This window comes from Burkholderia sp. Bp9099, assembly GCF_003857805.1.
GTDB lineage: Bacteria > Pseudomonadota > Gammaproteobacteria > Burkholderiales > Burkholderiaceae > Burkholderia.
Genome location: NZ_QTPU01000005.1, coordinates 1 through 113,049, shown reverse-complemented (window position 1 = coordinate 113,049; position 113,049 = coordinate 1). Strand labels below are relative to the sequence as shown.

Below are 113,049 nucleotides of genomic sequence, written 5' to 3'. Positions count from 1 at the left end.
GAGCAAAAGCTGAACGAAGGCCTGCTGGAGCGCGTCGGACGTGGCCTGCGCGCGCGACTGGCGCGGCCGGCGACGCAGCGCGGGCGCGGGTTGCGCCGCCGGCTGGCCGGGCGGCGCCGGAACCTGAACATGTCGCGGCGGCATATTTGCTACTCTGAAATTCAGCGGAAACGCGTTTGACCGGCAGACCGCGACGCACGAGACCGGAGACAGCCCGATGACCGAATCGACCCGAGACGTCACGAACCAGTTCGACGAACTGGTCGACTATAACCTCTTCGCCACCGACGTCGCGCTGCGCGACGCACTCGCCCGCGCGGGCGCCGACTGGGCCGTGCCGCGGCTCGACGCGTACGGCGCGCGGCTCGGCAGCGCCGACACCGCACAGCTCGCCGACGAAGCGAACCGCCACGCGCCGGAACTGAACGCGTTCGACCGGCGCGGCCGGCGCATCGACCGCGTCGACTTCCATCCGGCCTGGCACACGCTGCTCGGCATGTACCGCAACGAAGGCTTCGTGTCGCTCGCGTTCCGCGACACGCGCCCCGGCCGCTGGGCCGCGACCGCGGCCGGCTTCTACCTGCACGGCCAGATCGAGGCCGGCACGCTGTGCCCGGCGACGATGACGCAGGCCGCGATTCCGGTGCTGCAGAAGGAGCCGGCGCTCTGGGGCCTGCTGCGCGACAGGCTGTACAGCGACGACTACGATCCGCGCGACGTGCCGGTCGCCGACAAGCGCTCGATCTGGTTCGGCATGGGGATGACGGAGAAACAGGGCGGCTCCGACGTGCGCGCGAACACGACGCTGGCGACCCCGGTCGGCGCGGGCGGGCGCGGCGGCGAATACCGGCTGCGCGGCCACAAGTGGTTCTTCTCCGCGCCGATGTGCGACGCGCACCTGGTCGTCGCGCGCACCGAAGCAGGCAGCCCGTCATGCTTCTACGTGCCGCGCTGGCGGCCCGACGGCACGAAGAACGCGGTCGAGATCCAGCGGCTGAAGAACAAGATCGGCAACCGCAGCAATTCGAGCAGCGAAATCGAGCTGAACGACGCATGGGGGATCATGCTCGGCGACGAAGGCCGCGGCATTCCGACCATCATCGAGATGGCCACCTACACGCGGCTGAACTGCGTGCTCGGCAGCGCCGCGATGCTGCGCCAGGGCGTCGTGCAGGCGATCGCGTACACGCGCCGGCGCCACGCGTTCGGCCGCGCGCTCGCCGAGCAGCCGCTAATGCGCACCGTGCTCGCCGACCTCGCGCTCGAAAGCGAGGCCGCGCTCGTGCTCGCGATGCGCCTCGCCGACGCGTTCGAGCGCGACGACGCGCCGCGCGAACGCGCGTGGAAGCGGATCGTCACGCCCGCCGCGAAATTCTGGGTCTGCAAGCGCGCGGTCGAGCTGACCGGCGAGGTGATGGAGGTGTTCGGCGGCAACGGCTACGTCGACGATGGGCCGATCGCGCGCCTGTTCCGCGAAGCGCCGGTCAACTCGATCTGGGAAGGCTCCGGCAACGTGATGTGCCTCGACGTGCTGCGCGCGGTGTCGCGCGAGCCCGACGCGGCCGCGGCGCTGCTCGCCGAACTGGCCGACCTCGGCGCCGGCGAACCGCGCATCCGCGCGGCGCTCGATACGCTGCGCGCGATGCTCGCGGCGCCGGCCGACACGCTCGAGGCGTCGGCCCGGGTGTTCGCGCAACGGCTGGCGCTGGTCGCGCAGGCGTGCCTGCTGCGGCGCGACGCGCCCGCGTTCGTCGCCGACGCATTCGTCGCGACCCGGCTCGCCGCGCCCGACTGGGGCCGCATCGCGGGCGGCTTCGACCCGCACGCGCTCGACGTCGGCGCGCTGCTGCAGCGCGCGTACGCGGCCTGACGCGCCCGCTCGTCCTCCTCGCGTGGAGCCATGATGAACCTCGTCGCCGCCCTCGACCGCGCCGCCCGTGCGACGCCCGACAAGCCGTTCCTGATCCACGACGACACGGCGATCACGTACGCCGCCGCGCGCGAGCGTTCGCATCGCGCGGCGGCCGTGCTGAGCGCACTCGGCGTCGCGGCCGGCGACCGCGTCGCCGCGATGTGCCTGAACACGCCCGCGTTCGTCGACCTGATGTTCGGCGCGTGGCGGCTCGGCGCCGCGTTCGTGCCGATCAACCACAAGCTGCAGGCGCCGGAAGTCGACTACGTGCTCGAGCACAGCGGCAGCAAGGTGCTCCTGTTCGACGCGGCGCTCGCGCCGGTGCTGGCGCGCGTGATCCATCCGGTGCGGCGGCTCGTCACCGAAGGCGACGCCGCCGGCACGCCGAACTTCGACGCGATGCGCGCGGCGATGGACGGCGTCGCGGGCATCGAGCCGGCCGACGGCGACGTCGCGCAGATCCTCTACACGTCCGGCACGACCGGCCGCCCGAAAGGCTGCGTGCACAGCCATCGCACCGTGACGCTCGCAGCGATGCAGGCGGCGCTCGCGACCGGCATCGGCCGTAACGAACGCACGCTGATGGCGATGCCGATCTGGCATTCGTCGCCGCTGAACAACTGGTTCGGCGGCACGCTGTACGCAGGCGGCACCGTCGTGCTGCTGCGCGAATACCATCCGCTGCGCTTCCTGCAGGCCGTCGAGCGCGAACGCGTGACGCTGTATTTCGGCGCGCCGGTGTCGTATACGCTGCCGCTCGACACGATCGAGCGCTTCGCGGCGTTCGACCTGTCGAGCGTGCGCGCATGGCTGTACGGCGGCGGCCCGATCGGCGCCGCGCAGGCCGAACGGCTCGCGCATGCGTATCGCAGCAACGCGTTCTTCCAGGTGTACGGAATGACGGAAACGGGCCCGGCCGGCACCACGCTGTATCCGGACGAACAGATCGCGAAGGCCGGCTCGATCGGTCGCCAGGGCGGCCCCGGCGTCGACCTGCGTGTCGTGCGGAGCAATGGCGCCGACGCGCTGCCGGGCGACACCGGCGAGATCTGGCTGAAGGCCGACAGCATGATGCTCGGCTATCTCGACGACCCGGCCGCGACGCGCGCCGCGTTCGCGCCGGACGGCTGGTATCGCACCGGCGACATCGCGCGAATCGATCAGGATGGCTACCTGTTCATCGTCGACCGGCTGAAGGACATGATCGTGACGGGTGGCGAGAACGTCTATTCGAAAGAAGTGGAGGACGTGCTCGACGCGCATCCGGACATCGCGGAAGCGGCCGTCGTCGGCGTCCCGCATCCGGAATGGGGCGAGACGGTCGTCGCGCACGTCGTGCTGCGCGCGAGCGCCGCGCCCGATGCGGATGCGCTGCGCGCGTTCTGCGGCGAGCGGCTCGCCGCGTACAAGATCCCGCGCGAATTCGTGTTCGCGGAAACGCTGCCGCGCACGCCGACCGGCAAGCTGCAGAAGTTCCTGCTGCGCACGCGGCGCGAGCGCGAGTAACGCCGAAGCCAAAGAAAAAGCCACCGGACCCGACGGCCCGATGGCTTTTTCGCACGCGATGCGGGACGGGGCATTGCGACGCCCCCGCCCGCGCTCACGCCATGCTTACTTGCCGCCGATGCTCTTCAGCGGCTTCCACTCGCCCTTCTCGACCTTGTACATCGTGATGCCGCCGTTCTTCAGGTCGCCCTTCGCGTCGTACGCGACGTGCGACGACGTGACGCCAGCCATGTCGGTCTTCGCGAGCACCGGCAGGTACTTCGCCGGATCGGTCGAATCGGCCTTCTTCATCGCGTTGAGCATCGCCATCGCGCCGTCGTACGCGTACGGCGAGTACGTCTGCACTTCTTCGCCGAAGCGCTTCTTGTACTTGTCGGCGTAGGTCTTGCCGCCCGGCATTTCTTCCAGCGGCAGGCCTGCCAGCGATGCGATCGTGCCGTCGGCCGCGTTGCCCGCGATCTTCAGGAACGTCGGCGTCTTCACCATTTCGCCGCTCATCAGCGGTGCGGTGATGCCGAGCGTCTTCATCTGCTTGACCATCGGCGCTGCCTGCGAATCCGCGCCGCCGTAGTAGACGAGGTCCGGCTTCGCGGCCTTCAGCTTGGTCAGGATCGCCTTGAAGTCGACCGCCTTGTCGTTCGTGAATTCGCGGTCGACGATCGTCGCGCCGCCGGCCTTCGCGGCCTTCTCGAACTGGTCGGCGAGACCCTGGCCGTAGGCCGTGCGGTCGTCGACGATCGCGATCTTCTTCATGCCGAGATCCTTCGACGCGAAGGTGCCCGCCACCGAGCCCTGCTGCGTGTCGGACGTCATCATGCGGAAGGTCGTCTTGTAACCCTGCTGCGTGTATTCCGGCGCCGTCGCCATCGCGATTTGCGGAATGCCGGCGTTCGCGTAGATGCGCGAAGCGGGAATCGTCGTGCCCGAGTTGAAGTGGCCGAGCATGCCCTTGATGCCGTCGTCGACGAGCTTCTGCGCGACCGTCGTGCCGGTGCGCGGGTCAGCCTGGTCGTCCTGCGTCTCGAGCACGAACTTCACCGGCTTGCCGCCGATCTTCGGGCTGGTCGCGTTGAAGTCTTCCAGCGCGAGCGCGATCCCGTTCTGCATATCCTTGCCGTAGTGAGCCTGGGCGCCCGTCATCGGCCCTGCGTAACCGATCTTCACGTCATCCGCATGGGCCGTCCCCGCCAGCGACATGACGGCGACGAACGTCGCGCCTGCCAGCCTTTTCATCGTGTGTTGCATAGCTTCTCCTTGGTACCAGGGTAAATGGAGCGGCTTCGGGATCGCCTTGCCGCTTCCTTTGATTGATCCGAACGGCAAGGATGGTCAGCCGATCGTCATCAAATTCGCATTGCCGCCCGCCGCGGCCGTATTCACGCTCACCGAGCGCTCGGTCAGCAGGCGCTCGAGCGCGTAGTCTTCCGCGTCGCCGTTCTCGAACGCGCCCGCCGACACGCCCTGCACCGACACGATCGGGCCCGGCCGCTGCGCGACGTCCTTCACGAGCGTCTGCAGCTCGTCGCTGTCGCCTTCGAACAGCACCGCGTCGAACGGCGCGTCGGCCTGCTTGCGCACGGCCGCATGCGCCTTCAGCGCAGCCGGCAACGCGGCCACCAGCGCCTCGCCCGCGGCACCGGCGAACAGCGCGCGGTTGCCGGTCGCCAGCACCGCCGCGAACTGCGCGCGCGCACCGCTCGGCGTTGCCGCGACACACAGCACCGTGCCGCGCGGGCCGAGTGTATACGTGTTTCGCTCGCCGGTCGGGCCGGTCAGCACCGCGGTCGCACCGGCCGGCACCTGCGCCAGGTAGCCGTCGCAGCGGGCGGCCAGCGCCGGTTCGCGCTGCTCGATCAGCCAGTCGCGCAGCGCGGTCAGCGCCGTCGCCGGGTTGCTGCGCTGTTCGCCATCGACCGCGCCGTCCGCGATCAGCGTCTGCGCGAGCGAACGCGGCAGGCCCGACGGACGCGTCGCGAGCAGGCGCTGCAGGTACAGCGCGCCGCCGGCCTTCGGACCCGTGCCCGACAGCCCTTCGCCGCCGAACGGCTGCACGCCGACCACCGCGCCGATCACGTTGCGGTTCACGTAGATGTTGCCGACGTGCGCGTTCGAGATCACGTGCGCGATCGTCTCGTCGATCCGCGTGTGGATGCCGAGCGTCAGGCCGTAACCCGTCGCGCGGATCTGCTCGAGCAGCTTGTCGAGCTGGCTGCGGCGATAGCGCACGACGTGCAACACGGGGCCGAACACTTCGCGCTTCAGCTCGTCGATGCTGCCGATCTCGATCAGCGTCGGCGGCACGAACGTGCCGTGCGCGCAGGCTTCCGGCGACGGCAGCTGCGTGACGGTGTGGCCCTTGTCCTTCATCGTCGCGACGTGCGTGTCGATCGTCTGCTTCGCTTCGGCGTCGATCACCGGGCCGACGTCGGTCGACAAGCGGTCCGGGTTGCCGAGCGCCAGCTCGTGCATCGCGCCCTTGAGCATCGTCAGCGTGCGATCCGCGACATCGTCCTGCAGACACAGAACGCGCAGCGCCGAACACCGTTGACCGGCCGAGTCGAACGACGACTGCATCACGTCCGCGACGACCTGCTCCGCGAGCGCCGACGAATCGACGATCATCGCGTTCTGGCCGCCCGTTTCCGCGATCAGCGGAATCGGCTTGCCGTCCGGGTCGAGGCGCGCGGACAGCGTCTTGTTGATCAGGCGCGCGACTTCGGTCGAGCCGGTGAACATCACCGCGCGCGTGCGCGGATCGGCGACCAGCGCCGCACCGACGGTCTCGCCGGTGCCCGGCAGCAGCTGCACCGCGCCGGCCGGCACGCCGGCCTCGCGCAGCAGGCGCACGGCCTGGGCCGCGATCAGCGGCGTCTGCTCGGCCGGCTTCGCGAGCACCGTGTTGCCGGCCGCGAGCGCGGCGGCGACCTGCCCCATGAAGATCGCGAGCGGGAAGTTCCACGGGCTGATGCAGACCACGGGGCCGAGCGGACGGTGCGTGTCGTTCGAGAATTCGTCGCGGATCTGCGCCGCGTAGTAGCGCAGGAAGTCGACCGCTTCGCGGATTTCGGCGATCGCGTTCGGCAGCGACTTGCCGGCTTCGCGCACGATCAGGCCCATCAGCGTGTGCATCTGCGCTTCGAGCAGGTCGGCCGCGCGCACCAGGCAGTCGGCACGCGCATCGACCGGCGTCGCCTGCCAGATCGGTGCGGCGGCGACTGCGTGCGCGAGCGCCGCGCTCACGTGTTCGGCCGTCGCCTCGCTGACCGTGCCGACGATGTCGCGCTGGTCGGCCGGGTTGCGCACGTCGCGCGCCGGGGCGTCGGCGAGCGCGTCGTCGGCGAGCATCGGCGCCGCGCGCCACGGATGGTGCGCGCTCGCCAGCAACGCGGACGACAGCGACGCGAGACGGTGTTCGTTCGACAGGTCGAGGCCCATCGAGTTGGGACGCTCGTCGCCGTACAGGTGGCGCGGCAGCGGAATCTTCGCGTGCGGCGCGCCGAGCGGCACGACCTTCGACGCCTCGTCGACCGGATCGGCGACCAGTTCCTTCACCGACACGGTTTTATCCGCGATGCGGTTCACGAACGACGTGTTCGCGCCGTTTTCCAGCAGGCGGCGCACCAGGTACGCGAGCAGCGTTTCGTGCGTGCCGACCGGCGCATACACGCGGCACGGACGGTTCAGCTTGTCGCGGCCCGTGACTTCCTCGTACAGCGGTTCGCCCATCCCGTGCAGGCACTGGAATTCGTACTGGCCCGGGTAGTAGTTCTGGCCCGCCAGGTGATAGATCGCGGCCAGCGTGTATGCGTTGTGCGTCGCGAACTGCGGGTAGACGGCGTCGGGTGCCGCGAGCAGTTTCTTCGCGCACGCGAGATACGACACGTCCGTGTAGATCTTGCGCGTGTAGACCGGATAGCCTTCGAGGCCGTCGACCTGCGCGCGCTTGATTTCGGTGTCCCAGTACGCGCCCTTGACGAGGCGGATCATCAGGCGGTGACGGCTGCGGCGCGCGAGGTCGATCAGGTAGTCGATCACGAACGGGCAACGCTTCTGGTAACCCTGCACGACGAAGCCGATGCCGTTCCAGCCCGCGAGTTCCGGATCGAAGCACAGCGCTTCCAGCAGGTCGAGCGACAGCTCGAGACGGTCGGCTTCTTCCGCGTCGATGTTCAGGCCGATGTCGTAGCGGCGCGCGAGCAGCGCGAGCGCACGCACGCGCGGCAGCAGCTCGCTCATCGTGCGGTCCTGCTGCGAGCGCGAGTAGCGCGCGTGCAGCGCCGACAGCTTGATCGAGATGCCCGGGCCTTCGTAGATGCCGCGGCCGCCGGCCGCCTTGCCGATCGCGTGGATCGCCTGTTCGTACGACGCGTAGTAGCGCTGCGCGTCCTCTTCCGTCGTCGCCGCTTCGCCGAGCATGTCGTACGAGTAGCGGAAGCCGCGCGCTTCGTACTTGCGGCTGTTGGCCAGCGCCTCGGAAATCGTCTCGCCGGTGACGAACTGCTCGCCCATCAGGCGCATCGCCATGTCGACGCCCTTGCGGATCAGCGGCTCGCCGCCACGGCCGATCAGGCGCGTGAGCGCCGACGAGAGGCCCGCTTCGCTGTTGGTCGTCACGAGCTTGCCGGTGATCATCAGCCCCCAGGTCGCCGCGTTCACGAACAGCGACGGCGCGTGGCCGACGTGCGAACGCCAGTCGCCCTTGCTGATCTTGTCGCGAATCAGCGCATCGCGGGTCGCGCGATCGGGGATCCGCAACAGCGCTTCGGCCAGACACATCAGCGCGACGCCTTCCTGGCTCGACAGCGAAAACTCGTGGATCAGCCCTTCGACGCCGCCGCCCGAGCTCTTCTCGCGCAGCGCCTCGACGAGCTGCGTCGCGAGCGTCTGCACGTCGGCCTGCAGGTTCGCCGGCAGGCGCGCCTGGCCGAGCAGGAACGGCACGCATTCCGGTTCGGGGCGGCGATACGCGGCCGTGATCGCCGCGCGCAGCACCGATTGCGGCTGCACGTTCTGGGCGAACTCGAGGAACGGATGCGGCGAGTTGTCGTCGTCACCGTCCGGCGTCTGGCCGTCGGCGAGCTCCGTCACGCCGCTGCTGCCCGACAGTTCGGGCGGCAGCTGGCCGTGCTCGATCCGCTCGAGGTACGCGAAGATCGCCTGCTTGATCAGCCAGTGGGGAGTGCGCTCGAGACGCGCTGCCGCGTCTTTCAGGCGCGAGCGGAGAAGGTCGTCGACTTTGACGCCAAGAGTCGTGCTTGCCATGGTGGGTTCGTGCGCCGGTGCGAGCCCGGCAATGTGGTGTGAGAGGATGCGCGAAATCCTACGGCACGCAATAAAAAGGTGCAACCGAATTAAGAGATTGGTTGCACCTCGAAGTTACTCAATATAATCAGCCACTTATAAGGTCGCAACCTAGGGGTTGCCCGTGGTGGGCGGATCGGTGTTTTCCCTGATCGAGGGCGAGTTGGTGCGCGTGGGCAACCTTCGGTGTGCGCGGCGGAGGGGAAAGACGGGTTGCACTGGCCGGGTCGGCAGGTACCGCAGGTAGGTATGGAACGCGCCCGGCGGGGATCGCATGCCGCTCGGTGCGGGCGGCGGGGTTGGTGGGTTGGCGGGTTGGCGGGTTGGCGGGTCGGCGGGTCGGCGGGTCGGCGGGTCGGCGGGTCGGCGGGTCGGCGGGTCGGTGGCTCGGCGGCTCGGCGGCTCGGCGGCTCGGCGGCTCGGCGGCTCGGCGGCTCGGCGGCTCGGCGGCTCGGCAGCTCGGCAGCTCGGTACCGAGGAAGCGGCGCGCGGCACGACGACCGCCGCCGCGCCGCTCATATATCGAGCGGATCGACCTCGACGCTCCACCGCAGCACGCCCTTCAGCGCGCGCAGTTCCGGCTGCCATGCGCGCAGCGCGTGCTGCAGCGCGGCCCGCGACGCGCTTTCGAGCAGCAGCTGCGCGCGGTGGACGTTCGCGACCTTCACGATCGTCATCGGCACCGCGTCGTACACGGTCACGCGATCGGCACCCGGCAGCCCCGGCAACGCGGCCGCGGCCTGCAGCAGGAACGCGAGCGCCGCGTCGAGCGTGCGCCCTTCGGCGCGCAGCAGCGCCTGGTAGACGAACGGCGGCAGGTGCGCGTCGCGGCGCTCGCCGAGCGTCGAATTCGCGAAGCCGACGTAATCCTGCCGGCCGAGCGCGTGATACAGCGCGTGACGCGGATAACGCGTCTGCACCAGCACCTCGCCCGGCAGCCCCGCGCGCCCCGCGCGGCCGCTCACCTGCATCAGCTGCGCGAACAGCCGCTCGCTCGCGCGGAAGTCGTGCGAGAACAGCGCGGTGTCGGCATTGAGCACGCCGACGAGCGACACGCGCTGGAAGTCGTGCCCCTTCGCGATCATCTGCGTGCCGACCAGGATGTCGACTTCACCGGCGTGGACATCCGAGAACAGCGCCTGCGCACTGCCCTTGCGCCGCGTGCTGTCCGCGTCGATCCGCAGGATCCGTGCGCCCGGCACGGCCTCGGCGAGCGCCTCCTCGATGCGCTGCGTGCCGCGCCCGAGCGGCGCGATGTCGACGTTCCCGCATTCCGGGCACGAACGCGGAATGCGCGCTTCCCAGCCGCAGTGATGGCAGCGCAACGCGTGCTCGGGTTTGTGCAGCACGACATAGGCGCTGCAGCGCGGGCAACCGGCGACCCAGCCACACGCGTCGCACGCAAGCTGCGGTGCGTAGCCGCGCCGGTTCAGGAACACGAGGCTCTGCTCGCCGCGCTCGAGCCGCGCCTTCAGCGCCGCGACGAGCGGCCCCGACAGCCCGCCCATCGACGCGCGCCCGCGCCGCCGCTCCTCTTCGAGATCGATCAGCCGCACGGTCGGCAGCGTCGCGTCGGCCACCGCGCGGCGCGACAGCGTGAGCCGCGTGTAGCGCCCCTGCTCGGCCTGCCACCAGGTCTCGAGCGACGGCGTCGCCGAACCGAGCACGACCGGAATGCCGAGATGCTTCGCGCGCCACACCGCGAGATCGCGCGCCGAATAGCGCAGCCCTTCCTGCTGCTTGTACGCGGGCTCGTGCTCCTCGTCGACGACGATCAGCGCGAGCGTCGGCAGCGACGCGAGCACCGCGAGCCGCGTGCCGAGCACGATCCGCGCGCGGCCCGTGTGCGCGGCGAGCCAGTTGCGCGCGCGTTCGCCTTCGGCGAGCCCGCTGTGCAGCGTGACGATCGCGTCGTCGGCGAGCGTGCCTGCGAAGCGCGCGCGAAACGCGGCCTCGAACTGCGGCGTCAGGTTGATTTCGGGCACGAGCACGAGCGCCTGCGCGTCGGGCCGCGCATCGAGCAGCGCGGCGAGCGCATGCAGATACACCTCGGTCTTGCCGCTGCCGGTCACGCCATGCAGCAGGAACGGCGCGAAGCCCTGCGCGGCGCGGATCGCGTCGAGCGCCTCGACCTGCTGGTCGGTGAGCGCCGGCGGCACAGTTCGTCCACCGGTTGTCGACAGGTTATCCACAGCTTTGGGCACAGGCGCGTCGGCCCAGCCGATTTCCTCGATCGCGACCCAGCCGCGCGCCGCCCAGTCGTCGAGCGTGGCCGCCGCCTTCGGGTGCAATGCGCGCGCATCGGGCAGCGTCAGCGAATCGGTGTCGGCGAGTGCCTGCGCGAGCCGCCGCAGCGCGGCCCCGCGCGCGGGCAGTGCGTCGGGGAGCGCCGCGCGGCCGGCTTCGGTCAGCCGGTGACGCACTTCGGGCGCCAGCAGCCGCCCCCAGCGCTCCGCGTCGCGCAGCGCCTGCGGCAACGCCGGCAGCGCGACTTCACCGCGACCGCGCTGGTAGTAGTCGGCCGCGAAGGAGACGAGCGCAAGCCAGTCCGGCGCCAGCGGCGGCAGCTCGGTACAGATCGCGTCGATTGCCCGCAAGCGGGACGGCGGCACGTCGGTGTGAGTCGTCACTTCGCAGACGAGGCCGACGACCTGCCGCTTGCCGAACGGCACCTGCACCAGGGTGCCTGGCTCGGGCGCCGGCTGGACGTCGCAGCGGTAGTCGAACAGGGTGGCGAGCGGATGGTCGAGGGCGACCCGCAGGTAGGTGCCGTCCATCACCGCGCTCCGGCGGCAGCGCACAGCGCACGGACGACTTGCATCCGAGTCCGCATCACGGTGACGGACTTAAAGTAAAACTTCAGATTCGGCGCTAAGTTTTGGATTCGCATTAGGAATCGCCGTATACCCTGACCAGCCTGTGGATAACTTTGTTGAGAACTCCCCGTCCAATCGCCGCAAAGCGCGCGGGGCCGTGCTTTCCGCTGTTTCCGGCCGCCGTGTGCCGCGCCCCGCGGAGCCTTATTCCATAAGGCTGCTATTCAAATTACCCAACCATAGCGAGACAATTCGACCGATGCAGGGCTCTACCGCGCTGCAACGTGGAAAATGTGCATAAGTCAAGTCTTGACAAGCGATGGATCGGCAACCGGGGCGGGGTTGCGCCCTGTTTAGCGCCGACAGCGAAACGCCGTCATCCCGCAGCGCAGCATGACAGCGCTTGCGCTCAGCCCGCCGCTCCGCTACGAATCTTGCGGCTGTGCGTGTGCACTTCGTCGACGAGTTCGGCGACGTGGTCGGGCGACGTGAACTGCGAGATGCCGTGGCCGAGGTTGAATACGTGGCCGGGATGATTGCCGTAGCTGTCGAGTACCGCGCGGGCCTGCTCGCGCACCGCGGCCGGCGGCGCAAACAGGATCGTCGGGTCGAGGTTGCCCTGCAGCGCAACGCGCCCCGCGACACGCTCGCGTGCGGCGCCGAGGTTGACCGTCCAGTCGAGCCCGACCGCGTCGACGCCGGTCGCCGCGATTTCCTCGAGCCACAGCCCGCCGCCCTTCGTGAACGTGATCACCGGCACGCGCTCGCCGTCGTGCTCGCGCTTCAGTTGCGCGACCACCCGGCGGATGTAGTCGAGCGAGAAGCGCTGGTATGCGCCGTCCGCCAGCGCGCCGCCCCACGTATCGAAGATCATCACGGCCTGCGCGCCGGCTTCGATCTGCGCGTTCAGGTACGCGGCCACGGCCTGCGCGTTCACGTCGAGGATGCGGTGCATCAGGTCGGGGCGCGAATACGCCATCGACTTCACCGTGCGGAAGTCGTCCGACCCACCGCCTTCGACCATGTAGCACGCGAGCGTCCACGGGCTGCCCGAGAAGCCGATCAGCGGCACGCGCTGGCGGCCCTGGCCGTCGGTCAGCGCGCGGCGAATCTCGCGCACGGCGCCCGTCACGTAGCCGAGCGTTTCCTCGATGTCGGGCACCGCGAGCTTCGCGACATCGGCCTCGGTGCGCACCGGATGCGCGAACTTCGGCCCTTCGCCGACCTGGAAGTCGAGGCCGAGGCCCATCGCGTCGGGAATCGTCAGGATGTCCGAGAACAGGATCGCGGCGTCGAGCGGGAAGCGCTCGAGCGGCTGCAGCGTCACTTCGGTCGCGTAATCGGGATTCTTCGCAAGGCCGAGGAAGCTGCCGGCGCGCGCGCGCGTCGCGTTGTACTCGGGCAGGTAGCGGCCAGCCTGGCGCATCAGCCAGATCGGCGTGTAGTCGGTCGGCTCGCGCAGAAGCGCACGCAGGAAGGTGTCGTTGAGCAGGGTATGGGCCACGGTAGGAGCGACGATGCGAAGGCAAAGCGGCATTTTACCGGAGCGGGGCCGCACGGCTGCGTATGTCGATGCGATGGCGGCCATATGACGCGCGCGATGGCTCCGTTATGATCGGACGCTGATATCGAACCGATCCACGGAGGAGACCGATGAAGACATTTGCCACGCGCGCCGCACTCGCCGCCGCCACCCTGCTTTGCTGCGCCGCCACGCACGCGCAGGGTACGACCGCACCGTCGTCCGCGGCCGCGGCCGGCTCGCGGCTCGACGACGTGCTCGCACGCGGCACGCTGCGCGTGTGCACGACGGGCGACTACAAGCCGTATTCGTACTACCGGAGCGACAGCCGCTTCGAAGGCATCGACATCGACATGGCCGAGTCGCTCGCGAAATCGCTCGGCGTGAAGGCCGACTTCGTGAAGACGAGCTGGTCGAACCTCACCAGCGACTTCGTCGCGAAGTGCGATATCGCGGTGGGCGGCGTATCGACGACGCTCGAGCGCCAGAAGCGCGTGTTCTTCACGCAGCCGTACGTGGTCGACGGCAAGACGCCGATCGTGCGCTGCGCGGACGCCGACAAGTACCAGACCGTCGCACAGATCGACCGACCCGAGACACGCGTGATCGTGAACCCGGGCGGCACCAACGAGCGCTTCGCGAAGCAGTTCTTCACGCACGCGAACCTGACCGTCTACCCTGACAACGTGACGATCTTCAAGCAGATCATCGCGGGCAAGGCGGACGTCATGGTGACGGACGCATCCGAGACGCTGCTGCAGCAAAAGCTGAATCCGGGCCTGTGCTCGGTGCATCCGGACAAGCCGTTCCAGTTCGGCGAAAAGGCGTACATGGTGCCGCGCGGCGACGTCGTGTTCCAGCAGTATGTCGACCAGTGGCTGCACCTCGCGCTGTCGACCGGCGAATACCAGGCGATCGCCGACAAGTGGCTGAAGTAAGCACGATCGCGGGCGGCAACGGCGGCCGATAGCAGACACGCCCCCGCTATCGCAGCAGGCGAACGGGGCGCGGGCGGTAGTATGGCCGTCCGCCGCCCCCCGTTACACACGGCGCAGGGGGCTGAAGACGTAAAATCGCGAAAATTGGCCGAATAGCCGACTACCGCGCGCGCCGATCACGTTTCAAAATCTTTCTGACGAATGAATCGTCATATGCGATATGTGCCGCGCGATGCACATTCGGGCGTGTAAATCGGCCATTCACCGATGCTGATACGCATGAAAAACGCATTATGTGCAACCGCTGAAAACTCTGCGGAAAAGATGGGTAAATATGACCTTTTTCAGGACCCCGAAAACAGCAAAAAATCCCGGAAAGCCTTATCTGGCGGGCGTTACAACCTGAAACACTTTGTTACCGCGAGGGGTGAGCAATTCGCCCACAATGGCCTCAACGGTTTCAACACGGATGCGGTCTCGTGTGCCAAGTGTGAGCGGACGCGAAGCGCTGCGAGCCAGTCGGTCACGTACCGAAGCCCTTCCGAGGGGCATCCCTGTTGGAGTCGTTTCCGGCCCCCCGCCGGATCCGGTTTCATCTTTGGTCTCCTCGCGCTAACCCCGTAGCGTGTGGTTTTTAGCGGGCTAATAAGCCCGCTTTTTTTCGTCCATCGAAAACGCAACGGCCCGCAGGCCGCCGCGTTTTTCCTGCCGCCGGCCAACCGGCCTCTCACGCGGTCTTCTGCACGTTCAGCTTCAGTTCCTCGATCATCCGGTCGCGCATCACGAACTTCTGCACCTTGCCCGTCACCGTCATAGGCAGCTCGTCGACGAAGCGGATGTAGCGCGGAATCTTGTAGTGCGCGATCTGGCCGCTGCAGAACGCGCGCACGTCGTCCTCGGTCATCTGCTCGTCCGCGCGCAGCACGATCCACGCGCACAGCTCCTCGCCGTATTTCGGATCGGGCACGCCGAACACCTGCGCGCTCTGAATCTTCGGATGCCTGAACAGGAATTCCTCGATCTCGCGCGGATACACGTTCTCGCCACCGCGGATCACCATGTCCTTCAGCCGACCGACGATATTGCAGTAGCCGTCCGCGTCGAGCGTCGCGAGGTCGCCCGTATGCATCCAGCCGTCGACCAGCACCTCGCGCGTCTTCGCGTCGTCGTCCCAATAGCCGAGCATCACCGAATAGCCCTTCGTGCACAGCTCGCCCGTCGCGCCGACCGGCACGATCTCGCCGTTCGGATCGACGATCTTCACCTCCAGGTGCGGCTGGATGCGCCCGACCGTCGTCGTGCGCTTCTCGAGCGGATCGTCGGTCGAACTCTGGAACGACACGGGGCTCGTCTCCGTCATCCCGTACGCGATCGTGATCTCGCGCAAATGCATCTGCGACACGACGCGCTTCATCGTCTCGATCGGGCACGGCGAGCCGGCCATGATGCCGGTGCGCAGCGTCGACAGGTCGAACTTCGCGAAGTCCGGATGATCGAGTTCCGCGATGAACATCGTCGGCACGCCGTGCAGCGCGGTACAGCGTTCGTCGGCCACGGCCGCGAGCGTCGCGACCGGATCGAATGCCTCGCCGGGGAACACCATCGCCGCGCCCTTCGACACGCACGCGAGCACGGCCAGCACCATCCCGAAGCAGTGATACAACGGCACCGGGATGCAGAGCGAATCCTGTTCGGTGAAGCGCATCGCCGCCGCGATCGAGCGTGCGTTGTTGACGACGTTGCGGTGCGTGAGCGTCGCGCCCTTCGGGCTGCCGGTCGTGCCGCTCGTGAACTGGATGTTGATCGGCTCGGTGGCCACGAGCGTCGCGCCGATCGCGTCGAGCCGAGCGACATCGAGCGTGTCGCGGCCGCGCGCCATCACGTCCGCGAAGCGGAACATGCCGGCCGGCGCCGCCTCGCCCATCGAAACGATCGTTCGCAGGCTCGGTACGCGCGCCGCATGCAGGTCGCCCGGCGTCGCGCTCGCGAGCTCAGGCGCGATGGTCTGCAGCATCTCGACGTACGCGGACGTCTTGAAGCGCTCGGCCGCGATCACGGCCTTGCAGCCGACCTTGTTCAGCGCGTATTCGAGTTCCGCGAGCCGGTAGGCCGGGTTGATGTTGACGAGCACCGCGCCGATGCGCGCGGTCGCGAACTGCGTGAGCAGCCATTCGCTGCGGTTCGGCGACCAGATGCCGACGCAGTCGCCCTTCACGATCCCGAGCGCGGCGAGGCCCGCCGCGAGCACGTCGACCTCGTGTGCGAATTCGCGCCAGGTCCAGCGCACCTGCTGTTCGCGAAATACGACGGCCGGACGATCGGGAAAGCGGCCGGCCGTGTCGAGCAGGAACCGGCTGATCGTCGCTTCGGATAGCGGCACGTCGGTCGCGCCGCGCACGTACGACAGTCCGTTTTCGGGCGCGATCAGCGCCCCCTTGCCAAGGTCTGCTGCCATCGATGTCTCCGTCCGTTTTTGTCTGATCGGCCCGGCGCGCGGCTCGCGCGCCTGCCTGCTCCGCCACGATCGCGGCGGACTGCCTCTGCCGGATGATGCCGCGCTCTGCTGACGACACTCTGACATCAAATCGCGGCGGACGGATGAAATAGCACGACCGGACGATACGATCCGGCCCGCAAAAAACAGACGAAAACGACGGGCGAAAAAAAAGCAGCCCGAAGGCTGCTTTCTTTCGCGGGATACGCGCGCGCGGCTCAGTGCCGGCTGCGGATCTTCGCCAGACGCTGGATCGCTTCGAGCTGCGCCATCGCGGTCGCGAGCTCGGATTGCGCCTTTGCGAGGTCGAGGTCCGACTTCGCGTTCTGCAGCGTTTCCTCGGCACGCTTGCGCGCTTCCTCGGCTTTCGCCGCGTCGAGGTCCTTGCCGCGGATCGCGGTATCGGCGAGCACCGTCACGGCGCCCGGCTGCACTTCGAGAATGCCGCCTGCGACGAACACGAATTCGTCGTTGCCGCCCTCGACTTCGATGCGCACCGCACCCGGACGAATCCGGGTGATGAGCGGCGTGTGGCCCGGCAGAATGCCCAGCTCACCCGTTTCGCCCGGCAGCGCGACGAATTTCGCCTCGCCCGAGAAGATCTGCTCTTCCGCGCTGACGACGTCTACTTTGATGGTTGCCATATCGACTCCAATCTCATCCACGGGTTGAGCGTATTGCGGCCGGCGCGAGCAGCCGGAACAAAGTCATCGCTGACTGATTGCTCCGGCCGGCACACGCCGGCTTGCGACTCACTCAAGCCGTTACTGGATCTTCTTGGCCTTTTCGAAGGCTTCGTCGATCGTGCCGACCATGTAGAACGCCTGTTCCGGCAGGTGGTCGCACTCGCCGTCGACGATCATCTTGAAGCCACGGATCGTTTCCTTCAGCGGCACGTACTTGCCCGGCGAGCCCGTGAACACTTCAGCGACGTGGAACGGCTGCGACAGGAAACGCTGGATCTTACGCGCACGTGCGACCGACAGCTTGTCTTCCGGCGACAGTTCGTCCATGCCCAGAATCGCGATGATGTCGCGCAGTTCCTTGTAGCGCTGCAGCGTCTGCTGAACGCGACGGGTGATCGAGTAGTGCTCTTCACCGATCACGTTCGGGTCGATCTGGCGCGACGTCGAGTCCAGCGGGTCGACCGCCGGGTAGATACCCAGCGAAGCGATGTCACGCGACAGAACGACGGTTGCGTCCAGGTGGCCGAAGGTGGTTGCCGGCGACGGGTCGGTCAAGTCGTCCGCAGGGACGTACACGGCCTGGACCGACGTAATCGAGCCCTTCTTGGTCGACGTGATGCGCTCTTGCAGCTTGCCCATTTCTTCAGCCAGCGTCGGCTGATAGCCCACTGCCGACGGCATACGGCCGAGCAGTGCCGACACTTCGGTACCGGCCAGCGTGAAACGGTAGATGTTGTCGACGAAGAACAGCACGTCGAGGCCTTCGTCACGGAAGTGCTCGGCCATCGTCAGGCCGGTCAGCGCGACGCGCAGACGGTTGCCCGGCGGCTCGTTCATCTGGCCGTACACCAGCGCGACCTTGTCGAGAACGTTCGAGTCCTTCATTTCGTGGTAGAAGTCGTTCCCTTCACGGGTACGCTCGCCCACGCCCGCGAACACGGAGTAACCGCCGTGTTCCTTCGCGATGTTGTTGATGAGCTCCATCATGTTGACGGTCTTGCCCACGCCAGCACCGCCGAACAGGCCAACCTTGCCGCCCTTCGCGAACGGGCAGATCAGGTCGATGACCTTGATACCCGTTTCGAGCAGTTCGGTCGACGGCGACAGTTCGTCGAACGCCGGAGCCTTCTGGTGGATCGAACGCGTCGTTTCGCTTTCGATCGGGCCGGCTTCGTCGATCGGACGGCCGAGCACGTCCATGATACGACCGAGGGTCGGCTTGCCGACCGGAACCGAAATCGGCTTGCTCGTGTTCTTCACGGTCAGGCCGCGGCGCAGGCCGTCGGATGCACCCAGACAGATGGTACGGACCACGCCGTCGCCCAGCTGCTGCTGGACTTCGAGCGTCAGTTCCGAGCCATCGAGAATGAGCGCGTCGTAGATCTTCGGCATGCTGTCGCGCGGGAATTCCACGTCGATAACGGCGCCGATGCACTGTACGATCTTGCCTTCTACCAAAGCAGCAGTACTCATCGCTTTTCCTTTAAATACCTGATTCTTTACTCGCGCAAGGGCGCAGTTGTCGTCCGTGGCGCGCGCTTAAACAGCGGCTGCGCCGCCGACGATCTCCGACAGTTCTTTCGTAATCGCGGCCTGGCGGCTCTTGTTGTACACGAGCTGCAGTTCGCTGATCACCGTCTTCGCGTTGTCGGACGCGGCCTTCATCGCGACCATCCGCGCCGATTGCTCGGACGCCATGTTCTCCGCGACGGCCTGGTACACCAGCGCCTCGACGTAACGCACGAGCAGTTCGTCGACGACTGCCTGCGCGTCCGGCTCGTAGATGTAGTCCCACGACGTGGCCGGCGTACCGTCATCGGCTTCGAAGTGTTCCGACGACAGCGGCAGCAGCTGCTCGATCACGGCTTCCTGCTTCATCGTGTTGACGAAGCGCGTGTAAGCGATATAGACCGCCGACAGCTTGCCTTCCGAGTACAGATCGAGCTGCGTCTTCACGGCGCCGATCAGCTTGTCCAGATGCGGGGTGTCGCCGAGGTGCACGACCTGCGACATCACCTTCGCGCCGAAGCGGTTCAGGAACCCGAGGCCCTTGCCGCCGATCGCGGTGGCTTCGACCTTCTGGCCCTTCTCTTCCAGCTCCTTGAACTTCTGCACCGTCGCACGCAGCACGTTGGTGTTCAGACCGCCGCAAAGACCCTTGTCCGTCGTGACGAGGATGATGCCGGCCGTCTGCGCGCCGTCGTTTGCCACCATGAACGGGTGGCGGTACTCCGGGTTCGCACGGCTCATGTGCGCGGCGATGGCACGGACCTTGTCTGCATACGGACGAGCGGCGCGCATGCGTTCCTGCGCGCGACGCATCTTCGATGCAGCCACCATCTCCATCGCCTTCGTGATCTTGCGCGTGTTCTGCACGCTCTTGATCTTGCCGCGAATTTCCTTCATTCCAGCCATAGCTTGCTCCTTGACCGAAGCGGCGCGGGCGCATCAGCACCCGCGCGGCCTCAGTGTGTCACTCGCGGATCAATAGGCACCGGACTTCTTGAAGGATTCGATCGCCGAGCGCAGTGCGCCTTCGTCGTCCTTCGAGAGATCCTTGGTGTCTTCGATGCGCTTGATGAGGTCAGCGTGGCTGGTCTTCAGGTTGTCGCGCAGGCCCTTCTCGAACGACAGCACTTGCTTGACGTCGAGATCGTCGAGGTAGCCGTTGTTCGCGGCGTACAGCGACACGGCCAGTTCCCAGACCTGCAGCGGCTGGTACTGCGGCTGCTTCAGCAGTTCCGTCACGCGGCGGCCGCGCTCGAGCTGCTTGCGGGTCGCTTCGTCGAGGTCCGATGCGAACTGCGCGAATGCGGCCAGTTCACGGTACTGCGCGAGGTCGGTACGGATACCGCCCGACAGCTTCTTCACGACCTTCGTCTGAGCGGCGCCGCCGACTCGCGACACCGACACGCCGGCGTTGATTGCCGGGCGGATGCCTGCGTTGAACAGGTCGGTTTCCAGGAAGATCTGGCCGTCGGTAATCGAGATCACGTTCGTCGGAACGAACGCGGTCACGTCGCCAGCCTGCGTTTCGATGACCGGCAGTGCCGTCAGCGAGCCGCTCTTGCCCTTCACTTCGCCGTTCGTGAACTTCTCGACGTACTCTTCCGACACGCGAGCAGCACGCTCGAGCAGACGCGAGTGCAGATAGAACACGTCGCCCGGGTATGCTTCACGGCCCGGCGGGCGGCGCAGCAGCAGCGAGATCTGACGGTATGCCCAAGCCTGCTTGGTCAAGTCGTCATAGATGATCAGCGCGTCTTGGCCGCGGTCGCGGAAGTATTCGCCCATCGTGCAGCCGGCGTACGGCGCGAGGTACTGCATCGCTGCCGAATCCGAAGCCGAAGCGGCGACGACGATCGTGTATTCCATCGCGCCCGTTTCTTCGAGCTTGCGAACCACGTTCATGATCGACGAAGCCTTCTGGCCGATCGCGACGTAGATACAGATCAGGTCCTTGCCCTTCTGGTTGATGATCGCGTCGAGCGCCACGGCGGTCTTGCCGCACTGACGGTCGCCGATGATCAGCTCACGCTGGCCACGGCCGATCGGCACCATCGCGTCGATCGACTTGATGCCCGTCTGCACCGGCTGCGACACCGACTTACGCCAGATCACGCCCGGGGCGATCTTTTCGATCGCGTCGGTCAGCTTCGCGTTGACCGGGCCCTTGCCGTCGATCGGGTTGCCGAGCGCATCGACCACGCGGCCGACGAGTTCCGGACCAACCGGGACTTCGAGAATGCGGCCCGTCGTCTTGACGATGTCGCCTTCCGAGATGTGTTCGTATTCGCCGAGAATCACCGCGCCGACCGAGTCGCGCTCGAGGTTCAGCGCGAGGCCGAACGTGTTGCCCGGAAACTCGAGCATTTCGCCCTGCATCACGTCCGACAGGCCGTGGATACGCACGATACCGTCGGTCACGGAGATCACGGTGCCCTGGTTGCGAACGTCTGCGCTCGCTTCAAGGCCCTGGATCCGGCTCTTGATCAGCTCGCTGATCTCAGAGGGATTGAGTTGCATTATTCGCTCCTGATAGTCAATTCTGTTGCGTGCCGGCGTGGCGCTCAGGCGGTCAAGGCAGCCTGCATCGATGCGAGGCGCGCGCGAACCGAGGTGTCGAGCACTTCGTCGCCGACCGTCACGCGCACGCCGCCGATCAGCGACGAATCGACTTCGACCGTCGGCTTCAGCTTGCGCTTGAACTTGCGTTCGAGGCCAGAGACGAGGCTTTCGAGATCCGCGCCGTTCAGCGGGAACGCGCTCACGATCTCGGCGTCGGCTGCACCTTCACGTTCGTTCTTGAGCGCCTCGAACTGCTCGGCGATTTCCGGCAGCAGCGCGATGCGATGATTGTCGACCAGCATCTGCACGAAGTTCTTCGCTTCGGCGCCGGCCGCGACCGGCGACTTCACCGCAGCAAGCAGCAACTCGGCTACTTGCGTGCGCGTCACCTTCGGGCTCGACGCGACCGACAGCACTTCCGGCAGACGCGCAACCTGGGCCAGCTCTTGCACGAGCGTGGACCAGGCGGCGATGTCACCTCCCTCGGCCACGCGGAACAGCGCTTCTGCGTAAGGGCGGGCGATGGTTGCAAGTTCGGCCATGATCAGAGCTCGGCTTTCAGTTGATTCAGCAGTTGGGCGTGGGCCGTTTGATCGACTTCGCGCTTCAGGATCTGCTCGGCGCCCTTCACGGCCAGCGCGGCGACTTCGCCACGCAGCGCTTCGCGCGCCTTCACGATTTGCTGTTCTGCTTCCGCTTTCGCCTGGGCGACGATGCGGGCGGCTTCAGCCTGGGCGTTGGCCTTGATTTCCTCGGCGACCGCCTGGGCACGCTTTTCAGCGTCGGCGATGCGCTGCTGGCCGTCGTTGCGGGCCTGCGCGAGTTCCTGGTCCACGCGCTTGTGCGCTGCGTCGAGTTCCGCCTTGCCCTTCTCCGCGGCTGCGAGGCCGTCGGCGATCTTCTTCGAACGTTCGTCGAGGGCGTTGATCAACGGCGGCCACACGAACTTCATCGTGAACCACGCGAGGACCAGGAACACGACCATTTGCGCAAACAGAGTTGCGTTGAGATTCACGGTGTTTCCTTATCTGCTATTCCGGAAAAATGAAACGGTAAGGCGCTCATCGAGTTGCATTCGATCAGCGCCCCAAGTCTCCGTTCCGCCCTGCGCCGGCTCACGCCGGTCGCATATTTCCGAGGAACCTTAGCCTGCGACGAGCTTCGACAGGAGCGGGTTCGCGAACGCGAACAGCATTGCGACACCAACGCCGATCAGGAATGCAGCGTCGATCAGGCCGGCCAGCAGGAACATCTTCGTTTGCAGCGGGTTGATGAGTTCCGGCTGACGTGCGCAGGCTTCGATGTACTTGCCACCCATCAGCGCGATACCGATACAGGCGCCGATTGCACCCAGGCCGATGATGATGCCGATACCGATGGCGGTCAGACCCTGGATGTTGGCGATGTAAGCTTGCATGATCACTCCTTTGTGAAAAGACTTGGAACTGAGATTTAAAAAACTAAAACGGAAACTCTTTTTTGCACGCCGCGCTTAGTGCTTGTCGTGCGCTTGGCCGAGATACACCAGCGTCAGCATCATGAAGATGAATGCCTGCAACAGAACAATCAGGATGTGGAAGATTGCCCAGACGCTACCCGCGATCACGTGACCAACGAAGCCGAGGAACGTTGCGTCGCCACCGAAGCTCCACATGCTGCCGAGCAGGGCGATCAACAGGAACAACAGCTCACCCGCGTACATGTTGCCGAACAGCCGCATGCCGAGGGAGACGGTCTTCGCGAGATATTCGACGATGTTGAGCGCGAGGTTAGGGATCCACAGCAGCGGGTGGGCACCGAACGGGGCCGACAGCAGCTCATGCACGAAGCCGCCCGCGCCCTTGATCTTGATGCTGTAGTAGATCATCAGGACGAACACGCCGAGCGCGATGCCGAGCGTGCCGTTCAGGTCGGCCGTCGGGACGATGCGATGGTGGGAAATCACGTCCGACAGACCGAGCAGGCCGATCACGCGGCCCGGCAGGTCGACGGGGAGGAAGTCGAGGGAGTTCATCAGCGCGACCCACACGAACACCGTGAGGGCGAGCGGAGCGATGAAGGTGCGGTTGCCGTGGACGATGGCCTTCGATTGATCCTCGACCATTTCGACGAGCATCTCGATCGCGCACTGGAAACGGCCCGGCACGCCCGACGTCGCCTTGCGGGCGGCCAGACGCAGCAGGAGGATCGTCACGATGCCGCACACGATCGACCAGAACAGCGTGTCGAGGTTCCAGACGTGGATGTCGAAAATCGACGTCTGATGCGAGGTGGAGAAATTCTGCAAGTGGTGCGCAATGTACTCGGACGGATCCGGACCGCGCGTGCCTTCGCTAGCTGCCATATCGTTAATGCCACCCAAATTGTCGAAAATCGTTTTGCCCCGTTCCGCAATACGCTATTGCCGCGATTGCGGGAACGGGCCGGTGCGATTCGTTGTCGAAACCGCACGCTGCTTGTTGCTTACCGCCAGGCCAGCGCGATCCAGTACGTCTTCAGCACGACGAGGTAGGTGACGAGGAGTGCCGGCCAGTGCACGCCGGCGTAGCCGTACGCCACTGCGGCGAACATCCCGATCGTCACGCCGAGCTTCAGGGCTTCGCCCATCACCCAGCTCATCACGGTGGCCGAGCCACCTGCCTTCAGTCGTGCCACGAACAACGCGCTTGGCACCCAGCCGATCGCCCCGCCCAGAAACGCGGATTGCGCAGCGGCGCCCGGCGACTTTGAAAACAGCCACCACGCCAGCGTTGCAACCAGGGACAAGACCACCTGCGCGATCACCACCTTGTAGGGGGTCACGCGCGACGGCTTGCTCACGTCCGGACCGAACAACCTCTCGGCTTCCGTCCGCGTGAGCGGAACGATGTTGTTATCTTGCTGCTCGGCATCCCAGTCGTCGTCGGACTCGCGCCGCTCGCCGGCCGCTGAAGCGGTGCGTTGCGCTCGGTGATCATCGTGCCCGTCGTTCGGCGCCTGACCCGCCATCGCAATCTTCCGCAAAATCCTTGAACCCGGCCCCTGCTTTCCGAAAGCTTTCAGGGGTGCCTAGCTAACAAATCCGGGCGATTGTAAGCGATAGTTGCAAGTGATTCAAGGCTTTAGACGCGACAAAAACCTGCGTAAAACGACGCCTCATCATGTGAAAAACGCGCGAATCCACGACGTACGATGACAGTTGTAAGGTCGCTTTTTTGCACGGGTATTTCTTGCCCGAAAAAGTCCGGCGACGAGGCAATGACGTGGCATCGACGCCTGGTGCGGGCGACACCGGCGCGACGCGTTTGCAGCAGGAATTCTGCTGTGACGCGATCACGGAAAATGATCGGGCGCAGCGATGCGAAGGAGAGGAAATACTGTGACCACCGCGACGAGCGCGATGCGTGAAATACGCTCGCACGCGAGCGCGTCGATGCCTGCAATCAGTTGTTGTGCCGCCACAGTCGATCGACTGTGGATCGCCGCACTTATCAACAGCCCCGGCTTCTCACCCACTGCGAATGCTGTGCCCCACCCCGCCAAGCTTGCAGCGCGCCTGCACCGCAGGCCGCCGCATCGCTTAACCGCGCACGAGCAACCATGCACCCAATGCCGCGCTCACGAGCGCGAACGGGATCGACACGAGGTGAAACGGCAGCCACATGCGCGGCTCCTTCGCGAGACGCACCGCGATCAGGTTCGCGAGCGAACCGATCGCGAAACCGAAACCGCCGACCGATACGCCGAACGCGAGCGCCCGCCAGTCGTGCGTGAATTCCGACAGCAGGATCGCCGCCGGCACGTTGCTGATGCCCTGTGACAGCACCGCGCCTGCCGCGAACACGCGCAGCGGCGAATCGAGGTGAGTCCGCGCGATCGCGTCGTGCACGACGGGCAGCGCGGCCGCGCTGCGCAGCACGACGAACATCAGCACGAAAATCAGCAGCAGCAGCCAGTCGATCTTCAGGACTGCATCACGTCTCGCCACCAGCAGCGCGATCACGACGGCGATCAGGCCCGGCACGGGATGGTGCGCGTCGGCGAGCAGCACGAACGCACCGAACAGCACCGCCGCGAGCAACGCATGCAGGCGCTGGACGGGGACGGCCTGAACGTCTCCCGACAGATCGAGCGGCTTCGCGCGAAACGCACACGCCGTCAGCACGAGCAGCAGCGCCATCAGCGCCAGCGCGAGCGGCCCGAGCGTGACGACGAAGCGGCCGAACGACACGCCGCTCAATTGCCACAGGAACAGGTTCTGGGGATTGCCGAGCGGTGTCGCGACGGACCCCGCATTGACGGCCAGCGCGACCACGATCACGAGCCGCCGGAAAGGCAGCGGCGTCAGCAGGCGCAGCGACACCATCAGCGGCACGACGACGAACAGCGCGACATCGTTGGTGAGCCACATCGCGAGCGCCGCCGCGAACACGACGAGCAGCATCGCCAGCCCGCGCTCGGAATGCACGTGATGCACGATGCGATGCGCGAGCCACATCAGGCACCCGGACAGCTCGAGCGCCTTGGTCAGCATCAGCAGACCCGCGAGCGTCGCGACGGTCTGCCAGTCGACGAGACCGGCCAATGTGGCAATTGGTTGCGGACGCAACCATTGAAGAATAATCAGTGCAAGCGCCAGTACCGCCAGCACCGGCTCCTGCATCAGCCATCCGAGCCATCGGCGCGGCGCTGCCGCGCCCATGTTCTCCGTCAATCGCACCTCGTTACTCTTCCGTCGCGACGTTGCCGCGAAGGCGCGCGAGAATGCCCTCGAGCGCGTCGAGGTTGCCGAAGTCGATCAGCACCTGCCCTCGCCCGCGGCGGCCGAGCTTGATCTTCACCGTCGACGCGAGCAGGTCGGACAACTCCTCCTCGAGACGGCGCGTGTCGCGGCCGCCGTCATCCTTCGCACGCGCCTTCACCGCCGGCGCTTCCTTCGTCGTGTGCGCGACCAGCTTCTCGGTCTCGCGCACCGACATGCGCTTGTTCACGACCTGATGCGCGAGCGTGATCTGCGTCGCGGCGTCGACCGCGAGCAGCGCTCGCGCGTGCCCCATGTCGAGATCGCCGGCCAGCAGCATCGTCTGCACCGGCGAAGCAAGGTTCAGCAGGCGCAGCAGGTTCGATACCGCGCTGCGCGAACGGCCGACCGATTCGGCCGCCTGTTCGTGCGTGAAACCGAACTCGTCGAGCAAACGCTGGATGCCGTGCGCCTCTTCCAGCGGGTTCAGGTCCTCGCGCTGGATGTTCTCGATCAGCGCCATCGCCGCGGCTGCCTGATCGGACACGTCCTTCACGAGCACCGGCACTTCGTCGAGGCCAGCCAGGCGTGCCGCGCGGAAACGCCGCTCGCCTGCGATGATCTCGTATTTGTCAGATGAAATGGGTCGTACCAGGATCGGCTGCATCACGCCTTGCGCGCGAATGCTGGCCGCCAGCTCCTGCAGGCTGCCTTCGTCCATCCGCGTCCGCGGCTGGTACTTGCCGGCCTGCAGCTTGCCGAGCGCGAGCGTGTTCGGTGCCCCTTCGATCTTCACCGCTTCGGTGATGTCCGCACTGCCGCCGAGCAGCGCTTCGAGGCCACGTCCCAAGCCCTTCTTCTTTGGTACCGCGTTCATGTCTTTCTTCCTCGCTTCGCTCATGTCCGGATCACGACACCTCGAACGCGCGCACGCGATCGATCATCTCGGCACCGAACTGGAGATACGCCTGCGCACCGCGCGAATTGCGGTCGAACACGACGCCCGGCAACCCGTAACTCGGCGCTTCCGCGAGGCGCACGTTGCGCGGAATCACCGCGTCGAACACCTTGTCGCCGAAGTGCGCTTTCAGTTGATCGGAGACTTGCTGCTGCAGCGTGATGCGCGGATCGAACATCACGCGCAACAAGCCGATGATCTTCAGGTCGCGGTTCATGTTCGCGTGGACCTGCTTGATCGTGTTGACGAGATCCGACAACCCTTCCAGCGCGAAGTACTCGCACTGCATCGGGATCACGACGCCATGCGCCGCGCACAGCCCGTTCAGCGTCAGCAGCGACAGCGTCGGCGGGCAATCGATCAGCACGAAGTCGTAGTCGTCGGCCACATGCTCGAGCGCGGCCTTCAACCGACGCTCGCGGTTGTCGATGCTGATCAGTTCGATCTCGGCACCCGACAGCTCGCGGTTGGCCGGCAGCACGTCGTACGTGACACCCTCCGGACGCACGCGTGCGTCCGTCACCGAGACGCCGTCAACCAGCACTTCGTACACAGTCGACTCGCAGGCGGCCTTGTCGATCCCGCTACCCATCGTCGCGTTGCCCTGCGGGTCGAGATCGATCAGCAGGACTCGTTGCTCCTGCGCTGCAAGGCTTGCGGCGAGATTGACCGATGTCGTCGTCTTGCCGACGCCCCCCTTCTGGTTCGCAACGCAGAAGATCTTTGCCATCGTTGGTGTGTTCCCTTTACCTTCAAACAAACAGCGCGCTACCGCGCGCCTTCAATTCGCCTCGTCGACGGTGACCTCGATCAGATGCCGTTCGGCATCGAGCATCGGTACCGCCAGCCGCATCGTCTGCTTTACGCGACTGCCTTCCGGCAGCCGTGCAATTTCGTCGTCCGGGTGGACACCCTTCATCGCCCAGATCGATCCGCCGGGCGCGACGAGATGTCGAGCAAGTTTAACGAAGTCGGATAGATCCGCGAAGGCGCGGGATACGATCATGTCGAATTTTTCCGGCACTTCGACACCCGGCTGCAGCGATTCGACCCGCCCGGTGACGACCGACAGGTTCGCGAGCTTCAGCTCCGCACGCATCTGAGTCTGGAATGCAGACTTCTTCTGCACGATATCGTTCAGCGTCACTTGCCAGTCCGGCCGGACGATCGCCAGCACGATACCGGGCAACCCGCCGCCCGAACCCACGTCGAGCACGCGCGCCGATGCACGGTCGCGCAGATGCGGAACGATGGAGAGTGAATCAAGAATGTGCTGGATCAGCATCTGCTTCGGGTCGCGGATCGCGGTCAGGTTGTAGACCGCGTTCCACTTGCCGAGCAGCGCGACGTAATCGAGCAGCTGGTTGCGTTGTGTATCCGTCAATGCGATGTCGAGCGCGGCCGTGCCGTCGACGAGCATTTGTTCAAGTACGTCCCGATTAACCGCCGGCGCGCGACGCGCCGTCATTGTTGCGTCGGGACGGTGCCGTCCCCCTGCTCGGTCGCCTCTGCGGCAGTGCCATTACGACGGCCGAGGCCACGGCGCTTCAGGTGCACCATCAGCAGCGAGATCGCAGCCGGCGTGACGCCCGAGATCCGCGATGCCTGGCCGATCGTTTCCGGCCGGAACTCGTTGAGCTTCTGGCTCACTTCGAACGACAGGCCGCGCACCTCGCGATAGTCGATACCGTCCGGCAGGCGCGTGTTCTCGTTCGCATCGTTGCGCTCGATCTCGCTCGCCTGGCGTTCGATATAGCCCTGATATTTGATACCGATCTCGACCTGCTCCTTGATCTGCTCGAGCAGCACCGGATCGTCGGCCAACGGCTCCGCCGGACCGCATTCGCCGCCCTTCAGGCCGCACACGCCGTCGTAGCTGATACCCGGGCGACGCAGCAGCTCCGCGAGGCTGTACTCGTGATCGATCGCCTTGCCGAGCAGCGCGGTCGCCTCTTCCGGCGGCAGCGTCTTCGGCGTTACCCATGTCGACTTCAGTCGTTCGGTTTCACGTGAAACAGCGTCGCGCTTCCGGCTGAATGCATCCCAGCGCACATCGTCGACCAGCCCCAGCTCGCGGCCGATCTCGGTCAGGCGCATGTCCGCATTGTCTTCACGCAGGCTCAGACGATACTCCGCACGGCTCGTGAACATCCGGTACGGCTCGGCCACGCCACGCGTGACGAGGTCGTCGACCAGCACGCCAAGGTACGCCTGGTCGCGACGCGGGCACCATGCGTCCTTCTCCTGCACGTAACGGCCTGCGTTCAGACCGGCCAGCAGGCCTTGAGCGGCCGCTTCTTCATAGCCCGTCGTGCCGTTGATCTGGCCCGCAAAGAACAGCCCGTTGATCGCCTTCGTCTCGAGCGATGCCTTCAGCGCGCGCGGGTCGAAGTAGTCGTATTCGATCGCATAGCCGGGGCGCAGGATGTGCGCATTCTCGAGGCCGCGCATCGAGTGCACGAGTTCGAGCTGCACATCGAACGGCAGGCTCGTCGAAATCCCGTTCGGATAGAACTCGTTGGTCGTCAGCCCTTCCGGCTCGAGGAAGATCTGGTGCGATTCCTTCGACGCGAACCGGTGGATCTTGTCCTCGATCGACGGGCAGTAACGCGGGCCGACACCTTCGATCACGCCTGTATACATGGGCGACCGGTCGAGGCCGCCGCGAATGATGTCGTGCGTGCGCTCGTTCGTATGCGTGACCCAGCACGGCAACTGCTGCGGATGTTGCTCCGCACGGCCCAGGAACGAGAACACCGGGATCGGATCGAGGTCGCCCGGCTGCTCGTCCAGCTTCGAAAAGTCGATCGAGCGGCCGTCGATACGCGGCGGCGTACCGGTCTTCAGGCGGCCCTGCGGCAGCTTCAGTTCCTTCAGACGCGCCGACAGCGACACGGCCGCCGGATCGCCCGCGCGACCGCCCGTGTAATTGTTCAGGCCGACGTGGATCTTGCCGTCGAGGAAGGTACCCGCCGTCAGCACCACCGCACGTGCGCGGAAGCGGATGCCGATCTGCGTGACGGCGCCCACCACGCGGTCGCCTTCGACCATCAGATCGTCGACGGCCTGCTGGAACAGCCACAGGTTCGGCTGGTTCTCGAGCCGATGGCGGATCGCAGCCTTGTACAGGATACGGTCGGCCTGCGCACGCGTCGCGCGCACGGCCGGGCCTTTCGACGAATTCAGGATCCGGAACTGAATACCGCTCTCGTCCGTCGCAGCGGCCATCGCGCCGCCGAGCGCATCGACTTCCTTGACCAGATGGCCCTTGCCAATACCGCCGATCGACGGATTGCAGCTCATCTGCCCGAGCGTTTCGATGTTATGGGTCAGCAGCAGCGTCTTCGCACCCATACGGGCCGATGCCAACGCGGCCTCCGTGCCGGCGTGCCCGCCGCCGACGACGATGACGTCAAATTCTGTGGGAAAAAGCATGGTGGATTCCGCGCGCAGGACTGCGCACGAACCTATCTGAGAAATGTATGGGCCGAATTATAGCGGGTTCGCTTTTCACCCGAAGGCCGTCCGAATGGTAGGGACCGTTCATTTAGCCGGTTTTTTTCGGCCGATCGGCCGAGCTGTGCCGCCTAGCCGGCCTTGGCGGCGCTGGCGCGACCTCACCGCACATCGCCAAGCTGTGCAAAACCGAGGACCCGGTAGCGGCTCGTGAACCGACATCACCGTGACATCACAGTATTTCCGGTCAATCGCCCGGCACTTATCCCCTGTGGCGACCGACCACCGTCAACGCTCATTCCCTGTGCAACCCGACGCGATGAGCCCGCACTCTCGTCACAGTGCTTCCGCTGGTTGCTCCGGCACTTATCCCCACACTCGATTCACCGTCACGTCGCCCTCCCCCGAAACAAAAACGGCGTGTTTCACGTGAAACACGCCGCCCGTTTCCCGCCCACCGCCTCACCCATCAAGCCGTTTTCTTCGCAAGCCCCAGATACGTTTCGATTACCTGCGGATTCTGTGCCAACTCGGCAGCCGGCCCTTCCAGCGCAAACTCGCCGGTCTCCAGCACATAGCCGTAGTCCGAGATCTGTAGCGCGGCCCGCGCGTTCTGCTCGATCAGCAGCGTCGCGACGCCCGTGCCACGCAACGCGCTGATGATATGAAAAATCTCTTTCACGATCAGCGGCGCCAGCCCGAGGCTCGGCTCGTCCAGCATCAGCAGGTCGGGCTTACCCATCAGCGCGCGGCCCACCGCAAGCATCTGCCGTTCGCCGCCCGACAGCGTGCCGGCCGCCTGCTTGCGCCGCTCCTTGAGCCGCGGAAACAGCGCGAACACATGATCGAGCTGGTCGAGGAAGTTCGACTCACCCGCGACCTTGCGGCGATACGCGCCCAGCACGAGGTTGTCCTCGACGGTCATCGTGCTGAACAGCTCGCGCTTTTCCGGCACAAGGCACATCCCGCGCGCGACGCGCTGCTCGACGGGCAATGCGCCTACGTCGTTACCGCGGTAAACGATCGCGCCCGACGCGTGCCCGGTCACCGGCAACGCGCCCATGATCGCGTTCAGCAGCGTCGACTTGCCGGCTCCGTTCGGGCCGATCACGCTGACGATCTGCCCTGCGCCGACCTTGATCGCCGCACCGTGCAGCGCCTCGACCTTTCCGTACCGCACCGCCAGCCCGCGTACCTCGAGAATCGGCATCGTCGTGTCCGTCATCACTCCACCCCGCCCAGATACGCTTCGAGCACCGCCGGATCCTGCTGCACGTCCTGCGGCAGCCCTTCCGCGATCCGCGTGCCGAATTCCATCACCACCAGCCGGTCGGTGAGGTTCATCACGAAATCCATGTCATGTTCCACGAGCAACACGCTCATCCCTTCGGCCTTCAGGCGCCGCAGCAAGTCCGCGAGCTGCTGCTTCTCCTGGTAGCGCAGCCCGGCCGCCGGCTCGTCGAGCAGCAGCAGCGTCGGATCGCAGCACAGCGCGCGCGCGATTTCGAGAATCCGCTGCTGGCCAAGCGCGAGGCTGCCCGCTTCGTCGTACATGTGCTTCTCCAGCCCGACGCGGCGGATCTGTCGTGCCGCTTCAGCCAGCAGCTGCGCTTCCTCATGTGCATTGAGCCGCGCGATGCTGCGCCAGACGCCCGTATGGCCGCGCAAATGCGCGCCGATCGCGACGTTCTCGAGCACCGTCATCGTCGGCAGTAGCTTCACGTGTTGGAACGTCCGGCCGATCCCGCGGCGGACGATCTGGCGCGACGTGAGCCCGTTGATCCGCTCGCCGCGGAACGTGATCGTGCCGCCGGTCGGCTGCAGCACGCCGGTCACGAGGTTGAACGTGGTCGACTTGCCCGCGCCGTTCGGGCCGATCAGGCCGACGATCTGCCCCGCTTTCACGTCGAAACTGACGTCGTTGACGGCCACCAGCCCGCCGAACTGCTTGCGCGCGTTGTCGACCACGAGCAGCGGCTCGCCCGCCACCGGCTTCGCGCGCTGCGGCAGCGGGTCGGCATGGTCGGGCACATGTGCGCGCGGCCCGCGTGGAAACAGCTTCGCGACGAACGGCCATACGCCCTGGCGCGCGTACTGCAGCAACAGCACCATCAGCACGCCGAACACGATGATCTCGAAGTTGCCTTCCGAGCCGAGCAGCTTCGGCAACAGCGTCTGCAGGTAGTCCTGCAGCACGGTGAGGATCGCCGCACCGAGCACCGCGCCCCATACGTGCGACACGCCCCCGACCACGGCCATGAACAGGAATTCGATCCCGTGGTTCAGGCCGAACGGGGTCGGGTTCACCGCGCGCTGCAGGTGCGCGTACAGGAAGCCCGATACCGCGGCGAGCACGGCCGCGTAGGTGAAGATCACGACGCGCATCCACGCGGTGTTCACGCCCATCGCTTCGGCCATCACGCCGCCGCCGCGCAGCGCGCGGATCGCGCGGCCGGGCCGGCTGTTGAGCAGGTTCTGCACCGACACGATCGCGGCCAGCACGACGACCCAGATCAGGAAGTACAGGCTGCGGCCGCTGCCGAGCTCGATGCCGAACAGGTTCAGTGCCGGAATCCCGTTGATCCCGTCGTACTTGCCGAGCAACTCGAGGTTGCCGAACAGATAGAACAGCGCGAGCCCCCACGCGATCGTGCCGAGCGGCAGGAAATGCCCGGACAGGCGCATCGTGACCGCGCCCAGTACCAGCGCGACGAGCGCCGTCAGCACGACGCCGACGATCAGCGCGAGCCACGGCGACACGCCGTATCGCGTGGTCAGGAATGCGGTCGCATACGCGCCGATGCCGACGAACGCGGCCTGCCCGAAGCTCGTCATCCCGCCGACGCCCGTCAGCAGCACGAGCCCGATCGCGACGATCGCGTAGAGGCCGATGTAGTTCAGCAGCGTGATCCAGTATTCGGGCACCTGCAGCGCGCCGGGCAGCACCGGCAGCGCGAACAGCACCACGAGAAACACCCAGAAGGTCTTGTTGCGTACCATCGTCTTCATCGTGTCACTCCTCTTCCTCTTCCGCATGCGGCGCCGCGAAACTGCGCCACAGCAGCACCGGGATGATCAGCGTGAACACGATCACTTCCTTGTACGCGCTCGCCCAGAATGACGAATACGATTCGAGCACGCCGACCAGCAGCGAGCCGGCGGCCGCGAGCGGATAACTGACCAGCCCGCCGATGATCGCGCCCACGAAACCCTTCAGGCCGATCAGGAAGCCGGAGTCGTAATAGATCGTCGTCAACGGACCGACGAGGATGCCGGACAGCACACCGAGCCCGGCCGCCAGCGTGAATGCGAGCCGCCCTGCTTCGGTCGTGCCGATGCCGACCAGCCGCGCGCCGAGCCGGTTCACCGACGTCGCGCGCAGCGCCTTGCCGGCGATCGTGCGGCCGAAGTACACGTAGAGCGCGCCGATCAGCACCAGCGCGGTCACGACCACGAGGATGCTCTGCACCGACACCGTCATGCTGCCGACCGACAGCGACGCATCCGCGAAGCCGTTGGTGCGCGAGCCTTCAGCGCCGAACATCACGAGCCCGAGGCCGACCATCGCGAAATGGACGGCGACCGACACGATCAGCAACAGCAGCGTCGTGCCTTCGGCGATCGGCTGATAGACGAGCCGGTAGACGAACGGCCCCATCGGCACGACGATCGCGAGCGTCAACGCGATCTGCGCAAGCATAGGCAGCGGCTGCGCGGCAAAGCTGCGCGTGATCGCGAACACCGCGAGCGGCAGCAGCACGTAGCGGCTGCCGAGCGTCGCGAGCGTGCGGCCGAGTTGATGGCGGCGTTCGCGATGGCGGACCAGGCCGCCGACTTCCAGCAGGAAGCACGCGATGCCCATCACGAACAGCAGCCAGCAGGTGGCGGGAAATTTCTGCGCCTGCAACGCCGCAAGCGTGAGCGCACCGTAGGCGACGAATTCGCCCTGGGGAATGAAGATCACCCGCGTGACGGAAAACACCAGCACGAGCGCCAGCGACAGCAATGCATAAATGGCGCCGGTCGTGATGCCGTCTTGCGCGAGGATCGCCGCAATCGAGAGATCCATACGTTTCGTGTATCGAGAATGCTGCGGAGAAACGGCGACGGGAACGGCCCGCGCGCGGACGGCAAGACCGGCGGTCAGGCGTCGCGTTGCGGGCTTCCCGGCATTCCATGCGGCGCGAGCACGGATCGCCGCGCCGCCGACGGCGCGCACGGCACCGTTCGCGCCGCGCCCGCCGGTTTCACGTGGTGCTTACTCGGCCTGCAGCTTCCACTTGCCGTCGACGATCTGCACCATCACGCGCGCCCGCGTGTCGAAGCCGTTGTGATCGGTCGCCGTCGTGTTGATCACACCGTGCGACACGGGCAGATCCTTCACGCTCTCGAGCGATGCGCGCAGCGCCTCGCGGAACGCCTCGGTGCCCGGCTGGCCCTTCTTCAGCGCATCGGGAATCGCACGCTGCAGCAGCAGGCCCGCATCCCATGCATGGCCGCCGAAGGTCGCCAGCGAACCGGCCCCGTACGCCTTTTCGTATGCGGCCTTGTAGCCGAGCGCCGGCTTCTTCACCGGATTCGAATCGGGCAACTGGTCGGTCACGAGCACCGGGCCGGCCGGCAGGATCTCGCCTTCGCAGTCCTTGCCGCACACGCGCAGGAAGTCGTTGTTCGCGACGCCGTGCGTCTGGTACACCTTGCCCTTGTAGCCGCGCTCCTTCAGCGTCTTGGCCGGCAGCGCGGCCGGCGTGCCCGAACCGGCGATCAGCACCGCGTCGGGATTCGAGCCCAACAGCTTCAGCACCTGCCCCATCACCGACGCGTCGGTGCGGTTGAAGCGCTCGTTCGACACGAGCTTCAGGCCGTTCTTCTCGGCCGCCGCGCTGAACGTCTTGTACCAGCTGTCGCCGTACGCATCGGCGAAGCCGATGAAGCCGACCGTCTTCACGCCATGCTTCGCCATGTAGCCGGCGATCGCGTCGGCCATCAGCTGGTCGTTCTGCGGCACCTTGAACATCCATGCGCGCTTCGCGTCCATCGGCGAGATGATCTGCGCGCTCGCCGCGAGCGAGATCGTCGGCGTCTTGCCCTGCGACACCGGATCGAGCATCGCGAGCGAGTTCGGCGTGACGGACGAGCCGATGATCGCGTCGACGTGATCCTCGTCGATCAGCTTGCGCACGTTCTGCACCGCGCGGCTCGTGTCGGACGCATCGTCGAGCACGATGTACTGGACGCTCTTGCCCGCGATTTCCTTCGGCAGCAGCGCGATCGTGTTCTTTTCCGGAATCCCGAGCGAGGCGGCCGGCCCGGTGGCCGACAGCGTCACGCCGATCTTCACCTGCGCCGACGCCGTGGCCGCCGCACCCACGAGGCCCGCGGCAAGCAGAACCTCCATCCATCGATTCATCTTCATTTACGTTGTCTCCAAACGCTGCTCGAAAAATCCGTGGGTCGCTCGGGCGGCTCCCGGTCCTCAAACAAGTTAATAAATTAACTATCTCGCCGTACCGCGTCTACGCTCGTTTTCCCGTGAAACGCCGGCGTCGCAATCGAGCCCCGGCGATCGCACGCACGCACGCGCCGCGGCGCGTTCCGAAACGGTCGTTCGACCGCCACGATGCGCGGCAGCAATGTCGCCAGGATGAAGGGAACGGAGAAACGCAGCGTTGCGCGAGACGCGATCGATGCGAATGCAACGATCGCGGGAAGGTCGGCCGGCCGAGCCTGGTTCGGCTCCGCAAGCGCGCGGCACACGATCGGAAAACCGGCGGTTCATGCGCATCCGAACGACGCGTCGGATGCGAACGCAACGACCGGAGAAGCCGCCGTGCCGGGCAATCGCGCCAGAACGCGCATACCGTCCGCAGGACGGCTCGTGAAAGCCCGGGCATACCGATGCACCGCCGCACCCGAACGAGCGGCGCCAGCCGCCCCTCGCACCCCGATCCATCGTCCCGCGCTTCTCATCCAACCGCACTCCCTCTTCTGCATTTTGCTTGTAGGAGAACTGCCGACTATTTTCCCGACCGCACGGTCGGCGAAAGCTGAGTGTAACGGACGCTTTTTGCGCACGCCAACCGGGTAAGCCCGGACGGCATGCGCGTGGCTGCGCGCCAGCGGCGATCGACCGGCAGGATTGGACGAAAACGGGGGGACGGGATGAAACGCGAGCGATGCGAGATGAGGTGAGGCAGAAACGGGCGCGGGAAACGCGGCGCCACTCGCCTGCACCATCAATGGAAATTCGCGCACACAAATGAAAAAGCGCTGTTGGATTCCGTCCAACAGCGCTTTGGGGTCCGGGCACTTTGTGCCTCGATTGTCTCCTCGTTCTCCACCTGCAAATTCGTTTCGCGGTGCATCAGAACTGAAACGAAGATTAAAGGACCTTTCACCCTGCGACAACTTAGCATTTACCCCTATGGTGCATCGCCGCACGAAAATGGGGCACCAGCCTTGCCGCGCGGCACCGTCCCGAGGCCGCCGCAACGCCCTTCCCGGCCGCGCCGGATGGTGCTTCGCATCAACGCGTCGCCACGCCGCGGCGCGCTGCAATCAGGACGGCCTGAGCGTCTTGACCCGTGCGACCATCTCGCCGACGATCCCGCGCCGGAACGCAAGCACGCATGCGATGAAGATCAGCCCGGTGACGATCGTCGCCGATTCGCCGAGCGAGTGGAACCAGCCGATGCCCGTCACCGACGCGAGCCATTCGCCGATGTCGCCGAGCCGGTCCTCCAGTGCGACGATCAGCGCCGCGCCGAGCAGCGGCCCGAACAGCGTGCCCATCCCGCCGACGAGCGTCATCAGCACGACGAGGCCCGACATCGTCCAGTACGCGTCGGACAGCGTCTCGAAGCCGAGCACCAGCACCTTCAGCGAACCGGCCAGCCCCGCGAGCCCGGCCGACAGGATGAACGCGAGCAGCTTGAAGCGGTCGGTGTCGTAGCCGAGCGAGATCGCTCGCGCTTCGTTCTCCTTGATCGCGACGAGCACCTGGCCGAACGGCGAGTGCACGATGCGCACGATGAACGCGCACGCCGCGACGATCACCGCGAGCACGACGTAGTAGAGCGCGACGTCGTTCGACAGGTCGACGACCCCGAACAGATGCCCGCGCGGCACGCCCTGCAGGCCGTCCTCGCCGTGCGTGAACGGCGCCTGCAGGTAGATGAAATAGACCATCTGCGCGAACGCGAGCGTGATCATCGCGAAGTAGATGCCTTGCCGGCGGATCGCGAACAGGCCGACGACGAGCCCGAGCAACGTCGCGGCGAAGGTGCCGACGAGCACGCCGAGCTCCGGCGTGAAGCCGAGCGTCTGGATCGTATAGCCGGTCGCGTAGCCGGCGGTCGCGAGGAACATCGCATGGCCGAACGACAGCAGCCCCGTATAGCCGATCAGCAGGTTGAACGCGGCCGCGAACAGCGCGAACGTGAGCACCTTCATCACGAACACCGGATACGCGCCGATGAAGGGGGCTGCGAGCAGTGCGGCGAGCAGCACGCCGTAGAGCACTTTTCTCTGCATCATTTTTCCTTGCCGAACAGGCCAGCCGGGCGGATCAGCAGCACGATCGCCATGATCACGAACACCACCGTGGCCGACGCTTCCGGATAGAACACGCGCGTGAAGCCCTCGATCACGCCGAGCATCAGCCCGGTGATGATCGAGCCGAGAATCGAGCCCATCCCGCCGATCACGACCACCGCGAACACGGTGATGATCATCGGCTGGCCCATCAGCGGCGACACCTGGATCACCGGCGCCGCGAGCACGCCCGCGAATGCTGCGAGCGCGACGCCGAAGCCGTAGGTGAGCGTGATCATCATCGGCACGTTCACACCGAACGCCTCGACGAGCTTCGGGTTCTCGGTGCCCGCGCGCAGATAGGCGCCCAGGCGCGTCTTCTCGATCACGAACCAGGTCGCGAGACACACCGCGAGCGACGCGACGACCACCCACGCGCGGTAGTTCGGCAGGAACATGAAGCCGAGATTGGTCGCGCCGGACAGCTGCGAAGGCACGTCGTACGGCTGGCCGGACGACCCGTAGACCGAGCGGAACACGCCTTCGACGACGAGCGTGAGGCCGAACGTGAGCAGCAGCCCGTACAGGTGATCGAGCTTGTACAGCCAGCGCAGCATCGAGCGCTCGACCAGGATCCCGAACGCGCCGACGATCAGCGGTGCGAGCGCGAGCATCGCCCAGTACGGCAACCCGAAATACGACAGCCCCATCCACGCGAGCATCGCGCCCAGCATGAACAGCGCGCCGTGCGCGAAGTTGATCACGTTGAGCAGCCCGAAGATCACCGCCAGCCCGAGGCTCAGGATCGCGTAGAACGAGCCGTTGACGAGCCCGAGCAGCAACTGGCTCAGCATCGCCGGCAACGGAATGCCAAAGATTTCCATCGACTTAGCCGTCCGAATGAGTTTCGTTGCGTGCGCAACCGTCATGCCGTCGCGCACGCGGGCGGTGCAGCGGCCACATCGCTGCGGCCGCGCCCGCGCTTACTTCCATGCCGCGCAGCGCGTCTCCTGCTTGGTCGTGAACGCCTGCTCGCCCGGAATCGTCGCGAGCACCTTGTAGTAGTCCCACGGCTCCTTCGATTCCGACGGCTTCTTCACTTCCATCAGGTACATGTCGTGAATCATGCTGCCGTCCTGGCGGATGTAGCCCTTCGCGTAGAAGTCGTTGATCTTCGCCTTCTTCAGCTCGGCCATCACCTTGTCGGAGTCGGTCGTGCCGGCCGCCTGGACCGCCTTCAGGTAGGTCGTCACCGACGAGTAGTCGGCCGCCTGCAGGCTCGACGGCATCTTCTTCATCTTGCCGAAGTAGCGCTGCGCCCACTGGCGCGCCGTCGCGTCGCGGTTCCAGTACCAGCTGTCGGTCAGCACGAGGCCCTGCGTCGTCTCGAGGCCGAGGCTGTGCACGTCGTTGATGAACATCAGCAGCGCGGCGATCTTCATCGACTTCGTGATGCCGAACTCCTTCGCGGCCTTGATCGAGTTGATCGTGTCGCCGCCCGCGTTCGCGAGGCCGAGGATCTGCGCCTTGGACGACTGCGCCTGCAGCAGGAACGACGAGAAGTCCGACGCCGACAGCGGGTGCCGCACCGTGCCGAGCACCTGGCCGCCGCTCGCCTTCACGACGTCCGACGTGTTCTTCTCGAGCGCCTTGCCGAACGCGTAGTCGGCGGTCAGGAAGAACCAGCTCTTGCCGCCCTGCTTCACCACCGCCGAGCCGGTGCCCTTCGCGAGCGCCATCGTGTCGTATGCGTAGTGGACCGTGTACGGCGTGCACTGCTCGTTGGTCAGCGTGTCGGCGCCCGCGCCGATGTTGATGTAGACCTTCTTCTTCTCGGCCGCGACCTGGTTCATCGACAGCGCGGTCGCGGAGTTCGTGCCGCCGACCAGCAGGTCGAGCCCGCCGCGGTCCATCCATTCGCGCGCCTTCGACGCGGCGATGTCCGCCTTGTTCTGGTGATCGGCATAGACGACCTCGATCGGCTTGCCGAGCACCTTGCCGCCGAAGTCGGCGACCGCCATCCGGATCGCCTCGAGGCCGCCCTGCCCGTCGATGTCCGCGTACAGCCCCGACATGTCGGTGATGAAGCCGATCTTCACGCTATCCGCGGCGTGTGCGGCGCCGGCGGTGAACGCTGCGGTCGCGACCGCCAGGCACGCGTGTGCGAGGGTCTTCATTTTCATTGACGTCTCCTGTTGTTCTGATGCGTTGTGGTTGTTCGTAGGCCGCCACGGCTAGCGGCAAGGGAAACGGGGCGGCGTCACACCCCGAGCAGGTCGTGAAGGATCGGCATCTTGCCTTCCAGTTCGGATGAGCGGAAATGCTCGACGATGCGGCCATGTTCCATCACGTAGAAGCGATCGGCGAGCGGCGCGGCGAAGCGGAAATTCTGTTCGACCATCACGACCGTGTAGCCGCGCGCCTTCAGCGCGACGATCATGCGCGCGAGCGCCTGCACGATCACCGGCGCGAGGCCTTCGGAAATTTCATCGAGCAGCAGCAGGTTCGCGCCGGTGCGCAGGATCCGCGCCACCGCGAGCATCTGCTGCTCGCCGCCGGACAGCCGCGTGCCCTGGCTCTGCCGGCGCGACGCGAGGTTCGGGAACATCGTGTAGATCTCGTCGAGCGACATCGCGTGCTCGCGCGGGCCGATCGGCGGCGGCAGCATCAGGTTCTCCTCGCACGACAGGCTCGAGAAGATTCCGCGCTCCTCCGGGCAATAGCCGACGCCGAAATGCGCGATGCGGTGCGTCGCGAGGCCGATCGTCTCGTTGCCTGAAACCTTGATCGAGCCGCTGCGCCGGCCGGTGAGGCCCATGATCGCGCGCAGCGTCGTGGTGCGGCCCGCGCCGTTGCGGCCGAGCAGCGTGACGACCTCGCCGCGATGAACGCTCAGGTCGACACCGTGCAATATGTGGGATTCCCCGTACCAGGCCTCGAGGCCCGTGATCTCCAGCGCGGGCGTGCCGCTCTCGACGCCGCTCAATTCGCGTTCCTCCCGTTCGCTGTGCTTCATGCGTGCGCCCCCGCGAGCGCCGCATCGGCGCTGCCCATGTAGGCCTCGATCACCAGCGGATTCTTCGACACTTCCGCATACGAGCCCTCGGCCAGCACTTCGCCGCGTTGCAGGACGGTGATCGTGTCGGAGATGCCCGCGATCACGTTCATGTTGTGCTCGACCATCAGGATCGTGCGGCCGCTCGCCACCTTCTTGATCAGCGCGGTCACGCGATCGACGTCCTCGTGGCCCATCCCTTGCGTGGGCTCGTCGAGCAGCATCAGTTCGGGTTCCATCGCGAGCGTCGTCGCGATCTCGAGCGCGCGCTTGCGGCCGTATGCGAGTTCGACCGTCGGCACGTGTGCGAAATCGGTGAGGCCGACCTGCGTGAGGAGATCCATCGCGCGATCGTCGAGGCGCCGCAACGTGCGCTCGCTGCGCCAGAAATGGAATTCGGTCCCGAGCGCGCGCTGCAGGCCGATGCGCACGTTCTGCAACGCGGTCAGGTGCGGGAATACCGCCGAGATCTGGAAGGAACGGATGATGCCGCGCCGCGCGACCTGCGCGGGCCGCTCGTCGGTGATGTCGATGCCGTTGAAGACGATCTGGCCGGCCGTCGGTGTCAGGAACTTGGTCAGCAGGTTGAAGCAGGTGGTCTTGCCCGCGCCGTTCGGTCCGATCAACGCATGGATCGCGCCGCGCCGCACACGCAGGTTGACACCGTTCACGGCGGTGAAGCCCCTGAATTCCTTCGTCAGTCCGCGTGTTTCGAGAATCGTGTCGCCGAGAATCATGTTCCCTTCCGTACGAAGTCAGGCGAAGCACCGGGAGGATTCGCGCAAGCGACCGCGAACAAGTCCGCGGATCAGCGGGCTGCCCCCGGGGCGCCGTATTACGCCTCGAGGGTGGTCTCCCGCGCCGACGCGTATGCACACTGCGCAACATTGTCGCGCCGTTGGTGCAGTGCAATCATCGGGATTTGCACTTATAGGGCGGGCTGCCATATCGGGCGCGGCTGAGCGAGAATTTTCGACGCGCTTTTTTGACGCGCGCATCATCGAGGTGCGCATGCTCGCATCGGACGTGCCTGATTGAACGCATGCATGTGACGCTGCGCGTCATGTCGTCGCGCAAAAAAAGCCGCGTGACATAAGCGATAAGCGGGTGCGCGAAGCAATTGCCGTGCGCATCGCCGGCCCGTGTCATTGTGATGCTCGCGCGTCACCTTTGCTTCGCATAGCGAAACAGCGGGCGCTCGGATGACAGCCCGCTGTCGCGCGTGTCAGCGTGGCGTCACGCAGCCGTCATCGTCGCGTCCATTCGCACCTGCGTCGCGTCGTGCGCCGCGCGTCGATCGGCGCGAATCATGTCGCTTGCGCGCTCGGCGATCATCAGCGTCGGCGAATTCGTGTTGCCCGACGTGATGAACGGCATCACCGATGCGTCGACGATCCGCAGCCCGGCGATGCCGCGCACGCGCAGCCGGCTGTCGACGACGGCACGCGCGTCGTCCGCGCGCCCCATCCGGCACGTACCGACCGGATGGAAGATCGTCGTGCCGACCGCGCCCGCCGCTTCGATCAGTTCGGCTTCGGTCCGGTATCGCTCGCCCGGCAGGATCTCCTCCGGACGGTAGCGCGCGAGCGCCGGCGCGGATGCGATGCGGCGCGTGAGGCGCAGCGCGTTCGCGGCGACCTGGCGATCGTGGTCGGTCGACAGATAGTTCGGTGCGATCGACGGCGCCACGCCGGCATCGGGGCTCGCGATATGCACGCTGCCGCGCGAACTCGGCCGCAGATGGCAGACGGACGCCGTAAAGGCGTTGAAGCTGTGCAGCGGCTCGCCGAAGCGCTCGAGCGACAGCGGCTGCACGTGATATTCGAGATCGGGGCGCGTGAGCGCGGGATCGTCGGGATCGGATTTCGCGAACGCGCCGAGCTGCGACGGCGCCATCGACATCGGCCCGCGTTGCAGCAGCGCGTATTCGGCACCGATCATCAGCTTGCCCCACCAGTGCGCGGACAGCGTGTTCAACGTGCGCACGCCTTCGACGCGAAATGCCATCCGCAGCTGCAGGTGATCCTGCAGGTTCTCGCCGACGCCCGGCAGGTCCTGCACGACGTCGATGCCGAGCGCCTGCAGCCGTGCGCCCGCACCGATGCCCGACAGTTCGAGCAGCTGTGGCGAATTCACCGCGCCGGCGGTCAGCAGCACTTCGGCGCGTGCGTGCGCGACGTAGTCGGTGCCGCCGCCGCGATACTCGACGCCGACCGCGCGCCGCCCGTCGAAGATCACGCGCTGCGCATGCGCGCCGGTTATCACGGTCAGGTTCGGGCGCATCATCGCGGGGCGCAGGAACGCCTTCGACGTATTCCAGCGCACGCCGCGCTTCTGGTTCACCTCGAAATAGCCGACCCCGCTGTTGTCGCCGCGGTTGAAATCGTCGGTCGCCGGAATGCCCGTCTGCTGCGCGGCCTGCGCGAACGATTCGAGGATCTCCCAGCGCAGCCGCTGCTTCTCGACGCGCCAGTAGCCGCCTGCGCCGTGTGCGTCGCTCGCACCCGCGTGGTGGTCCTCACTGCGCTTGAAGATCGGCAGCACGCTGTCCCACGACCAGCCCGCGTCGCCGGTTTCCTGCGCCCAGCTGTCGTAATCCTCGCGCTGGCCGCGCATGTAGATCATCCCGTTGATCGACGAGCAGCCGCCGAGCACGCGACCGCGCGGATACGACAGTGCGCGGCCGTTGAGCGCCGCCTCCGGCTGTGTCTTGTACAGCCAGTCCGTGCGTGGATTGCCGATGCAGTACAGATAGCCGACCGGGATGTGGATCCAGTGATAGTCGTCCTTGCCGCCCGCTTCGAGCAGCAGCACGCGGATCTCGGGATCCTCGGTCAGGCGGTTCGCGAGCACGCAGCCTGCGGTGCCCGCGCCGACGATCACGTAATCGAATTCGCCCTCGAGCGTGCGTTGAGTCGTCACGACGTGTCTCCTGTCGACCCGAGTTAGCGCTTCAGCGCTTACTCGGGTCCCATGCTTTGCGGTCGACCCGAGTTAGCGCTTCAGCGCTTACTCGGGTCCCATGGCGTGGTTGGATGGAGTTGGCGCTTCAGCGCTTACTCCATCCCCACGGCGGTCGACTCGAGTTAGCGCTTTAGCGCTTACTCGGGTCCCATGGCGTGGCTGGATGGAGTTAGCACTTCATCGCTTACTCGTGCCCCATGCAAAGCGCATTGTTGTGTCCCGCGCGGCGCAATCCCGCGCGTCGTTTTCAGCATAGTGCGTCGCGGGCGACGCGATCGATGAAGCGTACCCCGCCTGCCCTCCGCCGATCCAATGAGTTATGCTGAACTGCGTTATAAGCTGCACTCATATCACGACGATGGATCTCACCCTGCTCCGTGCGTTCGCGACGGTCGCCCGCGAAGGCAACCTGACGCGCGCCGCCGTGCAGTTGCACCTGACGCAGCCGGCCGTCAGCCTGCAGATCAAGCATCTGCAGGAAACGCTCGGCGTCACGCTGTTCACGCGCACGTCGCGCGGGCTCGCGCTCACACGCGACGGCCAGACGCTGCTGCCGCACGCGGAGCGCGCGCTGGCCGCAGCCGCCGACGTGCAGCGCGCCGCTGCCGCGCTGCGGCACGAGGTGCGCGGCCGGTTGCGGATCGGCACGATCCTCGACCCCGGTTTCCTGCGGCTCGGCGGCTTCCTGCGCGCGCTGGTCGAAACCCATCCGCAGATAGAAACCGCGCTGCGGCACGGGATGTCCGGCTGGGTGCTCGAGCAGGTGCGCGCGCGGGCGCTCGACGTCGGCTACTACATCGGCCGGCCCGGCGAGGACGAGCCGCGCGACGACACGCTGTTCCACACGGTCACGCTCACGCGTTTCCAGTACCGCGTACTCGCGCCGGCCGGCTGGAAGGAGCGCGTGCAGCGCGCTCACGACTGGCGCGCGCTCGCCGCGCTGCCGTGGATCTGGACGCCGCCGGCGTCCGCCCATCACCGGCTGCTGTCGCGGCTGTTCGCGGCGGCCGGCGCGCAGCCGGTGAAGGTCGCCGAGGTCGACCAGGAGCAGTCGATGCTCGATCTCGTGAAATCGGGGATCGGGTTGACGCTCGCGCGGGACTCGACCGCGCTGGCCGAAGCGCACGCGCACGCGCTGACGATCGTCGAACGCGTGACGGTGCCGACCGAGCTGACTTTCGTGGCACTCGTCGAACGGCGTGACGAACCGGCAATCGCGGCCGCGCTGCGACTGATCGAGACGCAGTGGGCGATATGAGCGTGGCTGATGTCGGTGTGACGGGTCGTGCAGTGGACTTTTGCGGCTGACGCTTCCTGCTATTCCTGTTCCTCGGCGTTCCTGAGTTCCTGAGTTCCTGCGTCTAGTGCGTCTCCTGCGGATCTTGCGAATCGCCAACTCGCCCGCGCATGACCGGCGAAAATCACATACGAGCCCCAATCGCCCGCTCCGCGTCGCGTTGCCGCGCGCCGGTCGCTCGTCACGCCACCATCGCAGGCTTTTTGCTAGATTGTCCGTTCGCACACCGCGAGACCCCTGATTGAAGGAGACCCGCATGGCCCGCAACATCGAGATCAAAGCCCGCGCCCGCGAATTCGACCAGCTGCGCGAACGCGCCGCGACGCTCGCAACCGAAGCACCGCTCTTCTACCGCCAGCAGGATTTCTTCTACGACGTGCCGCGCGGCCGGCTGAAGCTGCGCCGCTTCGAAGACGGCACGCCGGCCGAACTGATCTTCTACCAGCGCGACGATCGCGACGGTCCGAAAGCGTCGTACTACACGCGCAGCCCGGTCACGAACCCGGACGCGATGCACTCGCTGCTCGCGACTGCGCTGACCACGCGCGGCATCGTGACGAAGGAACGGCACGTGTACCTCGTCGGCCGCACGCGGATCCACCTCGACCGCGTCGACGGCCTCGGCGACTTCATCGAACTGGAAGTGGTGCTCGGCCCCGACGACGACGAAGCCGGCGGCGAAGCCGAGGCGCATGACGTGTTCGCGAAGCTCGGCGTGGCGCACGAGGATCTCGTCGCGGTCGCGTACGTCGACCTGCTGAACGCCGACGCGCAATCCGCAGCGGCCTGATCGAACCCTATCCGCGGCGGCGCCTTGCGCCCCGCCGCCAGCCCTGCCGCCGCGTCACGCGGCGCCGGGCGCCAGGTGCGCGAGCGGCAGCGCGCCATTGCGCTTGAACGTCGTCAGCACGATGTTCGAGCGCACGCTGTCGACGCCCGGCACGCGCATCAGCTTCTTCATCACGAACTGCGACAGCGCGTTGAGATCCGGCGCGACGATCCGCAGCAGATAGTCTGCATCGCCGACCACGGCATGGCATTCGAGCACCTCGGGCAGCACGTCGATCTGCTGCTGGAACTGCTCGATGATCGAATCGCCGTGGTGCTTGAGCTTCAGGCTCGTGAACGCGGTGACGCCGAGCCCGAGCTTTTCGGGGCGCAACATCACGCGATAGCCTTCGATCACGCCGGCAGCCTCGAGCCGCTGCAGCCGCCGGCCGATCTGCGACGGCGACAGCGGCACCTCCTCGCCGAGCTGCTGGTGCGTCGCGCGGCCGAAGCGCTGCAGCACGTCGAGAAGCGCGAGATCGAAGTGATCGAGTTCCAGCATGAGCATTCTCCGCATTGATTCCGATTTTGATGCGCGATTATCGCATCATCAGTCGAATCAACGCCATCTTTGCGCCCATTCCGCATGTCCCCCGCTCTACACTTGCATGGTTCCCATCACAGCGTGCAGAGCCTCACCATGTCCACCGTCGTCACCGCGAAACTGCAGGAGCAGTTCGATGCGGGCCTCGAAACCCGCGCCGATTTCACCATCGACCAGCCGCTCGAACGTTACGGCCAGGTCGACCACGCGGTGTGGCAGCAGCTCTATGCGCGCCAGTCGGCGCTGCTGCGCGGTCGCGCGTGCGACGCGTTCGTCGCCGGGCTCGGGAAGATCGACCTGCCGGCCGATCGCGTGCCGTCGTTCGCCGACGTGAACCGCCAGCTGAAACCGGTCACCGGCTGGGAAATCGTCGCGGTGCCGGGCCTCGTGCCCGATCGCGTGTTCTTCGAGCACCTCGCGAACCGGCGGTTTCCGGTCACCTGGTGGATGCGCCGCCCGGACCAGCTCGACTACCTGCAGGAACCCGACTGCTTCCACGACCTGTTCGGCCACGTGCCGTTGCTGATCGAACCGGTGTTCGCCGACTACATGCAGGCCTACGGCCGCACCGCGCTCGCGGTCGCGGACGACGAAGCGGCGCTCGCGCGGCTGGCGCGCCTCTACTGGTATACGGTGGAATTCGGCCTGATCCGAGACCCGCAGGGCACGAACGGGCTGTCGATCTATGGCGCCGGGATCGTGTCGAGCAAGGGCGAGAGCCTCTACAGTCTCGAAAGCGCAGCGCCGAACCGGCTCGGTTTCGACCTCGAGCGCGTGATGCGCACGCGGTACCGGATCGACACGTTCCAGAAGACCTACTTCGTAATCGACGATTTCGCGCAGCTGTTCGCGCTGGCCGACGTCGACGGCCGCGCGCTGGCCGACCGGCTGGCCACGCAGCCCGAATTCGCGGCCGGCGCGGTATGCGATGGCGATCTCGTGCTGCATCGCGGCACGGGAGAAGGCTGGCCGGACGACGCGGACGCGTAAGGCCGCGGGCCACGCCGGCGTGATTCGTGCACCGGCGCCCGCCTTCCGATGCCCGTCACCGAATGCCCGTCGCCCAACTATGAAACAATGACCGGTACCGGCTTTGCCGCGTGGCCCTTGCCCGCGTGCGGGCGCCGTTACCGAACGAGGTGCAACATGATCCACAAGCTCACATCAGAAGAACGCAAGACCCGGCTCGAAGGCCTGCCGCACTGGACGGCCGTGCCGGGCCGCGACGCGATCCAGCGCAGCCTGCGCTTCGCCGATTTCAACGAGGCCTTCGGCTTCATGACGCGCGTCGCGATCAAGGCGCAGGAAATGAACCACCATCCGGAATGGTTCAACGTATACAACCGCGTCGACGTGACGCTGTCGACCCACGATGCGGACGGCCTGACCGAGCGCGACATCGCGCTCGCGACGTTCATCGACCAGGTGTGCGCACATACCCAACCGGCCGCCTGAGGTCGTCCTCTACCGCCGCGCGTCTTTCGACGCGCGGCGCGTCAACTTTTCATTTCGATGAACGTTTTCTAGGATGTACTCAGCGAAAGCCTTCAACTTTCCAAGCCATCCTTAAGGCGCACGTAAGTCTCATACGCTTTCCGCGCCCTGGGGTCCAAACCTTCCAGTTGCAGCGCGCTTGCGCGCTGTACAATCAGCAGCGCATACGGCTTGGAGAGCGCGCTGGCCTCTTCGCAGAGTTTGAGTTCGTCGCCGCTCGACGGCGAGCGGGCGCGCCAGAAATTGATCGCGGCTTCGAGGTCGTGGATCGAAATATCGGACATGATTGGATTTAATCGTTCGCTGGCCGCCATGCTTGATGTCAGGCGATGCGGCGCCCCTGTGGAAACGGCGTCGTGCTGTCCGCGTGCCTGAACCGCCAACCCATTGTACTTGAGCGAACTTCATGCGACTCCTTCTGATCGAAGACGACCGCCCCATCGCACGCGGTATCCAGAGCAGCCTCGAGCAGGCTGGCTTCACCGTCGACATGGTGCATGACGGCATCTTTGCCGAACAGGCGCTGGCACAGAACCGCCACGAACTCGTGATCCTCGACCTCGGCCTGCCGGGCATCGACGGGATGACGCTGCTCACGCGTTTCCGCCAGACCAACCGCCACACGCCGGTCATCGTGCTGACCGCGCGCGACGAACTGAACGACCGGATCCAGGGCCTGAACTCCGGCGCCGACGACTACATGCTCAAGCCGTTCGAGCCGGCCGAGCTCGAAGCGCGCATCCGCGCGGTGATGCGCCGCAGCGGCCCGCACAGCGACATGCCGCGTCCGGAAGTGTCGCTCGGCGGCGTCCGCCTGTCGGGCGTCGATCGCCGCATCTTCAACGACGACAAGCCGCTCGAACTGTCGCCGCGCGAATTCGCGGTGCTGGAAATGCTGCTGCTGCGTCACGGCCGCGTCGTCAGCAAGGCCCAGCTGCAGGATCACCTCACGCACTTCGGCGGCGATCTCGGCGACACCGCAATCGAAGTCTACGTGCATCGCGTGCGCAAGAAACTCGAGCAGTGCCGCGTCGAAATCGTCACGGTGCGCGGCTTCGGCTATCTGCTGCAGGAAATCCGCCAGACCGCGAGCGTCTGAGCGGCGCCGCACGCCGGCCGGCCGCGTGCCGCCGGCGAGCCGCCCTGCCCGCGTCGCCGTCCGGCGCACGTCCGCGCCGCTCCCCGTGAGCGGCGCTTATCCATTTGCCCGTCGAAATGTCTTCTGATCCGGCTGTGACCACCAGCCTGCGCCGCTCGCTGCTTCGGCGCCTCGCCGCGCCGCTGTCGATGCTCGCGCTGATGAGCGGCCTGATCGCCTACTGGCTCGCGTGGCAATACACGCAACACGTGATCGACCGCTCGCTCGCCGACCTCGCGACCGCCATCTCCAAACAGATCCAGATCGCCGGCCCCGACGCGCCGTTCACGGTGCCGCCGCTCGCGCAGGCGATGTTCTCCGATCCGGCCGAGGCGCTGATCTACCGGATCAGCGACGGCGAGCAGGAACTCGCCGGCGATCCGAAACTGCCGCTGCGGGGCATCAACGTGCGCCGCATGCATCACGCGTACGTGTTCGAGGCCGAGTACGACAACCGCGCGGTGCGGGTCGCGCAGGTGCGCGTCGAGGAAGTCGACGGCGGCCGGCCGATGGTGGTTGAGGTCGCGCAACCGGTGCGGCACCGTTACCGGATCGCGGCCGAATTCCTCGTCGCGATCATGATGCCGCTGCTGCTGCTGCTGCTCGCGGGCTGGGGCATCGTGTGGCGCGTCGTGAACCAGCAGCTCGGCCCGCTCACGCATCTCGCCGATTCGCTGAACCGGCAGACCCACACGTCGCTGGAGCCGGTCGACGAAACCGACGTGCCGCTCGAGATCCGGCCGCTGACGAGCGCGATGAACGCGCTGCTCGGCCGCCTGAAGACCGCCCTCGACGCGCAGCGCAAGTTCATCGCCGATGCCGCGCACCAGCTGCGCACGCCGCTCACGGCCGTGAAGCTGCATGCCGAGCAGGCCGCCGTCGCGCGCGACCCGCAGCAGACCTATGCCGCGGTGCGCGAACTGCGCGCGGCCGCCGACCGCGCGGTGCGGCTGTCGAACCAGCTGCTGTCGCTCGCGCGCGCGGAGCCGGGCGAACAGGCCGCGCGTTTCGTCGACGTCGACCTGGCCGCGATGGCGTTCGAGACGGGTGCCGAATGGGTACCGCGCGCGCTCGCGTCGCATGTCGACCTCGGCTTCCAGCGCAGCGACGATCCCGGCGAAGACGAAACGCTGAACGTGCGCGGCAACCCCGTGCTGCTGCGCGAGGTGATCGCGAACCTGCTCGACAATGCGTTGAAATATGTGCCGCTCGCCCGGCCGGACGGGGCGCGGATCACGGTGAACGTCGCGCGCGGCGCGCTCGAGACCGGCGAGCCGGCCGCCGAGATCGTCGTCGAGGACAACGGCCCGGGCGTGCCGGCCAATCAGCAGGCCGACCTGTTCAAGCGCTTCTTCCGTGGCGACGCGCAAAGCGGCAACGGCGTCGAGACGGGCGCCGGGCTCGGGCTCGCGATCGTGCACGACATCATCGCGATGCACGGCGGCACGGTGTCGTACGAGGATGCATCGGAAGGCGGTTCGCGCTTCGTGGTGCGGGTGCCGCTCGCCAAGCGCACCGGGAAGCCGGCGAGCGAGACGCCGGCCGCCGCGCCGACGCACTGAGGCACGCGCGGCGAACCCTCATCAGGCTGGATGGACGGCCGAGTGGCGGCCATCCGGCGGTGAAGCAGCCGCGCGATGCGCGGCCTCACCGGTCACTTCTTCTTTTTCTTGTCCTTCGCGCCGGACTCGGACTTGCCGTCCTTCCTGTCCTTCTTCTTTTTCTTCTTGCCGTCGTCGTCCGGCGTGGCGAGCAGCGTGCCGCGGCATACGGTCGCGCCGCAATGGCACGCGTATTCCCGCTTGAGTTTCTTCGTCAGCTTCTCGTCGATCACGAGGCCGTAGTCGTAGAACAGCTCTTCTTCCGGCCCGATGTCGCGCAGTGCGTGGATGAACACGCGACCCTTGATCTCCTCGGCCTCGCAGTTCGGCGCGCACGAATGGTTGATCCAGCGCGCGCTGTTGCCGTCGATCTTGCCGTCGATCACCCCGCCCTCTTCCAGTGCGAAGTAGAACGTATGGTTCGGCTCGTTCGGGTCGTGCGGATGGCGGCGCAGCGCTTCCTTCCACGAAATTCGCTCGCCCTTGTATTCCACTACGCGTTCGCCGGCCTTGATCGGCTCCACCGCGAACACGCCCTTGCCGTGAACTCCCGAGCGGCGTACCGCGATCCTGCGTGAACTCATCGAACGAATCCTTTGAAGACGACTTGAATGGAAGACGGCCGCGCCTTCGTTTTGCGCGGCCCTGCGTCGCGCAAAACGAAAACGCGGCACCGGTCGGTGCCGCGTCGGGACATGCGGCGAATCACCCGCATCCTACACGTTCAAGATTGCTTCGCTCAACATCGCGCGCAATATTGCGCGCATGACGCTCAGCGCTGGCCGAATGCGATGTCGCCGAACAACGCCTTGTGCTCGCGCGGCTGCGAACGCCAGTACTGCGGCGGCGCCGACACCTGCGCGCCGAGCTCGGCAGCCGCATGCCACGGCCAGCGCGGGTCGTACAGCATCGCGCGCGCCATCGCGACGAAATCGGCGTCGCCCGACTCGATCAGCCGGTTCGCATGCGCGGGATCGTTGATCAGGCCGACCGCGATCGTCGGCATCCCGACCGCGCGCTTCACCGCCTGCGCGAACGGCACCTGGTAACCGGGCGACAGCGGAATCTTCTGTAGCGGCGACACGCCGCCGGACGACACGTCGATCCAGTCGCAGCCGCGCTGCTTCAGCTCGTGCGCAAACGCGATCGTGTCCTCCAGTTCCCAGCCGCCCTCGACCCAGTCGGTCGCCGACACGCGCACGCCGACCGGCCGGTCCGCCGGAAACGCCGCGCGCACGATCTCGAAGATCTCGAGCGGAAAGCGCATCCGGTTTTCGCGCGAGCCGCCGTATTCGTCGGTACGCTGGTTCGCAAGCGGCGACAGGAACTGATGCAGCAGGTAGCCGTGCGCCGCATGCACCTCGATCGCATCGATGCCGAGGCGCGCGGCACGCTTCGCGGCGGCGGCGAACGCGTCGCGGATCCGGTTCAGGCCGGCCGCGTCGAGCGCGAGCGGCGGCGTCTCGCCGTCCTTGTGCGGCAGGGCCGACGGCGCATGCGGCAGCCAGCCGCCATCGGCGACGGACACGAGCTGGCCGCCCTTCCACGGCACCTCGCTCGACGCCTTGCGCCCCGCGTGCGACAGCTGCATCGCGACGCGGACCGGCGAATGTTTGCGGATCGCCGCCAGCACGGGCTTGAGCGCTGCTTCGGTCGCGTCGTCCCACAAACCGAGGTCGCCGGCCGTGATGCGCCCGTCGGGTTCGACCGCGGTCGCTTCGATGCAGAGCAGGCCCGCGCCGGACAGCGCGAGATGGCCCAGGTGAATCATGTGCCAGTCGGTCGCCTCGCCGCGCTCGGCCGAGTACTGGCACATCGGGGAGATCACGATCCGGTTCGGAAGGGTCACGCCGCGCAGCGTGAACGGGGAAAACAGCGCAGTCATGGAGGCCGCTCGCCAGGAAAGGGAAACAGCGGACGAGCGTAGCATGCGGGCTCGAAGCCTGCTGGCGGCCGGTTCGGCAGTAAGCGGATGGTCAGGTAGCGCCGCCGCGCCGCCGGCAGCGATGCCGCGCGCACACGGCATGCAGCGGTGCGCCGGCCGGCAAGGCCTGCGGGCCGGTCACACGCGGCGCCGGCTCGCTCCGGATCAAAGCCCGACGCTGTCGAGCCACTCCGCGAACATGCGTCGCGCGGCCGCCTCCAGCGCCGGACCGTGCTGCACGGTGTCGGCGCGCAGCTGGCGTGCGTCGATGCCGGGCGTCGACGCGATTTCGCCGGCGTTGCCGATCAGCCAGGGTTCGAAGCGGTCGGCACGGATTTCGGGATGGCATTGCAGCGCCAGCACGTGCTGCCCCCACGCGAACGCCTGGTGGCGGCAGGCCGGTGTCGAGGCCAGATGGATCGCGCCGCCCGGCAGGTCGAACGTATCGCCGTGCCAGTGCAGCATCGAGGTCGCCGCGCCGTCGAGATGGCGCAGCGGCGACGCGCGGCCCGCGTCGGTGAGCGTCAGCGGCGCCCAGCCGAGTTCCTTCTGCGCAGCCGGATAGACGCGCGCACCGAGCGCGCGGGCGATGAACTGCGCGCCAAGGCAGATGCCGAGGATCGGCAGCCCGGCGTCGATGCGCTGGCGCACGAGCGCCGTGAGCGGCGCGATCGACGGATACTGCGCGTCTTCGTACACGCTGAGTGGCCCGCCGAGCATCACGAGCAGCGCCGGCTTGAGCGCGTCGAGCACCTCGACGCGCGACGCGCCGACGTCGACGTAGCGCACCCGCCGCCCGCGCGCCCCGAGCACCTGCTCGAAGCTGCCGAGGTCCTCGAAATGCACGTGGCGGATCGCCACCACTTCAGCGTTCATCATCGGCCTCCCGGTCGATCGACGGACGTCAGCCGGCGAACACCTTCCAGGTCTTCTTTTGCGTTGCCGCGTCGGCTTCTTCGTGCACCGAACAGTCCAGACGCAGATCGCTGTCGGCCATCGACAGGTCGAGCGCCGCGCAGTGATGCACGGTCTTCTTCGACTGCTTGCCCGGCTGGAAATGCGCGCACGTCAGGCACATGCGCTGCGGCGGCGTCGCACCGGCCACCTGCAGTTCGCGCAGCGTCTTCAGCAGCGCGCGGTACAGCGCGCCCTGCTCGTCCGCGCCGAGCTTGCCGACCGCCTTCGTCAGGAATTCCGGCCATTGCAGCGCCTTCTTCGCCGCGGTACGGCCGCGGGCCGACAGGCGCACGGCAAGCGCTCGGCCGTCGTCCAGCGCGCGGCGCTTCTCGACGAGCCCCTTCGTCTCCAGCGTGCTGACCGCATCGCTGGTGGTCGCAGCCGTGAGCTGCGTCTCGCGCGCGATCTCGCCGAGCCGCATCGGGCCCTTGCGTTGCAGCAGCAGCACGAGGATCTCGCCCTGCGTCGGCGTGAGGCCCGCGCCTTCCGCCCAATCCCATGCCTGGCTTCGCATGGCCGTACTCAACCGCAGCAAGCTGTGGGTCACACGTCCCGAAGCCTGATTCCCGTAAACGCCTTCGCTCATAGTCTTTTCGCTTTGCCGCCGCCCGGATTGCCGAGCAGCCGTAGTGTGGAGATCGAATGTCTATCTCAAAACAGACGCTCGTCGAGGAGCGTCGACACGGCCGTCGCGAGGCACACGCGGCGGTCGCGTTCGCGGCGACCGGTGAGACACAGGTCATTCCGGTGTCCGCAAAGCCGACATTCTAAGCGAGAGCGGAAAATCGCACAGCTAAGTTATCCCCTTCATTCTGTGGAAAATCGCTGGATAACCGGATTTTTTCGTTGTGCCGGCAATCCCTGCCGGCCTGACGGCACAACGCGCAAACATTTTCCTGTTCAAATCGGCCATCGTGCGGCTAGCGGCGATCCACCGGGTTATCCATGCCGCAGTGCGTTGACTTTGCAGCGGAATATCCAGTTATCCACAGATTTTCAGGATGACTGGCGACGCGGTACGCCCGAATCGGCGTCGACCGGCATTCAGCGAATCGCCGCGCGGTCGAGCCTGTAATCTGCAAAACATTTTTTCATTCACGCCAGCGCAGGCACTGCTGGCGGACCGTCTCGTTCAGCGATTTTTCCTGTTTGAAAACGGTTCTCAACCACGATGCGTCATTCACGCGCGCCTTCGCGAGCGCACCGATCTCGTCGAGTGCCGCGCGCGAACCGAGCGCGGCCGCATGCGGCGCGATCCGGTCGAGCGTGTCGAGGATGTCTTCCGCGATCGTGCGGCGCTCACCTGTCTGAGGATTGACACAGGTGCCCTCGAGCCCGAAGCGGCAGGCTTCGAAACGGTTGAATGTGTAGACGAGATAGTCGTCCTCCGACAGCTTCAGCGGCCGGTCGGTCAGCAGGTAGCGCGCGAGCGTCTGGATGTAGCACGCGATCGCGGCCGCGCGGTCGACCGACAGCGGCGTGTCCATCACGCGCACCTCGATCGTCCCGTAGCCGGGCTTCGGCCGGATGTCCCAGTAAAAGTCCTTCATCGAGTTGACGACGCCCGTGTTGACCATCTTCGTGAAGTACTCCTCGAAGCTGTCCCAGGTCAGCACGAACGGCGCGCGGCCCGACAGCGGGAACGCGAACACCGAATTCAGGCGCGCCGAATGGAAGCCGGTGTCGACGTTCTGCACGAACGGCGACGACGCGGACAGCGCGATGAAGTGCGGAATGAAGCGCGACATCGAGTGCAGCAGGAACAGCGCGCTGTCCGGATCGGGACAGCCGATGTGCACGTGCTGGCCGAACACGGTGAACTGCTTCGCGAGATAGCCGTACAGCTCGGAGATGTACTGGAAGCGCGGCGCGTCGTAGATCTGCCGGTCGCTCCATTGCTGGAACGCGTGCGTGCCGCCGCCGGCGAGCCCGACGTTGAGCTGGTCGGCCGCCTTCACCAGCACGTCGCGGATCGCGTGCAGCTCGGAGACCGCCTGCTCGTGCGAATGGCAGATGCCGGTCGACAGCTCGATCATGCTCTCGGTGATTTCAGGCGTGATGTTGCCGGGGAAGGTCTCGCCCTGGATCAGGCGCATCAGGTCGGATGCAGCCTTGGTGAGGTCGTAGTTGTGCGTGTTGACGACCTGGATCTCCAGTTCGACGCCGAACGTGAACGGTTCGGAATTGACGAAGGTTTCGAGTGCCATGGCAGGTTCCGGAATCAGTTTCTGTCGCTGCGTTCGCTGACCGCCGACAGGCAGCGGTAGACGACGAACGGGCTGACGAGCTGCAGGATCACGATCGTGCACATCACGATCGCGCGCAGGTGCGGGTCGAAATTCGGATAGAGCTGGTAGGTGTCGTCGACGAGCAGGTACGACAGCGCGGACATCGGTGTCAGCGCGATGCCGAGCGCGACGCCCTGCTTCATCCCGAGCCCGCTCGGCTTCGCGAACGCGACGACGCCGGCGAGCTTGGCGGCGAGCCGCGTGACGATCAGCGCGATCGCGAGCAGGCCGCCGAGCGCGATGTCGCCCCACGTGAACGACGTGAGCGTCAGCACGAACAGGATCACCGTCAGCAGCCAGCCGGCCGTGCCGAAATGCTCGGGCCACAGCTGCGGCCGCGCTTCGAGGTTCTTCACGATGATGCCGGCGAGCAGCAGCGTGAGCAGCGTCGACAGCTTCAGCGCCTGCGCGACCGCGATCGCGAGCATCACGAGCCCGAACAGCGCGACGAACGAATGCTCGTCGCGCATCGTCGCGGTCATGTGACGGAACAGGTAATTGCACGCCCGCGCGACCAGGTACGCGACGATGAACGAACCGGCGATCAGGTAGGCGGGTTGCAGGATCGTCGCGAAAACGTTCCCGTACGCTTCCTGGTGGAGCCAGCTCGTGACGAGCTTGGTCAGCACGATCGCGTACACGCTGTTCAGCGCGGTCAGCGTGATGAGGCGCTGCGACACCTGCCCTTCCGCGCGCAGCTCGGTCTTGAGCTGGATCACCATCGACGGCGACGTCGCGATTGCGATCGCCGACAACACGAGCGCGACCATGCCCGACACGCCGAGCGCGAGCATCACGAACAGCACGAGCACGAACGTCAGCGTCGCCTCGGCCAGGCTCGACGCAATGAGCCACGGATTGCGGCGGATCCATTTCAGGTCCAGGCGGCTGCCGAGCTCGAACAGCAGCAGGCCGAGCGCGACGTCGATCAGCAGCCGCGAGGTTTCGTCGGTGCTCGCGTCGATCACGCCGAATCCGAACGAACCGGCGATGAGACCGATCACCGCATACCCGGTGATGCGCGGCAGCCGCCATGCGCGATAGCACAGCTCGCCACACAGACCGGCCGCGAACAACGCGAGCCCGGCCCAGAACACGGCATCCGGCGCGAGCGGCCAATTGGGCAGGAATGAAAACGCCGACTTCATCGTGGTGACTTCTCCTTTGGAAGCAATCGCCAGCGGCGCGGGGTCAAGCGTCAGAAATGAGATGCGCGCCGGCTGGGTATCGCCCCGAGTGTGAATGTTGTGGTCGACGACGGCGGGACATGGGATCCGCCTCTTTCCGCCATCCGGCGGAACTGTCGTTCAGGCTGCCGATCTGGATTGTCGGCCTGGTGTGTGAACGGACTGCGCAGTCTCGATGATTCAGATTCGAAATCGAGCCGACCGTTCCATTGAAGCATGTCCGGCGCTTGGCCGAACGAACGCGAAGGAAACCGATTGTGCCACAGCTTTTTCGCTCCGGAACCGATTGAATCGACTCGCGGCGCTGTGAGGCGCCACAGGTCTTTGGTTTCAATGGTTTACTTGTATATATACGTAGTAGAAGTTAACAAGGCGCTCACAGTTCTGTGGATAACTTCGGTTTACGCAACAAGATCAAGGCGTTGGCGCGGCCATAAGTCGTTGCACAGGCTGTTTGCTCACAGAGGTTTGAGTTGGGCAACTTTCGGGCCGTTTCACAGCTGTGCCGAGTTGCCCAGTTTACGTCCACTGTGATTGCACACGAAGTGCGTGCGGATTTCGCGCGGTTATCCACAGCGTCGCGTGGATAACCTTGCGCGAAAAAATCGAAGGACTGTGAGGATTCGGCTGACGAGATCAGCCGATCTGGCGGCCGCGCAGCGCGCGGATCAGGAACCGGGCCGGGTCGACGGCATCGGCGAGTTCGCGCTCGAGCGGCAGCGGCTCGCCTTCCAGTTGCGACGCGATCAGTTCGGCGCCGAGCGCGGCCCACACGAGGCCGCGGGAACCGTAGCCGAATGCGCCGTACAGGCCCGCGGTGCGCGGCAGGTCGCGCGCCCTCGCACCGCTCAGCGCGCGTGCGTTCGCGACGGCCTGCGCTTCGTCGGCGAGCGGGCCGATCACCGGCACGCGGTCGGCGACGACCCAGCGAAACGCGACGCGCCCGCGCAGCGTATCGACGTCCGGCAGCTCGCCGATCAGGCCGGGCAGCAGATGCCGGACGCGCTCGATATTTTCGATATGCCCGGCGCCGCGCATCGCCGGATCGAGGTCGTCGGGTTCGAACGTCGCGCCGATCAGCAGCGTGCCGTCGTCGAGCGGTACCGCATAGCCGTCGCCGATCGCGGGGCACGGCAGCGGTGCCGTGCTGCCGGGCGGCAGCAGCGTGAGCTGGCCGCGCACCGGCTGCAGCGCGACGTGCCGCAGGCCCGCGAGACGCACGGCGTCGCCGGCGTTCGCGAGCACGACGACCGGCGCCTCGGCAAGCGTCGCGCCTGCCGCGTCGACGGCGCGCCACGTGTCGCCATCGCGCTCGAGGCGCGCGACTTCGGTGCCGGCGAGCAGTGTCACGCGTTCACCGGCCGCCGCGACTTGTGCGGCGCAGACCCCGGCCGGCCAGACGGCGCCGCCGTGCGGAAACAGCAGGCCGCCATGTGCGACCGGCAGGTTCAGATGCGCGCGCGCGGCGTCCGTGTCGAGCAGCGACACGTAGTCGGACGGTGCGCCGAGCGCGTCGAACGCATCGCGCATCCGCACGAAATCGTCGGCCGATTCCGCGAGATGGATCATCCCGCGCGTGCTGCGCGCGAACGCATGACCCGCATGCTCGAGCGCGCGCCAGCGTGTCAGTGCATGCAGGAAACCGCTGCGCGTGAGGCGGCTCGCGACGTTGTCGTCGCGCGTCATCAGTGGATGGAATACGCCGGCCGGATTGCCCGATGCGTCGCTCGCGATCCGCGCGTGCCGCTCGATCAGCGTGACGTTCCAGCCGCGCGCGGCGAGTCGTTCGACGACCGCGCAGCCGGCCAGCCCCGCGCCGATCACGATCGCGTCGCGCGCGGCAACCGGCAAGGCGCGCGGCGGTTCGTGCCGGCGCATCCGCCAGCGCGGTGCGTATTCGCCCGCGAGCATCGCGAACTTGCCGGCCAGCCCGGCCATCTTGCGATACGTGAAACCCGCTTCGAGGAGCGCTTGTTTCACCACGCCCGCGCTCGAATAAGTCGCAAAGGTCGCTTTCTCGGCGGCGATACGTGCGAGCGCGCGGAACACATCGGCCGACCAGAGATCCGGGTTTTTCGCGGGCGCGAAACCGTCCAGATAGAACGCATCGGCGCGGGCGACCAGTTTCGGCAGCATCTCGCACGCGTCGCCCAGCGCGAGCGTGAGCACGACCCGGCCAGCGTCGAATTCGAGGCGATGAAAACCGGGAACGAGCATCGGCCACGCATCGGCGAGCATTTCTGCTTCCGTCGATATAGTTGTGTTCGCAACCATATGGGACAGTGCCAGGCGCAGGTCATCGCGCGAAAACGGATGCTTCTCGAACGACACGAAATGCAGCCGTTCGCAGCGCGCGGGATCGTCGCGCCAGGCGGCCCAGGTCGCGAGGAAGTTGACGCCCGCGCCGAACCCCGTCTCGACGATCGTGAACGTGCGCCGGCCTTGCCAGCGCCCGGGCAGCGCGTTGCCCGCGATGAACACGTAGTTCGCCTGCGCGAGCGCGCCCGCGACGTTGTGATAGATGTCGCCGTACGCGGGCGAGATGAGGGTGCCGTCGTCGCGGAACGCGAGCGTGGCGGGAACGAGTCGGTCGGGCATGCGAAACAAAAAACGTGGCAGCCAAGCCTGGCAAGGGATTGCGCGGAGGCGTCCGGCGGGTCGTTGGCAAAAACCAACGGCGTTGCGCGGCGGCGGACCCGGCTGCGTATCCCGTCCGGTTGGCGCAGGTCAAAAAACGGGCAATCGACGATTCATTCGGCGAAATACCGATGAAAATCTTTGAAACCCTTGTCGTTATTGGGTTTGCGCTGCGCTATCATAGCAACGCCGTACCGCGGGGTGGCCTTCCGGCAAACCGGACGGCACGTCGCGCGGGCCAGGATTCGGCGCTGTGCCGTCGAAGTCTGACTCTCGACGGCACGGTTCGCGCACGTATAATCGGCGCGTTCGCGCTGTTCGTGTCAAACCTAACCTGAAAAAGGAACCTTAATGAACAAACAGGAACTGATCGACGCCGTCGCCGCCCAAACGGGCGCCAGCAAGGCTCAAACCGGCGAAACGCTGGACACGCTGCTCGAAGTCATCAAGAAGGCCGTGTCGAAGGGTGATGCGGTTCAGCTGATCGGCTTCGGCAGCTTCGGTTCGGGCAAGCGCGCAGCACGTACGGGCCGCAACCCGAAGACCGGCGAAACCATCAAGATCCCGGCAGCCAAGACGGTCAAGTTCACGGCTGGCAAGGCGTTCAAGGACGCCGTCAACAAGCGTTAATCCAGCGCCTGTTCCAGGAAAAAAACCCGCCTTTCGGCGGGTTTTTTGTTGGGCGCGCGCGGCATTTTTGCCACAGTTCGCGCCCCTCTTGCAAGATTTAACGGTTGCCTGTCGCAGGCCGTTTTTACCGCGTATTACGCGTGCACGATCTGCGTGTCGCCGGGATCGTCGTCGTCGTGCGCATCGACATCCCACACCGGAAACGGATCGTCGAACGTGCTCCATTGCGCCGCACCGAGCGCGAATTCCGCATCGGTGAGCAGGCATGCGTCGAGTTTTGCGCGCCATGTGTCGGCATCGAGCCCGATGCCGATCAGCACCAGTTCCTGACGGCGATCGCCGACCGAGCGGTCGTCGAGGTCGCCCTGCCACTCCGTGCGAATTTCGGCGAGCAACTCGTCGTCGTCCGGCCATTCCGCGCGATCCTGCGCGGCCCACCAGAGGCCCGCCGGACCATGCCGGCATACGCCGCCCGCCTGCGACAGCGAGCCCGCGATGTCGTTGCGCGTCGCGAGCCAGAAGAAGCCCTTGCTGCGCAGCACGCCCGGCCACTCCTGATGCAGCAGCGCCCAGAGCCGTGCCGGATGAAACGGCCGGCGCGCGCGGTAAACAAAATTGCCGATGCCGAATTCGTCGGCTTCGCCATGCACGTGCGCATGATGCGGATCGTGGCAGTCGGGATCGTCGCAATGCGTGTGATCGTGATCGAGCGACGCGAGCCAGCCCGGCGCGTTCGCGGCCTCGTCGAAATCGAAGCGGCCGGTGTTCAGCACTTCCTCGAGCGGCACGTTGCCGAACGTCGACACGACCTGGTGCGCGCGCGGGTTGAGCCGCGCGAGGATGTGCTGCAGGCGCGCGAGTTCTTCCGCGCCGACGAGGTCGGTCTTGTTGATCACGAGCACGTCGCAGAACTCGATCTGCTCGATCAGCAGCTCGACGAGCGTGCGATCGTCTTCGTCCGATGCGGCGATGCCGCGCGTCGCGAGCGCGTCGTCGGAACCGTAGTCGCGCAGGAAATTGTAGGCGTCGACCACGGTGACGAGCGTGTCGAGCCGCGCGACGTTCGACAGCGATGCGCCGTCGTCGTCGACGAACGTGAAGGTTTCGGCGATCGGCATCGGCTCCGCGATGCCGGTCGATTCGATCACGATCGCGTCGAAGCGGCCATCCGCCGCGAGATTGCGGATCTCGACGAGCAGGTCGTCGCGCAGCGTGCAGCAGATGCAGCCGTTCGACATCTCGACCAGGCGTTCCTCGACATGCGACAGCGCCTGCGCATCGCGTACGAGCGACGCATCGATGTTGACCGCCGCGAGATCGTTGACGATCACGGCGACTTTCAGGCCTGCGCGGTTCGCGAGGATGTGATTGAGCAGCGTGGTCTTGCCGGCGCCGAGGAAACCGGACAGCACGGTGACGGGCAACGGCTGGTTCATTGCCGGATTCATAACGATTTGCACCAACGGAAAAAAGGGAAAAGCGGCCGCGGCGCCCTGACGGGGCGCGATCGGCCCGGAGCCGGTCGCCCGGGCCGGTCGAAACCGCGGCGTGAGATCCGCATTGTGCATCAAACGCGCGCCGGCCGAGCGGCACGGCGTCGGCAAGCGCCGCGGCGCGGCGTCACTGCTCGGGCGGCATCAGCTTCCACTGCGTCAGGATCCCGGCGATCTGCCGCGCATACTTGTCGCGCAGCGACGGCGTTTCCGAATGATAGGCGCCGACGGCCTGCCATGTGTTGCCGTAGCGATTCATCTTCTGGCGCAGGTGCCACGCGGCGATGTAGACGTTCTTGCACGGCTGCATCAGCGTGTCGCGGCCGATGCCGTAGCGCGACAGCGCCGGCAGGTGGATCGAATTGATCTGCATCAGGCCGTAGTCGACCGAGCCGTTCGTATTCTTGTTCAGCGCGTCGGGCCGGTTGTGCGACTCCTGCCACGCGATCGCGCGCAGGATCAGCGGATTGACCTTCTGGTAGCGGGCGGCCTCGTCGAAACAATCCGCGCGTGCGCTTCCGCAGGCGAACCACACGCCGGCGGCGATCAACGCGATCGAAGCGAACCGTCTGTTCATGGTGCGGAAAACGAAAGGAATGGGCGCAAGGATCGGGAAAACCCGTGTCCGTTATTCGTGCGACTGGAAACGTGCCGCCCGTATCATACCGAGAGTCCGTCACGTGGCGACATGCGAACGACGGCTGCCCGTTTATACCGCATTTTCGTGTCGATTCATCGCAAAAACGACGGCGACGGACGGCATGCCGGGGCGGCGCCGAAATCTTACATATTGCATACGGCGCGCCGGATACATGTCGTATGTGAGACAGTCCTCGGCTCAATGTGATATTCCGGACATGAAAAGCTGCTAATGTCGCCTCTTTCGGACCTGGATCCCAGCACTACCGCCGGAAGTGGCCTGAGCCGGCATCGACCCATTCATCCATGACAAGAAATCGCTTCGTTATGCGGCGCATCGCGACGACCCTGATCGTCGCCGGCATCATCGTCTCGCAGGCCGCCTACGCTCAGGTCACGCTCAATTTCGTGAATGCGGACATCGACCAGGTCGCCAAGGCGATCGGTGCCGCAACCGGCAAGACCATCATCGTCGACCCCCGCGTGAAGGGGCAGCTCAATTTAGTGGCCGAACGGCCGGTGCCGGAAGACCAGGCGCTGAAGACGCTGCAGTCGGCGCTGCGCATGCAGGGCTTCGCGCTCGTGCAGGATCACGGGGTGCTGAAGGTCGTGCCGGAAGCCGACGCGAAGCTGCAGGGCGTGCCGACCTATGTCGGCAATGCGCCGCAGGCCCGCGGCGACCAGGTCATCACGCAGGTGTTCGAGCTGCGCAACGAATCGGCGAACAACCTGCTGCCGGTGCTGCGGCCGCTGATCTCGCCGAACAACACGGTCACCGCCTACCCGGCGAACAATACGATCGTCGTCACCGACTACGCGGACAACGTGCGCCGCATCGCGCAGATCATCTCGGGCGTCGACAGCGCCGCGGGCGCGCAGGTCCAGGTCGTGCCGCTGCGCAACGCGAACGCGATCGACCTCGCCGCGCAGCTGCAGAAGATGCTCGACCCGGGCGCGATCGGCAACAGCGACGCGACGCTGAAGGTGTCGGTCACCGCCGACCCGCGCACCAACTCGCTGATGCTGCGCGCGTCGAGCGCGTCGCGCCTCGCGGCCGCGAAGCGCCTCGTGCAGCAGCTCGACGCGCCGAGCGCGGTGCCCGGCAACATGCACGTCGTGCCGCTGCGCAACGCCGACGCGGTGAAGCTCGCGAAGACGCTGCGCGGGATGCTCGGCAAGAGCAGCAGCGACAGCGGTTCGTCGGCGTCGTCCAACGACGCGAACAGCTTCAACCAGGGCGGCGGCTCGTCGCAGAGCGGCAACTTCTCGACCGGCACGTCGGGCACCCCGCCGCTGCCGTCGGGCGGCCTCGGCGGTTCGTCTTCGTCGTCGTACGGCGGTGGTTCGTCCAGCGGCGGCGGTCTCGGCACGGGCGGCCTGCTCGGCGGCGACAAGGACAAGAGCGGCGACGACAACCAGCCGGGCGGGATGATCCAGGCCGACGCGGCCACCAACTCGCTGATCATCACCGCGTCCGATCCCGTTTACCGCAACCTGCGCTCGGTGATCGACCAGCTCGACGCACGGCGCGCGCAGGTCTATATCGAAGCGCTGATCGTCGAGCTGAACTCGAATACGTCCGGCAACCTCGGCATCCAGTGGCAGATCGCCCAGGGCCAGTTTCTCGGCGGCACGAACTTCAGCGCCCCCGGTACGCCCAGCGGCAACATCCTCGGGGTGTCGGGCGCGGTTGCCGCCGGTGGTACGGCGGGGCTCGGCGCGCTGGGGCAGACGCTCCTGCCGGGCCTGAACGTCGGCTGGCTGCACAACATGTTCGGCGTGCAGGGCCTTGGCGCGCTGCTGAATTATTTCGCGGGCGTGAGCGACGCGAACGTGCTGTCGACGCCGAACCTCATCACGCTCGACAACGAAGAGGCGAAGATCGTCGTCGGCCAGAACGTGCCGATTCCGACGGGGTCGTATTCGAACCTGACGAGCGGCAACACGAACAACGCATTCAATACCTACGATCGCCGCGATGTCGGCCTCACGCTGCACGTGAAGCCGCAGATCACCGACGGCGGCATCCTGAAGCTGCAGCTCTACACCGAGGATTCGGCGGTCGTCACCAGCACGTTGACCGCCACGACCGGCCCGACGTTCACCAAGCGCTCGATCCAGTCGACGATCCTGGCGGACAACGGCGAAATCATCGTGCTCGGCGGCCTGATGCAGGACAACTACAACGTGTCGAACAGCAAGGTGCCGCTGCTGGGCGACATCCCGTGGATCGGCCAGCTGTTCCGCTCGGAATCGAAGAACCGACAGAAGACCAACCTGATGGTGTTCCTGCGCCCGGTGATCATCACCGACCGGCAGACCGCGCAGGCGGTGTCGGCGAACCGCTACGACTATATCCAGGGCGTCACGGGCTCGTATAAGTCTGACAACAACGTCATGCGTGACAAGGACGATCCGACCGTTCCGCCGATGCCGCTCGGCCCGAGCGAAGGCGGCTCGGCACTGAACCTGTTCGACCTGACGAAGATTCGCCGCCAGCAGCAGGGCCCGCAGCCGGCGCAGCAGGCGCAACCGGCCGTCCAGCCGCAAGCCGTGCCGCAGCAGCAGATGCAGCAACAGCCGCTGACGGTGCCGTCGGGAGCCTCGCAGTGACCGACGTGCTCGCGTCCTCCGCCCACGACGGCGCGCCGGGCGAACGGCAGCCGCCGTCGCCGCTCGCCGCGCGCCTGTTGCCGTACGGCTTTGCGAAGAGCGGCCAGGTGCTGATCGCGCACCAGCTCGACGACACGCTCGAGGTGTGGATCAGCGAACGCACGAACGATGCGGCGCTCGCCGAAATCGCGCGCAACTTCGGCTCGATCTCCGTGCATCGCGTGCCGGCCGACGAACTTGCGCAGGCGATCAACCAGGCCTACGCGCGCCAGGACGGCAGCGCGGCGCAGATCGTCGGCGAGGTCGAAGGCGAAGTCGACCTGTCGCGGCTGATGCAGGACATCCCCGAAGTCGAGGATCTGCTCGAATCGGAGGACGACGCGCCGATCATCCGGATGATCAACGCGCTGCTCACGCAAGCGGCGCGCGAACAGGCATCGGACATCCACATCGAGCCGTTCGAGAATGCATCGGTCGTGCGCTTTCGCGTCGACGGCACGCTGCGCGACGTCGTGCGCCCGAAGAAGGCGCTGCACGGCGCGCTGATCTCGCGGATCAAGATCATGGCGCAGCTCGACATCGCCGAGAAACGCCTGCCGCAGGACGGCCGCATCACGCTGCGCGTCGGCGGCCGGCCGGTCGACGTGCGCGTGTCGACGCTGCCGACCGGGCACGGCGAGCGCGCGGTGCTGCGTCTGCTGGAAAAGGATGCGCAGCGCCTGAACCTCGAAGCGCTCGGGATGGGCCGCGACACGCTCGTCCAGTTCGACAAGCTGATCGCCCGCCCGCACGGGATCGTGCTGGTGACGGGCCCGACCGGTTCGGGCAAGACGACGACGCTGTATGCGTCGATGTCGCGGCTCGAAACGGCGACGACCAACATCATGACCGTCGAGGATCCGATCGAATACGACCTGTCCGGCATCGGCCAGACGCAGGTGAACGAGCGGATCGGGATGACCTTCGCCCGCGCGCTGCGTTCGATCCTGCGCCAGGACCCGGACGTGATCATGATCGGCGAAATCCGCGACCTCGAAACCGCGCAGATCGCGGTGCAGGCGTCGCTCACGGGCCACCTCGTGCTCGCGACGCTGCACACCAACGATGCGGCGTCCGCCGTCACGCGCCTGACCGACATGGGCGTCGAGCCGTACCTGCTCGCGTCGTCGCTGCTCGGCGTGCTCGCGCAGCGCCTGGTGCGGCAGCTGTGCCCGGTCTGCAAGGAAGAGCGGCAGGAGGAAGGCCGCACCGTGTGGCATCCGGTCGGCTGCGACAAGTGCGGGCATTCGGGCTACACGGGCCGGCGCGGCGTATACGAACTGCTGGTGGTCGACGATTCGATCCGTACGCTGATCCACCGCAACGCGGCCGATGCGGAGATTCTCGCCGCGGGCCGCGCGGAAGGGATGCGCACGCTGCGCGACGACGCCGAGCGCTGGCTCGCGGCCGGTGCGACGTCGCTCGAGGAAGTGCTGCGCGTGACGGGAGGCGCATAGCGCGATGTCGGCATTCCGTTTCGAAGCAATCGATTCGGCCGGGCGCGCGCAGAAGGGCGTGATCGATGCCGACAGCGCGCGCGCCGCGCGCGGCCAGCTGCGCACGCAGGGGCTCACGCCGCTGGTGGTCGAGCCGGCCGCCAGCGCGAGCCGCGGTGCGCGCTCGCAGCGCCTCGCGTTCGGCCGCAAGCTGTCGCAGCGCGAGCAGGCGATCCTCACGCGCCAGCTCGCGAGCCTGCTGATCGCGGGGCTGCCGCTCGACGAGGCGCTCGGCGTGCTCACCGAGCAGGCCGAGCGCGACTACATCCGCGAACTGATGGCCTCGATCCGCGCGGAGGTGCTCGGCGGCCACTCGCTCGCGAATGCGCTGGGCCAGCATCCGCGCGACTTCCCGGAAATCTATCGCGCGCTCGTCGCGGCGGGCGAGCACACCGGCAAGCTCGGCATCGTGCTGTCGCGCCTGGCCGACTACATCGAACAGAGCAACGCGCTGAAGCAGAAGATCCTGCTCGCGTTTACGTATCCGGGGATCGTCACGCTGATCGCTTTCGGCATCGTCACGTTCCTGCTGAGCTACGTCGTGCCGCAGGTCGTCAACGTGTTCGCGAGCACGAAGCAGCAGTTGCCGATCCTCACGGTCGTGATGATGGCGCTGTCGGATTTCGTGCGGCACTGGTGGTGGGCGATCCTGATCGCGGCCGCGCTCGTCGTGTGGGTCGTGAAGGCGACGCTGTCGCGCGACGGGCCCAGGCTCGCGTTCGACCGCTGGGTGCTGACCGCGCCGCTCGCGGGCAAGCTCGTGCGGGGCTACAACACGGTGCGCTTCGCGAGCACGCTCGGCATCCTGACCGCGGCCGGCGTGCCGATCCTGCGCGCGCTGCAGGCGGCCGGCGAGACGCTGTCGAACCGCGCGATGCGCGCGAACATCGACGACGCGATCGTGCGCGTGCGCGAAGGCTCCGCGCTGTCGCGCGCGCTGAACAACGTGAAGACGTTTCCGCCGGTGCTCGTGCACCTGATCCGCTCCGGCGAGGCGACGGGCGACGTGACGACGATGCTGGATCGCGCGGCGGAAGGTGAGGCACGCGAGCTCGAACGCCGCACGATGTTCCTGACGAGCCTGCTCGAGCCGCTCTTGATCCTGGCGATGGGCGGGATCGTGCTCGTGATCGTGCTGGCCGTGATGCTGCCGATCATCGAGCTGAACAACATGGTGCAGTGACGGCCTGACCGCCGGTCAGGCCACCGCCGTTCAACGCATGTAGATCGCGGGCGACGGCGTGTTCGCGGGGAGCTGGACTTCGGCGCGCGCGCCGTTGCGGTCGACGATGATCGAGCGGTTGCGCACTTCGGCGAGCTTCGCGCCGGGCGCGAGCTCCGCGCCGAGCGACACGGCGCGCGGCGGCTCGCCGCCGATGCCGACGATCGCGGCGCCGCCATGATCGAGCGCGAGAATGCCGAACAGGTGGATGTCCTGCACGGGATTCTTGTCGAGCTGGCCGCCGAAGAGCGCGGCGGCGTCCTCGGTGCGGATCGGCAACCGCGCGGCGGCGGCGGGCAGCGGCGCTTCGCGGGCCGACAGCGTGACGACCCAGTAGGTGGCCGTCGCGCACAAACCCGCGAAGAGGGCTAGGGAGAGGATCCGGATCGAGAGCGCGTTCATGCGCGCTATTGTACGGATGTATATGAAATTTGCGTTGGGTGAAAGCCCTCGGCAGTGCGCGCCTTACAATGCGTGCTCCGCGCCCGGGGGAAACGGAAGCTGGCCGTCAGGCAAACGTCCGGAATGCGCCGGGTGCGTCACTTAATCGACGACATTTTTTGGAAGAGGTAGTCAGTCATGCAAACGTGGATCACTCGCCGTAATGCGGCCGTGCGCCGTCAGCGCGGTTTCACGCTGATCGAGATCATGGTGGTGGTCGCGATCCTCGGGATCCTGGCGGCACTGATCGTGCCGAAGATCATGAGCCGTCCCGACGAGGCGCGCCGTATCGCCGCGAAGCAGGACATCGGCACGATCATGCAGGCGCTCAAGCTGTACCGGCTCGACAACGGCCGCTATCCGACCCAGGAACAGGGCCTGAACGCGCTGATCCAGAAGCCGACCACCGATCCGATCCCGAACAACTGGAAGGACGGCGGCTATCTCGAGCGCCTGCCGAACGATCCGTGGGGCAACGGGTACAAGTACCTGAACCCGGGCGTGCACGGCGAGATCGACGTGTTCAGCTACGGCGCCGACGGCAAGGAAGGCGGCGAGAGCAACGACTCCGACATCGGTTCGTGGCAGTAAGCCTGCGCTGACCGTCCCGACGTTCTCCCCGTTCTTCACTCCATGCCCGCCCCTCGCACGCCCTTGCGCTCCGCTCGCGCTCGCCGCGACGGCCGCGTGCGGCGCGGCGCGGCCGTGACCGTGGCACGCGCACGCGGCTTCACGCTGCTCGAGATGCTGGTCGTGCTCGTGATCGCGGGCCTGCTGGTGTCGCTCGCGTCGCTGTCGCTGACGCGCAATCCGCGCACCGACCTGCGCGAGGAAGCGCAGCGCATCGCGCTGCTGTTCGAGACGGCCGGCGACGAAGCACAGGTGCGCGCGCGCCCGGTCGCGTGGCAGCCGACCGCGCACGGTTTCCGCTTCGACGTGAGCTCGCCCGACGGCTGGCACACGCTGCGCGACGACGTGCTGCGCCCGCGCGACTGGGACGGCGGCGTCACGGGCGCCGATATCGACTATCCCGGTTCGGACACGCGCGCGAGCCGCGTCGTGTTCGGCACGGAAAGCATCGACACGCCGGTGCGCGTGACGCTGCATTCGGCGGTGGGCAGCGCGACGATCGTCGGCACCGGCAACGGCCGCTACGAGGTGCAATGACGATGCGTCGTCGCCTGCCCTTTCCGGCCGCTTCCCGCCCCCCAAGGGGGCTCCCTTCGGGGCACCCCAGGCGTACTTCCTCCGGAGACCGGCCTGCGGCCGGCCTCGTCGGGGCGCGCGGCTTCACGATGATCGAGGTGCTGGTCGCGCTCGCGATCATCGCGGTCGCGCTCGCCGCGTCGATCCGCGCGGTCGGCACGATGGCGACCAATGCATCCGATCTCCACCGCCGGCTGCTCGCCGGCTGGAGTGCCGACAACGCGCTCGCGCAACTGCGCCTCACGCATGCGTGGCCGGAGGTCGGCGAACAGAGCTTCGACTGTTCGCAGGGCAACCTGCAGCTGGTCTGCACGCAGCGCGTGAGCACGACGCCGAACCCAGTGTTCCGGCGCGTGCAGATGTCGGTGAGCATGCCGGGGCGCGCCGGCGTGCTCGCGCAAATGGTGACGGTGGTCGCGAATGAAACCAGCCGTCCGCTCTGACGCGCCGATGCCGCGCCGGCCGCTGCGCGCCGCCGGCTCGCGCCGCGTGCGCGGCTTCACGCTGATCGAACTGATGATCGCGATCGCGATCCTCGCGGTGGTCGCGATCCTGTCGTGGCGCGGGCTCGACCAGATCATGCGCGGCCGTGACAAGGTCGCGGCCGCGATGGAAGACGAGCGCGTGTTCGCGCAGATGTTCGACCAGATGCGCATCGACGCGCGGCTCGCCGCGACCGACGACGAAGCCGGCCAGCCGGCGATCGGCGTCGCCGGCAACACGCTGCAAATCGTCCGCGAGCTCGACGTGCCGGGCGCCGCGCCGCGGCTGCAGGTGGTCCGCTACCGGATCGCCGGCGGGCGCGTCGTGCGCTATGCATCGCCGCCGCTCGACGACGCGAACCGCCTGCGCGACGTGCTGAAGGACAGCAGCGTTGACGGCTGGAGCTGGGTCGCGCTGATGGGCGGCGTCGGTGCGATCGACGCGAAGCTGTACGTGCCGCGCGTCGGCTGGACCACCAACCTGCAGACGGCCAACGACGCGCTCGCGCAGAACAACGATGCGCTGAAGGTGCCGCAGATCGGCAACGCGCCGCCGGCGCGCGCGGTGACGGGGCTGCAGGTCAGCATCGGCGCGACCTCGCTGCGCGTGCCCGTCACGCGCATCTTCCTCGTCGGGGAATGACGATGCGTGCGCGCCCTCACCGTACCCGGTTCGCCGCGCGTGGCGCCGCACGCGGCCGCCGCGAGCGCGGCGCGGCGATCATCACCGCGCTGCTCGTCGTCGCGCTGTCGGCGATCCTCGTGTCGGGGATGCTGTGGCGCCAGCAGGTGCAGATTCGCCGCATCGAGAACCAGCGCGTGATCGCGCAGGCGCAGTGGGTCGCGCGCGGCGCGCTCGACTGGACGCGCATGATCCTGCGCTCCGAGGGCGACACGGCGCCCGGCATCACCTATCTCGGCGGGATCTGGGCCGTGCCGATCGCGAAGACGAAGCTGTCGGATTTCCTCGGCCGGATCGGCGCGCCGAACGACAACGGCGGCGAAGACACCTACATCTCCGGATCGATCGAGGACGCGCAGGCCAAGTACAACCTGCGCAACCTCGTGTCGTCGCCGGCGCCCGGCGTGCTGCAGCTCAACGCGATGCAGCTCAAGGCGTTCCAGCGGCTGTTGACGACCCTCGGCTACGACGGCGCGCTCGCGAAGCGCATCGCGCTGCAGATGCGCGCGGGCCTGATGCACTCGGCGACGCGTTTCCAGACGCCGACGCTGCCCGGCGCCGGAACGGCCGCGACCGCGCCGGTGCCCGGCGGCGACACGGCCGGCAACTTCACCGACGAGCCGGGGATGTCCGACAGCGACCGCGGGCCCGCGCCGCTCGTGATGACCGGCGTCGACAGCCTGCTCGACGTCGACGGCGTCACGCCCGAAATGGTCGCGCGGCTGCGCCCGTTCGTCACCGTGCTGCCGACCACGACGCCGGTGAACATGAACACCGCGCCGGCCGAGGTGATCGCGGCGCTGATGCCGGGGATGAGCGTGTCGTCCGCGCAGGCGCTCGTCGCGCGGCGCGAGACCGTGTTTTTCCGCAACGTCGGCGACGTGCAGCTCGCGCTGCGCGGTGCCGGCGCGCCGAACGTGACGATCGACTCGAGCCTCGTCGACGTCAATTCCAGTTACTTCATCGTGCATGGCCGGATTCAGCACGATCGCGCGGAGGTCGATCGCACCTCGCTCGTGTATCGTGATCCGACCACGCACTCGACGCGGGTCGTGCGCATCCGCGACCAGCTATAACGACGCCATCCGGGAGAGGAGCTCTTGAGCACGCTGATTGTTTCTTTGCCGCCGCGCGAGCCGGCCGTGCCGTTGCAGGAATGGCAGTGGCCCGAGCTGCCGTTCACGCTCGTGGACAAGGCCGGCCAGGTGCAGCGCGCGGGCCGCGCCGCGCTCGCGCTGCTGCCGCGCGCGAACGCGACGGTGCTGATCGTCGCCGCGCGCGACGTGCTGCTGCTGGCCGCGACCGTGCCGCCGCTCAAGGGGCCGAAGCTGCGCCAGGCGCTGCCGAACATCGTCGAGGATCAGCTGATCCAGGATCCGCTCGGCTGCCATGTCGCGCTCGATCCGGTCGCGCTGCCCGACGGCCGTCGCGTGCTGGCCGTCGTCGACCGCGCGTGGTTCCGCGCGATCTGCGATGCGTTCACCGCGGCCGGCCACCGGCACCTGAGCGCGGTGCCCGCGACGCGCTGCCTGCCCGCGCCGCGCGCGCCGGCGTCGGAAGCTGCACCGGATGCGCATGCCGACGGTGAGGCCACCCAAGCCGACGCGCTCACGGATGCGGTCGAGCCGCCTGCGCGCCCGACCGCGGTCGCCGCGGTGCTCGGCCTCACGACGGCGATCGAGCCGGTGCTCGTGGAAGCCGGCGCGCAGCCGGCCGCGGCCGGTGCGCCGCGTCTCGAGTTCGCGGTCGCGCGCGGCGCGCTCGGCGAAGGGTTCGCGGCGCCTGCGTCGCGCGCGGCCGGCACGCTCGCCGCGCTCGCGGGCGGCGGCGACGTCGAACTGTACGAACTCGGCGAACCGGGCGCGGAGCCGCGCCTCGCGTCGGTCGGACGCGCCGACGGCCCGCTGCTGCCGGGCGCGCAACCGCTGCCGTTCGATGCGTTCGCGCGGCGTGCGCTGACCGAGCGCTTCGATCTGTGCCAGTTCGAATTCGAATCGCAGCCGTGGCGCTTCGACCGCGCGACGCTGAAGCGCCTGCGCGTGCCGATCGCACTCGCCGCGGCCACGCTCGGCGTCGCGGTGATCGGGATGAACCTGCACTGGTGGAAGCTGTCGCGCGAGCGCGACGCGCTGTCCGCGCAGATCACCGAGACGCTGCTGTCTGCCTTCCCCAAGACGACGACGGTGCTCGATCCGCCCGCGCAGATGCAGCGTCAGCTCGACCAGCTGCGCCTCGCGGCGGGCGAGCTGTCGCCGAACGATTTCCTCGCGCTGTCGAGCGGGCTGTCGCGTTCGATGGGCGCGCTGCCGCTGAACGGTATCGCGTCGCTCGATTATCACGACCGGCGGCTCGACGTCGGCTTCAAGCCGGAGGTCAAGGTCGACCCCGATTTCCCGCAGCGTCTCGCGCGCAACGGGCTGGCCGGCGAAGTCGACAGCAGCACCGGCAAATGGACGATCCGGAGCCGCTCATGAAGACGGAACAACTGACCCAGACGCTGGCCCAGTTCTGGGGCGAGCGCACGCCGCGCGAGCGGACGCTGCTCGGCTGGGGCGGCGCCGTGCTGGCCGTCGCGATCGCGTATTCGGTGCTGTGGTCGCCCGCGGAGGAAGGCCGCGCGCGGATCCGGCGCGAGCTCCCGACGATGCGCCAGGAACTCGCGCAGATGACCGCGCAGGCCAACGAGGCGAAGTCGTTGACGGCCGCCGCGCAAGGCGTCGCGCCGACCGGTCTTGCGCTGAAGGACGCGCTCACCGCGTCGCTGTCCGATCACGGGCTGCAGGGCGCGCAGGTGCAGGTCGTCGGCAACGGTGTGCAGATCCAGATGAAGAACGCCTCGTTTCCGGTGTGGACGCAGTGGCTCGACGACGCGCGCCGGCAGTTCAAGGTGCAGGTCGGCGAAGCGCACGTGACCGGACTGAAGGAAGACGGCCAGGTCGACCTGACGGCCGTGATGCAACCCTCGACGCAGAAATGACGCAGTGGATGAAACCAGCGACGGTCGGCCGATGAGGCCAGGGATCAGGCGGCTCGCCGCCGCATTGCCGTGGGTGGTGGCAGGCGGGTTCGCGACGGCGCTGACGCTCGTCGCGCTCGCGCCGGCCGCGTGGATCGCGCCGCAGTTCGCGCGCGCGAGCGGCGGCCACGTGAACCTCGTCGATCCGGACGGATCGCTGTGGCACGGGTCGGGCACGCTGATGCTCGCACCGGGCGCGGACCAGAGCGCGGCAACGCTGCTGCCGGGGCGGGTCGAATGGACCACGGGCTTCTGGCCGCTCCTGAGCGGGCGCGTGCGGATGCGCATGCGGCAGACCGAGGCGATGCCCGACGCCGTCACGCTCGACGCGACGTGGCGCGGCGCCGTGCTGTCGGCGGGCACGATGGCCGTGCCCGCGTCGCTGCTTGCCGGGCTCGGCACGCCGTTCAACACGCTCGACCTGCAGGGCGACGTGCGGCTCGGCTGGACCGACTGGCGGATGATCGGCAACAGCGCGTTCGGCCAGCTGACGGTGACGATCGATTCGATGAGTTCGCGCGTGTCGCGCGTGAAGCCGCTCGGGTCGTATCGCGCAGTGCTGCAGGCGAAGGGCTCGGGCGCCGATCTCGACCTGTCGACGACGCAGGGCCCGCTGTTCCTCGACGGACACGGCAGCTTCGGCCCCGGCCAGGGTTCGTTTCGCGGCACCGCGCATGCGGCGCCCGAGCAGCAGGCGAACCTCGCGGGGCTGCTGAACCTGCTCGGCCATCCGATCGGCAACAACGAAGTGTCGCTGATCTTCGGCGACGCGACGCGCTGACGCGCGCGCCACCCTCTCCTTTCCGTCTTACTTCTGCGCGAGCGGCACGGCGGCCGACGGTGCGGTCGCGGCCGGCGCCGCCGCACCGGATGCCGGCGCCGGCGCCGCCATGTCGCCCGTTTCGCGTGCGATGTCCGACGCATCCCAGCCGCCGCCGAGCGCCTTCACGAGCCCGACCGACGACACCATCCGCTGGCCTGCGATCGTCGCGAGCTTCTGCTGCGCGGTGAACGCGGTGGTCTGCGCGGTCAGCACGTTCAGGTAGGCGACCGTGCCGGCCTTGTACTGGTTCGTGACGATCGCGAGCGCGTGCTGGGCGCTGTCGACGGCCTGCCGCTGCACGTCGACTTCCTGAGCGAGGATGCGCTGCGACGCGAGGTTGTCCTCGACGTCCTGGAACGCCGTGAGCACCGCGAGGCGGTACGCGGCGACGTCCTGGTCGTAGGTCGCGCGCGCGGCATCCGTTTGCGCGGCGCGCAGGCCGGCGTCGAACAGCGTCGCCGCGAGCTGCGGGCCGACCGTCCAGAACCGCGCGGGCAGCGTGAACAGTTGCGACCACACCGAGCTCTGGAAGCCGCCGGTGGCCGACAGGGTGAGCGTCGGGAAGAACGCGGCGATCGCGACGCCGATCTGCTCGTTCGCGGCCGCCGCGCGGCGCTCGGCCGCCGCGATGTCGGGCCGGCGCTCGAGCAGCGCGGACGGCACGTCGACCGGCGTGATCGGCGGCTCCGCCGCGAGCGGGTTCGGCGCCAGCGAGAACGTCGATGCCGGTTCGCCGATCAGTGTCGCGATCGCATGCTCGTACTGCGCGCGCGCGACGCCGTTGTCGATCGACGCGGCCTGCGCGCTCTGCAGCTGCGTCTGCGCCTGGATCACGTCCGCGCGCGCGGCGACGCCCTGCGCGTACTGGTTCTGCGTGAGCTTCAGCGATTCGCCGTACGACTTCACGGTGTCGTCGAGCAGCTTCTGCAGCGCGTCGGACGTGCGCAGCTGGAAGTAGGTCTGCGCGAGCAGCGCCTGCTGCGAGAGCCGCGCGTTCGCGAGATCGGCCGCGGCGGCCGCTTCGCCGGCGCGCTGCGCGCTGACGGTGCGGCTCACCTTGCCCCACAGGTCGGGTTCCCAGCTCGCGTCGAGGCCGACGCTGTAGCTGTTGCTGATCGACGAACTGCTGCCGAAGCTCGACGAAGACGACGTACGCCCCGTCCGGGAGCGCGAGCCCGAGGCGGTCAGCCCGACGGTCGGGAAGTACGCGGCACGCGCTTCGGCGACGAGCGCGCGGGCCTGCCGGTACGCGGCGGCCGATTGCGCGATGGTCTGGTTCGATGCGTTGAGCTTGCCGACCAGCGCGTCGAGCTGCGGGTCGTTGTAGACGCTCCACCACGGACCGCGGTCGGCGCGGTCGGCGGGCTGCGCGACTTTCCAGCCGGCCGGCGCTTCCTTGAAGGCGGCGGGGATCGACGTGTCGGGCCGGTGATAGTCGGGCCCGACGGCGCAGCCGGCGAGCAGCACGGCCGTCGCGACGGCGACGGCGGCGCTCAGCGGGCGAAGGGCGCGCGGGAGGGGAGCGTACGGCATGGTGGTTTTCCTGTCGGGATGCTGCGGCCGGCGAGCGGCGTCGCGCGATGCGGTCGTCGTGCCGCTGGCGGACAAATGGTAACTGACGGCGGGAAAGCCGCGCAGCCCTAAGGGTACGGTGCGCGGCGGCACGAATGTGTTACCGGCGCGGCCGGCCGGTTTACCGGTCATTACGGATCGCTTGCGCTCGAGGCAGGCGACGAATGCGGCGCAGACGAAGCCGGGCCGCGGGGTGCGGCCGGCATTCGGTCGGGATGACGGGAGCCGGCGGTGTCAGTGACAGCGCGCGGGCACCGGGACGGGATCGGCGGCGGACCGCCATGTCGACGGCTCCGTGGCCGCCGGCCGGCTCGTGCGGCGGGCGGCGCCCTTCGCGTTGCGCTGCCGGCGGTGATCGAACCAGGCAAACCCGAGCGCCGCGAGCGACCCGCCCGGCACCACCAGCATCGTCACGTACAGCGCGATCTTCCAGCCGCGGTGCGGCCCGGAGAACACATGATGAGCGGTATCGGTCAGGTTGCGGCGCAGCGCGCCGGCGGCATTTTTCAGGAACAGCATTGCGAACATCCTCGGGTGCCCGGCAGCGCGGGCTGAGCGGTCAGAACATCGTCTCCGGCAGTGCGGCATGCACGTCGTAACTGGTTGCCTGAAATAATATTGACTAAGCAATCATTTTTCAAGATACTGGGCGCGTTTTGACCTGAAACGCACTGTTGCTGCGCGCGCAATTCGCATGAACGGCGGCCTCTACGATCCCGACACCATCGCACTGGAAACGAGCCTCGGTTATTACCTGACCAAGGCCCGGCAGGCGCTCGTCGAGCGAATGGACCGCGCACTCGAGCCGTACGACCTCACCGCGCAGCAGATCGGCGTGATCCTGCTGCTGTCGCGCGGTTATGCGCGCACGCCGTTCGAGCTGTCGCGCAAGATGTCGTACGACAGCGGTTCGATGACCCGGATGCTCGACCGCCTCGAGCGCAAGGGCCTGGTCGCGCGCTCGCGCAGCGAACAGGACCGCCGCGTGATCGAGCTGACGCTGACCGAGCGCGGCGCCGACGCGGCCCGCGCGCTGCCGTCGCTGATCGCGACCGCGTTGAACGCGCAGCTCGCCGGTTTCTCGGCCGACGAACTCGCGCTGCTCACCGGCCTGCTGCAGCGGTTCATCGCCAACGGGCCCGGCGACGGCGGCTGCCCGAAGCCCGACGAACCGGATTGCTGAGCGCGGGAGGCCCGATGTCTAGGTTAAGCATTCGCTTATTTCTCTGTCTGGGCAGAAGATGACGAGGCACGTGCTCCATCTCTCCCCTCACCCGTTCCACCCGTCCGGGCCGCGCGATAGGGTGCGCCCGTGTGTTGTGCCGGCGCGCTGCGCGCGTCGCGTCTAGGAGATTCCGATGTCCGCCACCACGGCATCCGCCGCGCCACCTGCCGCCCAACCCGCGCCGCTCACCGGCGGCGCGCTCGCGCTCCTCACCGTCGGGCTCGCGCTCGGCACCTTCATGGAAGTGCTCGACACGTCGATCGCGAACGTCGCGGTGCCGACCATCTCGGGCAGCCTCGGCGTCGCGACGAGCGAAGGCACGTGGGTGATCTCGTCGTATTCGGTCGCGTCCGCGATCGCGGTGCCGCTGACCGGCTGGCTCGCACGGCGGGTCGGCGAGGTGCGCCTGTTCACGCTGTCGGTGCTCGCGTTCACGATCGCGTCGGCGCTGTGCGGCCTCGCGGAGAACTTCGAGACGCTGATCGCGTTCCGGCTGCTGCAGGGCCTCGTGTCCGGGCCGATGGTGCCGCTGTCGCAGACGATCCTGATGCGCAGCTATCCGCCCGCGAAGCGCGGGCTCGCGCTCGGGCTATGGGCGATGACGGTGATCGTCGCGCCGATCTTCGGCCCGTTGCTGGGCGGCTGGATCAGCGACAACTACACGTGGCCGTGGATCTTCTACATCAACCTGCCGATCGGGATCTTCTCGGCGGCCTGCGCATACTTCCTGCTGCGCGGCCGCGAGACGAAGACGACGAAGCAGCGGATCGACGCGATCGGCCTCGCGCTGCTCGTGATCGGCGTATCGTGCCTGCAGATGATGCTGGACCTCGGCAAGGACCGCGACTGGTTCAACTCGAGCTTCATCGTCGCGCTCGCGCTGATCGCGGTCGTGTCGCTCGCGTTCATGCTCGTGTGGGAGGCGACCGAGAAGGAACCGGTGGTCGACCTGTCGCTGTTCAAGGACCGCAACTTCGCGCTCGGCGCGCTGATCATCTCGTTCGGCTTCATGGCGTTCTTCGGCTCGGTCGTGATCTTCCCGCTGTGGCTGCAGACGGTGATGGGCTACACGGCCGGCAAGGCCGGCCTCGCGACCGCGCCGGTCGGGCTGCTCGCGCTGGTGCTGTCGCCGCTGATCGGGCGCAACATGCACCGGCTCGACCTGCGGATGGTCGCGAGCTTCGCGTTCATCGTGTTCGCGGGTGTATCGGTCTGGAATTCGACGTTCACGCTCGACGTGCCGTTCAACCACGTGATCCTGCCGCGGCTCGTGCAGGGGATCGGCGTCGCCTGCTTCTTCGTGCCGATGACGACGATCACGCTGTCGAGCATCTCCGACGAGCGGCTCGCGAGCGCGTCCGGGCTGTCGAACTTCCTGCGCACGCTGTCGGGCGCGATCGGCACCGCGGCCAGCTCGACGTTCTGGGAGAACGATGCGATCTATCACCACGCGCGGCTGTCGGAATCGGTGAGCATCTACGCGCAGAGCACGACCGACTACCAGGGCGCGCTCGCGCAGCTCGGGATCGTCGGGCAGACGGCCAACGCGCAGCTCAACCAGCTCGTCACGCAGCAGGGCTTCATGATGGCGACCAACGACTTCTTCCATCTGTCGGCGGGCGTGTTCATCGCACTCGCGGCGCTTGTGTGGATCACGAAGCCGAGGAAAGGCGCGGGGCCGGCGATGGGGCATTGAACGCGCGGCGGGCCGCGCCGGCCTCCGCCCGTTCGTCGTATCGCTGCGCCGCCCGCGCCGCGCGCCTCACTCCCTCGCCCGCAACCCGCCGAAGGCCAGATCGTCGCCCGACGCGATCGGCAGCGTCGCCCGCGCGACGTCGAGCCACGCCCGCGCCGCGTGCGACAGGTAACCCTTCTTCAGCCAGCCGAGCGCGATCGCCCAGGTGATCTCCGGCTCGACGATCGGCCGGCACGTGAACTGCCGCGCATCGAGCCGCCGGCAGTACGGCTCCGGCAACAGCGCGATGCCGACCCCCGCGTGCACCAGCGCGGCCATGAAATCCCAATGACCGCTGCGGCTCACGATCGACGGCGTGAAGCCGGCCTGCCGGCACGCGTCGAGCACCGCGTCGTGCAGCGCGAGGCTTTCCGCGTAGAACACGAACGACTCGCGCGCCAGATCGGCGAGCGGCACGGCCGTGTGATCCTCCCAGCGCGACTCGCGCGGCGCGACCAGCCACAGCGGCGCGCGCACCATCGGCAGTCGCTCGAACGTGGCCGGATCGACCGGCTCCAGCAGCCCGCCGAGCTCGAGCTCGCCCGACATCAGCGCGGCCTCGATCATCCGCGCGCCCTGCTCGAACAGCTTCAGCTCGATGTTCGGATAACGCTGCTTGTACGCGGCGATGATCGGCGTGAACAGCGACCCGCCGAGCGGCGGAATGCCGATCGTCAGCTCGCCGCGCCCGAGCGTGCCCAGATCCTTCAGTTCCGACTGCAGCTGCGCCTGCGCGGCGAGCACGTCCTGGCCGCGCTGGAACACGATCCGCCCCGCGTCGGTCAGCACCATCTGCCGGCCGTCGCGCAGCAACAGCGGCGAGCCGATCTCGTCCTCGAGCGCCTTCACCATCTTGCTGATGGTCGGCTGCGTGACGAACAACCGGTCGGCGGCCGCCGTGAAGCTCTGCTGACGGACCACCTCGACGAAGTACCGCAGCGCGCGCAATTCCATCGATGACTCCCCAAGTTGGTGCAACGAACCAAGCTGAATTCCGAATTGGAATGACAAGGATAGAGACAAGTCATTTTATTTATGGTTAGGGGAAACCCTATACTCACACCATCAACGCAACATCTGTATGGAGCCCGCCATGACCAAGCCGACCGCCACTGCCGCCGCCCGCCCCGCCGCTGCGGGCAACGTTGCGCGTACGGGCCGGATCGTGCTGCAGGCCACCGCGCTCGGCGTGCTGTGGATGGCGGTCGACTGGGCCGTGCGCGCGGTCGGGCTGCCGGTGCCGTCCGGCGTCGTCGGCCTCGCGGTGCTGCTCGCGCTGCTGTTCTCGGGCCGGGTCGCGCCCGCGTGGGTGAAGGACGGCGCGAACTGGCTCCTGTCCGACATGCTGCTGTTCTTCGTGCCGGCCGCTGTCGCGGCCGTCCAGTATGGCGGGCTGTTCCGCGAGGACGGCTGGCGCATCGCGCTGGTCATGCTCGCCGGCACCGCGTTCGTGATGGTCGCGGTGGCGGTGGCGGTCGACCTCGCCGCGAAGCTCGAGCGCCGGCTCGCCGCGCAGCGCGTGTTCGCCGAGCGCCGCCGTGCGCGCCTCGCGACCGCGTCGGCCCACTGAGCCGGAGCCTGCGATGCTTGCGCTGCTGTCGAACCTGTCCGCCGACCGCGTGAATACCGCGATCTCCGTCGGCTGCTTCGTGCTGACGGTCGTCCTGTATTTCGTGTCGAAGCGGCTCTACGCATACAGGAAGACGCTGCTGTTCTCGCCGCTCGTGTTCGTGCCGGGCGTGCTGGCGCTGCTCGTCGTGCTGACCGGCATCCCGTATTCGGTCTACTTCCGCGACACGCGCTGGCTGATGTGGCTGCTCGGCCCGGCGACGATCGCGTTCGCGGTGCCGATCTACGAGTATCGCGACCTGATCCGCCGCCACTGGCTGTCGCTGTCGGTCGGCGTCGCGGTCGGGATCGGTGCCGGCGTGTGCGGATCGCTGCTGCTCGCGAAGCTGCTGCACCTGTCGCCCGAGCTGCAGCGCTCGCTGATGACGCGCTCGGTGTCGACCCCGTTCGCGCTCGCCGTTTCCGACAAGATCCATGCGCCGAAGGATCTCACCGCGCTGTTCGTGATCGCGACCGGCATCTGCGGGATGCTGCTCGGCGAGATCGTGCTCGCGCTGGTGCCGATGCGCACGCGGGTCGCGCGCGGCGCGCTGTTCGGCGCGGCCGCCCACGGCGTGGGCACGGCGAAGGCGCGCGAGATCGGCAGCGAGGAAGGCGTCGTGTCGAGCCTCACGATGATGATCGCGGGCGTGGCGATGGTGCTGATCGCGCCGCTGCTGTCGCTGCTGCCGATCTGACGATGCGCGGGCGGGTGCCGCCGCCCGCCCTTCCCGCCTGAAGGCCCGGATGCCCGCCGGTCGCCCGCCTCACCGCTCGCAGACGCCGTTTTCCCGCCGCTCGTACCCTGCATCGAGCCGACACCCGGCCGACAATCGGCTGAGATAGCCGCAATTCCCCCCTCTTTTCCGCCCATCGGGCTCGGCCCGGATGCCGAACAATGCATGCTACGAGACATCACGCACGCATTCACATGGCCTCCACGACCGCAAACCCGACTGCCGACAAGCCGGCCTCGTCCGGCAAGTTCAAGCGCATCGCGCTCATCGCCGTCATCGCGCTGGGCGCAGCGGCCGCCGCCGCGGGCGGCATGTACGTGTTCCTGAGCAAGACCGGCGTCGGCCATGCGAGCGCGCCCGCCGAACCGGCGCCGCTGGCAGCCCCGGTGTTCTTCCCGCTCGACCCGCTGACCGTCAACCTGCAGTCGGACGACGGCGTGCAGCACTACCTGCGCGTCGGCCTGTCGCTGAAGCTCACCGACCCGAAGGCACAGGAGCAGCTGACCGCGCGCATGCCGGAGACCCGCAGCCGGATCCTGCTCGCGCTGTCGAACAAGCATCCCGAGGATCTCGCGACGCCGGACGGCAAGCGTTCGCTCGCGAAGGAGCTGCGCGAGCTGATCGAACAGCCGACGCAGCCGGGCAACCAGCGCGCGAAGGTCGACGACGTGCTGTTCACCGAATTCGTCGTCCAGTAACGCGGCCGGAAAAGGAGCGCGCATGGGCCACCAGGAGTTCATGTCCCAGGAGGAGGTCGATGCCCTCCTCAAGGGCGTCACGGGCGAAACCGACGCAATCGACGAGCAGCGCGATACGTCGGGCGTCCGCCCCTACAACATCGCGACGCAGGAGCGGATCGTCCGCGGCCGGATGCCCGGCCTCGAGATCATCAACGACCGCTTCGCGCGCCTCTTGCGGATCGGCATCTTCAACTTCATGCGGCGCACGGCGGAAATCTCCGTGAGCCAGGTGAAGGTGCAGAAGTACAGCGAGTTCACCCGCAACCTGCCGATCCCGACGAACCTGAACCTGGTGCACGTGAAGCCGCTGCGCGGCACGTCGCTGTTCGTGTTCGACCCGAACCTCGTGTTCTTCGTCGTCGACAACCTGTTCGGCGGCGACGGGCGTTTCCACACGCGCGTCGAGGGCCGCGACTTCACGGCCACCGAGCAGCGGATCATCGGCAAGCTGCTGAACCTCGTGTTCGAGCACTACACGACCGCGTGGAAGAGCGTGCGGCCGCTGCAGTTCGAATTCGTGCGCTCGGAGATGCACACGCAGTTCGCGAACGTCGCGACGCCGAACGAGATCGTGATCGTCACGCAGTTCTCGATCGAGTTCGGGCCGACGGGCGGCACGCTGCACATCTGCATGCCGTACTCGATGGTCGAGCCGATCCGCGACGTGCTCGCGTCGCCGATCCAGGGCGAGGCGCTCGAAGTCGACCGCCGCTGGGTGCGCGTGCTGTCGCAGCAGGTGCAGTCGGCCGAGGTCGAGCTGAGCGCGGATCTCGCCGAGATCCCGTCGACGTTCGAGAAGATCCTGAACCTGCGCGCGGGCGATGTGCTGCCGCTGGAGATCGCGGACACGATCACCGCGAAGGTCGACGGCGTGCCGGTGATGGAGTGCGGCTACGGCATTTTCAATGGTCAATATGCGTTGCGCGTACAGAAGATGATCAGCGCGGGCGACACGATGAAGGAAGGTGGATATGAGTGAGCTGAACCCGACGACCGAACTCGACCCGCAGGCACTCGCCGACGCGGCCCTCGCGGAATCGGCCGCGGCCGTGCAGGCAGCACCCGCCGCCGCGGAAGAGGATTCGGGCATTGACGACTGGGCTGCCGCGCTCGCCGAGCAGAACCAGCAGCCGGTGCAGGCGGGCGCGACCGGCGCCGGCGTGTTCCAGCCGCTGTCGAAGGCCGCGGCCAGCTCGACGCACAACGACATCGAGATGATTCTCGACATCCCGGTCAAGATGACCGTGGAGCTCGGCCGCACCAAGATCGCGATCCGCAACCTGCTGCAGCTCGCGCAGGGGTCGGTCGTCGAGCTCGACGGCCTCGCCGGCGAGCCGATGGACGTGCTCGTGAACGGCTGCCTGATCGCGCAGGGCGAGGTCGTGGTGGTCAACGACAAGTTCGGCATCCGGCTGACCGACATCATCACGCCGGCCGAACGGATCCGGAAGCTGAATCGATGAAAGTCGTGACGTCCGGCCGCCGCGCGCGCCTGTTCGCGATCGCGGCGGCGGCTGCCGTTGCCGCGTCGCTTGCGTGCGCGCCGGCCGGCGCCGCCGACATGAACGCGGTGAACAACGCCGGCGCCATCGCATCGAGCGTGACGGTCGGCTCGGCCGTGCCGTCGCTCGGCGTCGGCGCGGTGCTGCAGACGCTCGTCGGGCTCGCGGTCGTGATCGGCCTCGTGTTCGGCTGCGCGTGGCTCGCGCGCCGCTTCGGGTTCCAGCCCGCGCGGCGCGGTGGCCCGCTGAAGGTCGTGTCGAGCGTCGCGCTCGGCGCGAAGGAAAGCGCGACGATCGTCGAGATCGGCGACACCTGGCTCGTGCTCGGCGTCGCGCCGGGCAACGTGCGGCTGCTGCATACGCTGCCGGCCGGCTCGGCGGCGGCCACCGCGACGGCCGAGGCACCCGCCGGCGGCACCGCAACCGGCGGCGGCCAGCCCGGCACGTTCGGCGCGCGGTTTCGCGACGCGCTCGCGGGCGAAGCCGCGAAGCGCTTCGGACGCGGCAAGGACCGCTGACATGGCGTCGCGCCCTCTTTCCGTACTCGCATTCCGATGAAACACGAATTCCTGCGTCGCGCGGCGCGCTTCGCGCCCGTGCTGATCCTCTGCGCCGCCCCGGCGCTCGCGTGCGCGCAGGCGGCCGGCCTGCCCGCGTTCAACACCAGCCCGGGCCCGAACGGCGGCACCACCTATTCGCTGAGCGTGCAGACGATGCTGCTGCTCACGATGCTGTCGTTCCTGCCGGCGATGCTGCTGATGATGACGAGCTTCACGCGCATCATCATCGTGCTGTCGCTGCTGCGCCAGGCGCTCGGCACCGCGACGACGCCGCCGAACCAGGTGCTGGTCGGCCTCGCGATGTTCCTCACCTTCTTCGTGATGTCACCGGTGCTCGACCGTGCGTACGCCGACGGCTACAAGCCGTTTTCCGACGGCTCGATGCCGATGGAGCAGGCCGTGCAGCGCGGCGTCGCGCCGTTCAAGACCTTCATGCTGAAGCAGACCCGCGAGACCGATCTCGCGCTGTTCGCGAAGATCTCGAAGGCCGCGCCGATGCAGGGCCCGGAAGACGTGCCGCTGTCGCTGCTGGTGCCCGCGTTCGTCACGAGCGAGCTGAAGACCGGCTTCCAGATCGGCTTCACGATCTTCATCCCGTTCCTGATCATCGACATGGTCGTCGCGAGCGTGCTGATGTCGATGGGGATGATGATGGTGTCGCCGTCCACCGTGTCGCTGCCGTTCAAGCTGATGCTGTTCGTGCTGGTCGACGGCTGGCAGCTCCTGATCGGCTCGCTCGCGCAGAGCTTCACGTAAGCGGAGGACGCGCACGATGACACCCGAACAGGTGATGACGCTGGCGCACCAGGCGATGATGGTCGGCCTGCTGCTGGCCGCCCCGCTGCTGCTGGTCGCGCTCGCGGTCGGCCTCGTCGTGAGCCTGTTCCAGGCCGCGACGCAGATCAACGAATCGACGCTGTCGTTCATCCCGAAGCTGCTCGCGGTGGCCGCGACGCTCGTGATCGCCGGCCCGTGGATGCTGACGACGATGCTCGACTACCTGCGGCAGACGCTGCTGCACGTCGCGACGCTCGGCGCCGGCTGAGCGGCGCGTCCGGCTTTCGTTCCCCCCCGATGTTCTCGGTTACCTACGCGCAGCTCAACGGCTGGCTGACGGCCTTCCTGTGGCCGTTCGTGCGGATGCTCGCGCTCGTCGCGACGGCACCCGTGGTCGGCCATGCGGCCGTGCCGGTGCGCGTGAAGATCGGCATCGCCGCGTTCCTGGCGCTGGTCGTCGCGCCGACGCTCGGCGCGATGCCGGGCGTCACGGTGTTCTCCGCGCAGGGCATCTGGATCGTCGTCACGCAGTTCCTGATCGGCGTTGCGATGGGCTTCACGATGCAGATCGTGTTCGCGGCCGTCGAGGCGGCCGGCGACTTCATCGGCCTGTCGATGGGGCTCGGTTTCGCGACCTTCTTCGACCCGCATTCGAACGGCGCGACGCCGGCGATGGGCCGCTTCCTGAATGCGATCGCGATGCTCGCGTTTCTCGCGGTGGACGGCCACCTGCAGGTGTTCGCGGCGCTGGCCGCGTCGTTCCAGACGCTGCCGGTGTCGGCCGACCTGCTGCACGCGCCCGGCTGGCGCACGCTCGCCGCGTTCGGCGCGACCGTGTTCGAGATGGGGCTGCTGCTCGCGCTGCCGGTCGTCGCGGCGCTGCTGATCGCGAACCTCGCGCTCGGGATCCTGAACCGCGCGGCGCCGCAGATCGGCATCTTCCAGATCGGCTTTCCGGTCACGATGCTGGTCGGGCTGTTGCTCGTGCAACTGATGATCCCGAACCTCGTGCCGTTCGTGTCGCATCTGTTCGACATGGGGCTGGATGCGATGGGGCGGGTGTTGCTCGGCTGGCGCCAGGCCGCTTGAGCCGCCGATTGCTGGAAAACCCCTAAAGGAACCGCCACCCCGCGAAAGGTTGCAGAAGGTTTCGCCTTCCTATACTCGTCAGGACGATGCAGCAAGCATCGCGCCATACGAATACAACGAAGGAGACGACCCCGATGCGACCCATCCTGCGCACCCTCGCCGTGGCAGCCAGCCTGAGCTGCGCGCTCGCCGCTCACCCCGCTTTCGCCGACGACGGCGGCAAGATCACGATCATGGTCGGCGGGATCGCGAAGCTGATCTACCTGCCCGCGCGGCTCACGCAGGAGCTCGGCAACTTCAAGGCCGAAGGGCTCGACGTCGAGCTGCTGTCGCAGCCGGCCGGCGTCGACGCCGAGAACGAGCTGCTGGCGGGCGCCGTGCAGGGCGTCGTCGGCTTCTACGACCACACGATCGACCTGCAGAGCAAGGGCAAGGACGTGAAGGCGATCGCCGTGTTCGGCCAGGTGCCGGGCGAGGTCGAGATGGTGTCGACCAAGGCGGCACCCACTTTCAAGTCGATGGCCGACGCGAAGGGCAAGACGCTCGGCGTGACGGGCCTCGGCTCGTCGACGAGCTTCCTCACGCAATATCTCGCGCTGCAGCACGGCGTGCCGTCGACGCAGTACACGATGCTGCCGGTCGGCGCCGACGCGAGCTTCATCGCCGCGATCAAGCAGGGCCGCATCGACGCCGGGATGACGACCGAGCCGACGGTGTCCGCGCTCGAGAAGATGGGCGACGCGAAGGTGCTGGTCGACCTGCGCACGCTGGAAGGCACGCGCGCCGCGCTCGGCGGCACCTATCCGGCCGCGAGCCTGTACGTGCAGTCGGCGTGGGCCGATTCGCACAAGGCCGAAGCCACCAAGCTCGCGCACGCGTTCGCGAAGACGATGCAGTTCATCCACACGCACAGCGCCGAGGAAATCGCCGCGAAGATGCCGGCCGACTACCAGAAGGACAAGGCGCTGTACGTGTCCGCGCTGAAGGCATCGCTGCCGATGTACACCGCCGACGCGAAGATGCCGGCCGACGGCCCGGCGACCGTGCTGAAGGTGCTGTCGGCGTTCAACCCGTCGGTGAAGGGCAAGCACATCGACCTGGCGCGCACCTACACCAACGATTTCGTGAACGCGAAGTAATCGATCTCGGCGCCGGCGGCGGCGATCCCGCCGCCGCGCGTTCCCCGTTCCGGCCCGGCTGACCGGCCCGGCGCCGCCACGATGCGGCGCCCTCATCACCCGCAGGACGAATGCGATGACCCAGGCAGTTTCTCCGAGCACACCGGCGATCGAGTTTCGCAATGTGTCGTGCCGCTTCATTTCGCCGGAAGGCAAGGCCACCGTCGCGCTGCGCGACTTCAGCATGAGCGTCGCGCGCGGCGAGTTCATCGCGATCGTCGGGCCGACCGGCTGCGGCAAGTCGACCACGCTGAACCTGATCACCGGGCTGTTGAAGCCGGCTTCCGGCGAGGTGCGCGTGATGGGCCGCCCGGTCGACGGGATCGATCCGCGCATCGGCTTCGTGTTCCAGGCCGACGCGGTGTTCCCGTGGCGCAACGTGATCGACAACGTCGCGGCAGGCCCGCTGTTTCGCGGCCGCTCGAAGGACGTCGCCTACGCGCAGGCCGAGGAATGGATCCGCAAGGTCGGCCTCGACAAGTTCACGAAACACTACCCACACCAGCTCTCCGGCGGGATGCGCAAGCGCGTCGCGCTCGCGCAGACCTTCATCAACCAGCCGGAAATCCTGCTGATGGACGAGCCGTTCTCCGCGCTCGACATGCAGACGCGCACGCTGATGCAGGACGAGCTGCTGCAGCTGTGGTCCGCGAACAAGGGCTCGGTCGTGTTCGTCACGCACGATCTCGAGGAGGCGATCGCGCTCGCCGACCGCGTGTTCGTGCTGACCGCGCGCCCCGCGACGCTCAAGCGCGTGTACGAGATCGACCTGCCGCGCCCGCGCGTCACGTCGGAGATTCGCTACGACACGCGCTTCATCGAAATTTCCAAGGACATCTGGCACGACCTGCGCGAAGAAGTGCAGATCGGCTGACAGCAGCAAGGACAGGACAGGAGCATGACCGACATGACGCTTCCCCCCACCGCCATTCCGGCAACGTCGCTCGAGGACGAGTCGCGTGCCGCTCAAACCCGGCTGCGCCGCCGCCGGCAACTGATCATCGGCCTGCGGATCGCCGTGCTCGTCGTCGTGCTGGGCGGCTGGGAACTCGCCGCGCGCCTGAAGTGGATCGATCCGTTCTTCTTCTCGCAGCCGACGCTGATCTTCGCGCAGCTCCAGGACTGGTTCGCGAACGGCACGTCGCAAGGGCCGCTGCTTACGCAGGTCTGGGTGACGCTCGAGGAAACCACGATCGGCTTCCTGATCGGCTCGGTCGCCGGCGTGCTCTGCGGGATCGTGCTCGGCCGCAACAAGCTGATGTCCGACGTGTTCGGCCTCTATATCCAGATCGCGAACTCGATCCCGCGCGTCGTGCTCGGCTCGATTTTCGTGATCGCGCTCGGCCTCGGCATGGCGTCGAAGATCGCGCTGGCCGTCGTGATGGTGTTCTTCGTCGTGTTCGGCAACGCGTTCCAGGGCGTGCGCGAAGCCGACCGCTACCTGATCGCGAACGCGCAGATCCTCGGCGCGTCGCGCCGGCAGATCACCACGTCGGTCGTGATTCCGTCCGCGCTGTCGTGGATTCTCGCGAGCCTGCACGTGAGCTTCGGCTTCGCGCTGGTCGGTGCGGTCGTCGGCGAATTCCTGGGTTCCAAGCAGGGCATCGGCCTGCTAATCTCCACCGCCCAGGGCGCGTTCAACGCGAGCGGCGTGTTCGCGGCGATGATCGTGCTGGCCGTGGTCGCGCTGGCCGCCGACTATCTGCTGACCTGGCTCGAGAAGCGCTTGCTCAAGTGGCGCCCCGCCGCGTTCTGAGCAACGCACGCATCATCGAATGACACGCCCGAACCGCGCCGGTTACCCCGGCGCGGTTCGGCATTGAGGAGACGGAATGGCGCACAGCCTGCGCGGGCGGCTCTTGTGGTGGCTGCTGCTGCCGCTCGCGGCTTTCGTGCTGATCGCGGGCGCGATGTCGTACGACACCGCGCGGCGCACGGCCGGGCTCGTACAGGACAGCGCGCTCGTCGCGTCCGCGCGCACGATCGGCGAGGACGTCGAATGGCGCAACGGGCGGCCGGCGGCCGACGTGCCGCCGGCCGCGCTGGAGATCTTCGAATCGCCGTCGGGCGATTCGGTGTTCTACAAGGTAATCGACGGCCACGACCGGCTGCTCGCGGGCAACCCGGCGCTCGCGGTGCCCGGGCGGCACGGGGTCGAGCCGACGCTGTACGACACGTCGCTCGACGGCGTGCGGCTGCGCGCGGCCGCCTACGACCGCCAGCTGTACGACGAGGGGCAGATCGAGACGGTCACGGTGATCGTCGCGAAGACGACGCGCTCGTACGACGCGATGGTCGCGACGATCTGGCGGCCGCAGCTCGTGCGCCTGTCGCTGATGCTGGTGCTCGCGATCGTGCTCGTCTATCTCGGCCTCACGCTCGAGCTGCGCCCGCTGATGAAGCTGAAGGACGACGTCGCCGACCGCGGGCCGATGGAACTGGAGCCGATCCGCCCGGAGCGGCTGCAGCACGAGCTGCGGCCGATCGTCGACGCGATCAACCAGTGCATCGCGCGGCTCAATACGCACACGGCCACGCAGCGCCGCTTCATTGCCGACGCCGCGCACCAGCTGCGCACGCCGATCGCGGTGCTCGACACGCAGATCCAGTACGCGCAGCAGCGCGACCATGACGATCGCGAGCTGGCGTCGGTGCTCGACAGCATGCAGCGCAGCAGCCGCAAGATGGCCGACGTGACCGACAAGTTGCTGCTGCTCGCGCACGCGGAAGCGACGCCGTCGACGCTGCTCACGCATCGCGTCGATCTCGCGGCCGTCGTGTCGAGCGTGCTCGAGGAAACCATCGTGCTCGCGCAGCAGCGCGACATCGACCTCGGCGCCGATCTCGGCGAACGGCTCGACGTCGCGGGCAGCGACAGCCTGCTGACCGCGCTGGTGATGAACCTCGTCGACAACGCCGTGCGCTATACGCAGCCGGGCGGCTGCGTGACGGTCGCGGCACGGCGCGACGGCGCCGCGGTCGTGCTGGAGGTGGTCGACAACGGCCCCGGCATTCCGGCCGAAGCGCGGCCGCACGTGTTCAAGCGGTTCTACCGCGTGTCGGCCGACACCGAAGGCTCGGGCCTGGGCCTCGCGATCGTCCGCGAGATCGCGCAGGCGCACGGCGGCAGCGCGTCGCTCGCGCCGGGCCCCGGCAATCGCGGTATCGTCGTGACCGTGCGGCTGCCCGCGTACGATTGAAGAGTGCGCCCAAACCTGTCGCTGCGCGCCAGGCCCCCCAAGGGGACTACCTGCCGGGCGGGAAACTTGGGGCGGCCCGACGTTTCCTTGAAGAGATGAAGTCGCCATGAAACTCCTGCTGGTCGAAGACAACGCCGAACTCGCGCACTGGATCGTGAACCTGCTGCGCGGCGAGGATTTCGCGGTCGACTGCGTCGGCGACGGCGAGCGCGCCGATACCGTGCTGAAGACCGAGCGCTACGACGCGGTGCTGCTCGACATGCGGCTGCCTGGCATCAGCGGCAAGGAAGTGCTCGCGCGATTGCGGCGCCGCAACGACAACGTGCCGGTGCTGATGCTGACCGCGCACGGCTCGGTCGACGACAAGGTCGACTGTTTCGGCGCGGGCGCCGACGACTATGTGGTCAAGCCGTTCGAATCGCGCGAGCTGGTCGCGCGGATCCGCGCGCTGATCCGCCGGCAGGCCGGCGTCGGCACGACGCAGCTCGTGTGCGGCGATCTCGTCTATGCGTTCGGCACGCGTGAATTCCGCTGCGGCGACACGGTGCTCGCGCTGCGCCGCCGCGAGCATGCGATTCTCGAAACGCTGATGCTGCAGCAGAACAAGACGGTATCGAAGGCGCGGCTGATGGACAGCGTGTTCGCGCTCGACGACGAGCCGAGCGCGGATGCGATCGACATCTACATCCACCGGCTGCGCAAGCATCTCGCGCTCAGCACGGCCGAGATCATCACGCTGCGCGGGCTCGGCTATATCCTGCGCGCGAAGACCGCGCAGGACTGACGGCGCGGCCCGCGGCATCGATTCGCAGCACGTAACGTTGTTTTGGCAGCCCGCGGGCTGCCCGCCTGCCCGATTCCCGATTATTGCGATTTCGGTGTTTTCACCGATCCGATTCTTTCCTCCGGGAAAGCGGCGTGAAGGATTGCCCCCTCTACGATGCTATGCGTCGACCCTCTCGCTGTGGTCGGCAACAATCGGCATACATTACGTACTGCCAACAAACAGATTTCAATGCGGCAGCTCGGAGGAGACGATCTTGAAACGAAAAACCCTTGCCCTTTCCATCGCGGCGGCAGGCCTGTGCGCCGGCACCCAGGCGCAGGCGCAGTCGAGCGTGCAGCTTTACGGCCTGATGGACCTGAGCTTTCCGACCTACCGGACCCACGCCGACGCCAACGGCAACCATGTGATCGGCATGGGCAACGAAGGCGAGCCGTGGTTCAGCGGCAGCCGCTGGGGCCTGAAAGGCGCCGAGGACATCGGTGGCGGCACGAAGATCATCTTCCGCCTCGAAAGCGAATTCGTGGTCGCGAACGGCCAGATGGAAGACGAGGGCCAGATCTTCGACCGTGACGCCTGGGTCGGCGTCGAGGACGAGCGCTTCGGCAAGCTGACGGCCGGCTTCCAGAATACGATCGCGCGCGACGCGTCGGCGATCTACGGCGACGCGTACGGCTCCGCGAAGCTGACGACCGAGGAAGGCGGCTGGACCAACTCGAACAACTTCAAGCAGATGATCTTCTACGCGGCCGGCCCGACCGGCACGCGCTACAACAACGGCGTCGCGTGGAAGAAGCTGTTCAGCAACGGTATCTTCGCGAGCGCCGGCTACCAGTTCAGCAACTCGACCTCGTTCGCGACCGGCTCCGCATACCAGGTCGCGCTCGGCTACAACGGCGGGCCGTTCGCCGTGTCGGGCTTCTACAACCACGTGAACCACAACGGCTTCAGGAACCAGACGTTCTCGGTCGGCGGCGACTACGCGTTCAGCATCGTGCGCCTGAACGCCGGCTACTTCCGCTACAACGGCGACCAGGGCGCGCTCGGCCAGCGCCACGACGATTCGTGGACCGTGTCGATGAAGATCGCGCCGAAGGGCGCGCTCGACTACGAGCTCGGCTATCAACAGATGCGCATCAAGAACGCCGCGTACAACGCCGACGGCTTCACGCCGAACGCGAACCTCGGCGCGTTCAGCCTGACCAACGGCGTCGGCAACGGCTTCAAGGAGACGATCTATGGGTCGGTGTTCTACCACCTGAGCAAGCGCACCGAGGTGTATCTGGCCGGCGACTACATGAAGCTGCATGGCGGCTACAAGGTGTCGTCGACGTTCGGCGCGAAGAACCAGCTCGAACTGACGTCGGGCATCCGCACGCGCTTCTGACCCGAGGGCCGGTCATCCGGGCGGGGCCCGCCGGGCTCCGCCACACCCTCCATCCGGGATTCTCCATGCTGGCACGGCGGCGCATCGCGCTGACCGTGCCCTTTTTTTCGCCTTTTTTTCGTCGCTTTTGGCCCGCGCAGCGCCCCCGGGGAACGCCGGTCGGCCGCCGCCGCGACCACCGGCCCGAAGCCGCTTGCGGCCCGTCGGGCGGGCGATCGCGGCCGATGCGCGCACGATCGCCTCACATCGGTGCTTGACCTGCGCCGACCGACTCGCTAGCGTTTCGGGTTTGCCCGGGTGGCCATTGCCGCCGGTGCCGTGAGTGCGCCCGACGTCCTGGCGCACGCGGCCGGGCTCCGATGGAAAAAACGATGCAGAAACTCGATGCGGCGAGCCCGCAGGCGATGTCGACGGATTTCACCGCCGATAACGTCGCGCGCCTGAAGGCGCTGTTCCCCGAACTCGTGACCGAAGGCCCGGACGGCGCGTCGGTCGACGTCGACGTGCTCAAGGCGCTGGTCGGCGAGCGCACCGTCGGCGACGCCGACGAGCGCTACGGCTTCCACTGGCACGGCAAGCGCAGCGCGCGCCAGGCCGCGCTCACGCCGTCGACGGGCACGCTGCGTCCGTGCCCTGCCGACAGCGTCGCATGGGACGACACGCGCCACCTCGTGATCGAGGGCGACAACCTCGACGTGATGAAGCTGCTGCACAAGAGCTACGCGGGCAAGGTGAAGCTCGTCTACATCGACCCGCCGTACAACACCGGCAGCGATTTCGTCTATCCGGACGACTTCAGCGACAGCATCCGCCACTACCTGGCGATGACGGGCCAGACCGAAGGCGGCGTAAAGCGCAGCACCAACACCGAGGCGAACGGCCGGTTCCACACCGACTGGCTGAACATGATGTATCCGCGCCTGAAGCTCGCGCACGCGCTTCTGTCGGACGAAGGGCTGATTGCCGTGCACATCGACGAGCACGAGGTGCATGCGCTCGTGCTGATGCTGCGCGAGATCTTCGGCGAGGAGAACGAGCTCGGCGTCGCCGTGTGGGACAAGCGCAACCCGAAGGGCGATGCGCGCGGCGTCGCGTACCAGCACGAATCGCTGGTGCTGTTCGCGCGCAACGCCGAGACGCTGCTCGAGCAAGCGCCGCTGAAGCGCCCGAAGCGCAACGCGCAGCGCATGCTGGATGCCGCGCACGACGCGGTGTACCGCAGCGGCAACGCGAAGGACGCGCAAAAGGCCTACCGCGCGTGGATGAAGGCGCAGACCAACCTGTCGGGCGGCGAGGTGATGTACGACCGGCTGTCGGCCGACGGGCGCGTGTACCGCCTCGTGTCGATGGCGTGGCCGAACAAGAAGAAGGCACCGGACGAGTATTTCACGCCGCTGATCCACCCGGTCACCGGCAAGCCGTGCGCGATGCCGGCGCGCGGCTGGCGCAACCCGCCCGCGACGATGCAGGCGCTGATCGAGCGCGGCCAGATCGAATTCGGTCCGGATGAAACCACGCAGCCGCAGCGGATCTACTACCTCGACGAGAACATGTACGAGAACGTGCCGTCGGTGCTGCCGTTCGCCGGCTCCGACGACGCGCTGCTGAAGACGCTCGGCATCCCGTTCGACCAGCCGAAGCCGGTCGATTTCGCGGCGGCCGTGATCGGCTGGTGCACGCGCGGCGACGACATCGTGCTCGACTGCTTCGCCGGCTCCGGCTCGACCGGCCACGCGGTGATGCAGGTGAACGCGACCGACGGCGGCGCGCGCCGCTACATCCTCGTACAGCTGCCCGAGGCGCTCGACCGCCGCGACAAGACACAGCTCGCGGCCGCCGATTTCTGCGCGAAGCTGAAGAAGCCGCTGACGCTCGCGGAAATCACGAAGGAACGCCTGCGCCGCGCAGCGCAGCAGGTCGCGCGCGACTTCCCGGAAAGCTATGGCGACCTCGGTTTCCGCGTGTACCGGCTCGATACGACCAACGTGATCGAATGGGATCCGCGCCGCGACGACTTCGACCACGCGCTGTTCGCCTCCGTCGAGCACGTGAAGACCGGCCGCAGCGAGGACGACCTGCTCGCCGAACTCACGTTGAAGCTCGGCCTCGATCTGTGCACGCCGGTCGAGCATCACCCGGTCGCGGGCAAGACCGTGCACCTGATCGGCCGCTCGATCGTCGCGTGCTTCGACGCGCGCGTCGCGCGCGACGACGCGGGCCCGCTCGCCGACGGCATCGTCGAGCTGCTCGACGCGACGGGTGCCACGCGCGACGTCACGTGCCTGTTCCGCGACAGCGGCTTCGTCGACGACGTCGCGAAGCTCAATCTCGCCGCGCTGCTCGAACAGCACGGCGTGAAGCGCGTGCGGAGCCTGTGATGCGGCTGCATTTCGAAGCGGATCTCGACTACCAGCGCGAGGCGATCGACGCCGTCTGCGACCTGTTTCGCGGCCAGGAATCGTATCGCGGCGACTTCAGCGTGCTCGCGAACGCCGCGCCCGGCACGACGGCCGCGGCGCAAGGCTCGCTCGGTTTCGCGGTGTCGGAGCAAGGCGTCGGCAACCGGCTGTCGCTGACCGACGACGCGCTCGCGCGCAACCTCGCCGACGTCCAGCTGCGCGGCGGGCTGCCGCCGTCCGGCCAGCCCGGCTCGCGCGACTTCACCGTCGAGATGGAGACCGGCACCGGCAAGACCTACGTGTACCTGCGCACGATCTTCGAGCTGAACCGCCGCTACGGCTTCACGAAGTTCGTGATCGTCGTGCCGTCGATCGCGATCAAGGAAGGCGTGCACAAGACGCTCTCGATCACCGAGGATCATTTCCGCGCGCTGTACGCGGGCGTGCCGTACGACTACTTCCTGTACGACTCCGCGAAGCTCGGCCAGGTGCGCCACTTCGCGGCGAGCGCGGCGATCCAGATCATGGTGATGACGGTCGCCGCGATCAACAAGAAAGAGATCAACAACCTCTATAAAGACAGCGAGAAGACCGGCGGCGAGAAGCCGATCGACCTGATCCGCGCGACGCGGCCGATCGTGATCGTCGACGAGCCGCAAAGCGTCGACGGCGGGCTCGAGGGGCGCGGGCGCGAAGCGCTCGCCGCGATGGCGCCGCTCTGCACGCTGCGCTATTCGGCCACGCACGTCGACCGTCACCACATGGTGTACCGGCTCGATGCGGTCGACGCGTACGAACGCAAGCTCGTCAAGCAGATCGAGATCGCGTCGGCGATCGTCGAGGATGCGCACAACAAGCCTTACGTGCGGCTCGTCGGCGTGTCGAACCGGCGCGGCGCGATCAGCGCGCGCATCGAGCTCGACGTCGCGACCGCGGCCGGCGTGAAGCGCCAGATCGTGACGGCCACCGACGGCGACGATCTCGAGCGCCTGACCAGGCGCGCGTTGTACGCGGGGCTGCGGATCGGTGAAGTGCATGCGGTGAAGGGCGCCGAGTACGTCGAGCTGCGCCATCCGGAAGGCGAGGCGTTCCTGTCGCTCGGCGAGGCGTTCGGCGACATCGACACGCTCGCCGTGCAGCGCGAGATGATCCGCCGCACGATCCGCGAGCATCTCGACAAGGAATTGCGCCTGGCCGAGCGCGGCGTGAAGGTGCTGTCGCTGTTCTTCGTCGATTCGGTCGAACGCTATCGCCGCTACGACGAGAACGGGATGCCGGTGAAGGGCGACTACGCGCTGATCTTCGAAGAGGAATATGCGCGCGCGGCGCGTGTGCCGGCCTATCGTGCGCTGTTCGACGGCGTCGACGTCGCGCTCGAAGTCGAGCGCGCGCACAACGGCTACTTCTCGATCGACCGCAAGGGCGGCTGGACCGACACGAGCGAAAGCAGCGCCGCGGCCCGCGAGAACGCGGAGCGCGCGTACGGCCTCATCATGCGCGAGAAGGAAGCGCTGCTGTCGTTCGACACGCCGCTGAAGTTCATCTTCTCGCACTCGGCGCTGAAGGAAGGCTGGGACAACCCGAACGTGTTCCAGATCTGCACGCTGCGCGACATCCAGACCGAGCGCGAGCGTCGCCAGACGCTCGGCCGCGGGCTGCGCCTCGCCGTCGACCAGGACGGCGAACGCGTGCGCGATCCGGGCGTAAACACGCTCACCGTGATCGCGACCGAGCGCTACGAGTCGTTCGCCGAGAACCTGCAGAAGGAAATCGAGGCCGATACGGGCATCCGTTTCGGGATCGTCGAGGAACACCAGTTCGCGGCGCTGCCGGTGCAGGAAGGCGACGGGCCCGCGCATGCGCTCGGCATCGAGCTGTCGCGCGTGCTGTGGACCCATCTGCACGAGCAGGGCTACGTCGACGCGCAGGGCAAGGTGCTCGACCGGCTGAAGGATGCGCTGCGCCAGAGCGCGCTCGTGCTGCCCGCGGCGTTCGAGACGCTGCGCGCGCCGATCGTCGCGACGCTGCGCAAGCTGTCGGGCCGCTTCGCGGTGCGCAATGCGGACGAGCGGCGCGCGATCGCGTTGCGGCGCGACGCGTCGGGCAAGGCCGTCGTGTTCGGCGACGACTTCCGCGCGCTGTGGGACCGCATCCGCCATCGCACCGTGTACAGCGTCGAGTTCGACAACGCGAAGCTCGTGCGCGACTGCACGGCCGCGCTGCGCGACGCGCCGGACATCGCGCGCGCGCGGCTGCAGTGGCGCAAGGCCGAGATCGACATCGGCAAGGCCGGCATCGAGGCGATCGAGGTGGCCGGCGCCGGCACGGTGCTGATCGACGAAGGCGAGCTGCCGCTGCCCGACCTGCTCACCGAACTGCAGGACCGCACGCAGCTCACGCGCCGCTCGCTCGCGACGATCCTGGCCGACAGCGGCCGGCTCGACGATTTCCGCGTGAATCCGCAGCAGTTCATCGCGCTGGCCGCCGATGCGATCAACCGCTGCAAGCGGCTCGCGCTGGTTGCCGGCATCGCGTACCGGAAGCTCGGCGAACGCCACGTGCATGCGCTCGAGTCGTTCGAGAGCGAGGCGCTGACCGGTTATCTGCGCAACCTGCGGCCGGATGCGCGGAAGTCGATCCACGAGGCCGTCGTGTGCGAGACCGACGCCGAGCGCGCGTTCGCCGATGCGCTGGAAGCGCACGACGGCGTGAAGCTGTACGCGAAGCTGCCCGCATGGTTCCGCGTGCCGACGCCGCTCGGCAGCTATCACCCCGACTGGGCGGTGCTCGCGGAGCAGGATGGCGGCGAGCGGCTGTACTTCGTCGTCGATACGCCGAATGCCGACGGCGACGTGACGAGCGAGCACGAGCGCGCGAAGCTCGCGTGCGGCGAAGCGCATTTCCGGGCGCTGGTGGACGGCGGAGCGGCCGCGCGGTTCGTGCGCGTCAGGCAGGCCGACGCGTTGTTCGAGCCTGTTGCAGCCGTCGCGCCGCTGGCGGGCGCGGGACGCTGAAACAAAGGGCGGCGACGAGCCGCCCTTTTTTCATGACGCGGGCCGCGGCGCTGCCGCGATGCTCGCGTATGAGGGAGCGAATCCGCCTGTCATTCGCGTGAAAGCGGTTCGTATTCTGGCGCGTTCGTGCGTGCGGTTACGGCTGGTTGCAAATCGGGGTCGATGCGCGACGAGCAACGCGACACACCGCAGCGCCCCTTGGCCCGCTGGCAATGAAAAAGGGCGCCGAAGCGCCCTTCTTCCGCATGCGTGCGCCGCGCTTACAGCGTGTGGCCGAATGCGTTCCGATGCGCGTGGCGCGTGGACTTCGATGCATGCGCGGTATGCCCGTGCGAGCGCCCGTGACCGCTGCCCGGCTGCGCGCCGGCACGATCGGCGATCGAATCGGAGCGATCGGCTGCGCGCGACAGGCCCTTGTCGCGGTCGCCCGCGTGCATGCCGTTCGAGTTGCTCAGCGCTTCACCGCTCATGTGGCCGGCGGACATGCCGCCCGCATTGGCACCCATGCCGCCCATCCCGCCGGCACCATGGCCGCCGCCGTTGCCACCACCACCGCCACCACCATTGCCGCCGCCCGCCGCTTGCGCGGAAACGGCGCTGAGTGCGAGCAGCGCAGCTGCGAGCACGGACAGATATCGTTGCGTTTTCATTGTTTGCTCCCTGGAGCGCGTTCGAGTGACTGCATTCTAGGTACGCGCGCGCTTCGTGCGGCGCGGCGTTGTAAATGATCGTAACGGCGCGCGCGGCGCGGTTTCGTCGGATCGATCCGCCGGCGTTCGGCACGCTTGATGAACCGGCCGGTCGGCCGCCACCCGACAAGGGAAATGAAAGGCGGAGACGGCGCGATCGCGCCGTTCCGCCGGTGGCTACGCTTACTGCGCCGGCTGCACGCCCTGCGCTGCGGCCTTGCGCTGCGCGGCCAGTTCCTGCTCGTGTTTCTTCGCCATGTGGCGGCCTACGATACAGCCGCCGACCGCGCCGACCACGGCGTGATGTCCCGCGTAGTGGCCGGCGACGCCGCCCACCACCGCGCCCTTCATGCAGCCCGCCGCGTGCGCGCTGCCGATCGTTGCGAGCGCGACGACGGCGGCCGCCGCGCTATACCTGATGTGTCGAATGGGCATCATGCGATCACACTCCTCTCGTCGTCGTGCTCGGTGTCCTCATGAACCGGTTGCCCGGTTCAGTTCCAGCGGCCGCGCCAGCCGTCGCCGTCACGCCAGCCGCGCTCGCGCCACTCGTGCTCGCGCCATTCACGACGGCGCCATTCGTGTTCGCGCCATTGACGCTCACGCCAGTCGTCATCGCGATAGTAGCCAACCGGCGCGTACGTCACCGGCGGCGGCGCGACGTAGACCGGCGCCGGCGCCGCATAGACGCCCGGCACGCCGATGCCGACCGCCAGGTCGACGTGGGCCGATGCGATGCCCGAAGCTGCCAGCGCCGCTACGCCGAGAACTGCACCGAGAATAAGTTTCTTGCTCATTTCGCGACTCCCTGCACGTGTCGTGCGTCATGTGACTACGGTTCGGAGTCTAGGCACCACGGGCGGACACAGGTGAAACCGGTATGCGAGACCGGTAACGGACGTTTACGGAGGGGCGCGAAGCCTTACGGGACAAGGGTGACGAGCGATTCGACACGCCGTTGCAACGACGCATCGAATCGGGAGAGTCGGGAAATTTTGCCGGCGCGCGGGCCGGCGACGCAGACCGCACGCGTCCCGCGCGCACGCCGTGCGAGCGGATCGCGACGACTCGCGACGACGTTACGCGCGGATATCGTCGACGCTGCGCAGCCAGTGCACGCTGAACAGCTGGTCCGCGTCGGTCCACACGGTGTCGGGCTCGAAGCCCGCACGCCGCGCGATCGCCTGGAAGCCGTCGATCGTGAACTTGTACGAGTTCTCCGTGTGGATGCGTTCGCCGGCCTCGAAGCGGAACGCGTGGCCGCGCACGTGCACCGTCTGCGCGATATCGCTGACGAGATGCATCTCGATGCGCTGCAGCTCACGGTCGTAGAACGCGCAATGCGAGAACGCGTCGAGATCGAAATCCGCGCCGAGCTCCGCGTTCGCGCGGGCGAGCAGGTTCAGGTTGAACTGGGCGGTCACGCCCTGCGCGTCGTTGTACGCGTGATGCAGCGTGCGTTCGTCCTTCACGAGATCCGCCCCGACCAGCAGGCCGCCGCCGCGCAACAGCCGCGCGGCGTCGCGCAGGAACGTATCGGCTTCCTCCGGCGAGAAGTTGCCGATCGTCGAGCCGGGAAAGAAGCCGATGCGCCGGCGTGGCGTGCCGGTCAGCTCGGCCAGCTGCTCGGCCTTCGTGTAGTCGGCCGCGAGCGGCGCGACGTCGAGCCACGGATACGCGGCACGCAGCCGCGCGGCCGCGCCGTGCAGGTAGTCGGCCGAGATGTCGATCGGCACGTAGCGCGCCGGCGCGTTCGCATAGTTGTCCGCGCACGCGTCGAGCAGCACGCGGATCTTCTCGAGCGAGCCCGCGCCGAATTCGACGATGTCCGCATGCGGGCCGACGCGCCGCACGATCTCGGCCGCGCGATCGCGCAGGATCCCGAGTTCGGTACGCGTCGGGTAATACTCCGGCAGTTCGCAGATGCGATCGAACAGCGCGGAGCCGGCCGCATCGTAGAAGTATTTCGGCGGAATGCTGCGCGGCGTGCGCGACAGCCCGTCGATCAGGTCGCGCTCGAACGCGCTCGGCCGCGCATCGCGGGCGGGTTGCAGGCCACCGCTCGTGGCCGTCAGATCAGACGTCTCGCGCAAGTCGCACTCCCGTGAATTGCCAGCGCGCGGCCGGCGGAAAGAAATTGCGGTACGTCGGCCGTTCGTGCCCCGGCGGGGTCGCGATGCTGCTGCCGCGCAGGACTTGCTGGCCGACCATGAACTTGCCGTTGTATTCCGCGGCGACGCCTGCGAGCGGCCGAAAGCCCGGATACGGCTCGTAGGACGAACGCGTCCACTGCCATACGTGCCCGAGCATCTGCGCGATGCCATCCGCGCCGAACGCGGCCTCCCATTCGAATTCCGTCGGCAGGCGCGTGCCGGCCCATTCCGCATACGCCGCCGCTTCGTAGAAGCTCACGTGACACACGGGCGCATCGGGCGCGAGCGGCTCGACACCGTGCAGGCCGAACGCGCGCCAGGCGTGTGCGGCTGCCGGATCACCGTCGTCGCCGGGAATCCAGTACGCGGGCCCTTGCCACCCTTCCCGCTGCACCGTCGCCCAGCCGTCGGACAGCCAGTATTCGGGGCGGACATAGCCGCCGTCCGCGATGAAGGCCGCGAATTCCGCATTCGTCACGAGACGGTTCGCGATCTCGCACGGACGCACGAGCGCGGTATGGCGCGGCCGTTCGTTGTCGAACGAGAACGCGGCGCCATCGTGGCCGATCTCGACGAGCCCGCCCGGCTGATGCAGCCAGCGCAGCGGGCCGGCATCGCCCGCGGCCCGGGCGGCGTGCCCGGCGTGAGCATTGGCGCCGCTGCGCGGCCGGAACGCGGGCTTGAGCGGGTTGCACGAGAACGCATGCAGCATGTCCGTGACGATCAGTTCCTGATGCTGCTGTTCGTGATGCAGGCCGAGCTCGATCTCGGGCGCGATCGTGGCGAGCAACGCCGGATCGGCACCGTCGAGCGCGCGCAGCATCGCATCGTCGACGTACCGCCGGTACGCGTGCACCTCATCGAGCGACGGACGCGTGAGCAGCCCGCGCTGCGGCCGCGGATGGCGCGGGCCGAGCGCTTCGTAATAGGAATTGAAGAGGAACTGGAACGCGTCGTCGAACGGCGCGTAGCCGCGCACGCGGCGCATCAGTACGACGGTTTCGAAGAACCAGGTCGTATGCGCGAGATGCCATTTCACGGGACTCGCGTCGGGCATCGACTGCACGGCCTGGTCTTCGGCGGACAGCGTCGCGGTCAACGCGATGCTATGGGCGCGCACGTCCTGGTAACGGCGCTGAAGCTGGGATGCAAGGAGGCTCATCGGTTTACCGTTCACGTCGCGATTCGCTGCGTTGCGTTGCCGGAAAAAGGAAAGCCTTGCGCTCGGATGCGCGCGGCTGACGTGCGACCTTCATTGCTGCGTCGTCGGGCAGCCGGCGCGCGAGCCGGGCCGCTGGTGCGGCGTGACTTCATCTACCCGTGCAGAACAGTATGGGCCAGAAATGTGAACGTCGCGAATCGGATTTCGGGTGAAACGAGCGCGAAAGAAAAATGAAAGCATCGACCATGCGCGGAGCGGCGGCGTGACGAACCGTCGATGCCCGTCATGAGGGGGGCTCGGAGGGTGAACGCAATGTGCATGCCCGCGGGTTCGCCATGCCGACGCCTCATGACATCCACACCGGCGTCATGAAAGAACGGATGACACGGGTTCGCCACGCGAGCGGCGCCATGGAATCGAAATCGGCACGGGTCCGCGCGGCGGTGTCGCGGACCTCGACACCGCCGTTCAACCGCTCTGCCCTTCGCGCGCTTCCCGGCTTTTGAAAATTTTTTTGCGTCGATGTCACAGGCGCGCAGGGCTCGCTCGTCATATCGCCGGAACCCACACGAAAGGAGAAGGAACCATGACTGCGAAACTCAATCCGTTCGCCGCCGCGCCCGCAATGATGAAGAACTGGATGGCCGTCTCGGTCGCCGCTGCCGGGAGCCTCGAGCCGACACTGATCGAGTTGGTCAAGATCCGCGCGTCGCAAATCAACGCGTGCGCGAACTGCCTTAACATGCACACCGTCGAGGCGCGCGAGCAAGGCGAGACCGAGCAGCGCATCAACCTGCTGGCCGCATGGCGTGAAGCGCCCTGCTACACCGACCGCGAACGCGCGGCGCTCGGCTGGACCGACGCGCTCACGCGGCTTTCAGAAGGCCATGGCGCGCACGAGGCCGCGTATGCGGTGCTGAACGACCACTTCAGCCAGGAGGAACAGGTGAAACTCACGGTGATGATCAACGTGATCAACGGCTGGAACCGGCTGGCCGTCGGCTTCGGGCTGTGGATCGATCCCGCCGAGGCGAAGGCCGCTGCCGCGAAGATGGTGGCGTGATGACCCACCTCGATCCGGCCGCCGGCAGCGCCGCAGACCGGGCCGACGCAGCGGCGAGCTTCGACCCGCTGCGTCGGACGCTGATGCGCGTCGCGTACCGGATGCTCGGTTCCGTCGCGGACGCCGAGGACATGGTGCAGGAGGCGTTCATCCGCTGGATGGACGTCGATCGCACCGAGGTGCGCGTGCCCGAGGCGTTCCTGCGCCGCATGGTGATGCGCATGTGCCTCGACCAGCTGAAGTCCGCGCGGCACCAGCGCGAGACCTACATCGGCCCGTGGCTGCCCGAGCCGGTCGTCGAGGAAAATGAACAGGAGGACGTCACGCTGCCGCTGATGCTCGCGCTCGAACGGTTGTCGCCGCTCGAACGTGCGGCGTTCCTGCTGCACGACGTGTTCGGCCTCGCGTTCGACGAGATCGCGACGACGATCCAGCGCGACCCGGCCGCCTGCCGACAGCTCGCCGCGCGGGCGCGCACGCATGTGCGCGAGGCGCGGCCGAGGTTTCATGTCGAGAAGCAGCGCGGGATCGAGCTGGCCGAGGCGTTTTTCGCGGCGTCGCGCAGCGGCGACATGCGCGCGCTCGGCGCGATGCTCGCCGAGGACGTGAGCCTGCATTCGGACGGCGGCGGCAAGCGCACGGCCGCGGGCAAGCCGGTGTTCGGCTTCGAGCGCGTGATGAAGCTGCACGCGTACCTCGCCGAGCTGTTCGCCACGCATGCGTCGAAGCTCGTGCGCGCGGGGTTCGTCAACGGGCTGCCGGGGTTCGTCACACTGGAAGCGGATGGCGAGCTGCAGACGACGGCTCTCGAGATCGAGGGCGGGAAGGTCGTCGCGATCTATGTCGTGCGGAATCCTGACAAGTTGAGGCATCTGCATTGAGGGGTGGCGGATGGGCGCTTTGCGCCCGCTTCCCCTGCTCTGCGTTCTGCTTTGCCGGCTGCCGGCTGCTTGTTGCGCGTGGATCGCACACGCTGCATCGGCACGCGCATGCGAAGTTTCGGCCGCAAAAAGAAAAACGCCACGCGATGTTGCCGCGTGGCGTTTGTATGTTGGCGAGCCGGATTGCCTGTAGGCAATGCGAGCTGCCAGACCCCTTCATTTTGTTCGTTGGTAGGCTCGATTGGATTCGAACCAACGACCCCCACCATGTCAAGGTGGTGCTCTAACCAACTGAGCTACGAGCCTAAGAAGCCGCGAATTATAGAGAGGGTTTTGGAGGTGCGCAAGCCCCTTCGTGAAAATTTTTTGAATCGGGGAGGATGCGTTGGGGGATCGTCCGGCGCTCGAGCGCAGACCGCAATCGCATCCGGGTTCATCCTCACTGCGACGTCTCACCGGGCCCGGGTACGTTCCGTCATAATGGATTCGTCGCGAATCCGGGGCCGGGGGTTGCGAACGACAATCAAGAGCAGGAACCGGCCCGATCCGGTCACGGGGAACAGGCGCGCGCGATGCACGATCCGCGCGCCACCTTGCATGAACCAGTAGCACCTCGTGACGACGGCAGACCGCAACGCACGCGTAACGATATCGGGGTGGGTATGGTCGCGCTCAATCTGGTAATTCCCTGCTTCAACGAAGAAGCCGTGTTGCCGGAAACCGTACGCCGGCTCACGATCCTGCTTGATCAGCTTACCCGCGACGGCATCATTGACGGCGCGAGCGGCGTGACCTTCGTCGACGACGGTTCGCACGACCGGACCTGGTCCCTCATCGAAGGCTTCCATGCCGCTGATCCACGTATCCACGGCCTCAAGCTGTCGCGCAACCACGGGCACCAGAACGCATTGCTTGCCGGGCTCATGAGAGTCAACGGCGACGTGCTGATCAGTCTCGACGCCGATCTCCAGGACGACCTCGACGCGATTCCGCGCATGCTGCGCGAATACCAGTCCGGCGCCGAGATCGTATTCGGCGTGCGGCAGCGTCGTGACAGCGACGGCTTCTTCAAGCGCGTCAGCGCGCGCGGCTACTACCGGCTGCTGCGCCGCTTCGGCGTCGACATCTTGCCGGATCACGCGGACTTCCGCCTGATGAGCCGCCGGGCGATCGAAGAATTGCGCGGCTTCCGCGAGGTCAACCTGTTCCTGCGCGGCATCGTGCCGCTGCTGGGCTTCCGTACCGCGATCGTCCGGTACGACCGGCAGCCGCGCTTCGCCGGCGAAAGCAAGTACCCATTGGCGAGGATGATCCTGCTCGCGTCGGACGGTGTCGCGTCGTTTTCGACGAAGCCGCTGCAATGGAGCGCGTACGTTGGCGCGCTGCTCGCGCTGGCCTCGACCGTGTTCGGCATCTGGGCGCTGTCGATCCGGCTGTTCACCGACCGTTCGGTGCCCGGTTGGGCGTCCACCGTGATCCCGATGTACTTTCTCGGCGGCCTGCAGTTGCTGTTCCTCGGCGTAATCGGCGGCTATGTCGCGAAGATCTATTCGGAGACGAAGCAGCGCCCGCGCTTCATCGTCGAGAAGACGCTATGACGGGCCATCGGTCCTGTCGCGCAACGACCCGGTGCCAGGCTGGCGGCGGTCTCTCACGCGGGGGCTCGTGCAATGGATGACAGCACGGTAAGCGGCCGCTTGCCGCGTGCGTGGCCATATCGCACAGCCGATCGCACGTTGCGCGCATTGTTCGTTGCGACGGTCGCCGCCGCCGGCCTGCTGTTCTGGCTCGCGCCGCACCCGCCGATGGTCGATCTTCCGCAGCATGCGGCACAGGTCGCCACGCTGCGCGACCTGCTGCGCGGCCAGTCGCCATGGGCGCCATTGCTGCGGATCAATCTGTTTACGCCCTACCTGCTCGGCTATGGCGCGGCAGCGCTGCTTTCGTTCGTGATGCCCGTCGCGGCTGCGTTCAAGGTCATGCTGACCCTGTCGTTCTATGGTTTCGTCGCCGCGTACCTCGCGCTGCGCCGGCGTCTCGGTACGGACCCGCGCCTCGACTGGCTGTGCGTGCCCGGATTCTTCGGCTTCGCATACGAGTTCGGTTTCTACTCGTACCTCGTCGCCGTACCGGTCGCGATGATCTTCCTGGCGCTCGCGCTCGACTATGCCGGGCGGCCGACAGCCCGCCGCGGCGCACTGCTGGTGCTCGTGAATCTCGCGCTGTTTTTCTCGCACGGACTACTCTTCGTATTCGCGAACGCGATCGGCGTGCTGTTCCTGCTCGTGCGCCTGCGCACGACCAGCATGTTGCCGCGCGTGCTGCTCGCCTCGTGGCCGTATGCGATCCTCGCCTCCGTCACCGTGCTGTACGCGGCGTTGCATCGTGACGTCGATCTGACGCCGATGTATCCGTTTACCGTGATGTGGGGGATCAGCCCGGTCGTGCGCGTGTTCGCGGCCGTGCTCTATCCGTGGGGTGTCGCCGGCGACAGCCGTTCGCTGCTGGCATTCCTGCTGATCGCTGCCGCACCGTTCGTGATGGCATCGAAACCGAACCGGCAGGTCGCCGCCTATGTACCGGCAATCATCGTGACCATCGTCTGGTTTACCGTGCCGCTGTTCGCGATCAACACGTTTTTCCTGTATCCGCGCTTTGCGCTGTTCCTGTTTCCGTTTTATGCGCTGATGTTCCGCGCGCCCGCACCAATGGAACCCGGCCGGCGAATGCCGCAGCTCGCGCTGATGACGCAGTTGCTCCTTGCCGTGGTCTGCGCCGGTTTCATCGTTCAGCAAGGTGTCCGCGCGCTGCGCTTCGCCGACGAGAGCGCTGATTTCGACGTCATTGCCAACGCAATCGAACCCGCGCAGCGCGGCCTTGCGATCATCGTCGACAGGACGAGCCCGGCTGCCGGCAACCCGTATGCCTACGAGAACTTCGCGCTCTGGTATCAGGCCGAGCACCGCGGATTCGTCGATTTCAATGCCGCGCGGTTCCCGCCGCAGATCGTCCGCTTTCGGCTCGACCGGCTGCCCGGTGTCGGGCCGTCCGACGTCTCGCCGCTGCCGCTGTACCGGCACTTCGACTGGCAGCGGCACCAAGGGCGCCTGTACCGGTATTTCTTCGTTCGCGCCGAGACACCGCTGCCGGACACGTTTTTCGCCAATCCGGACTGTCGCGTCGTGCGCGTGAAGACGGCGGGCGAATGGTCGGTGTACGAGAAGCAGGCTTGTCGAGGCGATTGATTGCACTGCGTCGCATGCGGTGCGATGCGTCGCGCCACGTCGTGCACCGATCGCACCATCGGGAGATTGCGATGTCACCTGGATTCATCGCGGACGATACGCCGCGCTCGTATGACGAGATCTTCTACCGATACCAGCGCGAGGGATCGGCGCGGTCGGCGCATGGCGTGCTGCCCGGCGTCAACGCGCTGCTGAAGCCTGCGAGTATCCTCGACGTCGGTTGCGGTGCCGGAGCATGGCTCAGCGTGCATCGCCAGCTCGGCGTGCAGGACATCACCGGCATCGACGGCGACTATGTCGATCGTTCGATGCTGATGGTCGACCCTGCCGATTTCGTACCGGCCGATATTTCGAAGCGCTTCGATCTCGGGCGATCGTTCGATCTCGTCCAGTGCCTCGAAGTCGGCGAGCACGTGCCAAAGGCATCCAGCGAGGCACTCGTCGACAATCTCGTCCGGCACGGCAAGCGCGTGCTGTTTTCCGCCGCCGTGCCTGGCCAGGGCGGCGAGAACCACATCAACGAACAGCGCTACGAATTCTGGCGCGACCTGTTCGCGCGCCACGGCTACCAGCTGTTCGATTTCGTCCGGCCGATGATCGCCACGGACATGCGCATCGAGCCGTGGTACCGCTACAACCTGCTCTTTTTCGCTGCCGCCGACGAAGCGGAGTGGCTGCCGGACGCGATCGGACAACACCGCGTCGACAGCCGTTCGGGCATACCGGACGTGTCGCCGCCCGGCTACAAGGCGCGCAAGTTGCTGCTGCGCTGGCTGCCGGTGCGCGTGAAAACCGGCATCGCCATGCTGAAGAGCCGGATGGTCGCCAACCAATTGAAGCGCCACGAGGAACACCGGTGAAACTGTCCGTCTACGTGCTCATTCTGGCCGGCGTGTTCCTCGCGGCAACCGGCCAGGTCGCGTTCAAGATCGGTGCCGACGGCCGCCATGCATTGACTGAATTCATCAATGCGTGGGTCGCGCTGGGGTTGCTCTGCTACGGCGCAGGCACGGTGCTCTGGATCTTCGCTTTGAGCAAGACCGGGCTCACCGTCGTGTATCCGTTTACCGCGCTTACGTTCGTGCTCGTCTTTCTGGCCGGAATCGTGTTCTTCGGCGAGCGTGTGTCGTATGCGCAATGGGGAGGCGTCGCGATGATCCTCGGCGGGCTGTATCTGATCGCCATGGTTCGATAGCGGGGCGGACTGGCGCTGCAACTTATCCACAGCGCGCTATGGATAACCGTCCGGCAAGCCTCTGGATTCACAGTGGAACGATTGAGGATATGTCGACGCGACTGTGAATCGACGGAAAGTTGTTCTGTGATGCACAGCGATTTTCCTGTGCATCGCCTGTGGTTATGCATTCCACTTCATGCTGAAAATTCAGGGCGTTACGGAAGTTATCCACTGTGAGGCTGCGGGCTTGTTAACTATCACTACGTATATATACGAACTCTGTTAACACCTTTGGATAAGCACAGTCCGCCGACTGTGATCCGGGCGGGATATGCACTGCGTGCGGTGGATGGATCAAGCGAAGCCGAAGCCGGTGACCGCTCGAACGCTCGTATCGGTAGAATCGCCGGGGTTCGGGATCGTTGTCGGTTCAAGGGCGAGCGATTCAACGTGAAGTTCGATCCCGGCGATCGATGAAGGCTCCCGTCAATGAGATGCTGGTGATCGATATTGCTGGCTGCGTCGTGGGTGCTCATGACCGATGCGGCTGCACAAGGTCCGTTATGACGACCACGCCACCGTCGTACGACATGACGGACGACACGACGCTGGAGTCCGTGCGGCCGTGGCGCCCGATTGTCGCGTGTGGACAACCGGCACGCAAAACAATCAGGAACGCTGTGTGCCCCCCTCGGGAACACATTGATTCGAAGCGCTCACGCGCATGCGAACAACCCGTGAGCGGCCGAATCGAAATCCTGTGTACCAGCTCGGCGAGGGCGATGTGGATATCGCGACCCAAAGACACTCGAAATGCTGTGCGGGCCGAAGGTGAGTGATTCAACCAGAGACGGCATGCCGAGCCGCTGGGGCCGATGCGGATATCCTGCGTCCAGAAGACGCCAAACCCTGTGACGTCGGAACCGAAGAGGGTCTACCCATCCGGGAACGCACCGCGACGAGGTTCGCGGTGTGGACAACCACCACAAAAGCGAATTTAAACGCTGTGGCCCCGAACGGTGAACGTGCGTGCTTTCAGGCTTGTCGAACCGCATCGGACGGACCGCAGTCAGCGCACAACGGCCACCAACCGACAGCGTATCGTCCAGCTCAAATCTGCTGATCGAGCGCCCTCACGACCGCGTGCTCACCAAGACTATCCACAGGCCCGACCACCGCGAAGTTGAGCCCATTCACCGACCCATACCGCGCCAGCAACGACCCATCCACGCGTTGCCCGGCCGGCAGCAGCCGATGTTTCGATTCCGCGGGCCGGAGATAGAAGCTCAGCGTCCGCCCGGCGTCGTCCTCATAGAGCACCATCGCGGCCGTGGCCCCACTATCCGTCGTAAACAACCGCCCGCCAACCGGCCGGAACCCCGCCGCACTCAAATCCGGCAGCCTGGCCGATGCCCCCACGCGCCGGGTGAGCCAAGTTTGCAAATCCTTCGCACCCGTCGGCCGGAAATCCACCTTCGCGGCCTGATCGACCACCATCATCCGGTAAGCCTCGACCGCATCGCTCATCGGCGCAATCGGCGGCGCCGCGTTCCATCCACGCGCCTGCCAGCCGCCAAACGTCCCGAGCCCGATACAGAACACGAACGACGCCGCCATCGCGAACCGCACCCGCGAGCGCTCCGCACGCTTCGCACGAATCGCCGCCGGATCCAGCGCAGGATTCTCGCCAGGCATCCGCACGCCTTCGAGCGCGGCCCGTAACCGCTGCGCATCCTGCTGCCAGTGCTGCACCTGTTCCGCGCTCTCCGGATGCAGCGCGAGATATCGCTCGACCGCGGCGCGCGCATCGTCGTCGAGTTGGCCGTCGACATAGGCCTGGAGATCGTGTTCGTCGGGACGGAGCGTATTCATTTCATCAAACGGAGAGAAGGAGCGGGAAGCTCGCCGTCGCTGAGCTGGCGCAGCGCCTGGCGGGCGCGGGAGAGTCGCGACATCACGGTGCCGATCGGCACGTCGAGCAGGTCGGCAACTTCCCGGTACGTGAAGCCCTCGACCGCGACGAGCAGCAGCAGGCTGCGCTGCTCGTCGGACAAACGGCCGAACGCTTCGAGCGTCGCGCGCGCGGCCACCTCGCGTTCGGCGGACGGCCAGTGCGCTTCGTCGTCGTCGCGAATGCGGCCGAGCAGCCACGCATAGCGCTTCGCGCTGCGTTTGCCGTCGAGAAACTGCCGGTAAAGGATCGTGAAGAGCCAGCTGCGCAGCGACGCGTCGTCGCGGCGGCTCGCCCAGCGCGACAGCGCACGCTCGAGCGTCGACTGGACGAGATCGTCGGCCGCATGGACATCACGTGCCAGCCAGAGCGCGAAGCGTCGCAGCCTGGGGATGAGTTCGCGTAATGCGTCGTCGTCGGGGGCGTTTGAGGGCATGGCCGGGGGCGCGAGCCGATAAGCGTGGAGATGCCGCGTAGGACGCCGGTCGGCGCCGCTTATTCCGTCAGCATACGAAAAATTTCTTCATGGAATAAAGCGGCGCGGGTGGCGTCCTACACGCGTTCGACAATGATCTGACGATCGGGAGTGCATCCATGAAGCAATCATCCTCTTCTTCACCGCCGCGCGAGCCTGGGCGCGGATGGTGGCGCTGGGCCGTGATCGGCGGCGCGGTGGCCGGCGTGGCCGTGGCGTTCGGGTATGTCGGCGGCTGGCTCGCGCCGGCGCGTCTGACCCCGCACCGGCTCGTCGACGCGCTGCAGACGGCCGGCGGCGAGCATCCGGGTTTCCGGCGCAATCACGCGAAGGGCGTTTGCGTGACCGGCTACTTCGAAGGCAACGGCGCGGCTAGCGCGTATTCGGTCGCACCGTTCTTCAAGGCGGTGCGCACGCCGGTGGTCGGCCGCTTTGCGCTGCCGGGCGGGAATCCGTATGCGCCCGACAGCAGCGTGCCGATCCGCAGTCTCGCGCTGAAGCTCACCGCACCGGACGGCCAGCAATGGCGGACCGGGATGAACGCGATGCCGGTGTTTCCGGTGGCGACGCCGAAGGCGTTCTACGCGCAGCTGCTGGCGACCCGGCCGGATCCGGCGACGGGCAAGCCCGATCCGGCGAAGGTCAAGGCGTTTTTCGGCGCGCATCCGGAGACGGCTGCGTTCCGCGCATGGGTGAAGGGTGCGAAGCCGAGCGCGAGCTACGTCACCGAAAGCTATTACGGGCTGAACGCGTTCTACTTCGTCGATGCGGCCGGCAAGCGCCAGGCGGTGCGTTGGCGCGTCGTGCCGGAGCAGACGGCGGGCGCCGGGGACGTCGCGACGGCCGCGGATCCGAACGTGCTGCAGCAGGACCTGACGCGGCGCATCGCGGACGGCGCGCAGAAGTGGAAGCTGCTCGTCACGCTGGCGGAACCCGGCGACCCGGTGGACGACGCGACGAAGACCTGGCCTGCGCAGCGGATGACGATCGACGCGGGCACGCTCGTGCTCGATCGCGTGGAGCCGCAGGACAGCGGGCCGTGCCGGGACGTGAATTACGACCCGACGGTGCTGCCGCAGGGGATTCAGGTGTCGGGGGATCCGTTGCTGGCGGCGCGGTCGGCGGCTTATGCGGATTCGTATCTGCGCAGGACAAGTGAAGAGGCCGGCGTGGCTGGCGCGGCGCGATTGAGTGCGGAGGGACGATGATGAAGGCTGCTACGACGTTTGGCTTGCCGGCGAGGCTGCTGCATTGGGTGATGGCCGCGATGATCCTCGCGATGCTGTTCATCGGGGTGGGGATGGTGGCGTCGGTTTCCGGGCGGCACGATTTCCTGGTGGCGTTGCACAAGCCGCTGGGGATCGCCGTGCTGGTGCTGGTGTGTGTGCGAATCGTCGTGCGGCTTTCGTCGAAGCCGCCGGCGTTGCCTGAGGATTTGCCTTGGTGGCAGAAGGTTGCCGCGCATGGGTCGCATCTGGTGCTGTATGCGCTGATGCTGGCGATGCCGCTGATCGGGTGGGCGATGCTGTCGGCTGGCGGGTATCCGGTGACCTTGGGCGGCGGCGTGCAGTTGCCGGCGATCGTTGCGGCTGATCCGGTTGCGTTCGCCTGGCTCCGGGTCGCGCATCGCGTGCTGGCCTATCTGTTCTTCTTGACGTTCCTCGCGCACTTCGCGGCGGCGCTGTATCACGGACTGATTCGACGGGACGGCGTGGTGAGGGCGATGGTTGGGCGGTAATCGACGGAAGGTTGAGTTCGCTGCGGCGGGGCGGTTCACGGGCGACCGAGGCTGCTCTTGCCGTGCCGCTTATCTATGACCACTAGGGCGGTTCAGCGGCTCCCGGCCTAGCACGTCAAAAATATTTCACAAAAGGGGTTGCGGAGACCGGGGCAGGTGCTTAGAATCACGCCTCTTTCGCGCTAACGGAAACGCAGCGCGGGGGGAAGAAGGGAAGCGGTGCTGTTGAAGTCGGTTTTATCGACTCCAGTGCATACGAAATTAAACCGTAGTCGTCGCAACGAAGTAGTTAAAAAAGTTGTTGACGAGTTTTAAAAAACGGTTGATAATCTCGCTTCTCTGCTGCTGAAAACGCAGCGCTGCTGAGAAAGCCTCCGGGTCCTCGCAGAAATGCTCTTTAAA

At 66.9% G+C, this 113,049-nt stretch carries 103 protein-coding genes and 1 tRNA gene (1 of these 104 only partly in view); 50 read left to right on the top strand and 54 right to left on the bottom strand.

The features are described from left to right. Positions 1 to 144, bottom strand: the 5' portion of a protein-coding gene (locus tag DIE17_RS07055) for a TetR/AcrR family transcriptional regulator (protein WP_124920759.1). The gene continues 525 nt to the left of window position 1, outside the view; the window shows 144 of its 669 coding nt (coding positions 1-144); the start codon lies at positions 142 to 144; the stop codon falls past the left edge of the window. A 73-nt stretch (positions 145 to 217) separates the two neighbouring features. Between DIE17_RS07055 and DIE17_RS07050 the strand changes: the two genes are divergently transcribed. Then, positions 218 to 1,870, top strand: a complete 1,653-nt coding sequence (locus DIE17_RS07050) for an acyl-CoA dehydrogenase family protein (RefSeq protein WP_124520450.1) — start codon at positions 218 to 220, stop codon at positions 1,868 to 1,870. Positions 1,871 to 1,903: 33 nt separating this feature from the next. Further along, on the top strand, positions 1,904 to 3,418 hold the full coding sequence (locus DIE17_RS07045; RefSeq protein ID WP_124520512.1) for a class I adenylate-forming enzyme family protein: 1,515 nt from the start codon (positions 1,904 to 1,906) through the stop codon (positions 3,416 to 3,418). A gap of 105 nt (positions 3,419 to 3,523) precedes the next feature. On the opposite strand, the gene DIE17_RS07040 is transcribed toward DIE17_RS07045, so the two are convergent. The 4 genes from DIE17_RS07040 to hemE all read right to left on the bottom strand — a co-directional run bounded on the left by DIE17_RS07040 (position 3,524) and on the right by hemE (position 13,039). Then, the gene (locus DIE17_RS07040) at positions 3,524 to 4,663 is read right to left on the bottom strand and encodes a branched-chain amino acid ABC transporter substrate-binding protein (protein WP_124520449.1); all 1,140 of its coding nucleotides are present in this window, start codon (positions 4,661 to 4,663) and stop codon (positions 3,524 to 3,526) included. A gap of 84 nt (positions 4,664 to 4,747) precedes the next feature. Beyond that, complete coding sequence (putA, locus tag DIE17_RS07035) at positions 4,748 to 8,680, bottom strand: trifunctional transcriptional regulator/proline dehydrogenase/L-glutamate gamma-semialdehyde dehydrogenase (RefSeq protein WP_044849064.1); 3,933 nt, start codon at positions 8,678 to 8,680, stop codon at positions 4,748 to 4,750. 554 nt (positions 8,681 to 9,234) lie between these two features. Continuing rightward, positions 9,235 to 11,496 (bottom strand): primosomal protein N', encoded by a 2,262-nt coding sequence (locus DIE17_RS07025; protein ID WP_124486826.1) that lies wholly within the window; start codon positions 11,494 to 11,496, stop codon positions 9,235 to 9,237. A gap of 448 nt (positions 11,497 to 11,944) precedes the next feature. After that, entirely contained in the window at positions 11,945 to 13,039 is a 1,095-nt protein-coding gene (gene hemE, locus DIE17_RS07020) for a uroporphyrinogen decarboxylase (protein ID WP_311766328.1), read from the bottom strand. A gap of 149 nt (positions 13,040 to 13,188) precedes the next feature. Here hemE and DIE17_RS07015 point away from each other — a divergent pair, with 149 nt between their 5' ends. Next, positions 13,189 to 13,995, top strand: a complete 807-nt coding sequence (locus DIE17_RS07015) for a transporter substrate-binding domain-containing protein (protein WP_124520448.1) — start codon at positions 13,189 to 13,191, stop codon at positions 13,993 to 13,995. A 727-nt stretch (positions 13,996 to 14,722) separates the two neighbouring features. Here the strand turns inward: DIE17_RS07015 and DIE17_RS07005 are convergent. The 26 genes from DIE17_RS07005 to DIE17_RS06880 all read right to left on the bottom strand — a co-directional run bounded on the left by DIE17_RS07005 (position 14,723) and on the right by DIE17_RS06880 (position 43,887). Next, a complete protein-coding gene (locus tag DIE17_RS07005; protein WP_124520447.1) occupies positions 14,723 to 16,450 on the bottom strand; it encodes an AMP-binding protein in 1,728 nt (575 codons plus the stop codon). A gap of 257 nt (positions 16,451 to 16,707) precedes the next feature. Next, on the bottom strand, positions 16,708 to 17,133 hold the full coding sequence (locus tag DIE17_RS07000; RefSeq protein ID WP_006477288.1) for a F0F1 ATP synthase subunit epsilon: 426 nt from the start codon (positions 17,131 to 17,133) through the stop codon (positions 16,708 to 16,710). Between the two features lie 120 nt (positions 17,134 to 17,253). Then, complete coding sequence (atpD, locus tag DIE17_RS06995) at positions 17,254 to 18,648, bottom strand: F0F1 ATP synthase subunit beta (protein WP_044845237.1); 1,395 nt, start codon at positions 18,646 to 18,648, stop codon at positions 17,254 to 17,256. A 66-nt stretch (positions 18,649 to 18,714) separates the two neighbouring features. Further along, the gene (atpG, locus tag DIE17_RS06990) at positions 18,715 to 19,590 is read right to left on the bottom strand and encodes a F0F1 ATP synthase subunit gamma (RefSeq protein WP_034209645.1); all 876 of its coding nucleotides are present in this window, start codon (positions 19,588 to 19,590) and stop codon (positions 18,715 to 18,717) included. Positions 19,591 to 19,659: 69 nt separating this feature from the next. Then, positions 19,660 to 21,201, bottom strand: a complete 1,542-nt coding sequence (atpA, locus tag DIE17_RS06985) for a F0F1 ATP synthase subunit alpha (protein WP_014895499.1) — start codon at positions 21,199 to 21,201, stop codon at positions 19,660 to 19,662. Between the two features lie 44 nt (positions 21,202 to 21,245). After that, positions 21,246 to 21,785, bottom strand: coding sequence for a F0F1 ATP synthase subunit delta (locus DIE17_RS06980; RefSeq protein ID WP_014895498.1), 540 nt, complete (start codon positions 21,783 to 21,785; stop codon positions 21,246 to 21,248). A 2-nt stretch (positions 21,786 to 21,787) separates the two neighbouring features. Then, positions 21,788 to 22,258 (bottom strand): F0F1 ATP synthase subunit B, encoded by a 471-nt coding sequence (locus tag DIE17_RS06975; RefSeq protein WP_006477283.1) that lies wholly within the window; start codon positions 22,256 to 22,258, stop codon positions 21,788 to 21,790. A gap of 129 nt (positions 22,259 to 22,387) precedes the next feature. Next, a complete protein-coding gene (gene atpE / locus DIE17_RS06970; protein ID WP_021160442.1) occupies positions 22,388 to 22,660 on the bottom strand; it encodes a F0F1 ATP synthase subunit C in 273 nt (90 codons plus the stop codon). A 75-nt stretch (positions 22,661 to 22,735) separates the two neighbouring features. Further along, on the bottom strand, positions 22,736 to 23,587 hold the full coding sequence (gene atpB, locus DIE17_RS06965) for a F0F1 ATP synthase subunit A (protein WP_039351439.1): 852 nt from the start codon (positions 23,585 to 23,587) through the stop codon (positions 22,736 to 22,738). Between the two features lie 119 nt (positions 23,588 to 23,706). Then, positions 23,707 to 24,231, bottom strand: coding sequence for an ATP synthase subunit I (locus DIE17_RS06960; RefSeq protein WP_124486822.1), 525 nt, complete (start codon positions 24,229 to 24,231; stop codon positions 23,707 to 23,709). A 324-nt stretch (positions 24,232 to 24,555) separates the two neighbouring features. Beyond that, on the bottom strand, positions 24,556 to 24,738 hold the full coding sequence (locus DIE17_RS06955; protein ID WP_124486821.1) for a hypothetical protein: 183 nt from the start codon (positions 24,736 to 24,738) through the stop codon (positions 24,556 to 24,558). A 64-nt stretch (positions 24,739 to 24,802) separates the two neighbouring features. Continuing rightward, a complete protein-coding gene (locus DIE17_RS06950) occupies positions 24,803 to 25,924 on the bottom strand; it encodes an SLC13 family permease (protein WP_124520511.1) in 1,122 nt (373 codons plus the stop codon). Between the two features lie 22 nt (positions 25,925 to 25,946). Beyond that, the gene (locus tag DIE17_RS06945) at positions 25,947 to 26,840 is read right to left on the bottom strand and encodes a ParB/RepB/Spo0J family partition protein (protein WP_006482728.1); all 894 of its coding nucleotides are present in this window, start codon (positions 26,838 to 26,840) and stop codon (positions 25,947 to 25,949) included. Positions 26,841 to 26,871: 31 nt separating this feature from the next. Next, on the bottom strand, positions 26,872 to 27,651 hold the full coding sequence (locus DIE17_RS06940) for a ParA family protein (protein ID WP_044845234.1): 780 nt from the start codon (positions 27,649 to 27,651) through the stop codon (positions 26,872 to 26,874). 51 nt (positions 27,652 to 27,702) lie between these two features. Then, positions 27,703 to 28,389: a 16S rRNA (guanine(527)-N(7))-methyltransferase RsmG gene (gene rsmG, locus DIE17_RS06935; RefSeq protein WP_124486820.1), complete on the bottom strand. Its 687-nt coding sequence runs from the start codon at positions 28,387 to 28,389 to the stop codon at positions 27,703 to 27,705. Further along, the gene (gene mnmG, locus DIE17_RS06930) at positions 28,386 to 30,356 is read right to left on the bottom strand and encodes a tRNA uridine-5-carboxymethylaminomethyl(34) synthesis enzyme MnmG (protein ID WP_044845232.1); all 1,971 of its coding nucleotides are present in this window, start codon (positions 30,354 to 30,356) and stop codon (positions 28,386 to 28,388) included. The genes rsmG and mnmG overlap by 4 nt, the downstream gene beginning before the upstream one ends. Before the next feature lie 490 nt (positions 30,357 to 30,846). After that, positions 30,847 to 31,602 carry an ABC transporter ATP-binding protein gene (locus DIE17_RS06925; RefSeq protein WP_044845231.1) on the bottom strand — a complete coding sequence of 252 codons (756 nt, stop codon included), beginning with the start codon at positions 31,600 to 31,602 and terminating at the stop codon, positions 30,847 to 30,849. Further along, the gene (locus tag DIE17_RS06920) at positions 31,602 to 33,386 is read right to left on the bottom strand and encodes an ATP-binding cassette domain-containing protein (RefSeq protein ID WP_124520446.1); all 1,785 of its coding nucleotides are present in this window, start codon (positions 33,384 to 33,386) and stop codon (positions 31,602 to 31,604) included. Before DIE17_RS06920 ends, DIE17_RS06925 begins: the two co-directional genes overlap by 1 nt. Positions 33,387 to 33,390: 4 nt before the next feature. Next, positions 33,391 to 34,446, bottom strand: a complete 1,056-nt coding sequence (locus DIE17_RS06915) for a branched-chain amino acid ABC transporter permease (RefSeq protein WP_124520445.1) — start codon at positions 34,444 to 34,446, stop codon at positions 33,391 to 33,393. Positions 34,447 to 34,635: 189 nt separating this feature from the next. Next, complete coding sequence (locus DIE17_RS06910; RefSeq protein ID WP_044845229.1) at positions 34,636 to 35,793, bottom strand: ABC transporter substrate-binding protein; 1,158 nt, start codon at positions 35,791 to 35,793, stop codon at positions 34,636 to 34,638. A gap of 1,142 nt (positions 35,794 to 36,935) precedes the next feature. After that, the gene (locus DIE17_RS06905; RefSeq protein WP_185500351.1) at positions 36,936 to 37,910 is read right to left on the bottom strand and encodes a branched-chain amino acid ABC transporter permease; all 975 of its coding nucleotides are present in this window, start codon (positions 37,908 to 37,910) and stop codon (positions 36,936 to 36,938) included. Then, positions 37,910 to 38,794: a branched-chain amino acid ABC transporter permease gene (locus DIE17_RS06900; RefSeq protein ID WP_044845228.1), complete on the bottom strand. Its 885-nt coding sequence runs from the start codon at positions 38,792 to 38,794 to the stop codon at positions 37,910 to 37,912. Before DIE17_RS06900 ends, DIE17_RS06905 begins: the two co-directional genes overlap by 1 nt. Before the next feature lie 99 nt (positions 38,795 to 38,893). Then, complete coding sequence (locus DIE17_RS06895; protein WP_124520443.1) at positions 38,894 to 40,093, bottom strand: ABC transporter substrate-binding protein; 1,200 nt, start codon at positions 40,091 to 40,093, stop codon at positions 38,894 to 38,896. A gap of 77 nt (positions 40,094 to 40,170) precedes the next feature. Next, a complete protein-coding gene (locus DIE17_RS06890; protein ID WP_124486816.1) occupies positions 40,171 to 40,926 on the bottom strand; it encodes an ABC transporter ATP-binding protein in 756 nt (251 codons plus the stop codon). Then, positions 40,923 to 41,702: an ABC transporter ATP-binding protein gene (locus DIE17_RS06885; RefSeq protein ID WP_040142748.1), complete on the bottom strand. Its 780-nt coding sequence runs from the start codon at positions 41,700 to 41,702 to the stop codon at positions 40,923 to 40,925. Before DIE17_RS06885 ends, DIE17_RS06890 begins: the two co-directional genes overlap by 4 nt. Before the next feature lie 499 nt (positions 41,703 to 42,201). Next, complete coding sequence (locus DIE17_RS06880) at positions 42,202 to 43,887, bottom strand: GMC family oxidoreductase (RefSeq protein ID WP_124520442.1); 1,686 nt, start codon at positions 43,885 to 43,887, stop codon at positions 42,202 to 42,204. A gap of 400 nt (positions 43,888 to 44,287) precedes the next feature. On the opposite strand from DIE17_RS06880, the gene DIE17_RS06875 reads away from it, so the two are divergent. Together DIE17_RS06875 and DIE17_RS06870 are read left to right on the top strand one after the other, a co-directional pair. Then, positions 44,288 to 45,187 carry a LysR family transcriptional regulator gene (locus DIE17_RS06875; RefSeq protein WP_044845224.1) on the top strand — a complete coding sequence of 300 codons (900 nt, stop codon included), beginning with the start codon at positions 44,288 to 44,290 and terminating at the stop codon, positions 45,185 to 45,187. A gap of 295 nt (positions 45,188 to 45,482) precedes the next feature. Continuing rightward, on the top strand, positions 45,483 to 46,016 hold the full coding sequence (locus tag DIE17_RS06870) for a class IV adenylate cyclase (RefSeq protein WP_124486814.1): 534 nt from the start codon (positions 45,483 to 45,485) through the stop codon (positions 46,014 to 46,016). A 54-nt stretch (positions 46,017 to 46,070) separates the two neighbouring features. Here DIE17_RS06870 and DIE17_RS06865 read toward each other — a convergent pair whose 3' ends face one another. Beyond that, positions 46,071 to 46,556, bottom strand: coding sequence for an Lrp/AsnC family transcriptional regulator (locus DIE17_RS06865; protein WP_006408082.1), 486 nt, complete (start codon positions 46,554 to 46,556; stop codon positions 46,071 to 46,073). Positions 46,557 to 46,694: 138 nt separating this feature from the next. Here DIE17_RS06865 and phhA point away from each other — a divergent pair, with 138 nt between their 5' ends. Both phhA and DIE17_RS06855 read left to right on the top strand, forming a co-directional pair. Continuing rightward, entirely contained in the window at positions 46,695 to 47,588 is an 894-nt protein-coding gene (gene phhA, locus DIE17_RS06860) for a phenylalanine 4-monooxygenase (protein ID WP_221621945.1), read from the top strand. A 156-nt stretch (positions 47,589 to 47,744) separates the two neighbouring features. After that, positions 47,745 to 48,053 carry a 4a-hydroxytetrahydrobiopterin dehydratase gene (locus DIE17_RS06855; protein WP_044845221.1) on the top strand — a complete coding sequence of 103 codons (309 nt, stop codon included), beginning with the start codon at positions 47,745 to 47,747 and terminating at the stop codon, positions 48,051 to 48,053. 92 nt (positions 48,054 to 48,145) lie between these two features. Here DIE17_RS06855 and DIE17_RS06850 read toward each other — a convergent pair whose 3' ends face one another. Further along, positions 48,146 to 48,376, bottom strand: a complete 231-nt coding sequence (locus DIE17_RS06850; protein ID WP_044845220.1) for a DUF3717 domain-containing protein — start codon at positions 48,374 to 48,376, stop codon at positions 48,146 to 48,148. A 122-nt stretch (positions 48,377 to 48,498) separates the two neighbouring features. Here DIE17_RS06850 and DIE17_RS06845 point away from each other — a divergent pair, with 122 nt between their 5' ends. Beyond that, positions 48,499 to 49,191 carry a response regulator transcription factor gene (locus DIE17_RS06845; protein ID WP_006401494.1) on the top strand — a complete coding sequence of 231 codons (693 nt, stop codon included), beginning with the start codon at positions 48,499 to 48,501 and terminating at the stop codon, positions 49,189 to 49,191. A 116-nt stretch (positions 49,192 to 49,307) separates the two neighbouring features. Continuing rightward, on the top strand, positions 49,308 to 50,792 hold the full coding sequence (locus DIE17_RS06840) for a sensor histidine kinase (RefSeq protein WP_124520440.1): 1,485 nt from the start codon (positions 49,308 to 49,310) through the stop codon (positions 50,790 to 50,792). 92 nt (positions 50,793 to 50,884) lie between these two features. Here DIE17_RS06840 and DIE17_RS06835 read toward each other — a convergent pair whose 3' ends face one another. From DIE17_RS06835 to DIE17_RS06820, 4 genes are all read right to left on the bottom strand, one after another. Next, positions 50,885 to 51,415, bottom strand: a complete 531-nt coding sequence (locus DIE17_RS06835) for an SET domain-containing protein (protein WP_124520439.1) — start codon at positions 51,413 to 51,415, stop codon at positions 50,885 to 50,887. A gap of 188 nt (positions 51,416 to 51,603) precedes the next feature. Further along, a complete protein-coding gene (locus DIE17_RS06830) occupies positions 51,604 to 52,716 on the bottom strand; it encodes an NADH:flavin oxidoreductase/NADH oxidase (protein ID WP_124486810.1) in 1,113 nt (370 codons plus the stop codon). Between the two features lie 204 nt (positions 52,717 to 52,920). Then, on the bottom strand, positions 52,921 to 53,631 hold the full coding sequence (locus DIE17_RS06825; protein ID WP_124520510.1) for a glutamine amidotransferase: 711 nt from the start codon (positions 53,629 to 53,631) through the stop codon (positions 52,921 to 52,923). Between the two features lie 28 nt (positions 53,632 to 53,659). Next, entirely contained in the window at positions 53,660 to 54,298 is a 639-nt protein-coding gene (locus DIE17_RS06820) for a MarR family winged helix-turn-helix transcriptional regulator (RefSeq protein WP_059682639.1), read from the bottom strand. Positions 54,299 to 54,354: 56 nt separating this feature from the next. Here DIE17_RS06820 and DIE17_RS37870 point away from each other — a divergent pair, with 56 nt between their 5' ends. Then, a complete protein-coding gene (locus DIE17_RS37870) occupies positions 54,355 to 54,483 on the top strand; it encodes a hypothetical protein (RefSeq protein WP_260426250.1) in 129 nt (42 codons plus the stop codon). A 320-nt stretch (positions 54,484 to 54,803) separates the two neighbouring features. Here the strand turns inward: DIE17_RS37870 and DIE17_RS06815 are convergent, their stop codons facing one another. The 3 genes from DIE17_RS06815 to mnmC form a co-directional block, all read right to left on the bottom strand. Continuing rightward, positions 54,804 to 55,919 carry a YbdK family carboxylate-amine ligase gene (locus DIE17_RS06815; protein ID WP_006490006.1) on the bottom strand — a complete coding sequence of 372 codons (1,116 nt, stop codon included), beginning with the start codon at positions 55,917 to 55,919 and terminating at the stop codon, positions 54,804 to 54,806. A gap of 14 nt (positions 55,920 to 55,933) precedes the next feature. After that, on the bottom strand, positions 55,934 to 57,148 hold the full coding sequence (locus DIE17_RS06810; protein ID WP_044845215.1) for a cation:proton antiporter: 1,215 nt from the start codon (positions 57,146 to 57,148) through the stop codon (positions 55,934 to 55,936). 675 nt (positions 57,149 to 57,823) lie between these two features. Then, on the bottom strand, positions 57,824 to 59,785 hold the full coding sequence (gene mnmC / locus DIE17_RS06795) for a bifunctional tRNA (5-methylaminomethyl-2-thiouridine)(34)-methyltransferase MnmD/FAD-dependent 5-carboxymethylaminomethyl-2-thiouridine(34) oxidoreductase MnmC (protein WP_124520438.1): 1,962 nt from the start codon (positions 59,783 to 59,785) through the stop codon (positions 57,824 to 57,826). Positions 59,786 to 59,799: 14 nt separating this feature from the next. On the opposite strand from mnmC, the gene DIE17_RS06790 reads away from it, so the two are divergent. Together DIE17_RS06790 and DIE17_RS06785 are read left to right on the top strand one after the other, a co-directional pair. After that, positions 59,800 to 60,162 (top strand): hypothetical protein, encoded by a 363-nt coding sequence (locus DIE17_RS06790; protein WP_124486807.1) that lies wholly within the window; start codon positions 59,800 to 59,802, stop codon positions 60,160 to 60,162. A 13-nt stretch (positions 60,163 to 60,175) separates the two neighbouring features. Then, complete coding sequence (locus tag DIE17_RS06785; RefSeq protein WP_006401505.1) at positions 60,176 to 60,454, top strand: HU family DNA-binding protein; 279 nt, start codon at positions 60,176 to 60,178, stop codon at positions 60,452 to 60,454. Between the two features lie 134 nt (positions 60,455 to 60,588). On the opposite strand, the gene DIE17_RS06780 is transcribed toward DIE17_RS06785, so the two are convergent. Further along, positions 60,589 to 61,902 (bottom strand): GTP-binding protein, encoded by a 1,314-nt coding sequence (locus tag DIE17_RS06780; protein WP_124520437.1) that lies wholly within the window; start codon positions 61,900 to 61,902, stop codon positions 60,589 to 60,591. Between the two features lie 172 nt (positions 61,903 to 62,074). Beyond that, positions 62,075 to 62,524: a lytic transglycosylase domain-containing protein gene (locus DIE17_RS06775; RefSeq protein WP_044845212.1), complete on the bottom strand. Its 450-nt coding sequence runs from the start codon at positions 62,522 to 62,524 to the stop codon at positions 62,075 to 62,077. 368 nt (positions 62,525 to 62,892) lie between these two features. On the opposite strand from DIE17_RS06775, the gene gspD reads away from it, so the two are divergent. The 3 genes from gspD to gspF are packed head-to-tail and all read left to right on the top strand — an operon-like array spanning position 62,893 to position 67,917. Continuing rightward, positions 62,893 to 65,199 carry a type II secretion system secretin GspD gene (gene gspD, locus DIE17_RS06770; protein ID WP_124486805.1) on the top strand — a complete coding sequence of 769 codons (2,307 nt, stop codon included), beginning with the start codon at positions 62,893 to 62,895 and terminating at the stop codon, positions 65,197 to 65,199. Next, positions 65,196 to 66,695 (top strand): type II secretion system ATPase GspE, encoded by a 1,500-nt coding sequence (gene gspE, locus DIE17_RS06765; protein WP_124486804.1) that lies wholly within the window; start codon positions 65,196 to 65,198, stop codon positions 66,693 to 66,695. Before gspD ends, gspE begins: the two co-directional genes overlap by 4 nt. Before the next feature lie 4 nt (positions 66,696 to 66,699). Beyond that, on the top strand, positions 66,700 to 67,917 hold the full coding sequence (gene gspF, locus DIE17_RS06760; protein ID WP_124486803.1) for a type II secretion system inner membrane protein GspF: 1,218 nt from the start codon (positions 66,700 to 66,702) through the stop codon (positions 67,915 to 67,917). 30 nt (positions 67,918 to 67,947) lie between these two features. Here gspF and DIE17_RS06755 read toward each other — a convergent pair whose 3' ends face one another. Further along, positions 67,948 to 68,358 (bottom strand): hypothetical protein, encoded by a 411-nt coding sequence (locus DIE17_RS06755; protein WP_044845208.1) that lies wholly within the window; start codon positions 68,356 to 68,358, stop codon positions 67,948 to 67,950. A 177-nt stretch (positions 68,359 to 68,535) separates the two neighbouring features. On the opposite strand from DIE17_RS06755, the gene gspG reads away from it, so the two are divergent. Genes gspG through DIE17_RS06715 form a run of 8 tightly spaced genes read left to right on the top strand, consistent with a single transcriptional unit; the run spans position 68,536 to position 74,564 of the window. Then, positions 68,536 to 68,988: a type II secretion system major pseudopilin GspG gene (gene gspG / locus DIE17_RS06750; protein ID WP_027783126.1), complete on the top strand. Its 453-nt coding sequence runs from the start codon at positions 68,536 to 68,538 to the stop codon at positions 68,986 to 68,988. A 42-nt stretch (positions 68,989 to 69,030) separates the two neighbouring features. Beyond that, positions 69,031 to 69,564, top strand: a complete 534-nt coding sequence (locus DIE17_RS06745; protein WP_124520436.1) for a GspH/FimT family pseudopilin — start codon at positions 69,031 to 69,033, stop codon at positions 69,562 to 69,564. 2 nt (positions 69,565 to 69,566) lie between these two features. Then, positions 69,567 to 70,046 carry a type II secretion system minor pseudopilin GspI gene (gspI, locus tag DIE17_RS06740; protein WP_409333448.1) on the top strand — a complete coding sequence of 160 codons (480 nt, stop codon included), beginning with the start codon at positions 69,567 to 69,569 and terminating at the stop codon, positions 70,044 to 70,046. Next, complete coding sequence (locus tag DIE17_RS06735) at positions 70,024 to 70,728, top strand: type II secretion system protein J (RefSeq protein ID WP_124486801.1); 705 nt, start codon at positions 70,024 to 70,026, stop codon at positions 70,726 to 70,728. The genes gspI and DIE17_RS06735 overlap by 23 nt, the downstream gene beginning before the upstream one ends. Positions 70,729 to 70,730: 2 nt before the next feature. Continuing rightward, on the top strand, positions 70,731 to 71,843 hold the full coding sequence (gene gspK / locus DIE17_RS06730) for a type II secretion system minor pseudopilin GspK (protein WP_124520435.1): 1,113 nt from the start codon (positions 70,731 to 70,733) through the stop codon (positions 71,841 to 71,843). 24 nt (positions 71,844 to 71,867) lie between these two features. Next, positions 71,868 to 73,241 carry a type II secretion system protein GspL gene (gspL, locus tag DIE17_RS06725; RefSeq protein ID WP_124520434.1) on the top strand — a complete coding sequence of 458 codons (1,374 nt, stop codon included), beginning with the start codon at positions 71,868 to 71,870 and terminating at the stop codon, positions 73,239 to 73,241. After that, positions 73,238 to 73,744 carry a type II secretion system protein GspM gene (gene gspM / locus DIE17_RS06720; protein ID WP_124486798.1) on the top strand — a complete coding sequence of 169 codons (507 nt, stop codon included), beginning with the start codon at positions 73,238 to 73,240 and terminating at the stop codon, positions 73,742 to 73,744. The genes gspL and gspM overlap by 4 nt, the downstream gene beginning before the upstream one ends. A 31-nt stretch (positions 73,745 to 73,775) precedes the next feature. Then, on the top strand, positions 73,776 to 74,564 hold the full coding sequence (locus DIE17_RS06715; RefSeq protein ID WP_124520509.1) for a type II secretion system protein N: 789 nt from the start codon (positions 73,776 to 73,778) through the stop codon (positions 74,562 to 74,564). A gap of 27 nt (positions 74,565 to 74,591) precedes the next feature. On the opposite strand, the gene DIE17_RS06710 is transcribed toward DIE17_RS06715, so the two are convergent. Both DIE17_RS06710 and DIE17_RS06705 read right to left on the bottom strand, forming a co-directional pair. Continuing rightward, positions 74,592 to 76,139, bottom strand: a complete 1,548-nt coding sequence (locus DIE17_RS06710) for an efflux transporter outer membrane subunit (protein WP_124520433.1) — start codon at positions 76,137 to 76,139, stop codon at positions 74,592 to 74,594. A gap of 273 nt (positions 76,140 to 76,412) precedes the next feature. Next, entirely contained in the window at positions 76,413 to 76,697 is a 285-nt protein-coding gene (locus DIE17_RS06705; protein WP_082088525.1) for a multidrug ABC transporter ATPase, read from the bottom strand. A gap of 175 nt (positions 76,698 to 76,872) precedes the next feature. On the opposite strand from DIE17_RS06705, the gene DIE17_RS06700 reads away from it, so the two are divergent. Beyond that, the gene (locus DIE17_RS06700) at positions 76,873 to 77,361 is read left to right on the top strand and encodes a MarR family winged helix-turn-helix transcriptional regulator (protein ID WP_124520432.1); all 489 of its coding nucleotides are present in this window, start codon (positions 76,873 to 76,875) and stop codon (positions 77,359 to 77,361) included. Between the two features lie 175 nt (positions 77,362 to 77,536). Continuing rightward, positions 77,537 to 79,099, top strand: a complete 1,563-nt coding sequence (locus DIE17_RS06695) for a DHA2 family efflux MFS transporter permease subunit (RefSeq protein ID WP_124486794.1) — start codon at positions 77,537 to 77,539, stop codon at positions 79,097 to 79,099. Positions 79,100 to 79,165: 66 nt separating this feature from the next. On the opposite strand, the gene DIE17_RS06690 is transcribed toward DIE17_RS06695, so the two are convergent. After that, positions 79,166 to 80,092, bottom strand: a complete 927-nt coding sequence (locus DIE17_RS06690) for a LysR family transcriptional regulator (protein ID WP_044845196.1) — start codon at positions 80,090 to 80,092, stop codon at positions 79,166 to 79,168. A 139-nt stretch (positions 80,093 to 80,231) separates the two neighbouring features. Here DIE17_RS06690 and DIE17_RS06685 point away from each other — a divergent pair, with 139 nt between their 5' ends. The 17 genes from DIE17_RS06685 (at position 80,232) to DIE17_RS06605 (ending at position 98,113) form a co-directional block, all read left to right on the top strand. After that, positions 80,232 to 80,708: a CidA/LrgA family protein gene (locus DIE17_RS06685; RefSeq protein WP_044845195.1), complete on the top strand. Its 477-nt coding sequence runs from the start codon at positions 80,232 to 80,234 to the stop codon at positions 80,706 to 80,708. Positions 80,709 to 80,721: 13 nt separating this feature from the next. Next, positions 80,722 to 81,444, top strand: coding sequence for an LrgB family protein (locus DIE17_RS06680; protein WP_124920758.1), 723 nt, complete (start codon positions 80,722 to 80,724; stop codon positions 81,442 to 81,444). 200 nt (positions 81,445 to 81,644) lie between these two features. Further along, complete coding sequence (gene fliL / locus DIE17_RS06675; RefSeq protein ID WP_124486793.1) at positions 81,645 to 82,181, top strand: flagellar basal body-associated protein FliL; 537 nt, start codon at positions 81,645 to 81,647, stop codon at positions 82,179 to 82,181. Between the two features lie 22 nt (positions 82,182 to 82,203). Beyond that, complete coding sequence (fliM, locus tag DIE17_RS06670) at positions 82,204 to 83,202, top strand: flagellar motor switch protein FliM (protein WP_124486792.1); 999 nt, start codon at positions 82,204 to 82,206, stop codon at positions 83,200 to 83,202. Then, positions 83,195 to 83,686, top strand: coding sequence for a flagellar motor switch protein FliN (gene fliN / locus DIE17_RS06665; protein WP_124486791.1), 492 nt, complete (start codon positions 83,195 to 83,197; stop codon positions 83,684 to 83,686). Before fliM ends, fliN begins: the two co-directional genes overlap by 8 nt. Further along, a complete protein-coding gene (gene fliO / locus DIE17_RS06660) occupies positions 83,683 to 84,243 on the top strand; it encodes a flagellar biosynthetic protein FliO (protein WP_124520431.1) in 561 nt (186 codons plus the stop codon). The genes fliN and fliO overlap by 4 nt, the downstream gene beginning before the upstream one ends. A 36-nt stretch (positions 84,244 to 84,279) precedes the next feature. Then, positions 84,280 to 85,041 carry a flagellar type III secretion system pore protein FliP gene (gene fliP, locus DIE17_RS06655; RefSeq protein ID WP_124520430.1) on the top strand — a complete coding sequence of 254 codons (762 nt, stop codon included), beginning with the start codon at positions 84,280 to 84,282 and terminating at the stop codon, positions 85,039 to 85,041. A 16-nt stretch (positions 85,042 to 85,057) separates the two neighbouring features. After that, the gene (fliQ, locus tag DIE17_RS06650; RefSeq protein WP_006750427.1) at positions 85,058 to 85,330 is read left to right on the top strand and encodes a flagellar biosynthesis protein FliQ; all 273 of its coding nucleotides are present in this window, start codon (positions 85,058 to 85,060) and stop codon (positions 85,328 to 85,330) included. A gap of 29 nt (positions 85,331 to 85,359) precedes the next feature. Next, positions 85,360 to 86,151, top strand: a complete 792-nt coding sequence (gene fliR, locus DIE17_RS06645) for a flagellar biosynthetic protein FliR (RefSeq protein ID WP_124520429.1) — start codon at positions 85,360 to 85,362, stop codon at positions 86,149 to 86,151. A 134-nt stretch (positions 86,152 to 86,285) separates the two neighbouring features. Then, the gene (locus DIE17_RS06640) at positions 86,286 to 87,290 is read left to right on the top strand and encodes an ABC transporter substrate-binding protein (RefSeq protein WP_044845245.1); all 1,005 of its coding nucleotides are present in this window, start codon (positions 86,286 to 86,288) and stop codon (positions 87,288 to 87,290) included. A gap of 115 nt (positions 87,291 to 87,405) precedes the next feature. Further along, positions 87,406 to 88,203, top strand: a complete 798-nt coding sequence (locus DIE17_RS06635; protein ID WP_044845187.1) for an ABC transporter ATP-binding protein — start codon at positions 87,406 to 87,408, stop codon at positions 88,201 to 88,203. Positions 88,204 to 88,227: 24 nt separating this feature from the next. After that, the gene (locus DIE17_RS06630; protein ID WP_124520428.1) at positions 88,228 to 89,085 is read left to right on the top strand and encodes an ABC transporter permease; all 858 of its coding nucleotides are present in this window, start codon (positions 88,228 to 88,230) and stop codon (positions 89,083 to 89,085) included. A gap of 76 nt (positions 89,086 to 89,161) precedes the next feature. Further along, positions 89,162 to 90,529, top strand: a complete 1,368-nt coding sequence (locus tag DIE17_RS06625) for a sensor histidine kinase (RefSeq protein WP_044845186.1) — start codon at positions 89,162 to 89,164, stop codon at positions 90,527 to 90,529. A 106-nt stretch (positions 90,530 to 90,635) separates the two neighbouring features. Next, complete coding sequence (locus DIE17_RS06620) at positions 90,636 to 91,313, top strand: response regulator (protein ID WP_044845185.1); 678 nt, start codon at positions 90,636 to 90,638, stop codon at positions 91,311 to 91,313. A 256-nt stretch (positions 91,314 to 91,569) separates the two neighbouring features. Beyond that, complete coding sequence (locus DIE17_RS06615; protein ID WP_124486784.1) at positions 91,570 to 92,700, top strand: porin; 1,131 nt, start codon at positions 91,570 to 91,572, stop codon at positions 92,698 to 92,700. A 359-nt stretch (positions 92,701 to 93,059) separates the two neighbouring features. Next, complete coding sequence (locus DIE17_RS06610) at positions 93,060 to 95,078, top strand: site-specific DNA-methyltransferase (RefSeq protein ID WP_124520427.1); 2,019 nt, start codon at positions 93,060 to 93,062, stop codon at positions 95,076 to 95,078. Continuing rightward, positions 95,078 to 98,113, top strand: a complete 3,036-nt coding sequence (locus DIE17_RS06605; RefSeq protein ID WP_124486780.1) for a type III restriction-modification system endonuclease — start codon at positions 95,078 to 95,080, stop codon at positions 98,111 to 98,113. Before DIE17_RS06610 ends, DIE17_RS06605 begins: the two co-directional genes overlap by 1 nt. A gap of 260 nt (positions 98,114 to 98,373) precedes the next feature. On the opposite strand, the gene DIE17_RS37305 is transcribed toward DIE17_RS06605, so the two are convergent. From DIE17_RS37305 to egtB, 5 genes are all read right to left on the bottom strand, one after another. Next, positions 98,374 to 98,763: a hypothetical protein gene (locus DIE17_RS37305; protein WP_185500352.1), complete on the bottom strand. Its 390-nt coding sequence runs from the start codon at positions 98,761 to 98,763 to the stop codon at positions 98,374 to 98,376. Between the two features lie 222 nt (positions 98,764 to 98,985). After that, complete coding sequence (locus DIE17_RS06590) at positions 98,986 to 99,240, bottom strand: glycine zipper 2TM domain protein (RefSeq protein WP_044845180.1); 255 nt, start codon at positions 99,238 to 99,240, stop codon at positions 98,986 to 98,988. A 56-nt stretch (positions 99,241 to 99,296) separates the two neighbouring features. Then, positions 99,297 to 99,599, bottom strand: a complete 303-nt coding sequence (locus DIE17_RS06585) for a hypothetical protein (RefSeq protein WP_124486778.1) — start codon at positions 99,597 to 99,599, stop codon at positions 99,297 to 99,299. A gap of 282 nt (positions 99,600 to 99,881) precedes the next feature. Next, on the bottom strand, positions 99,882 to 100,895 hold the full coding sequence (gene egtD / locus DIE17_RS06580) for an L-histidine N(alpha)-methyltransferase (protein ID WP_124520423.1): 1,014 nt from the start codon (positions 100,893 to 100,895) through the stop codon (positions 99,882 to 99,884). Beyond that, entirely contained in the window at positions 100,879 to 102,117 is a 1,239-nt protein-coding gene (gene egtB / locus DIE17_RS06575) for an ergothioneine biosynthesis protein EgtB (protein WP_124520421.1), read from the bottom strand. The genes egtD and egtB overlap by 17 nt, the downstream gene beginning before the upstream one ends. Positions 102,118 to 102,703: 586 nt before the next feature. Between egtB and DIE17_RS06570 the strand changes: the two genes are divergently transcribed. Both DIE17_RS06570 and DIE17_RS06565 read left to right on the top strand, forming a co-directional pair. After that, positions 102,704 to 103,180, top strand: a complete 477-nt coding sequence (locus DIE17_RS06570) for a carboxymuconolactone decarboxylase family protein (protein WP_124520419.1) — start codon at positions 102,704 to 102,706, stop codon at positions 103,178 to 103,180. After that, positions 103,180 to 104,061 (top strand): sigma-70 family RNA polymerase sigma factor, encoded by an 882-nt coding sequence (locus DIE17_RS06565; RefSeq protein WP_124520425.1) that lies wholly within the window; start codon positions 103,180 to 103,182, stop codon positions 104,059 to 104,061. The genes DIE17_RS06570 and DIE17_RS06565 overlap by 1 nt, the downstream gene beginning before the upstream one ends. A gap of 229 nt (positions 104,062 to 104,290) precedes the next feature. Here the strand turns inward: DIE17_RS06565 and DIE17_RS06560 are convergent. Beyond that, a tRNA-Val gene (locus DIE17_RS06560) sits at positions 104,291 to 104,367 on the bottom strand. Between the two features lie 356 nt (positions 104,368 to 104,723). Here DIE17_RS06560 and DIE17_RS06555 point away from each other — a divergent pair. The 4 genes from DIE17_RS06555 to DIE17_RS06540 all read left to right on the top strand — a co-directional run bounded on the left by DIE17_RS06555 (position 104,724) and on the right by DIE17_RS06540 (position 108,501). Continuing rightward, on the top strand, positions 104,724 to 105,659 hold the full coding sequence (locus DIE17_RS06555; RefSeq protein WP_044845175.1) for a glycosyltransferase family 2 protein: 936 nt from the start codon (positions 104,724 to 104,726) through the stop codon (positions 105,657 to 105,659). 138 nt (positions 105,660 to 105,797) lie between these two features. Then, the gene (locus DIE17_RS06550) at positions 105,798 to 107,306 is read left to right on the top strand and encodes a hypothetical protein (protein WP_260426248.1); all 1,509 of its coding nucleotides are present in this window, start codon (positions 105,798 to 105,800) and stop codon (positions 107,304 to 107,306) included. Positions 107,307 to 107,377: 71 nt separating this feature from the next. Beyond that, on the top strand, positions 107,378 to 108,166 hold the full coding sequence (locus DIE17_RS06545; RefSeq protein WP_124486772.1) for a bifunctional 2-polyprenyl-6-hydroxyphenol methylase/3-demethylubiquinol 3-O-methyltransferase UbiG: 789 nt from the start codon (positions 107,378 to 107,380) through the stop codon (positions 108,164 to 108,166). Further along, positions 108,163 to 108,501, top strand: a complete 339-nt coding sequence (locus DIE17_RS06540; protein ID WP_124486771.1) for an EamA family transporter — start codon at positions 108,163 to 108,165, stop codon at positions 108,499 to 108,501. Before DIE17_RS06545 ends, DIE17_RS06540 begins: the two co-directional genes overlap by 4 nt. A 1,092-nt stretch (positions 108,502 to 109,593) precedes the next feature. Here the strand turns inward: DIE17_RS06540 and DIE17_RS06535 are convergent. Together DIE17_RS06535 and DIE17_RS06530 are read right to left on the bottom strand one after the other, a co-directional pair. Continuing rightward, complete coding sequence (locus DIE17_RS06535; protein ID WP_124520415.1) at positions 109,594 to 110,355, bottom strand: anti-sigma factor; 762 nt, start codon at positions 110,353 to 110,355, stop codon at positions 109,594 to 109,596. Then, a complete protein-coding gene (locus DIE17_RS06530) occupies positions 110,352 to 110,870 on the bottom strand; it encodes a sigma-70 family RNA polymerase sigma factor (RefSeq protein ID WP_124520413.1) in 519 nt (172 codons plus the stop codon). The genes DIE17_RS06535 and DIE17_RS06530 overlap by 4 nt, the downstream gene beginning before the upstream one ends. 158 nt (positions 110,871 to 111,028) lie before the next feature. Between DIE17_RS06530 and DIE17_RS06525 the strand changes: the two genes are divergently transcribed. Next, complete coding sequence (locus DIE17_RS06525; protein WP_124486768.1) at positions 111,029 to 112,117, top strand: catalase family peroxidase; 1,089 nt, start codon at positions 111,029 to 111,031, stop codon at positions 112,115 to 112,117. Next, a complete protein-coding gene (locus tag DIE17_RS06520; protein WP_124486767.1) occupies positions 112,114 to 112,647 on the top strand; it encodes a cytochrome b in 534 nt (177 codons plus the stop codon). Before DIE17_RS06525 ends, DIE17_RS06520 begins: the two co-directional genes overlap by 4 nt. Positions 112,648 to 113,049 lie beyond the last annotated feature (402 nt).

What these genes read in the sequence shown, in the direction of transcription:
- DIE17_RS07050 (WP_124520450.1), top strand. Translation starts at nt 218, where the DNA reads ATGACCGAATCGACCCGAGACGTCACGAACCAGTTCGACGAACTGGTC.
- DIE17_RS07045 (WP_124520512.1), top strand. Translation starts at nt 1,904, where the DNA reads ATGAACCTCGTCGCCGCCCTCGACCGCGCCGCCCGTGCGACGCCCGAC.
- DIE17_RS07040 (WP_124520449.1), bottom strand. Translation starts at nt 4,663, where the DNA reads ATGCAACACACGATGAAAAGGCTGGCAGGCGCGACGTTCGTCGCCGTC.
- putA (WP_044849064.1), bottom strand. Translation starts at nt 8,680, where the DNA reads ATGGCAAGCACGACTCTTGGCGTCAAAGTCGACGACCTTCTCCGCTCG.
- DIE17_RS07025 (WP_124486826.1), bottom strand. Translation starts at nt 11,496, where the DNA reads ATGGACGGCACCTACCTGCGGGTCGCCCTCGACCATCCGCTCGCCACC.
- DIE17_RS07015 (WP_124520448.1), top strand. Translation starts at nt 13,189, where the DNA reads ATGAAGACATTTGCCACGCGCGCCGCACTCGCCGCCGCCACCCTGCTT.
- DIE17_RS07005 (WP_124520447.1), bottom strand. Translation starts at nt 16,450, where the DNA reads ATGGCAGCAGACCTTGGCAAGGGGGCGCTGATCGCGCCCGAAAACGGA.
- DIE17_RS07000 (WP_006477288.1), bottom strand. Translation starts at nt 17,133, where the DNA reads ATGGCAACCATCAAAGTAGACGTCGTCAGCGCGGAAGAGCAGATCTTC.
- atpD (WP_044845237.1), bottom strand. Translation starts at nt 18,648, where the DNA reads ATGAGTACTGCTGCTTTGGTAGAAGGCAAGATCGTACAGTGCATCGGC.
- atpG (WP_034209645.1), bottom strand. Translation starts at nt 19,590, where the DNA reads ATGGCTGGAATGAAGGAAATTCGCGGCAAGATCAAGAGCGTGCAGAAC.
- atpA (WP_014895499.1), bottom strand. Translation starts at nt 21,201, where the DNA reads ATGCAACTCAATCCCTCTGAGATCAGCGAGCTGATCAAGAGCCGGATC.
- DIE17_RS06980 (WP_014895498.1), bottom strand. Translation starts at nt 21,785, where the DNA reads ATGGCCGAACTTGCAACCATCGCCCGCCCTTACGCAGAAGCGCTGTTC.
- atpE (WP_021160442.1), bottom strand. Translation starts at nt 22,660, where the DNA reads ATGCAAGCTTACATCGCCAACATCCAGGGTCTGACCGCCATCGGTATC.
- atpB (WP_039351439.1), bottom strand. Translation starts at nt 23,587, where the DNA reads ATGGCAGCTAGCGAAGGCACGCGCGGTCCGGATCCGTCCGAGTACATT.
- DIE17_RS06960 (WP_124486822.1), bottom strand. Translation starts at nt 24,231, where the DNA reads ATGGCGGGTCAGGCGCCGAACGACGGGCACGATGATCACCGAGCGCAA.
- DIE17_RS06950 (WP_124520511.1), bottom strand. Translation starts at nt 25,924, where the DNA reads ATGGGCGCGGCAGCGCCGCGCCGATGGCTCGGATGGCTGATGCAGGAG.
- DIE17_RS06945 (WP_006482728.1), bottom strand. Translation starts at nt 26,840, where the DNA reads ATGAACGCGGTACCAAAGAAGAAGGGCTTGGGACGTGGCCTCGAAGCG.
- DIE17_RS06940 (WP_044845234.1), bottom strand. Translation starts at nt 27,651, where the DNA reads ATGGCAAAGATCTTCTGCGTTGCGAACCAGAAGGGGGGCGTCGGCAAG.
- rsmG (WP_124486820.1), bottom strand. Translation starts at nt 28,389, where the DNA reads ATGACGGCGCGTCGCGCGCCGGCGGTTAATCGGGACGTACTTGAACAA.
- mnmG (WP_044845232.1), bottom strand. Translation starts at nt 30,356, where the DNA reads ATGCTTTTTCCCACAGAATTTGACGTCATCGTCGTCGGCGGCGGGCAC.
- DIE17_RS06925 (WP_044845231.1), bottom strand. Translation starts at nt 31,602, where the DNA reads ATGACGGACACGACGATGCCGATTCTCGAGGTACGCGGGCTGGCGGTG.
- DIE17_RS06920 (WP_124520446.1), bottom strand. Translation starts at nt 33,386, where the DNA reads ATGAAGACGATGGTACGCAACAAGACCTTCTGGGTGTTTCTCGTGGTG.
- DIE17_RS06915 (WP_124520445.1), bottom strand. Translation starts at nt 34,446, where the DNA reads ATGGATCTCTCGATTGCGGCGATCCTCGCGCAAGACGGCATCACGACC.
- DIE17_RS06910 (WP_044845229.1), bottom strand. Translation starts at nt 35,793, where the DNA reads ATGAAGATGAATCGATGGATGGAGGTTCTGCTTGCCGCGGGCCTCGTG.
- DIE17_RS06905 (WP_185500351.1), bottom strand. Translation starts at nt 37,910, where the DNA reads ATGCAGAGAAAAGTGCTCTACGGCGTGCTGCTCGCCGCACTGCTCGCA.
- DIE17_RS06900 (WP_044845228.1), bottom strand. Translation starts at nt 38,794, where the DNA reads ATGGAAATCTTTGGCATTCCGTTGCCGGCGATGCTGAGCCAGTTGCTG.
- DIE17_RS06895 (WP_124520443.1), bottom strand. Translation starts at nt 40,093, where the DNA reads ATGAAAATGAAGACCCTCGCACACGCGTGCCTGGCGGTCGCGACCGCA.
- DIE17_RS06890 (WP_124486816.1), bottom strand. Translation starts at nt 40,926, where the DNA reads ATGAAGCACAGCGAACGGGAGGAACGCGAATTGAGCGGCGTCGAGAGC.
- DIE17_RS06885 (WP_040142748.1), bottom strand. Translation starts at nt 41,702, where the DNA reads ATGATTCTCGGCGACACGATTCTCGAAACACGCGGACTGACGAAGGAA.
- DIE17_RS06875 (WP_044845224.1), top strand. Translation starts at nt 44,288, where the DNA reads ATGGATCTCACCCTGCTCCGTGCGTTCGCGACGGTCGCCCGCGAAGGC.
- DIE17_RS06870 (WP_124486814.1), top strand. Translation starts at nt 45,483, where the DNA reads ATGGCCCGCAACATCGAGATCAAAGCCCGCGCCCGCGAATTCGACCAG.
- DIE17_RS06865 (WP_006408082.1), bottom strand. Translation starts at nt 46,556, where the DNA reads ATGCTGGAACTCGATCACTTCGATCTCGCGCTTCTCGACGTGCTGCAG.
- phhA (WP_221621945.1), top strand. Translation starts at nt 46,695, where the DNA reads ATGTCCACCGTCGTCACCGCGAAACTGCAGGAGCAGTTCGATGCGGGC.
- DIE17_RS06855 (WP_044845221.1), top strand. Translation starts at nt 47,745, where the DNA reads ATGATCCACAAGCTCACATCAGAAGAACGCAAGACCCGGCTCGAAGGC.
- DIE17_RS06850 (WP_044845220.1), bottom strand. Translation starts at nt 48,376, where the DNA reads ATGTCCGATATTTCGATCCACGACCTCGAAGCCGCGATCAATTTCTGG.
- DIE17_RS06845 (WP_006401494.1), top strand. Translation starts at nt 48,499, where the DNA reads ATGCGACTCCTTCTGATCGAAGACGACCGCCCCATCGCACGCGGTATC.
- DIE17_RS06840 (WP_124520440.1), top strand. Translation starts at nt 49,308, where the DNA reads ATGTCTTCTGATCCGGCTGTGACCACCAGCCTGCGCCGCTCGCTGCTT.
- DIE17_RS06835 (WP_124520439.1), bottom strand. Translation starts at nt 51,415, where the DNA reads ATGAGTTCACGCAGGATCGCGGTACGCCGCTCGGGAGTTCACGGCAAG.
- DIE17_RS06830 (WP_124486810.1), bottom strand. Translation starts at nt 52,716, where the DNA reads ATGACTGCGCTGTTTTCCCCGTTCACGCTGCGCGGCGTGACCCTTCCG.
- DIE17_RS06825 (WP_124520510.1), bottom strand. Translation starts at nt 53,631, where the DNA reads ATGAACGCTGAAGTGGTGGCGATCCGCCACGTGCATTTCGAGGACCTC.
- DIE17_RS06820 (WP_059682639.1), bottom strand. Translation starts at nt 54,298, where the DNA reads ATGAGCGAAGGCGTTTACGGGAATCAGGCTTCGGGACGTGTGACCCAC.
- DIE17_RS37870 (WP_260426250.1), top strand. Translation starts at nt 54,355, where the DNA reads ATGTCTATCTCAAAACAGACGCTCGTCGAGGAGCGTCGACACGGCCGT.
- DIE17_RS06815 (WP_006490006.1), bottom strand. Translation starts at nt 55,919, where the DNA reads ATGGCACTCGAAACCTTCGTCAATTCCGAACCGTTCACGTTCGGCGTC.
- DIE17_RS06810 (WP_044845215.1), bottom strand. Translation starts at nt 57,148, where the DNA reads ATGAAGTCGGCGTTTTCATTCCTGCCCAATTGGCCGCTCGCGCCGGAT.
- mnmC (WP_124520438.1), bottom strand. Translation starts at nt 59,785, where the DNA reads ATGCCCGACCGACTCGTTCCCGCCACGCTCGCGTTCCGCGACGACGGC.
- DIE17_RS06785 (WP_006401505.1), top strand. Translation starts at nt 60,176, where the DNA reads ATGAACAAACAGGAACTGATCGACGCCGTCGCCGCCCAAACGGGCGCC.
- DIE17_RS06780 (WP_124520437.1), bottom strand. Translation starts at nt 61,902, where the DNA reads ATGAATCCGGCAATGAACCAGCCGTTGCCCGTCACCGTGCTGTCCGGT.
- DIE17_RS06775 (WP_044845212.1), bottom strand. Translation starts at nt 62,524, where the DNA reads ATGAACAGACGGTTCGCTTCGATCGCGTTGATCGCCGCCGGCGTGTGG.
- gspD (WP_124486805.1), top strand. Translation starts at nt 62,893, where the DNA reads ATGACAAGAAATCGCTTCGTTATGCGGCGCATCGCGACGACCCTGATC.
- gspF (WP_124486803.1), top strand. Translation starts at nt 66,700, where the DNA reads ATGTCGGCATTCCGTTTCGAAGCAATCGATTCGGCCGGGCGCGCGCAG.
- DIE17_RS06755 (WP_044845208.1), bottom strand. Translation starts at nt 68,358, where the DNA reads ATGAACGCGCTCTCGATCCGGATCCTCTCCCTAGCCCTCTTCGCGGGT.
- gspG (WP_027783126.1), top strand. Translation starts at nt 68,536, where the DNA reads ATGCAAACGTGGATCACTCGCCGTAATGCGGCCGTGCGCCGTCAGCGC.
- DIE17_RS06745 (WP_124520436.1), top strand. Translation starts at nt 69,031, where the DNA reads ATGCCCGCCCCTCGCACGCCCTTGCGCTCCGCTCGCGCTCGCCGCGAC.
- gspI (WP_409333448.1), top strand. Translation starts at nt 69,567, where the DNA reads ATGCGTCGTCGCCTGCCCTTTCCGGCCGCTTCCCGCCCCCCAAGGGGG.
- DIE17_RS06735 (WP_124486801.1), top strand. Translation starts at nt 70,024, where the DNA reads ATGAAACCAGCCGTCCGCTCTGACGCGCCGATGCCGCGCCGGCCGCTG.
- gspK (WP_124520435.1), top strand. Translation starts at nt 70,731, where the DNA reads ATGCGTGCGCGCCCTCACCGTACCCGGTTCGCCGCGCGTGGCGCCGCA.
- gspM (WP_124486798.1), top strand. Translation starts at nt 73,238, where the DNA reads ATGAAGACGGAACAACTGACCCAGACGCTGGCCCAGTTCTGGGGCGAG.
- DIE17_RS06715 (WP_124520509.1), top strand. Translation starts at nt 73,776, where the DNA reads ATGAGGCCAGGGATCAGGCGGCTCGCCGCCGCATTGCCGTGGGTGGTG.
- DIE17_RS06710 (WP_124520433.1), bottom strand. Translation starts at nt 76,139, where the DNA reads ATGCCGTACGCTCCCCTCCCGCGCGCCCTTCGCCCGCTGAGCGCCGCC.
- DIE17_RS06705 (WP_082088525.1), bottom strand. Translation starts at nt 76,697, where the DNA reads ATGCTGTTCCTGAAAAATGCCGCCGGCGCGCTGCGCCGCAACCTGACC.
- DIE17_RS06700 (WP_124520432.1), top strand. Translation starts at nt 76,873, where the DNA reads ATGAACGGCGGCCTCTACGATCCCGACACCATCGCACTGGAAACGAGC.
- DIE17_RS06695 (WP_124486794.1), top strand. Translation starts at nt 77,537, where the DNA reads ATGTCCGCCACCACGGCATCCGCCGCGCCACCTGCCGCCCAACCCGCG.
- DIE17_RS06690 (WP_044845196.1), bottom strand. Translation starts at nt 80,092, where the DNA reads ATGGAATTGCGCGCGCTGCGGTACTTCGTCGAGGTGGTCCGTCAGCAG.
- DIE17_RS06685 (WP_044845195.1), top strand. Translation starts at nt 80,232, where the DNA reads ATGACCAAGCCGACCGCCACTGCCGCCGCCCGCCCCGCCGCTGCGGGC.
- DIE17_RS06680 (WP_124920758.1), top strand. Translation starts at nt 80,722, where the DNA reads ATGCTTGCGCTGCTGTCGAACCTGTCCGCCGACCGCGTGAATACCGCG.
- fliL (WP_124486793.1), top strand. Translation starts at nt 81,645, where the DNA reads ATGCATGCTACGAGACATCACGCACGCATTCACATGGCCTCCACGACC.
- fliM (WP_124486792.1), top strand. Translation starts at nt 82,204, where the DNA reads ATGGGCCACCAGGAGTTCATGTCCCAGGAGGAGGTCGATGCCCTCCTC.
- fliN (WP_124486791.1), top strand. Translation starts at nt 83,195, where the DNA reads ATGAGTGAGCTGAACCCGACGACCGAACTCGACCCGCAGGCACTCGCC.
- fliO (WP_124520431.1), top strand. Translation starts at nt 83,683, where the DNA reads ATGAAAGTCGTGACGTCCGGCCGCCGCGCGCGCCTGTTCGCGATCGCG.
- fliP (WP_124520430.1), top strand. Translation starts at nt 84,280, where the DNA reads ATGAAACACGAATTCCTGCGTCGCGCGGCGCGCTTCGCGCCCGTGCTG.
- fliQ (WP_006750427.1), top strand. Translation starts at nt 85,058, where the DNA reads ATGACACCCGAACAGGTGATGACGCTGGCGCACCAGGCGATGATGGTC.
- fliR (WP_124520429.1), top strand. Translation starts at nt 85,360, where the DNA reads ATGTTCTCGGTTACCTACGCGCAGCTCAACGGCTGGCTGACGGCCTTC.
- DIE17_RS06640 (WP_044845245.1), top strand. Translation starts at nt 86,286, where the DNA reads ATGCGACCCATCCTGCGCACCCTCGCCGTGGCAGCCAGCCTGAGCTGC.
- DIE17_RS06635 (WP_044845187.1), top strand. Translation starts at nt 87,406, where the DNA reads ATGACCCAGGCAGTTTCTCCGAGCACACCGGCGATCGAGTTTCGCAAT.
- DIE17_RS06630 (WP_124520428.1), top strand. Translation starts at nt 88,228, where the DNA reads ATGACCGACATGACGCTTCCCCCCACCGCCATTCCGGCAACGTCGCTC.
- DIE17_RS06625 (WP_044845186.1), top strand. Translation starts at nt 89,162, where the DNA reads ATGGCGCACAGCCTGCGCGGGCGGCTCTTGTGGTGGCTGCTGCTGCCG.
- DIE17_RS06620 (WP_044845185.1), top strand. Translation starts at nt 90,636, where the DNA reads ATGAAACTCCTGCTGGTCGAAGACAACGCCGAACTCGCGCACTGGATC.
- DIE17_RS06610 (WP_124520427.1), top strand. Translation starts at nt 93,060, where the DNA reads ATGGAAAAAACGATGCAGAAACTCGATGCGGCGAGCCCGCAGGCGATG.
- DIE17_RS06605 (WP_124486780.1), top strand. Translation starts at nt 95,078, where the DNA reads ATGCGGCTGCATTTCGAAGCGGATCTCGACTACCAGCGCGAGGCGATC.
- DIE17_RS37305 (WP_185500352.1), bottom strand. Translation starts at nt 98,763, where the DNA reads ATGAAAACGCAACGATATCTGTCCGTGCTCGCAGCTGCGCTGCTCGCA.
- DIE17_RS06590 (WP_044845180.1), bottom strand. Translation starts at nt 99,240, where the DNA reads ATGATGCCCATTCGACACATCAGGTATAGCGCGGCGGCCGCCGTCGTC.
- DIE17_RS06585 (WP_124486778.1), bottom strand. Translation starts at nt 99,599, where the DNA reads ATGAGCAAGAAACTTATTCTCGGTGCAGTTCTCGGCGTAGCGGCGCTG.
- egtB (WP_124520421.1), bottom strand. Translation starts at nt 102,117, where the DNA reads ATGAGCCTCCTTGCATCCCAGCTTCAGCGCCGTTACCAGGACGTGCGC.
- DIE17_RS06570 (WP_124520419.1), top strand. Translation starts at nt 102,704, where the DNA reads ATGACTGCGAAACTCAATCCGTTCGCCGCCGCGCCCGCAATGATGAAG.
- DIE17_RS06565 (WP_124520425.1), top strand. Translation starts at nt 103,180, where the DNA reads ATGACCCACCTCGATCCGGCCGCCGGCAGCGCCGCAGACCGGGCCGAC.
- DIE17_RS06555 (WP_044845175.1), top strand. Translation starts at nt 104,724, where the DNA reads ATGGTCGCGCTCAATCTGGTAATTCCCTGCTTCAACGAAGAAGCCGTG.
- DIE17_RS06545 (WP_124486772.1), top strand. Translation starts at nt 107,378, where the DNA reads ATGTCACCTGGATTCATCGCGGACGATACGCCGCGCTCGTATGACGAG.
- DIE17_RS06535 (WP_124520415.1), bottom strand. Translation starts at nt 110,355, where the DNA reads ATGAATACGCTCCGTCCCGACGAACACGATCTCCAGGCCTATGTCGAC.
- DIE17_RS06530 (WP_124520413.1), bottom strand. Translation starts at nt 110,870, where the DNA reads ATGCCCTCAAACGCCCCCGACGACGACGCATTACGCGAACTCATCCCC.
- DIE17_RS06525 (WP_124486768.1), top strand. Translation starts at nt 111,029, where the DNA reads ATGAAGCAATCATCCTCTTCTTCACCGCCGCGCGAGCCTGGGCGCGGA.
- DIE17_RS06520 (WP_124486767.1), top strand. Translation starts at nt 112,114, where the DNA reads ATGATGAAGGCTGCTACGACGTTTGGCTTGCCGGCGAGGCTGCTGCAT.